This window comes from Azospirillum sp. BE72, assembly GCF_031455875.1.
In the GTDB taxonomy this organism is placed as follows: domain Bacteria; phylum Pseudomonadota; class Alphaproteobacteria; order Azospirillales; family Azospirillaceae; genus Azospirillum.
Genome location: NZ_JAVDTO010000011.1, coordinates 115,344 through 211,805, shown reverse-complemented (window position 1 = coordinate 211,805; position 96,462 = coordinate 115,344). Strand labels below are relative to the sequence as shown.

The 96,462-nt window shown below is 67.3% G+C and carries 64 protein-coding genes (1 of these 64 cut by a window edge); 41 read left to right on the top strand and 23 right to left on the bottom strand.

The features are described 5' to 3' along the window. Positions 1–523: 523 nt before the first annotated feature. Positions 524–2,401: a right-handed parallel beta-helix repeat-containing protein gene (locus tag J2Y49_RS23000; RefSeq protein ID WP_310117322.1), complete on the bottom strand. Its 1,878-nt coding sequence runs from the start codon at positions 2,399–2,401 to the stop codon at positions 524–526. Positions 2,402–2,811: 410 nt separating this feature from the next. Here J2Y49_RS23000 and J2Y49_RS22995 point away from each other — a divergent pair, with 410 nt between their 5' ends. Then, complete coding sequence (locus tag J2Y49_RS22995) at positions 2,812–3,426, top strand: cold shock domain-containing protein (RefSeq protein ID WP_310117321.1); 615 nt, start codon at positions 2,812–2,814, stop codon at positions 3,424–3,426. 79 nt (positions 3,427–3,505) lie between these two features. On the opposite strand, the gene J2Y49_RS22990 is transcribed toward J2Y49_RS22995, so the two are convergent. From J2Y49_RS22990 to J2Y49_RS22980, 3 genes are read right to left on the bottom strand one after another with little or no spacing between them, the layout of a single operon-like run. Beyond that, a complete protein-coding gene (locus tag J2Y49_RS22990; RefSeq protein ID WP_310117320.1) occupies positions 3,506–5,218 on the bottom strand; it encodes a ShlB/FhaC/HecB family hemolysin secretion/activation protein in 1,713 nt (570 codons plus the stop codon). Positions 5,219–5,266: 48 nt separating this feature from the next. Continuing rightward, the gene (locus tag J2Y49_RS22985) at positions 5,267–7,405 is read right to left on the bottom strand and encodes an adenylate/guanylate cyclase domain-containing protein (protein ID WP_310117319.1); all 2,139 of its coding nucleotides are present in this window, start codon (positions 7,403–7,405) and stop codon (positions 5,267–5,269) included. 25 nt (positions 7,406–7,430) lie between these two features. Further along, on the bottom strand, positions 7,431–8,144 hold the full coding sequence (locus tag J2Y49_RS22980) for a hypothetical protein (protein ID WP_310117318.1): 714 nt from the start codon (positions 8,142–8,144) through the stop codon (positions 7,431–7,433). 287 nt (positions 8,145–8,431) lie between these two features. On the opposite strand from J2Y49_RS22980, the gene phoU reads away from it, so the two are divergent. The 3 genes from phoU to J2Y49_RS22965 all read left to right on the top strand — a co-directional run bounded on the left by phoU (position 8,432) and on the right by J2Y49_RS22965 (position 11,988). Next, complete coding sequence (gene phoU / locus J2Y49_RS22975; RefSeq protein WP_310117317.1) at positions 8,432–9,217, top strand: phosphate signaling complex protein PhoU; 786 nt, start codon at positions 8,432–8,434, stop codon at positions 9,215–9,217. 222 nt (positions 9,218–9,439) lie between these two features. Beyond that, entirely contained in the window at positions 9,440–10,594 is a 1,155-nt protein-coding gene (locus J2Y49_RS22970; protein ID WP_310117316.1) for an ATP phosphoribosyltransferase regulatory subunit, read from the top strand. A gap of 101 nt (positions 10,595–10,695) precedes the next feature. Beyond that, a complete protein-coding gene (locus J2Y49_RS22965) occupies positions 10,696–11,988 on the top strand; it encodes an adenylosuccinate synthase (RefSeq protein WP_310117315.1) in 1,293 nt (430 codons plus the stop codon). Positions 11,989–12,065: 77 nt separating this feature from the next. Here the strand turns inward: J2Y49_RS22965 and J2Y49_RS22960 are convergent, their stop codons facing one another. Together J2Y49_RS22960 and J2Y49_RS22955 are read right to left on the bottom strand one after the other, a co-directional pair. After that, a complete protein-coding gene (locus tag J2Y49_RS22960; protein ID WP_310117314.1) occupies positions 12,066–12,770 on the bottom strand; it encodes an SDR family oxidoreductase in 705 nt (234 codons plus the stop codon). Positions 12,771–12,870: 100 nt separating this feature from the next. Beyond that, complete coding sequence (locus J2Y49_RS22955; protein ID WP_149225602.1) at positions 12,871–13,323, bottom strand: Rrf2 family transcriptional regulator; 453 nt, start codon at positions 13,321–13,323, stop codon at positions 12,871–12,873. A 254-nt stretch (positions 13,324–13,577) separates the two neighbouring features. On the opposite strand from J2Y49_RS22955, the gene J2Y49_RS22950 reads away from it, so the two are divergent. Then, a complete protein-coding gene (locus tag J2Y49_RS22950; protein WP_310117313.1) occupies positions 13,578–14,210 on the top strand; it encodes an MBL fold metallo-hydrolase in 633 nt (210 codons plus the stop codon). A gap of 29 nt (positions 14,211–14,239) precedes the next feature. Here the strand turns inward: J2Y49_RS22950 and J2Y49_RS22945 are convergent, their stop codons facing one another. Beyond that, positions 14,240–15,061 carry a ParB/RepB/Spo0J family partition protein gene (locus J2Y49_RS22945; RefSeq protein WP_310117312.1) on the bottom strand — a complete coding sequence of 274 codons (822 nt, stop codon included), beginning with the start codon at positions 15,059–15,061 and terminating at the stop codon, positions 14,240–14,242. 432 nt (positions 15,062–15,493) lie between these two features. Between J2Y49_RS22945 and J2Y49_RS22940 the strand changes: the two genes are divergently transcribed. After that, positions 15,494–15,970, top strand: a complete 477-nt coding sequence (locus J2Y49_RS22940; protein ID WP_310117311.1) for a ribose ABC transporter permease — start codon at positions 15,494–15,496, stop codon at positions 15,968–15,970. Between the two features lie 9 nt (positions 15,971–15,979). Then, a complete protein-coding gene (locus J2Y49_RS22935; RefSeq protein ID WP_310117310.1) occupies positions 15,980–17,320 on the top strand; it encodes a class I SAM-dependent methyltransferase in 1,341 nt (446 codons plus the stop codon). A 131-nt stretch (positions 17,321–17,451) separates the two neighbouring features. Here the strand turns inward: J2Y49_RS22935 and J2Y49_RS22930 are convergent, their stop codons facing one another. Together J2Y49_RS22930 and J2Y49_RS22925 are read right to left on the bottom strand one after the other, a co-directional pair. After that, positions 17,452–19,611, bottom strand: coding sequence for a malate synthase G (locus J2Y49_RS22930; RefSeq protein ID WP_310117309.1), 2,160 nt, complete (start codon positions 19,609–19,611; stop codon positions 17,452–17,454). A 159-nt stretch (positions 19,612–19,770) separates the two neighbouring features. Beyond that, positions 19,771–20,916 carry a hypothetical protein gene (locus tag J2Y49_RS22925; protein ID WP_310117308.1) on the bottom strand — a complete coding sequence of 382 codons (1,146 nt, stop codon included), beginning with the start codon at positions 20,914–20,916 and terminating at the stop codon, positions 19,771–19,773. A gap of 205 nt (positions 20,917–21,121) precedes the next feature. Between J2Y49_RS22925 and J2Y49_RS22920 the strand changes: the two genes are divergently transcribed. The 12 genes from J2Y49_RS22920 (at position 21,122) to J2Y49_RS22865 (ending at position 31,739) form a co-directional block, all read left to right on the top strand. Continuing rightward, positions 21,122–22,195 carry a hypothetical protein gene (locus J2Y49_RS22920; RefSeq protein WP_310117307.1) on the top strand — a complete coding sequence of 358 codons (1,074 nt, stop codon included), beginning with the start codon at positions 21,122–21,124 and terminating at the stop codon, positions 22,193–22,195. After that, entirely contained in the window at positions 22,192–22,617 is a 426-nt protein-coding gene (locus J2Y49_RS22915) for a phage holin family protein (RefSeq protein WP_310117306.1), read from the top strand. The genes J2Y49_RS22920 and J2Y49_RS22915 overlap by 4 nt, the downstream gene beginning before the upstream one ends. A 10-nt stretch (positions 22,618–22,627) precedes the next feature. Continuing rightward, complete coding sequence (locus J2Y49_RS22910; RefSeq protein WP_310117305.1) at positions 22,628–23,668, top strand: hypothetical protein; 1,041 nt, start codon at positions 22,628–22,630, stop codon at positions 23,666–23,668. 303 nt (positions 23,669–23,971) lie between these two features. After that, entirely contained in the window at positions 23,972–24,442 is a 471-nt protein-coding gene (locus J2Y49_RS22905; RefSeq protein WP_310117304.1) for an SUF system Fe-S cluster assembly regulator, read from the top strand. Between the two features lie 45 nt (positions 24,443–24,487). Next, positions 24,488–25,972, top strand: coding sequence for a Fe-S cluster assembly protein SufB (gene sufB, locus J2Y49_RS22900; RefSeq protein ID WP_310117303.1), 1,485 nt, complete (start codon positions 24,488–24,490; stop codon positions 25,970–25,972). 99 nt (positions 25,973–26,071) lie between these two features. After that, positions 26,072–26,824 carry a Fe-S cluster assembly ATPase SufC gene (gene sufC / locus J2Y49_RS22895; protein ID WP_149199054.1) on the top strand — a complete coding sequence of 251 codons (753 nt, stop codon included), beginning with the start codon at positions 26,072–26,074 and terminating at the stop codon, positions 26,822–26,824. Further along, entirely contained in the window at positions 26,824–28,194 is a 1,371-nt protein-coding gene (gene sufD / locus J2Y49_RS22890) for a Fe-S cluster assembly protein SufD (protein WP_310117302.1), read from the top strand. The genes sufC and sufD overlap by 1 nt, the downstream gene beginning before the upstream one ends. Before the next feature lie 2 nt (positions 28,195–28,196). After that, the gene (locus tag J2Y49_RS22885) at positions 28,197–29,459 is read left to right on the top strand and encodes a cysteine desulfurase (protein ID WP_310117301.1); all 1,263 of its coding nucleotides are present in this window, start codon (positions 28,197–28,199) and stop codon (positions 29,457–29,459) included. Next, on the top strand, positions 29,456–29,923 hold the full coding sequence (sufU, locus tag J2Y49_RS22880; protein ID WP_310117300.1) for a Fe-S cluster assembly sulfur transfer protein SufU: 468 nt from the start codon (positions 29,456–29,458) through the stop codon (positions 29,921–29,923). The genes J2Y49_RS22885 and sufU overlap by 4 nt, the downstream gene beginning before the upstream one ends. Before the next feature lie 16 nt (positions 29,924–29,939). Further along, a complete protein-coding gene (locus J2Y49_RS22875; RefSeq protein ID WP_310117299.1) occupies positions 29,940–30,395 on the top strand; it encodes an iron-sulfur cluster assembly protein in 456 nt (151 codons plus the stop codon). 36 nt (positions 30,396–30,431) lie between these two features. Beyond that, positions 30,432–30,776, top strand: coding sequence for an iron-sulfur cluster assembly accessory protein (locus J2Y49_RS22870; RefSeq protein ID WP_310117298.1), 345 nt, complete (start codon positions 30,432–30,434; stop codon positions 30,774–30,776). 129 nt (positions 30,777–30,905) lie between these two features. After that, positions 30,906–31,739: a hypothetical protein gene (locus tag J2Y49_RS22865; RefSeq protein WP_310117297.1), complete on the top strand. Its 834-nt coding sequence runs from the start codon at positions 30,906–30,908 to the stop codon at positions 31,737–31,739. A gap of 40 nt (positions 31,740–31,779) precedes the next feature. On the opposite strand, the gene J2Y49_RS22860 is transcribed toward J2Y49_RS22865, so the two are convergent. Both J2Y49_RS22860 and J2Y49_RS22855 read right to left on the bottom strand, forming a co-directional pair. Continuing rightward, the gene (locus J2Y49_RS22860; RefSeq protein WP_310117296.1) at positions 31,780–32,673 is read right to left on the bottom strand and encodes a pirin family protein; all 894 of its coding nucleotides are present in this window, start codon (positions 32,671–32,673) and stop codon (positions 31,780–31,782) included. Between the two features lie 41 nt (positions 32,674–32,714). Beyond that, complete coding sequence (locus J2Y49_RS22855) at positions 32,715–33,041, bottom strand: antibiotic biosynthesis monooxygenase (RefSeq protein WP_310117294.1); 327 nt, start codon at positions 33,039–33,041, stop codon at positions 32,715–32,717. 217 nt (positions 33,042–33,258) lie between these two features. Here J2Y49_RS22855 and J2Y49_RS22850 point away from each other — a divergent pair, with 217 nt between their 5' ends. Continuing rightward, a complete protein-coding gene (locus tag J2Y49_RS22850) occupies positions 33,259–36,273 on the top strand; it encodes an MASE3 domain-containing protein (RefSeq protein WP_310117293.1) in 3,015 nt (1,004 codons plus the stop codon). Between the two features lie 63 nt (positions 36,274–36,336). Here J2Y49_RS22850 and J2Y49_RS22845 read toward each other — a convergent pair whose 3' ends face one another. Further along, positions 36,337–37,446, bottom strand: coding sequence for a branched-chain amino acid ABC transporter substrate-binding protein (locus J2Y49_RS22845; protein ID WP_310117292.1), 1,110 nt, complete (start codon positions 37,444–37,446; stop codon positions 36,337–36,339). A gap of 241 nt (positions 37,447–37,687) precedes the next feature. On the opposite strand from J2Y49_RS22845, the gene J2Y49_RS22840 reads away from it, so the two are divergent. From J2Y49_RS22840 to J2Y49_RS22805, 8 genes are all read left to right on the top strand, one after another. Continuing rightward, complete coding sequence (locus J2Y49_RS22840) at positions 37,688–38,500, top strand: IclR family transcriptional regulator (protein ID WP_310117291.1); 813 nt, start codon at positions 37,688–37,690, stop codon at positions 38,498–38,500. Further along, positions 38,485–39,510: a 2-dehydro-3-deoxygalactonokinase gene (locus tag J2Y49_RS22835; protein ID WP_310117289.1), complete on the top strand. Its 1,026-nt coding sequence runs from the start codon at positions 38,485–38,487 to the stop codon at positions 39,508–39,510. The genes J2Y49_RS22840 and J2Y49_RS22835 overlap by 16 nt, the downstream gene beginning before the upstream one ends. Further along, positions 39,507–40,160, top strand: a complete 654-nt coding sequence (locus J2Y49_RS22830) for a 2-dehydro-3-deoxy-6-phosphogalactonate aldolase (protein WP_310117287.1) — start codon at positions 39,507–39,509, stop codon at positions 40,158–40,160. The genes J2Y49_RS22835 and J2Y49_RS22830 overlap by 4 nt, the downstream gene beginning before the upstream one ends. Positions 40,161–40,230: 70 nt before the next feature. Then, on the top strand, positions 40,231–41,220 hold the full coding sequence (locus tag J2Y49_RS22825; protein WP_310117285.1) for a tripartite tricarboxylate transporter substrate binding protein: 990 nt from the start codon (positions 40,231–40,233) through the stop codon (positions 41,218–41,220). Positions 41,221–41,288: 68 nt separating this feature from the next. Continuing rightward, positions 41,289–41,813, top strand: a complete 525-nt coding sequence (locus J2Y49_RS22820) for a tripartite tricarboxylate transporter TctB family protein (protein WP_310117282.1) — start codon at positions 41,289–41,291, stop codon at positions 41,811–41,813. Positions 41,814–41,864: 51 nt separating this feature from the next. Continuing rightward, positions 41,865–43,391, top strand: a complete 1,527-nt coding sequence (locus J2Y49_RS22815; RefSeq protein WP_310117280.1) for a tripartite tricarboxylate transporter permease — start codon at positions 41,865–41,867, stop codon at positions 43,389–43,391. A gap of 18 nt (positions 43,392–43,409) precedes the next feature. After that, complete coding sequence (locus J2Y49_RS22810) at positions 43,410–44,186, top strand: SDR family NAD(P)-dependent oxidoreductase (RefSeq protein ID WP_310117277.1); 777 nt, start codon at positions 43,410–43,412, stop codon at positions 44,184–44,186. 79 nt (positions 44,187–44,265) lie between these two features. After that, positions 44,266–45,171 carry an MBL fold metallo-hydrolase gene (locus J2Y49_RS22805; protein ID WP_310117275.1) on the top strand — a complete coding sequence of 302 codons (906 nt, stop codon included), beginning with the start codon at positions 44,266–44,268 and terminating at the stop codon, positions 45,169–45,171. Between the two features lie 119 nt (positions 45,172–45,290). Here J2Y49_RS22805 and J2Y49_RS22800 read toward each other — a convergent pair whose 3' ends face one another. After that, a complete protein-coding gene (locus tag J2Y49_RS22800) occupies positions 45,291–45,671 on the bottom strand; it encodes a tautomerase family protein (RefSeq protein ID WP_310117274.1) in 381 nt (126 codons plus the stop codon). Between the two features lie 97 nt (positions 45,672–45,768). Between J2Y49_RS22800 and J2Y49_RS22795 the strand changes: the two genes are divergently transcribed. Beyond that, on the top strand, positions 45,769–46,623 hold the full coding sequence (locus J2Y49_RS22795) for a LysR family transcriptional regulator (protein ID WP_310117273.1): 855 nt from the start codon (positions 45,769–45,771) through the stop codon (positions 46,621–46,623). A gap of 71 nt (positions 46,624–46,694) precedes the next feature. Here J2Y49_RS22795 and acnB read toward each other — a convergent pair whose 3' ends face one another. Both acnB and rraA read right to left on the bottom strand, forming a co-directional pair. Continuing rightward, entirely contained in the window at positions 46,695–49,286 is a 2,592-nt protein-coding gene (gene acnB, locus J2Y49_RS22790) for a bifunctional aconitate hydratase 2/2-methylisocitrate dehydratase (RefSeq protein WP_310117272.1), read from the bottom strand. 202 nt (positions 49,287–49,488) lie between these two features. Further along, the gene (gene rraA, locus J2Y49_RS22785) at positions 49,489–49,995 is read right to left on the bottom strand and encodes a ribonuclease E activity regulator RraA (RefSeq protein ID WP_310117271.1); all 507 of its coding nucleotides are present in this window, start codon (positions 49,993–49,995) and stop codon (positions 49,489–49,491) included. A 223-nt stretch (positions 49,996–50,218) separates the two neighbouring features. Here rraA and J2Y49_RS22780 point away from each other — a divergent pair, with 223 nt between their 5' ends. From J2Y49_RS22780 to J2Y49_RS22770, 3 genes are all read left to right on the top strand, one after another. Next, entirely contained in the window at positions 50,219–50,593 is a 375-nt protein-coding gene (locus J2Y49_RS22780; protein WP_310117270.1) for a hypothetical protein, read from the top strand. Between the two features lie 486 nt (positions 50,594–51,079). Then, complete coding sequence (locus J2Y49_RS22775) at positions 51,080–52,021, top strand: DMT family transporter (protein ID WP_310117269.1); 942 nt, start codon at positions 51,080–51,082, stop codon at positions 52,019–52,021. Beyond that, complete coding sequence (locus tag J2Y49_RS22770; protein WP_310117267.1) at positions 52,014–52,493, top strand: arginase family protein; 480 nt, start codon at positions 52,014–52,016, stop codon at positions 52,491–52,493. The genes J2Y49_RS22775 and J2Y49_RS22770 overlap by 8 nt, the downstream gene beginning before the upstream one ends. Positions 52,494–52,502: 9 nt before the next feature. On the opposite strand, the gene J2Y49_RS22765 is transcribed toward J2Y49_RS22770, so the two are convergent. Next, positions 52,503–53,375: a MurR/RpiR family transcriptional regulator gene (locus J2Y49_RS22765; RefSeq protein WP_310117266.1), complete on the bottom strand. Its 873-nt coding sequence runs from the start codon at positions 53,373–53,375 to the stop codon at positions 52,503–52,505. A gap of 419 nt (positions 53,376–53,794) precedes the next feature. Here J2Y49_RS22765 and pflB point away from each other — a divergent pair, with 419 nt between their 5' ends. Together pflB and pflA are read left to right on the top strand one after the other, a co-directional pair. Then, complete coding sequence (pflB, locus tag J2Y49_RS22760; protein ID WP_409017893.1) at positions 53,795–56,065, top strand: formate C-acetyltransferase; 2,271 nt, start codon at positions 53,795–53,797, stop codon at positions 56,063–56,065. A 261-nt stretch (positions 56,066–56,326) separates the two neighbouring features. After that, positions 56,327–57,088, top strand: a complete 762-nt coding sequence (gene pflA / locus J2Y49_RS22755) for a pyruvate formate-lyase-activating protein (RefSeq protein ID WP_310117262.1) — start codon at positions 56,327–56,329, stop codon at positions 57,086–57,088. A 21-nt stretch (positions 57,089–57,109) separates the two neighbouring features. Here pflA and J2Y49_RS22750 read toward each other — a convergent pair whose 3' ends face one another. The 5 genes from J2Y49_RS22750 to nifJ all read right to left on the bottom strand — a co-directional run bounded on the left by J2Y49_RS22750 (position 57,110) and on the right by nifJ (position 65,613). Continuing rightward, positions 57,110–58,633 carry an FAD-binding oxidoreductase gene (locus J2Y49_RS22750; protein WP_310117261.1) on the bottom strand — a complete coding sequence of 508 codons (1,524 nt, stop codon included), beginning with the start codon at positions 58,631–58,633 and terminating at the stop codon, positions 57,110–57,112. Positions 58,634–58,772: 139 nt separating this feature from the next. Further along, positions 58,773–59,837 carry a LacI family DNA-binding transcriptional regulator gene (locus J2Y49_RS22745; RefSeq protein WP_310117259.1) on the bottom strand — a complete coding sequence of 355 codons (1,065 nt, stop codon included), beginning with the start codon at positions 59,835–59,837 and terminating at the stop codon, positions 58,773–58,775. A gap of 36 nt (positions 59,838–59,873) precedes the next feature. Continuing rightward, positions 59,874–60,164, bottom strand: a complete 291-nt coding sequence (locus J2Y49_RS22740) for a hypothetical protein (protein WP_310117257.1) — start codon at positions 60,162–60,164, stop codon at positions 59,874–59,876. A 77-nt stretch (positions 60,165–60,241) separates the two neighbouring features. Further along, positions 60,242–61,762 carry a tagaturonate reductase gene (locus J2Y49_RS22735; protein WP_310117255.1) on the bottom strand — a complete coding sequence of 507 codons (1,521 nt, stop codon included), beginning with the start codon at positions 61,760–61,762 and terminating at the stop codon, positions 60,242–60,244. A 305-nt stretch (positions 61,763–62,067) separates the two neighbouring features. Then, positions 62,068–65,613: a pyruvate:ferredoxin (flavodoxin) oxidoreductase gene (gene nifJ / locus J2Y49_RS22730; RefSeq protein WP_310117324.1), complete on the bottom strand. Its 3,546-nt coding sequence runs from the start codon at positions 65,611–65,613 to the stop codon at positions 62,068–62,070. A gap of 866 nt (positions 65,614–66,479) precedes the next feature. Here nifJ and J2Y49_RS22725 point away from each other — a divergent pair. Then, positions 66,480–67,766 (top strand): MFS transporter, encoded by a 1,287-nt coding sequence (locus J2Y49_RS22725; protein ID WP_310117254.1) that lies wholly within the window; start codon positions 66,480–66,482, stop codon positions 67,764–67,766. Positions 67,767–68,065: 299 nt separating this feature from the next. Here J2Y49_RS22725 and J2Y49_RS22720 read toward each other — a convergent pair whose 3' ends face one another. Further along, positions 68,066–68,752, bottom strand: a complete 687-nt coding sequence (locus J2Y49_RS22720) for an HAD family hydrolase (protein WP_310117252.1) — start codon at positions 68,750–68,752, stop codon at positions 68,066–68,068. A gap of 269 nt (positions 68,753–69,021) precedes the next feature. Here J2Y49_RS22720 and J2Y49_RS22715 point away from each other — a divergent pair, with 269 nt between their 5' ends. Further along, the gene (locus J2Y49_RS22715; RefSeq protein ID WP_310117249.1) at positions 69,022–69,513 is read left to right on the top strand and encodes a MarR family transcriptional regulator; all 492 of its coding nucleotides are present in this window, start codon (positions 69,022–69,024) and stop codon (positions 69,511–69,513) included. Positions 69,514–69,556: 43 nt separating this feature from the next. On the opposite strand, the gene J2Y49_RS22710 is transcribed toward J2Y49_RS22715, so the two are convergent. After that, positions 69,557–86,158, bottom strand: coding sequence for a tandem-95 repeat protein (locus J2Y49_RS22710; RefSeq protein WP_310117247.1), 16,602 nt, complete (start codon positions 86,156–86,158; stop codon positions 69,557–69,559). Between the two features lie 341 nt (positions 86,159–86,499). Here J2Y49_RS22710 and J2Y49_RS22705 point away from each other — a divergent pair, with 341 nt between their 5' ends. The 5 genes from J2Y49_RS22705 to J2Y49_RS22685 form a co-directional block, all read left to right on the top strand. Further along, the gene (locus J2Y49_RS22705; RefSeq protein ID WP_310117246.1) at positions 86,500–90,645 is read left to right on the top strand and encodes an ATP-binding cassette domain-containing protein; all 4,146 of its coding nucleotides are present in this window, start codon (positions 86,500–86,502) and stop codon (positions 90,643–90,645) included. A gap of 42 nt (positions 90,646–90,687) precedes the next feature. Further along, positions 90,688–92,010 (top strand): HlyD family type I secretion periplasmic adaptor subunit, encoded by a 1,323-nt coding sequence (locus J2Y49_RS22700; protein WP_310117244.1) that lies wholly within the window; start codon positions 90,688–90,690, stop codon positions 92,008–92,010. 155 nt (positions 92,011–92,165) lie between these two features. Next, a complete protein-coding gene (locus J2Y49_RS22695; protein ID WP_310117243.1) occupies positions 92,166–93,068 on the top strand; it encodes an alpha/beta hydrolase in 903 nt (300 codons plus the stop codon). A gap of 30 nt (positions 93,069–93,098) precedes the next feature. Further along, positions 93,099–94,283 (top strand): efflux RND transporter periplasmic adaptor subunit, encoded by a 1,185-nt coding sequence (locus J2Y49_RS22690; RefSeq protein ID WP_310117242.1) that lies wholly within the window; start codon positions 93,099–93,101, stop codon positions 94,281–94,283. Between the two features lie 24 nt (positions 94,284–94,307). Next, positions 94,308–96,462, top strand: partial view of a multidrug efflux RND transporter permease subunit gene (locus J2Y49_RS22685; RefSeq protein ID WP_310117241.1) — the 5' portion only. Its footprint extends 1,031 nt past the window's final position; 2,155 of the gene's 3,186 nt are visible here — the first part of the coding sequence; the start codon lies at positions 94,308–94,310; the stop codon falls past the right edge of the window.

Here is a 96,462-nt window from a genome sequence, read left to right as displayed (position 1 = left end):
CATGTGTTAGGCATGCCGCCAGCGTTCGTTCTGAGCCAGGATCAAACTCTCAGGTTCAGATCGCCAACCGAAGCTGACGACTGACAGGACCGCCTGAAGCGATCTCCTGAAACGTCGATACTGATACAGTCTCTCTGATCAAAAGATGCACAGACGATCCTCAATGTGCCGATCCCCGTCCGGAAACCCAACACCCCAAGGCCGCAACGGCTACCAACTGCCGCCGCCTGCGCATCCCTTCTCACAACACGGTATAAACTTGTCAAAGAACCCGCCCGATGCAGAAACCGAAAGCTCCACCGAACCTCTGGGGTTCAGGTGATAAGCGCCGGTTTGTCGGGCTTCCCGTTCGCGTGTCGGTCGCTGCCGGTTCGGCGGCGCCGGCGTCGTTCGCGTCGGGAGGCGTCTTATATGCGGCCCACCCCAAACCGCGCAAGCACTTTTTTCAGCGGGATGACGTTTTTCTGACCAGAGGTTCTGACCCGGGGGGCGCCAGTGGTCGGCCGACGCCCCTCGGCCTTGGTCAGGCGGCGTGATCCCAGAACTGGGTCATGCTGCTGTCGGCCTGATAGCCGTCCACGCCCATCGAGGACCAGCTGAGGTCGTGGATGCCATGGGATAGCGCCGCCGCATCTTCCTTCAGGGAGTAGTCGCCGCGGGCGCTGTCGGTGAAGCCGGGGTTGAACACGGCGTCGTTCGGCCCGTAAGCCTGCCCATTGGCGGCAAGGTTGCCGTCCATGGTCAGCCTGCCGGGGCTGAGGAGCTTCCAATATTGCTCGATCGGCATGTCGCCGGCAGCCAGATTGTTGATCACCGTGTTGTCGTGCGGGCGCGCCTCGTCGCCCGCCTTCGGAACCCATTCCAGGCGGATGAAGGCGTCCTGCGGACGGCTGGCAACGCCGAAATTGTTCTCCAGCAGATTGTTGTCGCCGCCGTGGACGTAGATACCGCCCCAGGCGAAGCCTTTCACGAAATTGTCGCGCACGTTCACGCCGCTGGTCAGGTCGTCGAGCGAGATGCCCCAGCCCTTGTGATCGGTCAGCCAGTTTCCCTTGCCATCGGTGGCGAGCCCGCCGGTGTCAACGATCTCGTTCCCGCGAATGACGGAGCCCATGTCGGCAGCGGAGCGGCCGAGCATTTCGATCCCGCCACCGTCGGCGGTCTCCTGCCCGACATGATGGATCTTGTTGAACTCGACGATGTTCTTGCGGTTCAGCTGTCCGTCGTCCCATTCCTTGAACGAGACGCCGTAGCGCGGGGCATCGGTGATGTCGTTGTGGCTGACCACCGTGTTGCTGCTGCCGGCAGCACCGATGCCGGCGCCGCCCTTGCTGATCTGGCCGATATGCTCGATGGTGTTGGCGTAGATGCGGTTGCCGTTGGCGGCGTGGATCATCGATACGCCATCTCCGCCGAGATGTTCCATATGGTTGCCGGCGATACGGCTGTTGTCCGTCCCGTCGAGCGAGACCGCGGTGCCGACATTGACGAAGTGGTTGCCGCCCACCGAATTGCCCTGTCCGCCCTGCATCGAGATCGCCGCACCGTCATAACGGGCGTCGGAGAAGGTCAGCCCTTCGATGCTGAGGTTGCTGGCATTGCTGGTCTTGATCAGCGAACCGAGCCGGGCGACCACGACGCCGTCGGACTGGAAGCTGCCGGGGTCCTCGGGCTTCACCACCAGCTTGCCATCGCTGGCGCGCCAGCCAAATTCCCCGGCGTCGCGGATCAGCGAAGCGTCATTCATCACCCGGTAGGTGCCGCCGGTGCGAAGCCCATAGGAAGCCGCATCGTCGAGCGTAACCGTGTGATGAAACTGGTCGATCGACTTCACATGCGAGATGTCGTCTTTCAACCTTTCCGTGTCGAGCGTCTGGACGACCAGACCCGCATGGGGCTTCAGGCCCGACGGGATGTCCCCGGCGGAGAAGTTGAAGCTGGTCTTGCTGGCGCCCGTGGAATTGGCCTTCAGCACGTGCCATCCGCTGGTCGCCGGGGCGGCCGGGTCGAAGTTGCCAGTCTGGGCCGCATGCTGACGGACGCCGCCGATGCTGACGTCCAGGCCGTTGGCCGAGGAGAGCTTGGCCGAATAGAGGCCTTTGCCCTCGCTGGCAAAGCCGGTCACCCGTTCCCCGCCGCTCAGCACCGGCGTCTCGCCTTTATAGGCGACGAAGCTGTGGCCGCTGTCGCGGGCGTCGAGGGAGAGCGTCTTGTCCAGGCGATAGGTGCCACCGCGGACATAGGCGGTGTCGATATCGCTCGACCGCATGGCGTCGCGTGCCTTCTCGAGGCTGGCGAATGGGCCGTCGGTGCGGTCGGCGTTGGGAGCGGCGAGCCGCCCGGACCAGCTGTCATTGCCCTTGGTGGACACGAAGAAAGCGGTCTGGTCGGTGGTCGGCATCAGTTGATCCTCCGTTCTGATGGAGGCATAAGTCGAATTTTTTAGTTAAAATTTTATTTACGAGCTTAGTACCTCTGATGGACAGGTGCGATCTGCAAGATCGGCTTCATGTAAACCGAAACCTTATTCAAATTTGCGGAGGTTCATGTTTGGTTTTGTTTGGAACGACCAACCATGGTGATCACCCAAACTTCCGGCCAGAGATTCCCGTTTTACGTGTGCGTGTGGGCAGCCCGCCTCCGGTGTGCATCGTGGATGCATTACAGGGCCTCACCGCGCTGGTCATTTTCTGGAATTTTATGATAAGCTTGTGCCCGCCGGGGTCTTGTTCTTGGTCATTCAGCGGAGCCGCGCCCAGTTCAGCGTCAGGACCGCCCGCCCCGGCCTACAGGACGTGAAAGGGACCTGTCTTGAGCGAAGAGTTGAAGAACGTCACTGCGACGAACGTCACCGCGACGGTAAAGTGGTTCAAGCCGGAAAAGGGTTTTGGGTTCGTCCGCCTTGCCGATGGGTCCGGCGAGGCCTTCTTGCACGCTTCGGTCCTGGCTGCCGCCTCCCTGCCCAACCCGGTCGAGGGCACGACGGTCGTCTGCGATCTGGCCCAGGGCGCCAAGGGTCCCCAGGTCGTCGCCATCCACTCCGCGACGCCGCCGGAAACCCCGCCGGCGCCGCGGGCCCGCAACCAGCGACCGCCTCGCCCCACCGCCTCGGCCACCCAGCCGTCGGCCCAGCCCGAGGATGGCGGCGAGCCCCTCGTCCGTGCACCCAAGCCGCAGCGCGAACGCCGCGAGCGTCAAGCCGAGCCCGCCGGGCCCGCCACCATGGCCTACGGCACCGTGCGCTGGTACAACCTGGACAGCCAGTCCGGCCTGATCGAACCGTGGGAAGACGGGGCGACCGTCTATTTCGACCGCGCCACCCTGCGTCAGTCCGGCCTGGACATCGTCGCCGACGGCGAAGACGTACGGTATCTGGCAGTCGGGTCGGAAGATGCGCCGGTCGCGCAACGCGTCGAACTGATCTGACGGCAAGCCGCTGCCGGAAAAGCAATGCCGTGCGGAGACCCTGACGGGCCCTCCGCGCGGCTATTTGCGTTTGTTTCGATCAGAACCGTGTCGACAGGGTGAAGAAAACACGTGGAGCGCGGTCCTGCGTGCTGAGGGGCGTGGCGATAAAGGGCTTCGCCACCTCGACGCTGCCGTCGATCCGCCGGAACACGCCGAAACGCAGGCCGGCGCCGGCCGAGGCGAGAGAGCGGCGGCCATGGCGCGTGCCGCCTTCATAGTTGTAGACCGCACCGTAGTCGCCGAAACCATAGGCGATGGCGTAATCCAGCCCCTCCTCCTGCACCGGCAGGATATATTGCAGCACCGCCCGGCCGGCGAAGCCGCTGTCGCCGGTGAGTTCCGACGGGTCGAAGGCACGGCCGTACTGCTTGCCGCCGACACCGTATTCCTCCGACGACAGCAATTGATCGGGGCTGTATTGCGCTTCGCCGGATAGCGCCAGGATTAGCGAGTCGTCCAGAGGCTGGTTGCGCTGGGCCGAGACCAGCAGCTTGCGGAAATCGCTGCGCCCGCCGCTGCGCGTCAGGTTGGCACTGCCGGACGAGGTGGAGTTCAGGATGTCCAGGCCCTTGGACAACTCCGCCGTCAGCAGGTTCGTGCCGCCCCACCCGTCGGCGAAGTCGTAGGAGATATTGGCGCCGACGATGCGCAGCCGGTCCTGCGAGAGCTTGTCGCCGAGCACGTCTGTGCGGCTGTCGCGGATGGTGAAGCTGACGCCGGCCCGCAGGGTCTGCGCCCGGCTGCGGATGAAGGGATGCGCCACCGCAATGCGGGCGGAACTCGTCAGGCTGTAAAGCTCCAGCGGACGCACGCTGTCGCCCGGCTCCGACCAGGAGCGGCGGGCGCCATACTCGATGGTCGTGCCCTCGGCATCCACCGGCACCAGCTGGCTGACGTCGAAGAAGCGCAATTCGCGAATCTGCGGGGTGACGATGCCCTGGGCGGTGGTGCGCTCGAACAGGCCGAGCTGGTCCTCGACGCTGGCGACGCCGGTCAGTTGCATCGGCCCGACCGAGCGGGTGCCACGGTTGTCAAGCGACAGGAAACCATTGAAGGGCGTGCGCTCCAGGGCCAGCGTCAAGCGCGAGGCGCCGGGAGTATCTGGAGAAGCCTCCAGCACCGTCTTCACCGCCACGCCGGGAAGATCGTCGGCCAGCAGGACGTAGCGTTCCATGTCCGCCATGCGCAGCGGGCGGGAGGCTCTGATCTTTTCCCCCATCCGGCGCAGCAGGTCCAGCCGGTCGGCCGCCTCACCCTGGACCACCACGTCGCTGACATAACCCTCCACCACCTTTAGGCGGACGATGCCGTCGCGGATGCGCTGGGCCGGGACCACCGCCTGCGACAGCACATAGCCGTCGTTGCGGTAGCGCGCGGTGATGGCGTCGCGGATGGCGTAGAAGTCGGCAAGCGTCACCGGCTTGCCCAGCTTGTCGCGCCACAGGGCAGACAGGCTGTCGGCGTCATAGACGCTGTTGCCGTCGATGCGGATCTCGTTGAGCGTCAGCGTGATGCGTTCCGCGTCGCGGGGCGGCGGAGCCCTTTCCGGCTCCGGCATCTCGATTTCCGGGACGGACTGCGGCAGGACCGGACGCTCGAAGCGTTGCTCCAGCCGGTTGGGGTCGAGCGAGGGCGGCAGAACCGGCGGAACCGACTGCGCCAGCACCGGCAGCGGAACGGCGGCGCCGGCCAGCAGCAGGGCGGACAGGCGGGCAAGGCGCAGGGCGGAACAGGGAACGGAACGGGGCATGGCGGAGATCGCGGTCCTGGGAAGGGCGGCTTCAGGGCTGATTGAAAGCTACTTGTCGGTGAGCGCGGTCACGCCGGCCCAGCCGGGATCGGCGGGATGGCAGACGCGCTTTTCCGCCTTGTGCAGCATCGCCAGCGCGGCGCCGTCGCCAGCCACCAAGGCGCGGAAGCCGGATGCCGCTTCTTCGAAGCGGCCGGCACGCCAATGGTCGAGGGCAGCGGCATAGGCGGCGCGCTGGGCGCAGTCCTCCGGATCGGCGCGGCGGGCCCCGGAGAGCGGCTCGAACACCTCGACCGGTTCGCTGCGGCCGACCACCTGAACGATGTCGAGGGCGCGGAAGGCGTCCGGATCGCCGTGGTGGCGCACGGTCTCGCCGCTGACCATCAGAGCGGTGTTGTAGTATTTGTTGGCCCCTTCAAGGCGGGAGGCCAGGTTCACCGTGTCGCCCATCACCGTGTAGTTGAAGCGGCGAGGCGAGCCGATGTTGCCGATCAGCGCCGGACCGGTGGCGATGCCGATGCGGTTGGAGCCGCGCCCGCTGGAGGTCGCCAGCAAGGTCGGGTCGTCCGCCATCGCCTGACGCATCGCCAGCGCCGCCGCCACCGCGGCGCGGGCATGGTTGTCGATGGCATAGGGGGCGCCGAACACCGCCAGCACGGCATCGCCGATGTATTTGTCGACGAAGCCGCCATGCGCCTCGATGATGTCGGTCATCACGGTGAAATAGCGGTTCAGCACGGTGACCAGGGCTTCCGGTTCCATCCCCTCCGACATCTTGGTGAAGCCGGCGATGTCGCAGAACAGGATCGACAGGTCGCGCTCCTCACCGCCCAGGCTGGGCGATTGGCCCGATGCGATCATGTCGTCGATGAGGGAGCCCGGCAGATAGAGCTTGAAGGCGTTGCGGATGCGCCGCTGGTCGCGGTCCAGCACGGCGAAGCGGAAACCGAGCGCAAGCGGGAAGACCAGCACCGCCGCCAGCGCCGCCTGCAGATAGGGCAGGACAATGCCGGCCTGGAAGGCCTCCACGGCCACGCCGCTCCAGCCGGCCAGCAGCAGGATCAGGCCCACTGCGGCCACCGGCGGGCGAGCGGCCAGCGTCACCAGGGCGGCGAGCCCGGCCAGCAGCAGGACCAGCGCCGCGGCGGCCGGCTTGCCCAGTTCGGCCAGCGCGTCGCCGGTCATCAGGTTGGAAATGGCGGCGGCGTGGATGTAGACGCCGGGGATGCTGTCGCGGGTGCGGCCGGCGACATACAGGTCGCTCATCACCGGCAGGGCGCAGCGGTCGGGCAGGTTCAGCCCCTCCGGCTTCGTCACCCAGCGGTTGGAGGATAGCTTGCGGTCCTCCACGTCCAGCACGGTGCCGACCATCACCGCCTTGCCCTTGAAATGCTTGGCGAAATAGTCGGCCTTGCCGGCTTCGGCGCAGGCGAACAGGTCGGCCAGCGAATAGGTCGGGATGGCGCCGGGGGCCGTGGCGTGGTTGACCAGCAGCCGGTTGCCCTCCCCGCCCGGCAGCCGGTAGCCGCCCAGCGAGACGGAGCCGTCGGCCGCCCGCTCCAGTGGCGCCTTCAGCGCGCGGGATGCCACCTCCACCGCCATGCCCGGTTCGGCCTTCGGCTGGCCATCCGGCCCGGTCACGCCCAGCGTCAGCGGCACGCGGCGAAGCACGCCGTCCGGGTCCTCGACCAGATTGACCGAGCGGACATTGTTGACCCCGGCGGCGATCATGTAGCCGCGATAGGGCATCAGCGGGTCGCTCTGGTGCTGCACCTTGGCCAGAACCAGCCGGCCGTCCTTGCCGCCGCGGCGCAGGGTCAGCAGATAGTCGCGTTCGAAACCGGGGATCAGCGTCTCGACCGAGGTCGGGTGGACAAGGTCGAGGCCGATGGCCGCCGCCCCGCCGTCCAGCATCGCCCCCAGCACGGTGCCCAACCGCGGCCCCCACAGCGCCTGCGGCGTGCCGGCGAAGGGTGGGCGGCGGTAGGTCTCCTCGTCGATGCCGACCACGACCACCGGAGACGGGTTGGGCGCCGGCCGCGGGCCGTGCAGACGCTCGCGCAGCCAATAGAGGCTGTCGATCGACGGTCCCTGCAGGGACGGTGAGGCCGCCAGTGCCAGAAGCCCGGCGAGGACCGGTGCGACGGCGCCGAGCAGGACCAGCCTCACGCGCCGGGGCAGTTTCATCGTCGGCAGCCTCACGCCCGGCCGGTCAGAAACGGATCAGGCGGCCGAGAGCCGGGCCGCCGCCGGCGACCGCCTTGTCGTCGATCTTGACGACGAAGGACTTCTGCCCGGCGGAGACCTTGTAGAGGCCGCCCGGTTCCAGCCCGGTGCCCTGCTTGGCGGTGTCCAGCGTCGTGCCGGGAACATTGACCGTGGTCAACGCGATGCCCTGCACGTCCAGCCGGTCGATGGTGACCGGGCCGGGGGCCGACAGGATCAGCACCGGATGGGTCTTGAACAGCGTGAAGTCCGGCTTGGGCAGCGGCGCCTTCATGCCGGGCAGGGCGATGGGCGCGCTGCGGAAGACGGTCACCCCCGCCTTGCCCGCCTCGTTCGACGCCAGCAGAAGCTTGCCGCCGTCACAGGGCAGCGTGTGGCGGTCGATGGTTCCGCCCTGCACCGCCGACTCGCGGGCGCCGATCGTCACCGAACCGCCGGTGATCGTCTCGTTCACGCAGGATTCCAGATAGCTCAGCGTCAGCGTCTGGCCGGACTTCAGCGCCAATGTGCGGCCAGCCGTCAGGTAGTCCATCGGCTGCACGCCGTCGACGCCGTCCGATACATCCTCGACCAGCGCGGTGGGAGCAGCGCCGGCAGCGGCAGGCGCCGGATCGGCGGCGAGCGCCGCCGGAGATGCAGTCAGCAGAAGCAGGGCACCGGCGACGAGCGCGCGGGCGGGCATCTGGAACGCGACGGACATGGAAACGGCCTCCCGGTCAATGCAACGGGGCATGCCTGTTGCGGACGGATTCAATATGGCTGTGTACCCTTTAGCGAAGTTACCGAGTTACTTCAAATCCAATACGTCGGCCCGACATCCCGGTGTCAGTAACGCCGGCCCTGCAACCGCCGCGAGATTGTCATAAATCCGCAATGAACCCGCCATTCCGGAGTCATCAGCCAACGCTATTGTACGCGTCCCGCGCCCAGGCGACCGCTCCGGTCGCGGCGGTTGGGACGGGCATCAATGGGGCGTCGCGACCGATCATGGGCACCGAACACATCGTCCGCTCCTTCGCGCAGGAACTCCAGCGCCTGTCGAACCTCGTGACCCAGATGGGCGGCGTGGCGGAGGCGCAGGTGGAGGCCGCGGTGAAGGCGGTATCGCGCCGCGACGTCGGGCTGGCCTCACAGGTGATGCAGGCAGACGCCAGGCTCGACGCCTACGAACGCGACATCGACGCGGAAGCGGTGCGACTGCTGGCCCTGCGACAGCCGATGGCCCAGGACCTGCGCGAAATCGTGTCGGCCCTGAAGGTCTCCGCCGACCTGGAGCGCATCGGCGACTATGCCGCCAACGTCGCCAAGCGGTCGCTCGCGCTGGCCCAGGTGCCGGTGGTGCGACCGGCGGCCGGCATTCCGCGCATGGGTCGGCTGGTCGAAGCCATCCTGAAGGACGTGCTGGACGCCTATATCGAGCGCGACGTGGACAAGGCCATCGCCGCCTGGGAGCGCGACGAGGAGTTGGACGACCTCTACACCAGCCTGTTCCGCGAGGTCCTGACCTATATGATGGAGGATCCGCGCAACATCACGCCCTGCACGCATCTGCTGTTCATGGCGAAGAACCTGGAGCGCATCGGCGACCACGCCACCAACATCGCCGAGATCATCCATTTCCTGGTGGTCGGCACGCCGCTGACCATCCTGCGGCCAAAGAACGACGGCAGCAGCTTCGCCGTGGTGTCGCCGGCGATGGCATCCGCCGGCCGGCCGGAAACGGACCTGCCGGGCGTGCTGGATGACGAGTCCGGACCGGCGGACGCCGGCTGAACGCAACATCCCCCACGATATCCGCAGCGACACTTTAGTCCGGCAAAAGCCGGCAAAATCCCGTGGTTTTCCTCATTCGCACCGCCTGCGCAGGGGAGATACCGCCGAAGCGCGGGGCTTTTCCGTTTGCATGCGGCGCGGGTGTCGGGTATTAGCCCGCCCCGTGTGTCCGACATTCGCCGCGGCACCCTGTCCCCTGCCTGAAACGAGACGACGCTGGTCATGCCCGCCGACGCATTGAGTTCCGCCCTGCTCCCCGCCGGACTGCACGACGTGCTGCCGTCCGAAGCGGCGCACGAGGCGGCCGCCGTCGAACGCCTGCTGGCGGAATTCGCCGCGCAGGGCTACCGCCGCGTCGATCCCCCGCTGGTGGAGTTCGAGGAGAACCTGCTCTCCGGCCCCGGCGCGGCGATGTCCAAGCAGACCTTCCGGCTGATGGACCCGCATTCGCAGCGGATGATGGCGGTGCGTGCCGACATCACCCCGCAGATCGCCCGCATCGCCACCACCCGCCTGAAGAACGAGGCACGGCCGCTGCGCCTGTGCTACGCCGGGCAGGTGCTGCGCGTGAAGGGATCGCAGCTGCGCCCCGAACGCCAGTTCACCCAGGTCGGCGTCGAGCTGATCGGCGCGCTGGAGGCGGAGGCGGATGCCGAGGTGGTTCTGCTCGCCGTCCAGGCGCTGACCGCCATCGGCGTGCCGCACCTGTCGGTCGACCTCTGCGTTCCCACAATGGTGTCGCGCATCTGCGCCGGGCTCGGCCTCGGCGAGGACGAGATCCGGCAACTGCGTTCGGCGCTCGACCGCAAGGACGCCGCCGCGGTGGCCGCAGTCGGCGGACCGGCGGGGGCGCTGCTGGAGTCGCTGATGAGCGCGTCGGGTCCTGCGGACCGCGCCATGCAGGCGCTGGCCGCCCTGCCGCTGCCGGAGGGGGCCGAGAAGGATCGCCGCCGGCTGACCGACACGCTGGCCCTGCTGCGCGCGGCGATGCCCGACCTGACGGTGACCGTCGATCTGGTGGAGCATCGCGGTTTCGAATACCAGACCGGCCTCAGCTTCACCCTGTTCTCCCGCGCTGCGGGCGAACTCGGCCAGGGCGGGCGCTATCGCGCCGGCGCCCAGGGCGAAGATCGCGGAGAGCCGGCGACCGGCTTTACGCTCTACATGGATACGCTGCTGCGCGCAGTTCCCGCTGCCAAGGCGCCGGGGCGCGTGTATGTGCCGCACGGCACCGGCTGGGAATCGGCGCGCCGGCTGCGGACCGAGGGTTGGGTTACGGTGGCCGGGCTCGCCCCGGTGGCCGATGCGGTCGCCGAAGCCAAGCGGCTGCAGTGCGGCCATTGGCTGGCCGGCGGAGACGTCAAGCCGGTCGGATGATCCGGTTTTAGGGTGAACGGACCCCCACGCCGCGCGGATGGTGCCCTGCGGCGGATCGGGCGGTCGAGCGGTTCCTTATCGAAGTTTTGCGGAGACGAGAGATGGCCAACGTTGCGGTGGTCGGCGCCCAGTGGGGCGACGAGGGCAAGGGCAAGATCGTCGACTGGCTGTCCAGCCGGGCCGATGTGGTGGTGCGCTTCCAGGGCGGTCACAACGCCGGCCACACGCTGGTGATCAACGGCGTCGAATACAAGCTGAGCCTGCTGCCGTCCGGCGTGGTGCGCCAGAGCAAGCTGTCGGTCATCGGCAACGGCGTCGTCTTCGACCCGTGGGCCTTCATCCGCGAAGTGAACGCGATCAAGGACAAGGGCGTCTCCGTCACGCCGGAAAACCTGATCGTCGCCGAGAACGTGCCGCTGATCCTGCCGGTGCACAGCGCGCTGGACAAGGCGCGCGAAGAGGCCAAGGGCGCCGGCAAGATCGGCACCACCGGCCGCGGCATCGGCCCGGCCTATGAGGACAAGGTGGCCCGCCGCGCCATCCGCCTGTGCGACCTGACCGACGAGGCCGTGCTGGTCGAGAAGGTCGACGCCCTGCTGGCCCACCACAACGCGCTGTTCCGCGCACTGGGTGCGCCGGAGATGACCCCGGCCGACATCCTGGATCCCCTGCGCGAGATCGCGCCGCAGGTGCTGCCCTATGCCGCGGTCGTCTGGAAGCAGCTGGACGAACTGCGCCGCGCCGGCAAGCGCATCCTGTTCGAAGGCGCCCAGGGCACGATGCTGGACATCGACCACGGCACCTACCCGTACGTCACCTCCTCCAACACGGTGGCTGGCAACGCCGCCGCCGGCAGCGGCATGGGTCCGCGCGCCGTCGGCTATGTGCTGGGCATCTGCAAGGCCTACACCACCCGCGTCGGCTCCGGTCCCTTCCCGACCGAGCTGAAGGACGAGATCGGCGAGCTGATCGGCCAGAAGGGCAAGGAGTTCGGCGTCGTCACCGGGCGCAAGCGCCGTTGCGGCTGGTTCGACGCCGTCATGGTGCGCCAGGCTATCAAGACCGGCGGCATCGACGGCATCGCCCTGACCAAGCTGGACGTGCTGGACGGCTTCGACGAGATCAAGGTCTGCGTCGGCTACCGCCTGGACGGCCAGGAGTTGGACTACTACCCGTCCAACGCCGGCGCCCAGGCTCGCGTCGAGCCGATCTACGAGACCTTCGAAGGCTGGAAGGACACCACCCGCGGCGCCCGCTCCTGGGCGGAACTGCCGGCCCAGGCGGTCAAGTATGTCCGCCACATCGAGGAGCTGATCCAGGCGCCGGTCGCCCTGCTGTCGACCAGCCCGGAACGCGACGACACCATCCTGATGACGGACCCGTTCGCCGACTGATGCGGCGGGGAGTTCCCAAGACAGAAGGGCCGGCGCTTCGCCGGCCCTTTTTCGTTTTCGGCAGAGTCGCGCGCCGGTCACACCGACCGCGTCAGCCCGCCGTCGACCCGGATGTTCTGCCCGGTGATGTAGCCGGCCCCGGGCGAGGCCAGGAAGGCCACCGTCGCCGCGATCTCGTCGCTGCTGCCGTAACGCTGCATGGGCACGCTCTCGCGGCGCTCCTCGGTCGCCGGCAGGCTGTCGATCCAGCCGGGCAGGACGTTGTTCATCCGCACATTGTCCGCCGCATACTGGTCGGCGAAGATCTTGGTGTAGGCGGCCAGACCGGCCCGCGCGACGGCCGAGGTCGGGAACATGGCGCTCGGCTCGAACGCCCAGGCGGTGGAGATGTTGACGATGGAGCCGGACTTCTGCGCCACCATGATCGGCGCCACCAGCCGGACCGCCCGCACGACGTTGAGGAAATAGACGTCGATCCCGCGGTGCCAGTCCTCGTCGCTGATCTCCAGCAGCGGCCCCCGCGGGCCATGCCCGGCGCTGTTGACCAGCACGTCGATGCGGCCCCAGCGCGCCATCGTGGCGTCGACCAGTCGCTTCAAGTCTTCGTTGGACTGGTTCGACCCGGTCACCCCGATACCGCCCAACTCGTCGGCCAGCGCCTCGCCTTTGCCGGAGGAGGATAGGACCGCGACCTTGAACCCGTCGGCCGCCAGGCGGCGCGCGGAGGCCGCCCCCATGCCGCTGCCCCCGGCCGTGACGACGGCCACCTTTTCTCCAGACATCCGCAACCCTCCTGAAGTCATGTTGGTCCCGCCAACCATAGGGGCGCGGGAACATCGCCTCAAACGCGATTTCAGGATGGGAGGGCGAAGGCCCGCAGCGTCAGATGTCGAAGTTGGCGGCGATGTTGCCGGTGGACTGGCGATGGCGCAACGCGTCGGCCAGGGTCTGGTTGTCGAGCACGGCGGCGGTGGCGTCGCGGACCTGGACCATCAGCCAGCGGACCGAGCAGGTCGCCGTGTCGATGCAGTCCTCGCACGGCCGGAAGGAGGCCTTGCTGGCGCAGGGGATCGGGGCCAGATGGCCGTCGATCAGGCGAATCACCTCGCCGAAGGTGATCTGCGCCGCCGGCCGCGCCAGACGGTATCCGCCGCTCTTGCCACGCTTGGCGAACAGCAGCCCTTCCTTGCGCAGTTCCACCAGGATCGCTTCCAGGAACTTGCGCGGGATGTTCTCGCGCTCGGCGATGTCGGCGATCAGGATCAGATCGCCATTGTCCTTCTCCGCCAGCATGATCAGGGCACGCAACGCGTATTTGGCTTTCTGCGACAGCATTCCGGCGGAGTCCGTATTATTTGCGGCGGCGGTTGGTGGGACCGCCCCGATCTAAAGCTTCGGTGGTTAACATTTGGTACCGGCCCGGTATTCCACCCAAAGGCGTGACACCCGGCCGGTCCTGCGGACCTTAGCCAGAATCGCCGCCCAATGCGACCGGCATTGCGCGAATGGTTTGCGACGGCCGCCGCGGGCGCGTTAAGGTCGCGCGGCCTCCGTCGAACCGTTACCCAAGAAGCGCAGAAGGACAGGACATGCAGTACGCCATCGTTCCGGTCACCCCGTTCCAGCAGAACTGCACGGTGCTCTGGTGCCCCGAGACGATGAAGGGGGCTGCCATCGATCCCGGCGGCGACCTGGACCGCATTCTGGCCGCCGCGAAGGCCAAGGGCGTGACGCTGGAGAAGATCCTCGTCACCCATGGGCACATCGACCATGCCGGCGCGGTCGCCGATCTGGCCGACAAGCTGTCGCTGCCGATCGAGGGACCGCACCGCGAGGATCAATTCTGGATCGACGGCATGCCGATGCAGAGCCAGATGTTCGGTTTTCCGCCCGTCCGCTCCTTCACGCCCGACCGCTGGCTGGCGGAGGGCGACACGGTGACTGTCGGCAACCAGACGCTGGAGGTCCGCCACTGCCCCGGCCACACGCCCGGCCATGTGGTGTTCGTCCACCGGCCGTCGAAGCTCGCCATCGTCGGCGACGTGCTGTTCCAGGGCTCGATCGGCCGCACCGATTTCCCCAAGGGCAACTACGCCGACCTGATCGCCTCGATCCGCGACAAGCTGTTCCCCTATGGCGACGACATCGCCTTCATCCCCGGCCACGGCCCGATGTCCAGCTTCGGGCAGGAGCGGCTGTACAATCCGTTTTTGAATGACTGAGGCGTAGGTCTAACTGACCCAACCGCCCCTCAATCCACCATCGGCTCATCGCCCAGCAGCAGGTCGATGCGCCGGCGCAGGCTGATCAGTTCGCGGCGCTGCATGTCGTCGACATAGGCGCGGTGCTCGCGCGGATCGCCCAGCTTGGCGGTGGCGCGGCGCAGCGCGTCGAGGAAACGGCCGACCGCCGACATGGTGCGCAGCGACGGCTCCTTGGCGGCATCCTTGCGGCTGCGGGCGGCCTGGACGGTACCGTCACCGGCCTTCACCTGCTCCCACAGCGCCATCTGCTCTTCCAGATCCTTGATCCAGGCGATCTCGATCAGGGTGGAGCGGGAAACGTCGTGGTGGGCGGCGGCATATTCCTGCTTGATCGTCTCCGGCAGGCTGTTCAGCCGCAGGGTGTGGCTGATGTTGCTCTGGCTCTTGCCGATGATGCGGCCCAACTGCTCCTGCGTGTAGCCGAAGCGCTCGATCAGCCGGGCCAGCGCCTCCGCCAGTTCCAGCGCATCGAGGTCGACGCGCTGAACATTCTCCACCAGCGACAGTTCGTCCGGATTGCCGGAGGTGACCAGCGCATAGATGGTCGCCAACCCCAGCATCTCATGCGCGCGCAGCCGGCGTTCGCCGGCGACCAGCCGGTGGCCACCCACGACCTCCTGCACCAGGATCGGCTGCTTCAGCCCGTAATGCGCGATCGAGTCGGCCAGCCCCTGCATCTCTTCCGGATCGAAATGGCGGCGCGGCAGATGCGGGTTGCGAAGGATCCGTGAAACGTCGAGTTCCAGCAGCCGGGGCGGTTTGCCCGCATCGTCGAACAGGTCCGAATGATCGGGCGCGAGCGTCGGCATGTCGTGTTCTGGTCCCCTGATTCCCAGTCCTTCCGGTTCCGCAACGGTGCCCCGGCGATACCAGCCATGTCAACGGTGGAGTGGAAGAAAAGGAGAACATTGCAGCGGCGATTCGCGAATGGAACGGCTGTCGCCCGGTCTGCCGCAGCATGGAGTACTCCCACTGGCTAGGCCCGCTGAAATACTCGACGTCCATAAAGCTTCATCGCGCCGTCACCGTTTTGTTAAACGATCGTTCAAAATCCATTCGGCTGGCGCAACGAAACGTAACTCAGTAGAAAGGGTTGAAGCAGAGCCGAGGAATTGATCCGGCGTCTGTTGGGAGGTCGGTCGATGTCACTTGCTGAACGCAAGCTTTTTGTCGAGCGCTGGATTCGCTCACCCCTTAAGGTCGCATCGGTAACTCCAAGCGGTCCCGAACTGTGCCGCGCCATGGCGAAGGCCGCCCAATGCGGTCCCGACCGCCGCGTGGTTGAACTGGGCCCCGGAACCGGTCCGGTCACCTCCGCCCTGCTCGGCCATGGCGTCACTCCCGGCAATCTGCTGATGGTCGAGTTGGACCCTGCCTTCGCCGACCATCTGTCGGTGCTGCATCCGGATGCGACGGTGGTGCGCGGCGATGCGACGCGGGTGCATCGGATCGTCCAGGCCCATGGTTGGGAGACCTGCGACGCGGTGGTGTCGGGCCTGCCGCTGATCGCCATGCCGCTGTCGGTCCAGGCGCGGATCGTGCGCGGCGCCTTTTCCGTGCTGGCGCCCGACGGGGTTTTCGTGCAATTCACCTACGGCCCCTTCGCCCCGGTGAATCCGGAGTTGATCCGGCGGCTGCGGCTGAAGCCGCGGCGCCACGCCTGGATCGCCCGGAACCTGCCGCCGGCGTCGGTGTGGACCTTCCGCCGCCTGCCCTGACGAGTCATTTTGACCGCTGAACCTGTTCTAGTATCCAACCCGTTGGACGAGGCGCGCGCCCTGATCGACGCGCGCCGTTACCGCCCTGCCCTGCGCCTGCTGCGTAGCGACGCCGTTCCCAACGGTCTGGAGCGGCTGCATCTGCTGGGGCTGGCCCATCTCGGGCATCGCGACGCCCCGGCGGCCATCGCCTGCCTGCGCCGGGTGCTGGCAGACCGTCCGGACGACGCCGACCGCCTTGCCGCCCTGGCGCAAGCCCATCAGGCCGACAACGCCCCCTTCCCCGCCGTCCGCTGGTTCGAGCGCGCGGTTCGAGTTTCGCCCGGCCGCCCTCCCCTGACCGCGGCGTTGGCCGGCGCCCTGCGCCGCGATGCCCGTTATGACGACGCGCTGGTCCTGGCGCGCAAGGCGCTGGTCGCTGGCGATACCTCTCCCGACATCCGGTATGAGGCGGCGATGGCCGCCGCCTATCTCGGCCGCGACGTCGAATCGCTGGCCCATTTCGACGCGCTGCTGGCCGAAGATCCCGAACATGCCGCCGCGTGGTTCGGCAGCCATGCCCAGGCGCTGCACGGTCACGGCACCGACGAGGCGTTGCGCCGCCTGCGCCATGCGACGCGCTGCGGCGGGGCCAATGGGAAATACTGGGGCTATCTCGCCGCCACCCTGCGGCTGCTGGGCCGCGATGCCGAGGCAGATGGGGTCGAGGCCGCGGAAATCGGCGACAACCCGAAGCGCCGGCCGTTGCCGGACGGGGCCAGGGCGCTGCTGCCCAAGCTCTCGTCCGACTTCCGCCTGTTCGGCAACAGCGGCCGGCTGCTGCGCCATGCGCTGTCCTGCGCCTTTGTGCCCGGTCTGGTGCTGGAGTTCGGCGTGCGGCGCGGCACCTCGCTCGACCACATCGCCGATGCGGCGGGGCAGGAAGTTCACGGCTTCGATTCGTTCGAGGGGCTGCCGGAGGGCTGGGTCAACTCCCCCCGCGGCGTGCTGACCACCGGCAGCCAGTTGCCCCCGGTGCGCGACAACGCCCGCCTGCATGTGGGATGGTTCGAGGACAGCCTGCCGCCGTTCCTGGCGGCTCATGCGGGACCGGTGCGGTTCGTGAATGTGGACAGCGACATCTACGCGTCCGCCCGCACGGTGCTGACCGCGCTGGCGGATCGCGTCCAGCGGGAGACCGTCATCGTGTTTGACGAGTATATCGGCAACCGCAGCTGGCGCGACGACGAGTACCGCGCGTTCCAGGAATTCGCCGCGGAGAATGGGGTGGGGTACGAATATTTCGCAGCCAGTCCCTACACCAAGCAGGTGGCGGTGCGGGTGTTGGGAGTTGGTGGGGAGCGAAGCTAGACCCCCACCTAACCTCCCCCGCTGGGCGGGGGAGGCACTGCCGCCGCTCTCCCGCAACAGCACCTGCCCCCTCCCCCGCTCAGCGGGGGAGGGTTGGGGTGGGGGTCTAACGTCGCATCAAGTCAGCACCCTCACCCCGCCGCCTTCACCTGACGGCGGCGCGCATGCAGGACCGGCTCCGTGTAGCCGTTCGGCTGGACGCGGCCCTTGAACACCAGGTCGCAGGCCGCCTGGAAGGCGATGCTGCCGTCGAAATTGCCGGCCATCGGCCTGTACAGCGGGTCGCCGGCATTCTGCTTGTCGACGACGGCGGCCATGCGCTTCATGACCTCCATCACCTGGGCCTCGGTGCAGATGCCGTGGTGCAGCCAGTTGGCGATGTGCTGGCTGGAGATGCGCAGCGTGGCGCGATCTTCCATCAGCCCGACATCATGGATGTCCGGCACCTTGGAGCAGCCGACGCCCTGGTCGATCCAGCGCACCACATAGCCGAGGATACCCTGGGCGTTGTTCTCCAGCTCCTGCCGGATCTCGTCCTCCGACCAGTTGGGGCGGTCGGCGAGCGGAATGGTCAGGATGTCGGACAGGGCTGCGGCCTGACGCTTGGCCAGCTGGTCCTGCACCTCGGCCACGTTCACTGCGTGATAGTGGGTGGCATGCAGGGTGGCGGCGGTCGGCGACGGCACCCAGGCGGTGTTGGCGCCGGCCTTCGGGTGGCCGATCTTGGCGACCAGCATGTCGGCCATCAGGTCCGGCATCGCCCACATGCCCTTGCCGATCTGCGCGCGGCCCTTCAGCCCGGCGCGCAGACCGACGTCCACATTGTTGTCCTCATAGGCCGAGATCCACTTGGTGGCCTTCATCGCCGCCTTGCGGACGACCGGGCCGGCCTCCATCGAGGTGTGGATCTCGTCGCCGGTGCGGTCGAGGAAGCCGGTGTTGATGAACACCACGCGGTCCTTGGCAGCGCGGATGCACTCCTTGAGGTTGACGGTCGTGCGGCGCTCCTCGTCCATGATGCCGACCTTGAGGGTGTTGCGGGCCATGCCCAGCAGATCCTCGACGCGGCCGAACAGCTCGTCGGTGAAGGCGACCTCTTCCGGGCCGTGCATCTTCGGCTTCACGATGTAGACCGAGCCAGCGCGGCTGTTGCGCAAGCCCCCATCGGCCTTCAGATCATGCAGCGCGATCAGCGAGGTGAAGACGCCGTCCAGGATGCCTTCCGGCGCCTCGCTGCCGTCGGACAGCTTGACCATGTCGATGGTCATCAGGTGGCCGACATTGCGGACCAGCAGCAGGCTGCGGCCGTGCAGGGTGACGCTGCCGGTCGGCGTGGTGTAGGTGCGGTCCGGGTTCAGCTTGCGGACGACGGTCTTGTCGCCCTTGGGGAAGCTGGCCTCCAGCGTGCCCTTCATCAGGCCCAGCCAGTTGCGGTAGGCGACGACCTTGTCCTCCGCATCCACGGCGGCGACGGAATCCTCGCAGTCCTGGATGGTCGACAGGGCGGCTTCCAGAACCACGTCGGCGACGCCGGCGGCATCGTCCTTGCCAATCACGCTGCTGCGGTCGATGCGGATCTCGATGTGGGTGCCGTTCTGCACCAGCAGCACGGCCGACGGGGCCGAAGCCTCGCCCTGCCAGCCGACGAAGGCGGCCTTGTCCTTCAGGCCGGTCTTGCCGCCGCTCTTCAGCGTGACCGCCAGCGCCTCGCCCTCGACCGCATAGCCGGTGGCGTCGGCATGGCTGCCCTCGGCCAGCGGAACGGCGTCGTCCAGGAACTTGCGGGCCCAGGCGATCACCTGCGCGCCGCGGGCGGCATCATAGCCGCCGGCCGCCGGGGTGCCGGGGATGGCGTCGGTTCCGTACAGCGCATCGTACAGGCTGCCCCAGCGCGCATTGGCGGCATTCAGGGCATAGCGGGCGTTGGTGATCGGCACCACCAGCTGCGGGCCGGCGAGATAGGCGATCTCCGGATCGACGTTGCCGGTGCCGACGGCGAAGTCGCCGCCCTCCGGCACCAGATAGCCGATCTCGCGCAGGAAGGACTCGTACTCGGCCTGATCGAAGACCTTGCCGCGGCGGGCGACATGCCACGCGTCGATCTGCGCCTGCAGGCTGTCGCGCTTGTCCAGCAGCGCCTTGTTGCGCGGCGCCAGCTCGTGCAGGAGCTGGTCGAGGCCGGTCCAGAGACGGTCGGCGTCAACACCGGTCCCCGGCAGCGCCTCGTCATTGATGAAGTCGTACAGCGGTTGGGCGATTTCGAGGCCGCCACGGCGGATCCAGTTGCTCATCTCGTTGCGTGTCCCATTCTCTTGCGCTCGGTTCGCAGACTCCTCTCCGGGAGTCTTGGTTCATCGGTTATCGCGTCTTCCGCGCGAGCCGGTCAACACAATGTCGCACCGCAGCGTATGGAGAAATGGTAGCAGGCGGCTGGTGTCCGCCGGGCTCGGTCAGGCCAGCATATCGAGTGCCGCAGCCGGCTGGACAGCGGAGGCGACCGCCGATGGCAGGCCCGGGATCTCCGCCGCGTCCGCATCGCCGCCCAGCAGCCCGGCCACGCCAAGGGACTCGCTTGACCCGAATGCGGCGGCACGCAGGGCGTTGACCTCCTTCTGGGCGGCTTCGACCATTTTGTCGTCGGCCTTGAAGCCTTCCCGTCGCTCGCGCCTCCGCTTTTCCGACTCGTCCAGCATGTTGGCGGCCTTGGCTTCGCCGATGATGCGCTTGGAGGTGGCGAGCACCCCCTCCACCCGCTGGCCGAAAGCATCGGCCTCGCGATAGCGCGACATCTTCATGGCGTTGTCGGTCATCATCTGCTGGATCATCGGGCCGTGGGTGCCGGATGCTCCGCCGGCCCCTCCACCGGCTCCGGTAAGCCCGCCGGCACCCAGCCCGGACAGAACATCCTCGACCAGCCGGGCAATGTCGTCGGGCAGTGCGCCGTCCTGCGGAACCGCAAGCCCGGACTCGGCGTCGGCCGCGGCATCGGCTGCCATCAGGTCGGCAGTTGTCTCGGCAGCGCTTTGGGCGGCGCTTTGGGCCGGAACTCCCTCCCCCGTGGAAACTCCGATGGTCAGCGTCAGCTCGGTCTGCTGCAGGGTCAGGCTGGTCGTGCTGCGGGTGATGGTGGTTTCGCTGGACAGCACCGTTCCGCCGGCCGCGGCGGCACTGTCGCCGGGCAGACCCATTTCCGCCGCCGCCCTGATGCCGGCGCCATACTCCTTGGCAGCGCGTCCGGCCTCGCGCGCCAGCAACGCGGCTTCGCGCGCCAAGGCCGCCAGCTTCTGCGCATCGCCCTGGGCGAAGCGCATCGCCAGCTTCAATTGCTCAATTTTGCGTTCGACCTGCTCCAGCCGGGCAGCTGCGGCCTCCTTGGGCCCGCCGACCCGACGCGCCTCCTCCAAGGCGGCCCTTGCGGCGGAGTTGTCGCTCTGCCATTTGGCCGAGGGCTGGGTCAGGGCCTGCGCGCGCTCCGCCTTCTGGGCGAGCTGGCCCTGGGCGTCCTTCGCCTCGAGCTCCTTCTCCCAGGGCTTCTTCGCCTGCTGCAGCCGAAAAAGGCCGGACTGGCCGTCCGCCACCACGCTGAAGACGCTCATGCCGCCACCCTCCGGCCCGGCCGAACCGAGTTGTTCGCGGCAAAGTTTAGCACAATCGCCGCAACTGTCCATTTCGCGCAGGCCCCGCGTGGAACCCCAAGGCTTGGCTGGTGTTTCACTTCCCGACACCCGATTCCGCAACGGGCGGTTCGAAACCGCAGGCGCGGAGCCGCGGAATACCGGAATCCCGAGGAGGAAAGACACGATGCCGAACCGCGACATGACCGGCACCGGCGGAACGACCCCGACCGGCTCCACCACTGGACAGTCGACCGCCGGCAGCAGCTCCACCACCGCCAATACCCCGTCGGGCGGGCGCGGCAGCGTCGATGACATCAAGAAGACCGTCAACCGCGCCGCCGACGACGCCATGGAGACCGGCCGCGAGACGCTGGGCCAGGCCCAGGGCCGCATCCGGTCGTTGCTGGAACAGCAGACCGGCCGCGCCGCCGACCAGTTGGGCGGCGTCGCCAACGCCCTGCACAAGGCCGCCGAGCAGCTGAATCAGGAGAATGGCGGCGTGGTCGCCGATTACGCCGTGCAGGCGGCCGACCGCGTGGAGCGCGTCGCCGACATGCTGCGCGATGCCACGGTCGACGACATCGTCGGCGAGGTCGAGGGCTTCGCCCGCCGCCAGCCGGAGGTGTTCATCGGCGCCGCCTTCGCCGTCGGCTTCCTGGCCGCGCGCTTCATCAAGAGCTCCGGCGAGCGCCGGATGCACCGCGCCTCCACCTCGCTGCGCGGCAATGCCCACCCGTCGCAGTCCGTGCGCAGCACCCGCGGCACCGCGTATGATGTCGGCCGCGACCGCGGCCGCGACATGAACCGCGATTCCGACCGCACGCCGAGCCGCGGCATGGCCGGCGGCATCGCCGAGTCCGTCAGCCGCGGCACCCCGTCCCATAGCGCGGACACCCCCACCACCGGCTCCTCCACCGTCAACACCGGCAACCTCGCCGGCCGCATGGAGTCGGAGCGCGGGGCGGAACGCCTGGGTGAGCCGAAGCCGGCTGCCGCCGGCCGCATCGGCATGCCGCTGTCGACCGCTCCGGCCTCCGTCACCGGCCGCGCCGCGTCGCCGTCGGCCGATACGGCGCTCGGCACCAGCACGGTCAGCACGCCGGCCGGCGTGACGGGGACGACCGGCAGCCCCGGCAGTTCCGTGAATGCCGGCACCACCGGCGTCGGCGGCACCGCCAACACCACCGGCACCAGCGGAACCCAGGGCGGGGCCGCCGGTACCTTCCCCACCTCCAAGCCGCAGGGACAGCGTCCATGAGCGCAGCCGAGAACCGCTATGACGAGCCGCGGGATCCGCGGCAGGACCGGCCGCTCGCCGGCCTGTTCGCCGATCTCGCCCGCGAATCCGCCAACCTTGCCCGATCCGAGATCGCGTTGGCGAAGGCTGAACTGACCGACAAGGCCACCAAGGCCGCCGGCGGCGTGGCTTTCATCGCCGTCGGCGGACTGGTCGCCTTCGCCGGCGTCCTGGTCCTGCTTGCCGCTGCGGTTCTCGGCCTGTCCAACGTCCTGGCCCCGTGGCTGTCCGCGCTGATCGTCGGCGTGGTGGTTCTGGCGGTGGGCGGCATCCTGGCCTATGTCGGCAAGAACCGGCTGAGCCCCGCCAACCTCCGCCCCCGCCGCACCATGAACACGCTGGAAGAGGACAAGCGTTGGGCCAAGTCCCAGCTTGCCCGCTAGGGGCCGGCCGATGGCGGACGACAAACGCAATCCCGAAGCCGGGCAACAGGACCTCGACGCCCTGGAGGGCGACATCCGCGCCAGCCGCGCGCGCATCGACGGCACCGTCGAGGCGCTGCGCGACCGCACCTCACGTCTGCGCGACAGTCTGGCGCGGTGGTCGCCCCAATCCCTGATGGAGAACACCATGAAGCACACCTACACCCCGGCGACGCCGGAAACCCCGTCCCAGCGCGCCCAACAACATCAGTCGGACCGTTATGAGAGCGGCCAGACCGTCCACTACAAAGGGTCGCGCTCACGCTCCTCTTCGGACGGCTCGATGCTGAGCAGCGTCACCAGCAACCCGATCCCTCTCGCCCTGGTCGGCATCGGGCTGGGCTGGCTCGCCCTGTCCAGCACCGGCTACGACCGCCGCATCGCCCGGTCCAGCACGGTTCGTTCCGCCCGCCACCGCATGGGCGACGCCGTCGACTATGCCCGCGAGTCGCTGAGCAGCGCCTCCGACAGCGTGCGCAGCGCCGCCAGTTCCGCCTACGACAGCGCGTCGGGCGCGGTCGGTTCGGCCTACGACAGCGCCTCGGGCGCCGTCAGCGGGATGATGGGCGGTTCGGACGACGATCATGTGTCGGGCCGGGGCGACATCCATGGCCAGCGGCAGTCCCAGGGCTACGCCAGCCGCGGCATGTCGCGTCTGTCCTCCATGGCGCCGTCGACCGACCATCTGCGCCACCGTGCCCACGACATGACGACCGGCTTCTGGGACCTCGTGGAGGATCACCCGATCGTCGCGGGGGTCATGGGTGTCGCACTGGGTGCGGCCATCGGCGCCGCCCTGCCGGGCACCCGCTATGAAAAGCAGTGGGTCGGCGAGTATGCGGACGAAGCGACCGAGCGCGCCAAGGCGATCGCGAAGGACGCGCTCGACCGCGGCACCCGCGCCGCCCAGGCCGCGGCCCAGACCGTTGTCGAGTCGGCCAAGGAGGATGTCCGCGAAGTCGTTTCGGAAGCCACCAACGCCGCACGCGAGGAAGTCAAGAAGCCGGGCTGATCCCCGCTTCCCGGCTGAATCGGACCGACCCCGCGCCCATCCGGCGCGGGGTTTTCCGTTTTCGCCTCCAGGCGCGGCAAACAGTCGCACCGTCGCCCTTCAGCGCCGCCTTGGCGGTAGCGTGATGGATGGAGCGACGCTATAACCAAGCAAGCTTGATGGGTATTCCCGGCGCGTCAGCCATGCACAGGCGCCAAAGCCGCGGAAACCCTGCACTTTAATCGACAAACGCCCCTTGCCCCCCGGATCAATCAGGACTAAATTGGTCCTGTATTCGAAACCGGGGTGAAACGGGGTGCGGGCATGATCCGGCTGAGCAAGCTGACCGACTACGCCATCGTCGTGTTGAGCGAGATGGCGCGCCAGGTCGGCACGGTCCATACCGTCGCCCATCTGGCCGACCGCACCGGCGTTCCCGCTCCCACCGTCGCCAAGCTGATGAAGGCGATGACCCCGGCGGGCCTCACCACCTCGCAACGCGGTGCTGCCGGCGGTTATGCGCTGAGCCGCCCGGCCGATGCAATCTCCATCGCGGAAATCATCACGGCGCTCGACGGTCCCATCGCGCTGACCGCCTGCGTCGACGGTGCCGACAGCCAATGCGGGGTGGAGCAACTTTGCCCCATGCGCGGCGGTTGGGAAAAGGTGAACCGCGCCATTCGCGGCGCGCTGGAGGAGGTGACGCTGGCCGACATGATGGCCCCCATTACCTTCCCGGCCCCGGCAGCCGCAACGACTTCCACTGCCGCCCAGCCGGCCCGCCCTGCGCACTGAACGGCGCGCACCGAACAGCATTCTTGAGAAGGACGAGGCAAAGCCATGGCCGCCCAACCGGAAACCGTCGAGCAGGTCCGCGCCGTCACCGAGCAGAAGTACAAGTACGGCTTCACGACCGACATCGAATCCGACGTCGCGCCGAAGGGCCTCAACGAGGACATCGTTCGCTTCATCTCCGCCAAGAAGGAGGAGCCGGAGTGGCTGCTGGAATGGCGCCTGAAGGCGTTCCGCGTCTGGCAGACGATGGAGGAGCCGCAATGGGCCGCCGTCAGCTTCCCGCCCATCGACTATCAGGACGCGCATTACTATGCCGCGCCGAAGCAGAAGGCCGGGCCGAAGTCGCTGGACGAGGTCGATCCCGAACTGCTGAAGACCTACGAGAAGCTCGGCATCCCGCTGCGTGAGCAGGAGATCCTGGCCGGCGTCGAGGGGTCGGAGGGCAAGAGCCCGGCTATCGCCGTGGACGCGGTGTTCGACAGCGTGTCGGTCGCCACCACCTTCAAGGCGAAGCTGGAGGAGATGGGCATCATCTTCTGCGCGATATCCGAGGCGGTGCAGAAGCACCCGGATCTCGTGAAGAAGTATCTCGGCTCGGTGGTGCCCTACACCGACAACTACTATGCGACGCTGAACTGCGCGGTCTTCACCGACGGCAGCTTCGTCTACATCCCCAAGGGCGTGCGCTGCCCGATGGAGCTGTCGACCTATTTCCGCATCAACCAAGCCAATACCGGCCAGTTCGAGCGCACGCTGATCATCGCCGACGAGGGATCTTACGTCAGCTATCTGGAAGGCTGCACGGCGCCCCAGCGCGACGAGAACCAGCTGCACGCCGCGGTGGTGGAACTGGTGGCGATGGATGACGCGACCATCAAGTACTCGACGGTCCAGAACTGGTATCCCGGCAACGCCGAGGGCGTCGGCGGCATCTACAACTTCGTGACCAAGCGTGGCGCTTGCCGCGGCCGGAACTCCAAGATCTCCTGGACGCAGGTGGAAACCGGCTCCGCGATCACCTGGAAGTATCCGAGCTGCATCCTGCAGGGCGACAATTCGGTGGGCGAGTTCTATTCGGTCGCCATCACCAACAACTTCCAGCAGGCCGACACCGGCACCAAGATGATCCACATCGGCAAGAACACCCGCTCGACCATCGTGTCGAAGGGCATCTCCGCCGGCAAGGCGCAGCAGACCTACCGCGGGCTGGTGAAGATCCTGCCCAGGGCGGAGGGCGCGCGCAACCATACCCAGTGCGACAGCCTGCTGATCGGCGACAAGTGCGGCGCCCACACGGTCCCCTACATCGAGAGCCGCAACCGTTCCGCCCGCATCGAGCATGAGGCGACGACGGCCAAGATCAGCGAGGACCAGCTGTTCTACTGCCGCCAGCGCGGCATCTCGGAGGAGGACGCCGTGTCCCTGATCGTCAACGGCTTCTGCAAGGAGGTCCTGAAGGAACTCCCGATGGAATTCGCCGTGGAGGCGCAGAAGCTGGTGGGCATCAGCCTGGAAGGCAGCGTGGGATAAGGGAGTGCCCTCCCCTCTTCCCCTGGGAAGCGGCGGAGGACGGAGTGAAGCCACCGGACGGCGTGCCGGAAGCCTGAAGAAGACAACGAGGCCAAGACGATGATCGAAATCAAGAACCTGCACGCCACCGTGGACGGCAAGGAAATCCTCAAGGGCGTCGACCTGACCATCCGCCCGGGCGAGGTCCATGCCATCATGGGGCCGAACGGCGCCGGAAAGAGCACCATGTCCTACGTGCTGGCCGGCCGCGACGGCTATGAGGTCACGGAGGGGTCGGTCACCTATTACGGCAAGGACCTGCTGGCGATGGAGCCGGAAGAGCGGGCGGCCGAGGGCGTCTTCCTGGCCTTCCAGTATCCGGTCGAAATCCCCGGCGTCGGCAACACCACCTTCCTGAAGACCGCGATCAACGCCATCCGCAAGCATCGCGGCGAGAAGGAACTGGACGCCATGCAGTTCCTGAAGCTGATCCGCGCCAAGACCAAGGCGCTGGGCATGTCGGACGAGATGCTGAAGCGCGCGGTCAATGTCGGCTTCTCCGGCGGTGAGAAGAAGCGCAACGAGACGCTGCAGATGGCGGTGCTGGAGCCGAAATTCGCCATCCTCGACGAGACGGACAGCGGGCTGGACATCGACGCACTGAAGATCGTGGCGGAGGGCGTCAATGCCCTGCGGTCGCCGGACCGTTCGATGCTGGTCATCACCCACTACCAGCGCCTGCTCGACTACATCATTCCCGACTATGTCCATGTGCTGGCCGCCGGCCGCATCGTGAAGTCGGGCGGCAAGGAACTGGCGCTGGAACTGGAAAAGAACGGCTACCGCGACTTCGGCGCGAGCGAGGCGGCGTGATGACGGCGCAACATCACTCCCCCCTTCACCCCATGACCTATTCGACGCGGGGTGCCGATCCGGCGACGGCGCCGGCCTTCCTGGCGCCGCTCGACCAGATGGGCTCCGGCCTGCCCGGCAGCGGGTTGCCCTGGCTGAACGAGCTGCGTGCCGCCGGGCGTGAGCGCTTCGCCGCCGTCGGCCTGCCGACGATCAAGAACGAGAGCTGGCGCTACACCAACCTGCGCGACCTCGCCAAGGTCAGCTTCCAGCCGGCAGCCCCCGCCGCCGCGGCCATCGACCTGCTGCCGACCGTCCGCGCCGAGGGGCAGGACGGCCCGCGTCTGGTCTTCGTCGACGGCCGCTTCCGCGCCGATCTGTCGTCGGTCGACGGGCTGCCGCCGCGTGTCGATCTGCTGAGCCTCGACGCCGCGCTGACCACCCATTCCGGCCTGCTGGCCGACCACCTCGGCCGCCTCGCCGCGGCGGACGACCGTCCGCTGGTGGCGCTGAACAGCGCCTATCTCGCCGATGGTGCGGTTCTGCACGTGCCGGCCAACGTCCAGGTCGAACGCCCCATCGAGCTGGTCTTCGTCTCCGTCGGGTCGGAATCGCAAGCGACCACCTGCCATCCGCGCAGCCTGCTGATCGCGGAGGCCGGGGCGAAGGCGGTGGTGGTCGAGCACCATGTCGGCCGCGGCGCCGGCACCACGCTGTCGAACCACGTCACCGAGGTGTTCGTCGGCGAAGGCGCCACCCTGCACCATTACAAGTCGCAGCGCGAAGGCGGCGGAGCCATCCACCTGTCGCACATCGCGGCGACGGTGGCGACCGGCGGCTGCTACGACAACTTCATCCTGACCACGGGTGCAAAGCTGTCGCGCAACGAGGTGGTCAGCCGCCTGGACGGGACCGAGGCGCGGACGCATGTCAGCGGCGGCTATCTGGTCCGCGGCAGCCAGCATGCCGACACCACCACGGTGATCGTCCACGCCAAGCCCAACGGCACGAGCCGCGAGGTCTACAAGGGCGTCATCGACGACACGGCGCGCGCGGTGTTCCAGGGCAAGATCACCGTCTGCCCGGATGCGCAGAAGACCGACGGCTATCAGCTGAACCGCGCCCTGCTGCTGTCCGACGGCGCCGAGATCGACAGCAAGCCGGAACTGGAAATCCACGCCGACGACGTGAAGTGCAGCCACGGTTGCACCGCGGGCGAGCTGGACGACGACGCGCTGTTCTACCTGCGCGCCCGCGGCATCGACCGCGACACCGCCCAGGGCCTGCTGATCGGCGCATTCCTGTCGGAATCCCTTGAGGAAATCGCCGAAGAGTCGATCCGCGACGCCTTCCAGGGGATCATCGCCGGCTGGCTGGAGGAGCAGAAGTAACCATGTCCGATGCCATCCTGAACCAAGCCTACGACGTGCAGCGGGTGCGGGAGGATTTCCCGATCCTCGCCCGCAGCGTCCACGCCAGGAAGGGAAAGCCCGGCAAGCCGCTGGTCTATCTGGACAGCGGAGCGTCCGCCCAGAAGCCGCGTCAGGTCATCCAGGCCATGACCCGCTTCCTGGAGGAGGACTATTCCAACATCCATCGCGGCGTTCATTTCCTGTCGCAGACCGCGACCGACCAGTTCGAGGCGGTGCGGACGAAGGTCGCGCGCTTCCTGAACGCGCCGAGCGACCGCTGCATCGTCTTCACCCGCAGCTCGACCGAGGCGATCAACCTCGTGGCTGCCAGCTATGGCCGGACCTTCCTGAACGAAGGCGACGAGGTCATCCTGTCGATCATGGAGCATCACGCGAACATCGTTCCGTGGCAGCTGCTCCAGGCCGAGAAGAAGATCGTCATCAAGGTCGTGCCCTGCGACGAAGACGGCGTCCTCGACATGGACGCTTACCGGAACCTGCTGTCCGACCGCACGAAGCTGGTGGCGATCACCCATTGCTCCAACGTGCTGGGCACCGTCACCCCGGCCAAGACCATCGCGAAGCTGGCGCATGAGCGCGGCGTCCCGGTTCTGTTCGACGGCAGCCAGGCGGTGGTGCATGGCACGGTCGACGTGCAGGACATCGCCGCCGACTTCTACGTCTTCACCGCGCACAAGCTCTATGGCCCGACCGGTCTTGGCGTGCTGTACGGCAAGTACGACCTCTTGAAGAAGATGCCCCCCTACCAGGGCGGCGGCGACATGATCGAGAGCGTCAGCTTTGAAGGCACCACCTTCAAGGCGCCGCCGTCGCGCTTCGAGGCCGGCACGCCGCCGATCACCGAGGTGATCGGTCTGGGCGCCGCCATCGACTATGTCGAGGCTCTCGGCCGCGACGCCATCGCCGCGCATGAACATGACCTGCTGCAATACGCGACGCAGCAGCTGTCGCAGATCGACGGCCTGCGCATCATCGGCACCGCGCCGGGCAAGGGGCCGATCATCTCCTTCGCGCTGGAGGGCGTACACCCGCACGACGTCGGCACCATCGTCGACCAGTATGGCGTCGCCGTGCGCGTCGGCCGCCATTGCGCCGAGCCGCTGGCCGAGCGCTTCGACGTCGGACCGACCGTCCGCGCCTCTTTCGGCCTGTACAACACGCGGGAGGAGGCCGACGCCCTCGTCCAGTCCCTCCAGGCGGTCAAGGAGTTCTTCGGAGCATGATGGACGATCTGCGCGAGCTGTATCAGGAAGTGATCCTGGACCACGGCAAGCATCCCCGCAACTTCCGCCATCCCGACGACGCCAACCGCGAGGCGAAGGGCGAGAACCCGATGTGCGGCGACCGCTTCATGGTCTATCTGACCCTGAAGGACGGGGTGGTCGACGACGTGGCCTTCCAGGGCCGCGGCTGCGCCATCTCCACCGCCAGCGCGTCGATGATGACGGAATTGGTGCGTGGCAAGACGGCGGCGGAGGCGGAGAAGCTATTCCACGCCTTCCACGAGCTGTGCACCCAGGACGAGCCCGACATCCCCGAGGGTGTCGACGATGAGACCATGGAAAAGCTGATGGTGATGTCCGGCGTGCGCCAGTTCCCGGTGCGGGTGAAGTGCGCGACGCTGGCTTGGCACGCCATGAACGCGGCACTGCACGGCGAGGCTGCGGCCTCCAGCGACCAGTATTGAGGGAAGGGGGATCGAAATGCCCGATGAAACCCTGACGCAGCGCCCGATGGCCCCCAATCCGGCGGAAGCCGAGGCGCAGTTGAAGGCGCAGGCCGACGCGGCGAGCGAGGCCTCCGACTCCAAGGAGTTCGCCCCGATGCCCAAGCCGCCCGAGGGCTTCGACCCGCGGGAGGAGATCATGGATCGCGTCGTGGCGGCCATCAAGACCTGCTACGACCCCGAGATCCCGGTCGATATCTGGGAACTGGGCCTGATCTACCGTGTGGACATGGATGGCCAGCGCAATGTCGAGATTGATATGACGCTGACCAGCCCCATGTGTCCGGTGGCCGGCGAACTGCCCGAGCAGGTCCGTCAGGCCGTGCTGGGCGTCGAGGACGTCAACGAGGTCAAGATTGAACTGGTGTGGGAGCCCCCCTGGCACCAGGGCATGATGTCCGAGGAAGCCCGCCTGCAACTGGATATGTTCTGAGCCGTACTGTCTGAGCCTTATTAGGAGACCGTCACCATGGCCCGTTCCCTGCCCAAGGCGCTCACGATCACCGACGCCGCCGCGGAGCGCGTCAAGTCGCTGATGTCCAAGGCCACCGACGAGGTCGTCGGCCTGCGCATCGGCGTTAAGGCGCGCGGCTGCTCCGGCCTCAGCTACGACGTTCAGTATGCAAAGGAAAAGCTGAAGTTCGACGAGGTGGTGGAGGACAAGGGCGTCACCGTCCTGATCGACCCGGCCGCCGTCATGTTCCTGATCGGCAGCGAGATGGACTATGTCGACGACAAGTTCCAGACCGGCTTCGTCTTCAAGAACCCGAACGAAAAGGGCCGCTGCGGCTGCGGCGAGAGCTTCCACGTCTGAGGTCCGGTAGAGCCTCCACCGCTGCTCGCGGCGGTGGAGGAAACATCGTTATAAATCCCGCGCAATTTTGACTCATACCCGCGCTTGTTCTATTGTGATCGCATCGCCACGCAAGGTTGGGGGTGTGAGATGGTGCAGAGCGTTTACAGCAATGCCTGGGCGGCGCTGACCGGCAAGACCAGCACAACCGCAGCGACCCAGCTGTTTTCCAGCAAGGCCGCGCCCTCCCCTTCGGCGACCACGCCGGCAGCAGCGGCCGGCGATACCGTCACGGTGAGCAAGCTTGGCAAGGCTCTGACCGGTATGGCGGCGAAAGCCTTCGAACATCTCGACTCCGACAGCAAGAAGCAGTTGGAGAGCCTGGTGGAATCAGGCCGCGTGTCGGCGGATGGCGCGGTGAAGGGACTGCGATCCCTGGCGAAGAATGCGCTGTTCAATCGCTTCACAACCGAGGGCGGCCATAGTGCTGAAGAGCAGCAGATGGCTGAACGCATGAAGGTACTGCGCGAACAGAACGCCGCCGCGGCGAAAGCCGCTGAGAATCCGGACCATTGGGCGGCGCTTGAGGATCTCGACCGGTTGGGTGAAGCCCAGAAAAACGGTTCTGTCAGCCAGGAAGAAGTCAGCGCCATGCACCGCTCGATCTCCGAGCGCCTCAAGGGATTTGGAAAATCGGATAAGCTGCGGTTCTCCGAAGAAGAGGGCTCTTTGATGGGGGCGGTCTTCACAAGCAAAGCGAATCGCTTCGCCGATCTTGATTTCGGCGAGGACGATCGCGAGAACAGCGCAACGACCAACAAGATCCAGAGCGACGATGAGTTGGAGGCTGCCGAACGGCTCTTTGCTGCCGGCTTCAAACTCGAAAACAACGCGATGGCACGCTTCGCCGCCGATTACGACATTCCAGGGCTGGGAAAGGGCACCATGCCGGCTTGGTTCAGTTTCAAACCGATCAGCCGGTAGAAGCTGGTGCCGTGATGGCTTGGCACTGCCCGCCGCCCCCTCACGACATCGGGTTGGGCGGCGGCTTCGGCATTTCCGGCAGCGGGATGAACTCGCCATTGTCGAGGTCCGGCAGTTTCATCCGCCCGGCGCGCCAGTCGGCCTTGGCCTGCTCGATCCGCTCCTTCGACGAGGACACGAAGTTCCAGTCGATGAAGCGCCGGCCCAGCGGCTCGCCGCCGACGGCGATGACAATCGATTGCGTGGAAGCGGTCAGCACTGCCGGATGGCCGGATCCGAACACGGCCATCCGCCCCGCCTCGAACACCTGCCCCTCTACCTCCACCGATCCTGCCACCACATAGGCTGCCCGTTCCCATCCATCCGCCGGCAGTTCCACCCGCGCGCCGGGAGCGAGATCCCAGTGGATGTAGAACAGCGGTGAATGGGTCTTCACCCCCGCCCTGGCCCCGAACGCCTCGCCCGCCACCAGCCGGCCGCGCACGCCGCCCTGTTCGAAGACCGGCAGGTCGCCGGTGCCGTAATGGCTGAAGGCGGGGTCGGTCTCCTCATCCGCTTCGGGCAGGGCGACCCAGGCCTGGATGCCGTGCATCCGTCCACCCTCCATCCGGGGGCGCTCGAAACGTTCGGAATGGGTGATGCCGCGCCCGGCGGTCATCCAGTTCACCTCGCCCGGCCGGATCGCCTGTTCGGAGCCCACGCTGTCGCGGTGCATGATCTCGCCCTCGAACAGGTAGGTGACGGTGGACAGGCCGATGTGCGGGTGAGGGCGCACGTCGACGTCGCGCGGCAGGCCCGGCTCGAAATCGACCGGCCCCATATGGTCGAAGAAGACGAAGGGGCCGACCATCCGCCGCTGTACGAAGGGCAACACCCGCCCCACCTCGAATCCGCCCAAGCTCTTTCGGCGCTGCTCAATGACCAGTTCCAGCATCGGTTTCCTCCCGGCGGATGGTGTGGCGGCTTGATGTGCGTTCAGGCGTCCGGATTGCGCGGCACGGTCTGGATGACTTCGAACCCTTCGAACTCCGGCGGCCCGACATACAGGGGTTTGCTGGTGCCGGCCTTGCCGTGTGCGGCGCGGAAGGCCTCCGACCGCGTCCAGTCCTGGAACGCGGCTTCCGAGTCCCAGACGGTGTGGGAGGAGTAAAGCCTGAACTCCTCCCGGTCGGGTCCGCGCAGCATGTGGAATTCCACGAATCCCGGAACCTTGTACAGATGGACCTCGCGGTTCAGCCAGACCTCTTCGAAATCCTGCTCCGCCCCGTGGCGGACCTTGAAGCGGTTCATCGCGATGAACATGCGTCTTTCCTTCCCGGCGTTATCGGCAAGCACGACCTTGGCATCGACCTTGACCAGGATAGAGGTTGGGGCCGCCATCCGGCAATCAACCCGGTTTGGCACCGACTGTCCTCCGAAATGCTTACGATCCGTTAATGCAAAGAAGCTCTAATATGAGAAAAGAGGTATGATTGCTGCCGGCCGGATCGGCCGAGCACGCAGCCCCCGGGGGAACGGCATGACCGGAACAAGCGTAGCGCAGACGGCGGCGGACAGGATCCGCTGCAAGCCGCCCGGCACCATTGCGACCATTCTCACCCTGGCCGTTCCCTTCCTGCTGGTCCTCGAAGCAACGTGGCAGACCGGCCCGGTCGATCTTGCCCATTACCTGCCTCTTCACACCTTCTTCGAGATCTTCGCCATCGCCGTGGCTGCCCTGGTCTTTGCGATCGGCTGGCATTCCCACACGGACGAAATGCCGCCGGCCCTGCTGGCCCTGTCCACCGGCTTTCTCGGGGTGGCGCTCTTGGATTTCGGGCATCTGATGTCCTATGCGGGCATGCCCGACTTCGTCACCGCGTCGGGGCCGGAGAAGGCCATCGCCTTCTGGCTCGCCGCCCGCGGGATGGCGGCGGCGGCACTCCTGCTCGCCGCCGCTCTGCCCTGGCGCCCCGGGTCCGCGGCGCTGCGCTACCCGTTGATCGGTGCGGTGCTTGCGATCAGCGCCGCTGCCTTCTGGGTCGTGCTGTGGCATCCCGGCCTGCTGCCGCGCACCTTCATCGCCGGCGAGGGGCTGACGCCGTTCAAGATCGCGGTCGAATACGGGCTGGTCCTGCTCTATGCCGGCGCCGCCCTGGTCTTCCACAGGCGTCGCCGCGAGGCGCGCACGCTGGATGTCCACCGCATGGTGATCGCCGCCATCGCCATCGCGATGAGCGAACTCTGCTTCACGCTCTACTTCAGCGTCTACGACCTCGCCAACGTGGCCGGTCACATCTACAAGGTCATCGGCTACTGGTACCTGTATCGGGCCGTGTTCGTCACCGCGGTCCATCACCCCTACGAGGCGCTGCACCAGTCCGAGCGCGACCTGTGGCGGGAGAAGGAGCGGGCGCGCGTCACCCTGATGTCGATCGGCGACGGGCTGATCGCGACGGACACCGCCGGCCGCGTGACCCTGATGAACCCGGTGGCAGAGCGGCTGACCGGTTGGAGCGGCGGCGAGGCGGTCGGTCGTCCGGTGACCGACGTCTTCGACATCGAGAATGCCGAAACCGGGGAGCGGGTTCCGGTGCCGGTCCAGCAGGTGCTGGAGTACGGCCAACTGGTCGGGCTCGCCAACCATACGGTGCTGGTGGCGCGCGGCGGAGGCCGCAGCCACATCGCCGACATGGCCTCGCCGATCCGCGAACGCGACGGGACGCTGCACGGCGTGGTCATGGTCTTCCAGGACGTGACCGAAACCTATGCCAGCCGGGAGGCGCTGAAAGACAGCCTGTCGCTCAACACCGGCATTCTGGAAAGCGCCGCCTGCGGCATCATCGCCACCACGCTGGACGGCATCATCCGCGTCTTCAACCGCGAAGCGGAGCGGATCTTCGGCTATCCGGCCGACGAGATGGTCGGCACGGCGTCCCTCCCGCGCCTCTATGACGGGGAGGAGCTTCGCGCCCATGCCGAACGGATTGCCGCGGAGCTGGGGCGCACGGCACCTGCGGGCTTCGAGGCGCTGGTCGCCCGCACCCGTGACGGCGGCCTGCCCGATTCCGGCGAATGGACCGGACTGCGGAAGGACGGCGCCCGCGTCGCCCTTTCCGCCGCCACCAGCGTTCTGCGTGACAGCGCTGGGGCGGTGCGCGGCTATCTGACCGTGGTGATGGATGTCACCGAGAGGAAGCGGGCGGAACGGCAGATCGAAAGCCTCGCCTACTACGACCCGCTGACCAACCTGCCGAATCGCCGCCTGCTGCTGGAACAGCTGGACGGCCAGCTGCGCACGGCACGGCAGAAAGGACGGTGCGGCGCCTTGATGTTCCTTGACCTCGACGACTTCAAGGGACTGAACGACGCCCGCGGCCATGTCGCCGGCGATACGCTGCTGCGCGAACTGGCGGCCCGGCTGAACGCCACCCTGCGCCGGGACGATCTGGTCAGCCGCCTGAGCGGAGACGAATTCGTCATCCTGCTGCCCGACCTGGGCGAGAGGCCGGAGGAAGCCTCAGAGATTGCGTGGCGGGTGGCGGAGAAGTTGCGGCTGGCCGTCGCCCAGCCCTTCCGCCTGGACCGCTATGAACACAGCATCTTCGCCAGCATCGGCCTGACCGTCTTCCCCAAGACGGCGGAGGAAACGGTGGAAGACCTGCTGAAACAGGCCGATACCGCCATGTATGCCGCCAAGGACGGCGGACGGAACACCATCCGCGACTATGATCCAGCAATGCTGGTGGACGCCCAGGCTCGCCTGGCGCTGCAGCAGGATCTGCGCAAGGCGGTGGACGCCGGAGAGTTCACGCTGTTCCTGCAGCCGCAGACCAGCGCCGACGGCACCCTGGTCGCGGCCGAGGCGCTGATCCGCTGGCAGCATCCGCAGCGCGGCTTCGTGGCGCCCGGTGCTTTCATCGCGGTGGCCGAGGAATCGGGCCTGATCCTGCCGCTGGGCGACTGGATCCTGATGGAGGCCTGCCATGTCCTGCGCCGTCTGGCCGATGCGGGCAGCAGCTGCCACCTGTCCATCAACATCAGCCCCCGCCAGTTCCGCCAGCAGAATTTCTGCGCCGGCGTCATCGCCGCGGTCCGCGCCAGCCGCATCGACCCGCGCCTGCTGACGCTGGAGATCACCGAGGGCATCGCCATCGACGACTGTGCCGACACGGTCGCCAAGATGTCGGAGCTAGCGGCGGTCGGGATATCCTTCTCGCTGGACGATTTCGGCACCGGCTTCTCGTCGCTGTCCTACCTGAAACAGCTGCCGGTGGGAGAGCTGAAGATCGACCGTTCCTTCGTCCAGGATGTGGACCGCAACAGCCACAACGCCGTGCTGGTGGAAACCATGCTGTCGATCGCCAGCCGGCTTGGATTGAAGGCGGTGGCGGAGGGGGTGGAAACCGCGGCGGAGCGGGATTTCCTGCGCGACCACGGTTGCGCGATCTTCCAGGGCTACTATTTCGACCGGCCGATGCCCGTCAATGACTTCATGAGCAAATACGTGGTCCCGGCAGAGCAGGCCGCCACCGAGGAGCCGGCGCTCGCCTAACCCCATGACGCGCGAACCGGCGGGGGGAAGCCGCTTGAACCTCCCCCCGAACCGGCACGCCGGTTACTTCTGCGCGACCATCTTGGGCTGGCCGTTGCTCCAGACATACATCACGTAGTTCGGCTTGGTGATGTCGCCCTTCTTGTCGAACTCGACCGGGCCGACGACGGTGTCGTAGCTGCCGGAATGCAGCGCGGTCGACAGCTTCTTCCCGTCGGGGCTGCCGGCCTTCTGCAGGCCCTGCGCGATCACCTGCACCGCGGCGTAGCTGTAGAAGGCGAAGTTGCCCGGTTCCGGCAGGCCGGCCGCCTTGAAGGAGGCGATCAGTTCCTGCGCCTTGGGATCGCTGGCGGCCGACGGGCTGTCGGTGTACAGCGTGCCCTCGCCGGCCTGACCGGTGATCGACCAGTATTCCTGGTTGTTCAGGCCATCGCCGGCGATGAACTGCGGCTTCAGCCCCTGCTCCTGCGCCTGACGGACGATCAGCCCCAGTTCCGGGTGGTAGCCGCCGTAATAGACGGCGTCGATCTTCTTGTCCTTCAGGCTGGTGATCAGCGCCGAGAAGTCGCGCTCGCCGGCCGTGACGGAACCGCGGTAGGCGACCTTGCCGCCGGACTTCTCCAGCGTCTCGACCACGACGTCGGCCAGCCCCTTGCCGTAGGCCTGCTTGTCGTCGAGCACAGCGACGTTCTTGCCCTTGAAGGTCTCGGCCAGATACTTGCCGGCGACCACGCCCTGCTGGTCGTCGCGGCCGCAGACGCGGAAGATGTTCGGGTGGCCCTTGGAGGTCAGCAGCGGGTTGGTGGCGGTCGGGGTGACCATCACCACGCCTTCCTCCTGGTAGACGTCGGCGGCCGGGATGCTGGCGCCGGAGCACAGATGGCCGACCACCGCCGCGACCTGATCGCGGACGAACTGGTTGGCGACGGCCACCGCCTGCCGCGGGTCGCAGGCGTCGTCACCCACCTTCAGCACCAGCTTCTGGCCCAGCACGCCGCCCTTGGCGTTGATGTCCGCAATCGCCTGCTTGGCGCCGTACACCGACTGCTCGCCCAGCGCCGCCACCGGACCGGTGGTCGCCGTGCCGAGTCCGATGACGATGTCCGCCTGCGCCGTGCCGAAGCCGGCCAGCAGTGCCGTCGCACTGACGAAGGAAAGGACGGTGAGACGCATTTTATTTCTCCTGGGATGACCATTTTGCGCCGGTCCACGACCAACGGCCCCGGCACATTCCCATTTCTGACCCAAGCGACAGGATTTTGAAAGCGCGATCATGGGTGTCGCAGCGCTTCGATCGCCCCCGCGACCGTTCGTCGCCACTTGGATGTGTCTCACTATTTGGCATCACACGAAACTATTTGACACATCTCTGGACATACGCGAGCATTCAAAAAACAACGGCAACAAACAAATCATGGGCGGAATCATCCAAGCGACCGAGCAGGAGGCGGAGGCCGGCAAGCCGCAGGGCACCGGAACCCAAACCCTGCTGCGTGGACTGGCATTGCTGGAATGCGTGGCCGCCGGCATCGGCGACGTGAAGGGAATCGCGGCGCGGCTGGGCACCCCGCGCAGCACCACCCACCGCATGCTCGTCAGCCTCGTGGCGGAAGGGTATCTCCATCACATCCCCTACAAGGGCTATCTGTTGGGCCCGAAGCTGATCCAGCTGGGGATGAAGGCGCTGGAGCAGCGCCCGCTGGTCGCCGTCGCCCGCCCGCATATCGAGGCGCTCGCACAGGCCACCGGCGACACCGTCCATCTCGGCGTCGAAGACAACGGCGAGGTCTTCTATCTCGACAAGATTCCCGGCACCCGGGGGCTGGAGATGCGGTCCCGCACCGGACAGCGCATGCCCATCGCCTCCACCGGACTGGGCAAGGCCCTGATGCTGGGCATGGCGCCTGCGCGCTGGATGGCGCTGCACGCGCTGCTCAGTTCCCCCGACGCGCCGGCCGACCGGCCGCGTCCCGCAGACTGGCCGCAGTTCGAAAAGCAGATAAACGCCTATGTCGCCCAAGGTTGGGCGAAGGATTTGGAAGAGAACGAACTCGGCATCCGTTGCGTCTCCGCACCGGTACGCGACGGCCGGAATCTGGTGGTGGCGGCGATCAGCGTCGCCAGCGCCGTCCCCTACATGCCTGACGACCGCATGGCCACTCTGGGACCGCTGGTCCGTGCCACGGCGGACGCGATATCCAAGGATTTGGGATGGATCGCAACCTGAACTCTTCCGCCGGCTCCCCCACCGAACCGGCGCTGATCGCGCTGGACTGGGGGACGTCGAGCCTGCGCGGCTTCCTGATGGACGGCGGCGCGCGCGTGCTTGCCGAGCGGGCGTCCGCCCACGGCATCCAGAATCTGCCGCAGCCCGGCCCCGCCGGATTCGACGACGCCCTGGCCGCCCTGTGCGGGGACTGGCTGGATGCGCATCCCGGCCTGCCGGTGGTGGCGGGCGGCATGGTCGGCAGCGCCCAGGGATGGGTCGAGGCCCCCTATGTCACCACCCCGGCCGACGCGACGACCCTGGCCGACAGGGCGGCGCGGGTGGAAACGGCGGCCGGCCGCCGCATCCTGATCGCCCCCGGCGTGCTGCACGATCCGGCCGGCGCCCCCCCCGACGTGATGCGGGGCGAAGAAATCCAGATCGCCGGGGCGCTGGCCGAGAATGCCGACTGGGCGCGGAACGCCTGCATCGCCATGCCCGGCACCCATTCCAAATGGGTCCGCGTCACCGATGGGCGCATCACCACCTTCTCCTCCTACATGACGGGGGAGCTGTTCGCGGTCCTGAAGACCCATTCGCTGCTCGGCCGCCTGATGCCCGCCGACCGCGAGGCATCGCCCGAGGATGAGGCGGCGGCCTTCGCCGTCGGCATCCGCGCCGCGCAGTCCGCCGGTCCCGGCGACCTGCCTCACCAGTTGTTCGCGACCCGCACGCTGGGCCTGACCCGGCGCATGCCGGCCGAGGCGTTGGCGCATTACCTGTCGGGCTTGCTGATCGGGCACGAGCTGCGCTCCGGCCTCGCTTTGCTGGCGGAAATGCCGGCGGGCACGCCGCTGCTGCTGATCGGCGCCCCGGCTCTCTGCAGCCGCTATGGCCGGGGGCTCACGGCCTTCGGCGTCACGCCGGCGGCACAGCTGGGCAATACCGCCCCGCGCGGCCTGTTCCAGTTCGCCGCCGCGGCCGGACTGCTTGCCACCGGCACCACCCCCAGCACGATGAGCGCGCCATGACCGAGCTTTCGCTTTCCGCCCGCTTCGATGCCGCCTTCTCCGCCCTGCCGCTGGTCGCGATCCTGCGCGGGCTGACCCCGACGGAGGCGGAGCCGGTGGCGGCTGCACTCTACGAGGCGGGATTCCGGCTGATCGAGGTGCCGCTGAACTCGCCCGCCCCCTTCGACAGCATCGCCACCATCCGCAACAGCCTGCCGTCCGACGCACTGGTCGGGGCCGGCACGGTGCTGACGCTGGACGCCGTGGACCGGTTGTCCGCCATCGGTGCCGATCTGGTGGTGATGCCGCATGCCGACACCGCGATCATCCGCGCCGCGAAATCGCGCTCGATGGTCTGCACCCCCGGCGTCGCCACCGCGACGGAAGCCTTCGCGGCACTCGCCGCCGGGGCCGACGCGCTGAAGCTGTTCCCGGCAGAGCAGATCGCCCCGCCCGTGGTAAAGGCCCTGCGCGCGGTGATCCCGCACAGCGTGCGGCTGCTGCCGGTCGGCGGCATCACCCCCGACACCATGCAGCCCTTCCGCACCGCCGGCGCCTCCGGCTTCGGGCTGGGTTCGGCGCTCTACAGCCCCGGCCTGCCGGCGGCGGAGATCGCGGCCCGCGCCAAGCGCTTCGCCCAGGCCTGGGGAGAGGGTTCGTCCGGGCGCTGATCGCCATCCCTTTCTTGATCGTCACCTTTCAACGACCGGCGCACAAGCCGGCACACCCAGAGGGAATGCCATGAAGGTCTCTACCCGCCTGACCCGTACCGTTCTGACGGCCGGCCTGTCCGCCGGCATGCTGTTCGCCGGAGCCGCGACCATCACCGGCGCCGCCCTGGCCGCCGACTATCCGGCGAAGCCCGTCGAACTGATCGTCCCCTATGCCGCCGGCGGCGGCACCGACCTCGTCGCCCGCGCCTTCGCCGATGCGGCCAAGAAGCAGCTGCCGCAGTCGATCGGCGTGGTGAACAAGACCGGCGGCGGCGGCGCCGTCGGCCTGACCGAAATCATGGCCGCCCGCCCCGACGGCTACAAGATCGGCATGGGCACGGTGGAGATCACCCTGCTGCCGCACATGGGCGTCGCCCGCTTCACGGTCGACGATTACACCCCGATCGCCCGCCTGAACGCGGAGCCGAGCGCCATCACCGTCAAGGCCGACGCGCCGTGGAAGACGGTGGAGGAGTTCCTGGAGCATGCCAAGGCCAACCCCGGCAAGGTGCGCATCGGCAACTCCGGCACCGGCGCCATCTGGCACCTCGCGGCCGAAGCGCTGGAGGAGAAGACCGGCACGACTTTCAACCATGTGCCCTTCGACGGCGCCAACCCGGCCGTCACCTCGCTGCTGGGCGGCCATATCGAAGCGGTGTCGGTCAGCCCGGCCGAGGTGTCGAGCCAGCTCGCCGCCGGCCAGCTGCGCATGCTCGCCGTCATGGCCGAACAGCGCAGCAAGACCTTCCCGGACGTGCCGACGCTGAAGGAGAAGGGCATCGACCTGTCCGTCGCCACCTGGCGCGGCATCGTGGTGCCGAAGAAGACGCCGGCCGCGGTGGTCGACACCCTGCGCACCGCCAGCAAGGCCGCGGCGGAAGACCAGGCCTTCCGTGACCAACTGGCCAAGATGAACCTGACCTGGGCCTATGCCGACGGTCCGGAGTTCGGTCAGGTTATGCAGAAGGACAATGCCTTCTTCAAGGATCTGATGACCAAGCTGGGCATGGCGAAGTAACGCCGGACCGACGCCGTTCCCGGCGGTCCGCCGCCGGGAACGCCTTCATCGGTTGAGGAGACCGGACCATGAGCAACGCACCCGCAGGGGGCGAAGGCCCCGGCTTTGGCAACGCCATGCCGCTGACGACGAAGATCGCCAACCTCGTGATCGCCGTCGTGCTGATTGCCATCGCGGCGTCGGCCATCGCCGCGACCGGCAATTTCCCGAAGAGCATGCTGGCGGCCGACGTGGGCTCCGCCCGCTTCCCGATCATCCATGCCGGCGCGCTGATCGTGCTGTGCCTGATCCTGATCGCCAACACGCTACGCGCGCCCACCGCCCCGGCGGCGACCGGAGAGGCGCCGGTCGGGATCGCCGGCTATGCGGGGGTCGCCTTGGGCATGCTGGCGACCGCAGCCTGCATCGCCGCCATGGAGTATGTCGGCTATGGCGTGGCCACCGCCGTCTATATGGCCGTGATCATGGCGCTGATGGGGCAGCGCAGCCCGCTTTGGAACCCGGTGCTGGCGGTCGGCGTGACGGCGCTGGTCTATGGCGTCTTCCACTATGCGCTCCAGGTGCCGTTGCCGGTGGGGAGCCTGTTCGAATGACCGCCCGCGCCCTTTTCATGGCCGCACCATACGTCGTGGAGGACCGCCGCCATGCATGAATTCGATCTTCTGATGAACGGTTTCGCCGCGCTGGCGTCGAACCCGCTGGCGCTGTTCCTGGCGCTGGTCGGCGTTACGCTCGGCATCATCATCGGCGCCCTGCCCGGCCTGACCGCGACCATGGGCGTCGCCATCCTGCTGCCCTTCACCTTCGGCATGGATCCGGTGTCTGGCCTGCTGATGATCTCCGGCGTTTTCTTCGGCGGCGTCTATGGCGGGTCGGTGACGGCGATCCTGCTGCGCATTCCGGGCACCCCGGCCGCCGCCGCCACGGCGATGGACGGGTTCGAACTGACCAGGAAGGGCATGGCCGGCGTGGCGCTGGGCACCGCGACCCTGTCCTCCTTCCTCGGCGGCACCGCCAGCATCATCGTCCTGATCTTCCTTGCCCCGGTCCTGGCCGGCTTCGCGCTGAAGTTCAGCGCGTCGGAGAGCTTCGCGCTCGCCGTCTTCGGCCTGAGCATCATCGCCAGCATTTCCGGCCGTTCGGTGATCAAGGGGCTGATCGCCGGCTTCCTGGGACTGCTGATCGCCACGGTCGGCATGGATCCGATGGATGGGTTCCCCCGCTTCACCGGCGGCTATACCGAGCTGTTCAACGTTCCCTTCATTCCGGTGATGATCGGCCTGTTCGCCGCCGCCGAAGCATTCAAGTCGCTGGAGGACCCGAAGGTCCGCCTGGGAATGGCCGCGGCGCTGGGCCGCATCATTCCGGAATGGGCGACCTACCGCCGGATGCTGGGAACGGTGGGGCGCTCCACCGGCCTTGGCGTGGCGATCGGCATCATCCCCGGTGCCGGCGCCGACATCGCCGCCTATGTCGCCTACAACGAGGCGAAGCGGTTCAGCAAGACGCCTGAGAATTTCGGCAAGGGCGAACTGGCCGGCGTGGCCGCTTGCGAAGCCGGAGCCAATGGCTGCACCGGCGGCGCGCTTCTGACCATGCTGACGCTGGGCATTCCGGGCGATGCCGTCACCGCGGTGATGCTGGGCGCCCTGACGCTGCAGGGGCTGCAGCCCGGACCGCTGCTGTTCAAGGAACATGCGGACCTGGTGTTCACCCTGTTCGCCGGCATGCTGTTCTGCTACGTCGGCATGCTCGTGATCGGGCTGGGCTTGCTGCGCGTCATGGGCCGCGTCCTGCAGATGCCGAAGTCGGTGCTGACGCCGGTGATCCTGGTCCTGTGCGTGGTCGGCACCTATGCCATCAACAACAGCCTGTTCGACATCGGCATCATGCTGGCGGCCGGCATCGCCGGATACTTCATGCAGAAGTGGGACTTCCCGGCGTCGCCGGTGGTGCTGGCGCTGATCATGGGCCCGATGGCGGAGGCCAATTTCCGCCGCGCCCTGTCGCTGTCGGGCGGAAGCTATGACTTCCTCTACACCCGGCCGATCACCGTGGTGCTGCTGACCATCGCCATCCTGACCCTGTTCCTGCCGCTGGTGAAGCGCTGGCGCAGCCATCGGGCGGAGACGCGGCAAACCGGCGCCGCCAGTTCCCTGAATCAAGCCTGACCATAAGGAAAGACAGCCATGTTCGACGATCTGAAGGGCCGCCGTGTCCTGATCACCGGTTCGACCCAGGGGATCGGTCTGGCCGCGGCGCAGGCCTTCGCCCGCCACGGCGCCAAGGTTGGCATCAACGGCCGCAAGGCGCCGGCCGAACTCGACTCCACCCTGAAGGCGATGGAGTCCGCGGGAGGCGAGGCGGCCTTCTTCGCCGGGGATCTGTGCAGCAGCGCCGCCTGCAAGGCCGTGGTGGACGCCTTCGTCGAGCGGTTCGGCGGCATCGACGTGCTGATCAACAATGCCGGCGGGCTGGTCGCCCGCAAGCCGCTGGAGGAGATCGACGACGAGTTCTTCGACGCGGTCACCGACCTGAACGCCCGTTCCGCCCTGATGACCACCAAGCATGCCCTGCCCCATCTGCGCCAGTCGGCCAAGGACAGCGGACAGACTGCTTCGGTGATCCTGGTCGGGTCGGTCGCCGGCTATACCGGCGGCGGGCCGGGCGCCGGTCTGTACGGCGCGGCAAAGGCGTGGCTGCACAACATCCAGAAGAATTGGGTCGCCTTCCACACCAAGGAAGGCATCCGCTTCAACACCGTGTCGCCGGGCACCTTCGACACCGCCTTCCATGCCGACAAGGACGAGGCGGCCAAGGCGCGCGTGTCGACCGGCATCCCGATGGGACGTTTCGGCAAGCCGGAGGAATGCGCCCCGACCTTCCTGTTCTTCGCCTCCCATGGCTGCTCGGGCTACATCACCGGGCAGGTTCTGGACGTGAACGGCGGCCAGTTCATGCCGTAAGGGCCCTACCGGCAGGGGGCTGCAGGACAAGCGCCGTTTCCCGCTGTTGTCGGATGACACGGGTAGGAGATGGACGACCATGGCCTCGCAGATTCCCCTGTCGGAAGACAGCAGCGCGATCGATCCGGCGCTCGACGCGCTGCGCAGCGACCATACGCACGAGATCGCGCCCGATCTCGCCTATCGGCGGCTCGGCATCGTCAATGTGGTGTTCTGGGGTCCGCCCGGCGCCGGCGACCGCGAATGGGTGCTGATCGATGCCGGGCTGATGGGCACCAAGGGCTTCATCCGCAGCGCGGCGGCCGAACGCTTCGGCCGCGACTCCCGCCCCGCCGCCATCGTCATGACCCACGGCCATTTCGACCATGTCGGCGTGCTGGAGGATCTGGCGGAGGAATGGGACGCCGCGGTCTATGCCCACCCGCTGGAACACCCCTATCTGAACGGTCAGGCGGCCTATCCGCCCGGTGATCCGTCCGTCGGCGGCGGAGCGATGGCGGCGCTGGCGCGCTTCTACCCCCGCAAGCCGGTGAATGTCGGATCGCGCCTGCGGGCGTTGCCGGAGGACGGGTCGGTGCCGGTCATGCCGGGCTGGCGCTGGGTCCACACGCCGGGACACAGCGTCGGCCATGTCTCCTTCTGGCGGGAGCGCGACCGTTCGATGATCGTCGGCGACGCCTTCGTCACCACGGGTCAGGAGTCGGCCTATGCCGTCGCGGTGCAGCGGGCGGAGATGCATGGCCCGCCGATGTATTTCACCGTCGAATGGGACAAGGCGCGGGAGTCGGTCGCTCGGCTGGCTGCGCTGGAACCGGAACTGGTGATCACCGGCCACGGCGAACCGATGCAGGGGGCGGAGATGCGAGCCGCGTTGCACCGGCTGGCGGACGAGTTCGACAGCATCGCGATTCCGCGCCAGGGCATCTATCTGGAAAGGCCGGCACGGGCGGAGGACGGAACCGCCTATTGCGGACCGGAGGGGTGAGTTTTTGTGCTTGTCCTGAAGGCCCCGGGGCACACTGCCCCGGCTTTCGCGTGATGAGCCGCGGCAGGTGCCCAGGGGCCAAGTGGGCGACTATCCGATCCGGAGCGCTGGTCTTTGCCTCAGGCGTATTGCGCAACGCCATTGCCGAGCGACCAGTTCTCTTTCGCCACTTCGACGATGTTGACGAACACGTCCTGCGGCCGAATGCCGGGATCTTCGCCGAGCAGTTCCACGATCCGCGCGAACAACGCCTTTTTCTGCTCCACAGTGCGGGTATTGTTCGCCGTGATCTGGATGTACACGAGGTCATCTCCTCGTGACACGCCAAGATAAGATGAACTGTAGCGGAAATTCACTGCATCATGCTCGGTGATGGTCATGAACTGATCATCTTCCGGCACGTTGAAGGTTTCGTGCATCGCGCGGTAGAGGCCGTCGAAGATTGCCTGCCGGTAGGCCACGGACTTTCCAGCGCGCAGGGAGATGTGAACGAGCGGCATCGTAGATCCTTTCAAAGATGTCCTCGTTCAGATTAGTCGTGTCACAGTCATTTCCGTATGATATGATTTATTATATCTAAGATAACGGTTTGAAATGATGGAGCAACCTCTCGACCTCGATGCGGTTCGGGCCTTCGTGCGCATCGCCGAATTGGAGAGCTTTACGCGCGCGGCCGAAGCCATGCGGACAACGCAAGCCGCGGTCAGCCTGAAGCTGAAACGTCTCGAAGACAGACTGGGGTGCCGGCTGTTCGAGCGGACGCCGCGGTATGTGCAATTGTCGCCACGCGGCGCCACCTTCCTCGATCACGCTCGTGACCTGCTGGAGGCGCATGATCGCGCGCTCGCCTCGCTGAGTGAGGGGCGCGAGCGTATCGCCATCGGCATCAGTGACCATGTGGCTGGGCCGGAGCTTCCCGCTCTGATTGCGCGGATGAACGCGCAGGATCCGCAATTGGTGATCGAAATCCGGATCGGATCGTCGGGGGACCTGCTGCAGAGCTTCGACCGACGGGAACTCGACAGCGTGATCGTCCGCCTGCATGCAGGGCGCAACGACGGCCAGCTTCTCACCGAGGAACAGTTCGGCTGGTTCGCGTCGCCAAGCTGGCAGCATCGGGCGGACGAACCTCTGCCAATCGCAACCATGGCCGAGCCTTGCGGGGTGCGGGCGTTGGCCGGGCAGCTTCTCGACACGGCCGGAGTGCCTTGGACGGAGATCTTCGTCGGCGGCGGCGTGACCGCGGTGGCGGCGGCCGTCATGGCCGGGCTCGGCGTCGCAGCATTGTCCCCGCGCATGGTGCCATTCGGTGCCGTCGACGTTGGCCCCAGGCTCGGGCTTCCGACCTTGCCGCGCCTGCCCGTGGTCTTGCATACCAGGGTGAAGGATGGGCGGCCGTGCGAGGCGCTCGCTGGACTGGCAGCCGCGTTCAGGAGTGCGGTGCGAGGCTGATGTTCCCAAACAAAAACCCCCGCCGGATCGCTCCGGCGGGGGTCTTCGTTACCGACCGCTGTGTCCGGCTATCAGGCCGGGACGGCGACCTTTTCCGCGACTTCCTGGAAAGCCGGGATCTGGTCGAAGTTCATGTAGCGGTAGACGTCGGCGGCGGCCTTGTTCACCACGCCGACCTGGGCCAGATACTCTTCGTTGGTCGGGATCTTGCCCAGCAGCGCCGCGACGGCAGCCAGTTCGGCCGACGACAGGTAGACGCGGGTGTCGATGCCCAGACGGTTCGGGAAGTTGCGGGTCGAGGTCGAGATGGCGGTCGAGCCCTTGCGGATCTGCGCCTGGTTGCCCATGCACAGCGAGCAGCCCGGCATCTCCATGCGCGCACCGGCCTTGCCGAGGGTGGCGTAATAGCCTTCCTCGGTCAGCATCATCGCGTCCATCTTCGTCGGCGGCGCGATCCACAGGCGGGTCGGGATGTCCGACTTGCCGTTCAGGATCTTACCGGCGGCGCGGAAGTGGCCGATGTTGGTCATGCAGGAGCCGATGAACACCTCGTCGATCTTGTCGCCGGCGACCTCGGACAGCGTCTTCACGTCGTCCGGATCGTTCGGGCAGGCCAGGATCGGCTCCTTGATGTCGGCCAGATCGATCTCGATCACGGCAGCATACTCGGCGTCGGCATCCGGCTTCAGCAGCTGCGGATCGGCGATCCACGCCTCCATCGCCTTGATGCGGCGCTCCAGGGTGCGCGCGTCGGCGTACCCGTTGGCGATCATCCACTTCATCAGCGTGATGTTGGAGGTCATGTACTCGATGATCGGCTCTTTGCTGAGCTGCACGGTGCAGCCAGCCGCCGACCGCTCGGCAGAGGCGTCGGACAGCTCGAACGCCTGCTCGACCTTCAGATCCGGCAGACCTTCGATCTCCAGCACGCGGCCGGAGAAGATGTTCTTCTTGCCCTTCTTCTCGACCGTCAGCAGGCCGGCCTTGATCGCGTAGAGCGGGATGGCGTTGACGAGGTCACGCAGGGTGACGCCCGGCTGCATCTCGCCCTTGAAGCGGACCAGCACCGATTCCGGCATGTCCAGCGGCATGACGCCGGTGGCGGCGGCGAAGGCGACCAGACCGGAACCGGCCGGGAAGCTGATGCCGATCGGGAAGCGGGTGTGGCTGTCGCCGCCGGTGCCGACGGTGTCCGGCAGCAGCAGGCGGTTCAGCCAGGAGTGGATGACGCCGTCGCCGGGACGCAGCGCGACGCCGCCGCGGGTGGAGATGAAGTCCGGCAGCTCGTGGTGCATCTTCACGTCCACCAGCTTCGGATAAGCGGCGGTGTGGCAGAAGGACTGCATCACGAGGTCGGCCGAGAAGCCCAGGCAGGCCAGGTCCTTCAGCTCGTCGCGGGTCATCGGGCCGGTGGTGTCCTGCGACCCGACCGTGGTCATCTTCGGCTCGCAATAGGTGCCGGGACGGACGCCCTTGCCTTCGGCCAAACCACAAGCGCGGCCGACCATCTTCTGGGCCAGCGTGAAGCCCTTGCCGGTGTCGGCCGGGGATGCCGACTGGCGGAACAGGGTCGACGGCGCGAGGCCCAGCGCCTCGCGGGCGCGGGCGGTCAGGCCGCGGCCGATGATCAGCGGGATGCGGCCGCCGGCACGCACCTCGTCGAAGATCACCTCGGACTTCACGGTGAACTCGGCGATGACCTCGCCGTTCTTCAGGGCCTTGCCCTCATAGGGGCGCAGCTCGATGACGTCGCCCATCTCCATCTTGTTGACGTCCAACTCGATGGGCAGGGCGCCGGCGTCTTCCATGGTGTTGTAGAAGATCGGGGCGATCTTGGTGCCGAGGCAGACGCCGCCGAAGCGCTTGTTCGGGACGAACGGAATGTCCTCGCCCGTGAACCACAGCACCGAGTTGGTGGCGGACTTGCGCGAGGAACCGGTGCCGACCACGTCGCCGACATAGGCGATCAGGTTGCCCTTCTTCTTCAGCTCTTCCAGCTGCTTGGTCGGTCCGCGCTGGCCCGGCTCGTCGGCCTCGATGCCCGGACGCGGATTCTTCAGCATGGCGAGCGCGTGCAGCGGGATGTCCGGGCGGCTCCAGGCGTCGGGGGCCGGCGACAGGTCGTCGGTGTTGGTCTCGCCCGACACCTTGAAGACCGTCAGCGTCATCGACGCCGGGACTTCCGGACGCGAGGTGAACCACTCCGCATCGGCCCAGGACTGCAGCACCGCCTTGGCGTTGGTGTTGCCCTTGTCGGCCAGTTCCTTGACGTCATGGAAGAAGTCGAAGACCAGCAGGGTCTTCTTCAGACCTTCCGCGGCGGCGGCGCCGCATTCGGCGTCCGACAGCAGGTCGATCAGCGGCTGCACGTTGAAGCCGCCGAGCATGGTGCCCAGCAGTTCGGTGGCCTTGACCTTCGAGACCAGCGGCGAGCTGTCGACGCCCTTGGCGACGGCGGCCAGGAAGCCGGCCTTGACGCGGGCGGCATCGTCGACGCCGGCCGGAACGCGATGGGTGATGAGGTCGAGGAGGAACGCCTCCTCGCCCGCCGGCGGGGCCTTCAGCAGGTCGATCAGCTCCGACGTCTGCTTCGCGGTGAGGGGCAGGGCCGGGATTCCGAGGGCGGCGCGTTCGGCCGCGTGCTGGCGGTAGGCTTCGAGCACGGCAGGGTTCCTCATAAATGAAAGGCCGGCCCTTGGATGGGAACCGTGAGACGGCCCGCTTGAACTCAGGTCGGGTTTATATGCCCGCTTAAGTGAAAGTGCAAGGGGGCGCCCCGCTTACGTGAAGCGGACAGGACGAAATGGCTTCTGCTTCTGCACTGGTATTACCGGTGCTTGGTATGACCACTTCTTTGCCCCGGCTTTATTTCAGCGCGGCTGCCTGCTCCGGCGTCAGGACGACGATGCCGTCCTCGTCGGCGAACAGGATGTCGCCCGGCTGGATGACCGCGCCCGGCAACTCCACCGCCACATCGACCAGCCCCTGGTCGCGCCGGGTCGAGGCGCGCGGAATCGACGCCAGCGCCTTGGTGCCGAGCGGCAGGGTCGCCAGTTCGGCCACGTCGCGGACGCAGCCCCAGATCACCACGCCGGCCCAGCCGTTCTTGACTGCGGAGGCAGCGATCATGTCGCCCATCAGGGCACAGCGCAGGCTGCCGGCGCCGTCCACCACCAGGATCCTGCCGGCACCGGGGGTCGCCAGCAGTTCCTTGACGCGGGAATTGTCCTCCAGGCACTTGACGGTGACGACCTCGCCGCTGAAGCGCGTGACGGCGCCGAAGTCGCGGAAGCCCGGCAGGACATAACGGGCGGCGTCCTTGAAGCGGTCGAACAGGTCGCAGGTGGGGACGAAAGTCTGGCCGGTGGACATGGCTTGCGGCTCCGCAGCGTCGACGTTGCAGGGATTTCTCGCCCACCTCTTGCGCCAAAGGCGAGCGGGAGGCAAGGCCCGCAATCGGCCGCTGCCGATGGTCGGCGATCATGCCGCAGGAGGCTTGCCGAACGTGCAGTCGCCGGGCCCAGGATGCGAACCCATATTCGAGCAGGTGCCCCCATTTTCCTGCAAGCACAAAGAGAAAGAACGGTGCCACCTCATGAAATCGCCGAAGATTCCTGCCGCCGCGGCGGCCGGCGCGCTGACCCTTCTGCTCGCCGCCTGCGGGTCCATCGCTCCGCCGCCGGTCGCCACCCCCGACCCCGCCGTGCTGGCCGCACTGGAGCGCAACGCGGCCAACAGCTGCAACCCGTCGGTGGCATCCGTCCTGACCGGAGCCCGCATCCCGGCCTCGGACATCCGCGGCCTCAGCTACGGCATCTACCGCGACGAGTTTCGCGACATCATCGTCCGCTGGGATGCCTGGGTGTACCTGAACAGCCAGCCGGGCGCGGTGGTGGTTACGGTCGACGAGGACTGCCGGCCGATCCAGATCTATGCCCGTGAGGGGGCGAAGCTGCCGGGAGGGCGCTGAATTCCCGTCCAATGGCCCCGTTGCGTTGCCGCCCCGCCCAGCGGCAGGCGGCTCCACGGGAATGCCTTCGGCCTGCATATCATCGCCGGCGAATCTCTGACCTGTCTTAACTTTGGCACCCCGAGAATCTGCGGCTCTGGATTTCACAAGTCCTTCCACATCGCTTCGATGTCTAAGTTTTAACTGAGGCAGTTCTTCATACAATCATATGTTTTACTTCAGATGTTCATATTTTACCTTGACGCATGGATTCAATGTGAGCTAATCACAATCCCATGATCTGTTTGTGGTCATGCTGACCACCTCCGCCAGCGCTCCGCATCGCCTCGATCCGTTCGTCAGTCGATCTTCGTGGATGGCCACCGGCCTTCCGCGATGACGGCTCGCGCCCCGGTGCCGCGATGCGGACGGGGCAGGCGGCGGAACGGGAACGGCCACTCGGAAGATCGAGCCACGTCAGGGGGAAACATGACGGAGCAGGGGTCCATGCGCGCGGTCGGCATGGCCGCGATCTTCGTGGCTGCCATCCTGTTCGGTGCCGCAGGCGCGGCAGCGAAGGTGCTGTTCGTCTCCGACATGTCGCCGCTGGACCTGACGGCAATCCGCAGCTTCGTGGCCTGCTCCGTCCTGGGGCCTATCATGGTCCTCCTGCCGGGCCGGCCGTTTCATGTCCCGCCTGCCGCCCGGCCGATGACGGTGGCGGCGGGCGTCATGTTCGTCGTCGTGAACGCCACCTTCTATCTGGCGATCGACATGATGAACGTCGCGGCGGCCATCACGCTGGAATACACATCGCCCTTCTTCGTGCTGGTGCTCGGCGCGCTCTTCGGCACCCGGCGCATCGGCCTGCGCGACTGCGCGATCGTCACGCTCAGCCTTGTCGGCTGCTTCCTCCTGACGGGGGGCGGCGGCGAATGGGTCAGGCTTTCCGCCGGTCTGGCCGTCGGGCTCGCCTGCGGGTTCGCCTTCGCCGTCTTCAACATGATCGGCAACGCCTGCAAATCGCGGGGCATCGGCGCCACGGCGCTGACCTTCTGGAATTTCGCCATTTCTTCGCTGATCTGGGCCGCCGCCCTGCCCTTCCTCGGGGTGCACAGGCTGGAACCGACGGCAGAGATGGTGGCCTATATCGGGTTCATCGCGGTGGTCGCCACCATTCTTCCCTATTGGCTGCTTCTGTTCGGCCTGCGCCATGTCGATGCGCTGCCGGCGACGGTGATCGGGCTGCTCGACCCGCTGGCAGCCGGTCTCATGGCTTATGTCCTGCTGGGAGAAACGCTGACCCCCGCCAACATGGTGGGCATCGCGCTCGTCTCCCTTTCCGTCATCCTCGTGACGCTTTCGGAACGGCAGACGAGCTGCGCGCCGGCCAAGCCGCCCCGCAGTCCCGCCGAAGGCGTCCCTCAGCTGGAGGCAAACAATGGTTGATACCCCGGCGCCCGCGGCCTCGCCGCTCGATCATCTCCGCATCGAACCGGATCTTGATCGGCGCTCCCTCCCCCATATCCGGGCGGCGGGAAAGCGGCTGGAGGATTTGTGGGCGAAAGGAACCGATCACTGCCCCAGCCTGATCGGCGCCGCGGCGGCAAGGTTGGCCAGGACCGTCGATGAGGCGATCCGGCATGCGGTGGAACCGACCGGCGCGGTCCATATCTCCATCGACATCGACTGCCTGTCGGCGGGCTTCGCACCGGGAACCAGCGTTCCGAACGCTGCCGGGTTGATGCTGTGGGACGTCGCAGATGCGGTGTTCGAGATTGCGCGCAGCGCCGACCATGCCAGCCTGGACATCGTCGAGGTCAGCCCTCCGCTGGACGCCGGCGGGATCACCGCCCAATCCGCGGCCCATCTTGTGATGAATTTCCTGGCCGGAAGGGCGGCCCGCCTCCGGCAAGGCTGATCCGGCCGTTTATCGCTCCGCCACCTTTTCCGACACATGGGCATCCACGGCGCGGTCATGGCGCTTCAGGCGCTCCTGCAGGGTGTCGCCCATGCGCAGGGCCACGGCGATGGACAGGATGTCGCCCAGCACTAGATGCGCGATGCGGACGGTCATGGGAGAGTGGATGTCGAAATCGTCGGCGATGTCGGCCACGAGGCTGACCGTCGCCATCTCCGCCAGCGGCGTGCCGGAGCGGGTCAGGGCGATCACGTCGGCGCCGGCCTTGCGGGCGTTCTGGACGGCGTCCAGGATGTCGCGGGTCCTGCCGGTGCTGGACACAGCCACCACCGCATCGCCCTTCGTCAGTGTGAGCGCGGACGCGAAATAGATGTGGGAATCGGTGTAGGCGACGGTGGGAATGCCCAGCCGGAAGAACTTGCGCTGAATGTCCTCCGCCACCGTGCCGGAATTGCCGGAACCGTAGAACTCGATCCGGCGCGAGGCCGCCAGCACGTCGGCGGCGCGGTCCACCGCATCGGCCGGCAGGTTGTTGCGCACCTGCATCAGCGTGGCGATGGTGCGGTCGAACAGCTTGCCGGCCAGCACCGCCCCCGGCACTCCGCCATCCGCATTCAGTTCCCCGTCCACCGACAGGTCCTGATGCAGGAAGGGCATGCCTCCGGCGATGTCCTGCGCCAGCTTGATCTTGAATTCACGGAAGCCTCGGCATCCCAGCGCCGAGCAGAAGCGCGCCACCGTCGGTTCGCTGACCCCGACGCGGTCGGCGAGTTCGGCCATGGACAGGTTGATCACGTCGCCCGGATGGGCCATCGCATAGTCGGCCAGCTTGCGTTCGGAGGGGCGGATCTGGTCGCGGACCGCCGCGATTCTCGCCAGCATCTGGGGTGTCTCCCTTCTGATTGTGCGCCAGCCTAGCACATGTAGCAAAGCTACATATACAGCGCTGCGAACGACCGATTCCATCGCACGGCAGGCAGGCGGTTTCCAAGGATTTCCAACCTGCTGAGCCCTGCCCTGCGACAAAATGTCGAGCCTGCGCGCCTTGTTCTGAAGCCCGCCAGGGAGTATGTAGTAAAACTACAGGGCGGGACACAACGGTGTCGGTATCCGGGTATGAAGGCCGGATCGGCGCGATGGCCCCCCGCCCCGAAAATATGACGTGTATCAACGATTCCGGCGCCCGATGCGCCTATGGTTTCAATCGCTCCGCTTGCTCGCGGGCCCCACACGACCGCCGACACGGCCCCTGACCGCGCCGACGTCTATAGCTCTAAGGAGACATCATGGACACCCTGCTGATGGACGGACTTGCCCAGGCCTCGGAGCAGCAGTCCGCCGCCGACCCCTGGCGCGGTTTCGCCCCGGGCGTCTGGCGCCGATCGGTCGACGTCCGCGATTTCATCCAGCGCAACCTGCAGCCCTATGAAGGGGACGCGGGCTTCGTCGCCGGTCCCACCGCCCGCACCACCGCGCTGTTCGCCAAAGTCACCGACCTGCTGAAGCAGGAACGCGCCGCCAAGGGCGGCGTGCTGGATGCCGACACGGAAGTCTTCGCCTCGATCACCTCGCACGCGGCCGGCTATATCGACCGCGAGCTGGAAGTGATCGTCGGCCTGCAGACCGACAAGCCGCTGAAGCGCGCGATCATGCCGTTCGGCGGCTGGCGCATGGTCAAGACCGGGCTGGAAGCCTATGGCTACACCCCGTCGCCGAAGCTGGAGGAGGTGTTCCCGGTCCTGCGCAAGACGCACAATGACGGCGTGTTCGACGTGTACACGCCCGAGATGCTGCGCTGCCGCAAGTCCGGCGTCATCACCGGCCTGCCCGATGCCTACGGCCGCGGCCGCATCATCGGCGACTATCGCCGGCTGGCGCTGTACGGCGCCGATTTCCTGATCAAGGACAAGAAGTCCCAGCTGGCCTCGCTGGAAGTCAGCCGCATCGATGAGGACGTGCTGCGCCTGCGCGAGGAGATCTCCGAGCAGATCCGCGCGCTGAAGGAGCTGGTCCAGATGGCCGCCTCCTACGGCTTCGACGTCAAGCGCCCGGCCGCGACGGCGCGCGAGGCGGTGCAGTGGACCTATCTGGCCTATCTGGCGGCGGTCAAGGAAGCCAATGGCGCGGCCATGTCGCTGGGCCGCGTGTCCAGCTTCCTGGACATCTATATCGACCGCGACCTGCGCGACGGCGTCATCACCGAGGCCGAGGCCCAGGAGATGATCGACCATTTCGTCATGAAGCTGCGTCTGGTCCGCTTCCTGCGCACGCCGGAATATGACCAGCTGTTCTCGGGCGACCCGACCTGGGTCACGGAATGCCTGGGCGGCATGGGGCTGGACGGCCGGACGCTGGTCACCAAGACCAACTTCCGCATGCTGCAGACCCTGCACAACCTGGGCCCGGCGCCGGAGCCGAACCTGACGGTCCTGTGGTCGGAGAAGCTGCCGGAAGGCTTCAAGCGCTTCTGCGCCGACACCTCGATCAAGACCTGCTCGGTCCAGTACGAGAACGACGACCTGATGCGCGGCTATTGGGGCGACGACTACGGCATCGCCTGCTGCGTGTCCGCCATGCGCATCGGCAAGCAGATGCAGTTCTTCGGCGCCCGTGCCAACCTGGCCAAGACGCTGATGTACGCCATCAACGGCGGCAAGGACGAGGTTTCGGGCGAGCAGATCGGCCCGGCCTTCGCCCCGATCACCGGCGACGTGCTGGACTATGACGAGGTCATGGCCCGCTTCGAGCCGATGATGGAGTGGCTGGCCAAGGTCTACATGAACGCGCTGAACGCCATCCACTACATGCACGACAAGTACATGTACGAGCGGATGGAGATGGCCCTGCACGACCGCGACATCCTGCGCACGATGGCCTGCGGCATCGCCGGCCTCAGCGTGGTGGCGGACAGCCTGTCGGCGATCAAGCATGCCAAGGTGAAGGTCATCCGCGACGAGAACGGTCTCGCCACCGATTTCGAGATCGAGGGCGACTATCCGGCCTTCGGCAACAACGACGCCCGCGTCGACGACATCGCGATCTGGGCGGTCGAGCGCTTCATGACGGCCCTGCGCAAGCAGAAGCCCTACCGGAACGCGTTGCCGACCCAGTCGGTGCTGACGATCACCTCCAACGTGGTCTACGGCAAGAAGACCGGCAACACGCCGGACGGCCGCAAGGCCGGCCAGCCCTTCGCGCCGGGTGCCAACCCGATGCACGGGCGGGACAAGAAGGGTGCGGTCGCGTCGATGGCCAGTGTCGCCAAGCTGCCCTACGCCCATGCGCAGGACGGCATCAGCTACACCTTCACCATCGTCCCCGGCGCGCTCGGCCGGACCGAAGACGAACGGGTGAGCAATCTGGTCGGCATGCTGGACGGCTATGCTGCCCAGGGCGGCCATCACATCAACGTCAACGTCTTCGACCGCGAGACGCTGCTGCACGCCATGGACCATCCGGAGCTGTATCCGCAGCTGACCATCCGGGTGTCCGGCTACGCGGTGAACTTCATCAAGCTGACGCGCGAGCAGCAACTCGACGTCATCAGCCGCACGTTCCACGACAAGCACTGAGGGACGTGGACGGCCTCCCCCGCCGAGAAGCGGAAGCCCCTCTCCCCTTGCGGGAGAGGGGTTGGGGTGAGGGGTGCTGTCGGACTTGAAGGAGCGAGGGCGGACATTCCGGCCAACCATTGCCGGCACCACCCTCACCCCAACCCCTCTCCCATCGAGGGAGAGGGGCTTTATCCGCGTGTGGCGTGACTTACATGCGTGGAGACGCACCCGGCCAAAGGCGGCGGGGGCGCAGAGTTTTGAAATCGGATCCCTGAAGCGATGACACAGCCACACCCCCAAGCCCGCTCCGGCTCCGTCTCCGGATGGATCCATTCGGTCGAAACCGGCGGCACAGTGGACGGGCCGGGGATCCGCTATGTCCTGTTCATGTCGGGCTGCCCGCTGCGCTGCCTCTATTGCCACAATCCCGACACCCAGCACATGCATGACGGGACGCGAACGACCTCCGCCGAGGTGCTGGACGACATCAAGCTCTATGCCGAATTCCTGAAGCGGGCCCATGGCGGCCTGACCCTGAGCGGCGGCGAGCCGCTGGTCCAGCCGGAATTCACCGCCGCCATCCTGCGCGGGGCGAAGGCGTTGGGCATGCACACCGCGCTCGACACCTCCGGCTTCCTCGGCAACCATGCCGACGACCATCTGTTGGAGGACGTCGACCTCGTCCTTCTCGACATCAAGGCCTATTCGGAAAAGACCTACCGCCATCTGACCGGCGTTCCGCTGCGCCCGACGCTGGAATTCGCCGAACGGCTGGCCGGACTGAACAAGCGGATCTGGCTGCGCTATGTGCTGGTCCCGAACCTGACCGACGACGCGGCCGAGATCGACGGTCTGGCCGATTTCGTGGCCGGGCTCGGCGTCGTCGACAGGGTCGACGTGCTGCCCTTCCACAAAATGGGCGAACACAAGTGGAAGGCGCTGGGCCGCAAATACATGCTGGGCGATACCGAGCCGCCCTCGCGCGAGCTGGTGGAGCGGGTGCGCGGGCAGTTTCAGGCGCGGGGGCTGCGGGCCGACTGATCCCGCAGCCCGGCCCCAGAGTTACGCCGGGCGGATCGCCTGCGCAAAGGTGAAGAGCATGGTCGGGTCGACCGCCTTCTTCACCTCCGCCAGCTTGGCAAGGTTTTCGCCGTAATAGGCACGCTGCCAATCGGCCAGCGACGGGTCGGGGAAGTTCTGGAAAGCCCCCTGCGCCCTGGTCCGACGGTTGACGTCGTCGTAGAAGCGCTGCTGCCATTCCAGCGCCTGCTCGATCAGCAGGGCGGAATCCGTCGGCCGCCACCAGTTGGCCTCGATCGAGAACAGCCAGTCATAGCCGCGGTGGACATAGGCGGTCTCGGTCGGCCCGACCCGGTTGATGGCGCCGCCGACCTGGAAGAACTTGAAGGCCACCGGCATCGAAGTGGCGGGCATCTTTGCCGCCCAGTCGAACATTGCGGCGATGGCCTCATCGCCGATGTCCGCCGCCTTCATGTAGCTGGACTTTTCCTGGTAGTAATAGGGGAAGGTCGTTTCGACAAGGAAGTCCTGCGCCGCCCAATAGGGCACCTCCTCCATCACCTTCGACTTGGACCAATCGATCCACTCCCAAGTGGATTTGAAGATTTCCTTCAGCGTCACCTTCGACTTGTGAAGCTGGCCGAGGACGGAGATGCTGACCGGCACCTTGTCGCACTGCTCCTGCCGGCTGGGGATGGTGACGTTGATCTTGCTGCCGAAATCGTCGGGCGCGGTCGCCAGTTCGGTCAGCAGAAGCTTCAGGACCTTCGGCAGATCCTTGGTCCAGGTCAGGTTGAAGACCGTCACCGCCTCCGCTGGGCGGGTTTCCAGGGTGAAGGAGGTGTTGATGCCGAAATTGCCGCCGCCGCCGCCGCGGCAGGCCCAATAAACGGCGGAGTCGGTGCCGGCATCGGCCTTGACGTGGTTGCCGTCGGCGGTCACCAGTTCGGTCGCGCGCAGCAGGTCGGAGGCCATGCCGTACTTGCGCATGTTGAAGCCGATGCCGCCACCCAGCAGGAAACCGGCGGCGCCGACGGAATCGCAGCGCCCATGGGTGATGGTGCGGCCCAGCCGTTCCATCTGCTTGTAGACGGCGGAGTTGAGCGTGCCGCCCAGGACCTTGACCAGCCCGTCCTTGCCCGGCAGCAGTTCCGCCCCTGCCAGCTTGGTCATGTCGATCAGCAGGCCGGGCGTGGTGGAGAAGCCGGCGTAGCTGTGGCCGCCGGAGCGCACGGCGAAGGGCATGGCCTGCTGCTTCACCCACTGGATGCAGGCCTGGACATCCGCGGCGCTTGCGCAACGGGCAATGCCGGCCGGCAATGTGGCGCCATAGCGCAGGTTGTTGGGGCGGCAGACATCGGCGAAGAACGGATCCTCCGGCCGCAGCACCCCGCCCTTCACCGCCTTCGCCAGATCGGACCAGGCCGAGGACGGCGGGCAGTACGCCCCACCCGCCTCCGCCGCGAAGGCGGAGCCCGGTATCAGCCGAACCGCGGCGGCGGCGCCGGCGAAACGACCGGCCCCGACAAGGAAGTTGCGGCGGGATGAGTGAAGTCCGAGCGCCATGAGCCAATCCACCCTGTTTTACCGGTTGTGTTTGATGTTGCTTATTATCCTAATGATAACAAACAGCGTCAACTACGCCCGTAAACAGGCATGAAATAGACCATGTCATCCCTTGGAGTATGGGGTGTTCCCCGGCCTCCTACCCCTTTCCCACCGGCCGGGTGCTGCCGCGGATCACCAGTTCGCATTCGAGGTTGTGGTGCTGCGGCGTGGTGCGGCCTCCATCCAGTGCCGCGAGAATCTGCGTCGCGCTGAGGCGGCCGATCTCGCGTTGGGGCGGGCGGACGGTCGTCAGCGGCGGCGGGCAGGAGTTGCTGAAGGGAAGATCGCCGAAGCCGACCACGGCCAGATCGTCAGGCACCCGCAGGTCGCGGCGGGTCACCTCGAACAGAACGCCCAGCGCCAGTGCGTCGTTTGAGCAGACCACGCCGTCGATGTCGGGGTGGCGCGTCAGGATCTCGTCGATCAGCCAGCGGCCGACCTCCGTCGTGGCGGCATCGGGCACGGTGAAGTCGATGGGCTCATGCAGGCCGCGCCGCAGAACCTCCGCCTCATAGCCGTCGGTGCGGCTGCGCACGCGCAGGTCCTGATGGGCGGCGGCGCCGATATAGGCGACCTTGCGGCTGCCCTGGTCGTAGAGGTGGCTGGTCTGCATGCGGCCGACCTCGAAATGCGAGAAGCCGACGCTGATGCCGATGGCCTCGCCGGGATGGCTGGGCATGTCCCACATCTCCACCACCGGCACCCCGCAGGACGCCAGCATGGCGCGGGTCCGCTCGGTGTGGTGGAAGCCGGTCACCACCATCGCGGCCGGCGACCAGGCGAGGAAGGCACGGATCAGGCTTTCCTCCTCCTCCGGGCTGAATTCGCTGACGCCCAGCAGGGTCTGGTAATGCGCCGCCTGGAACATGCCCTGCAGCGTGTTGTAGGTCTCGGCGAAGAAGGAGTTCAGGATGGAGGGCAGGATGACGCCGACGGTGCGGCTGCGCGCCGCGGCGAGGCTGCCGGCCACAAGGTTGGGCACATAGCCCATCTCGTCGATGACGCGGGCGATCCGCTCGGCGAGATGGCGGGACACCGCCCCTGGGCGGCGGAGATAGAGCGACACGGTGCTGGGCGACACGTCGGCGGCGTTCGCCACGTCGGTCATGGTCACCCGTTGGGTGCCGCGGCGTGTCCGCTTCCTCGATTCGGTCGTCTGCATCGTCGGTCTTCCTCACGCATCGTAAATCGCTGCCCGTCAGTGGCGGGTCGGCAGGTCTGCGAGAGCCAGCACGGACAGGGATTGGATCGCGTCATGGACGAGCTGATAGGCCGCTTCGATCCGGCTGAGCGCCTGATCGCATTCGTCCTCGTCGCCGCTGTCGCGGGTCTCCTGCCGGACGGCACGGAACAGGGTCAGCGCCTGCCGTCCGATCGTCCTGTGGCTCGCCCACAGGCCGCAATCTTCCTGCAGAGCCAGGGGGATATGCAACAGGCGATGGCGAAGCACCGCCGCGTCGAGCTCCAACTCGGCAATGCGAAGGGTCAAGGTCGGTGTCATCGAAGCCGTGCCTTGCGGGGCGCAACCAAATGGACACGCCCCGCTCTGCAGTCACGCAAGCCGGATCAGCCGGCAACCAGTTCCGCGCCAACCAGATCGGCCATGGCGGCCTTCATGCCCTTCGCCTCGATGGCGGCGAGGCTGTCGGCAACGCGGGCGGTCAGGCCGGGGATGGCGGTCAGGTCTTCCTTCCACAGCCGGACGTCCGACAGGATCGCGACCACCAGCGCCCGCAGGTCGCCGGCATTGGCCGACCAGGCGGCGCTCATGGCGGCGATCACCTCGGCATTGTCGCTGATCGGGTAGGATCCCGCCTCGCGCTCCCCGGTGTAGGCGCCGTTGATGATGAAGCCGCGGTAGAAGCGCAGCAGCGCCGCCAGCGAGAAGGACAGGCCGGCCGGTGCCTGCCCGTTGCGGGCCACGGCATCCTTCAGGCTGGGCAGCACGCGCACCTGCCATTTCGACACCGAATTGAGCGTGATGGAGATCAGTTCGTGCCGGATATAGGGGTTGCCGAACCGCTCCATGATGGTGCGGGCATAGTCCTGCCGCTCCGCCTCGGGCAGCGGCACATAGGGAACGATCTCCTCGAACATCACCTTGTTCAGGTAGGCCGACACGGTGGGGTCGTCCATCATCGACTTGACGGTGTCGAGCCCGGCGCAATAGGCGGCCAGTGCGCTGGCGGTGTGGGCGCCGTTGAGGATGCGGACCTTGCGGGTGCGGTAGGGCTGCAGGTCGTCGGTCCAGACCACGTTCAGGCCGGCCTTGTGCAGCGGCAGTTCCTCGGCCAGATGGGCCGGCCCCTCGATCACCCAGACATGGAAGGGCTCGGCGGCGACGGCCAGCCGGTCCTCGTAGCTCCATTTGGCGGACAGCGCCACAGCCTCGTCCTTCGGATAGCCGGGGACGATGCGGTCGACCAAGGTATTCAGGAAATGGTTGTGCGTCTCGACCCAGTCGGCGAAGCCGGCCTCCAGACCCCAGCGCTTGGCATGGGCCAGCACGATGCGCTTCAGGTTGGCGCCGTTGGCCTCGATCAGCTCGCAGGGCAGGAAGACGAGACCGCTGTCGGCGCTGCCGCCCAGCGCCGTGTAGCGGGTATGCAGCAGGGCCGCGACCTTGGCCGGGAAACTGTCCTGGCAGGTGCCGGGGGTGTAGAGCTCCTCGCGATCGGCGATGCCGGCCTCGGTCGTGTTGGAGACGAAGAAGCGCAGAGCCGGCGAGCAGGCCAGTTCCACCATCCGCGCCCAGTCGGCATAGGGGTTCAGCGCTTCCGACACGCAGGAGACGACGCGGCGGGATTCGACCTCGCGCCCTCCTTCGATGCCGCGCAGCAGCACCGTGTAGAGGTTGTCCTGCGCCTTCAGCAGATTGGCGATGCCCTGGTCCAGCGGCTGGGCGATGGCGACACCGGCTTTGGTCAGTTCCTGGCCGTTGGCGACATCGACCATCCAATCGACGAAACCGCGCAGGAAATTGCCGTCGCCCACCTGGAGGATGGTCACGGGCAGGGTCGGCGCACCGGCGGTATGGGCAACGTCGAACGCGCCACCGGCAAGCTGGTCACGGGTCAGGGAACGCATGACTGGGCATCCTTACAGGAGCAGAAAGGCTGGGCCGGCGCCATTGGGACAGGCACGGGCGATGGGTTAAATATACTAATATATTAATCTTGGGCGCAAGGGGAAAAGGGTGCGGCAATTGCGGTTGGGGGGCGCTACGGGACTGCCCCCTCCCCATCCCTCCCCCGCGTTCCGCGGGAGAGGGGGTAGGACGCTTGTCAGAGTGCAGTGGTTGCCAAAGCGACGACAGTCCCCTCTCCCGCGATCGGACCGGCCTTTGGCCGGCCGAGTGCGGAGGAGGGTTAGGGAGGGGGCGTCCGCAGCAACTACTCCTTGAACCCCGCCATATGCTCGAACAGGTGGCGCTTGCGGCGGATCTCCGCCTCGGCCTCGTCCAGCAGGGCGTGATAGCGCTCGGGGTTGCTGCGCTCCACCGCGCTGAAACGCGACTCGCCGGCCATGAATGCCGCAAGGCCGGCGGACGGGGCGCCGCTGTCCAGTTGCAAGGCGGTCTTGCCGTCGGCCAACCGGCGCGGGTCGCGGCGGTAGAGCGACCAGTGGCCGCTGTCCACCGCCAGCTTCTGATGTTCCAGCCCGTGCGACAGCTCGAAGCCATGGGCGACGCAATGGCTGTAGGCGAGGACCAGCGACGGGCCGCGGTAGGCCTCCGCCTCCATCAGGGCGTTCAGCGTGTGGCTGTCGCGGGCGCCGAAGGCGGTGCGGGCAACATAGACATGGTCGTAGGCCATCGCCATCAGCCCCAGATCCTTCTTGGCGGCGGACCGGCCGGCGGTGGCGAACTTGGCGGAGGCGCCGATCGGCGTCGCCTTGGACTGCTGGCCGCCGGTGTTGGAATAGACTTCCGTGTCCATCACCAGGATGTTGACGTCGCGCCCGGATGCCAGCGCATGGTCGAGCCCGCCATAGCCGATGTCGTAGGCCCAGCCGTCGCCGCCGACGATCCACACGGATTTGCGGACCAGATAGTCGGCCAACTGCTCCAGCCGGCGGGCCAGCGGGTCCTTCACCGCGGCAAGCTGCCCCTTCAGGATGGCGACGCGGCCGCGCTGGGCGCCGATGCCGGCCGAGTCGGATTGGTCGGCCTGCAGCAACTCCGTAACCAGACCGGGTTCCAGCTGGGCGGACAGAAGCGCCAGGGTATCGCGCGCCTGTTCGGCCATCTGGTCGATGGCGACGCGCAGGCCGAGCCCGAACTCCGCATTGTCCTCGAACAGCGAGTTGGCCCAGGCCGGACCGTGGCCGGTGGCGTCGGTGGTGTAGGGGGTGGTCGGCAGGTTGCCGCCATAGATCGACGAGCAGCCGGTGGCGTTCGCCATCACCATGCGGTCGCCGAACAGCTGCGTCAGCATCTTGATGTAGGGCGTCTCGCCGCAGCCGGCGCAGGCGCCGGAGAACTCGAACAGCGGCTCCAGCAGCTGGGTGTGCTTGACGGTGGCCGGAACCGACTCGCGCGGGATGGCCGGCAGGCTGCGGAAGAAGTCGAAGGCCTCCTGCTCGCCGGCCAATTCCTGGACCGGCCGCATCTCCAGCGCCTTGCGGCCGGACCCGCCCTTCTCATGGGCCTTGTCATGCGCGGGGCAGGCGGCGACGCAGAGCGTGCAGCCGGTGCAGTCGGCCGGCGAAGCCTGCAGGCGATAGCGCCCGCCGGGAAACTCGCGGCCTTTGTAAGGGATGGTCTCGAAGCCGGCCGGCGCGTCGGCCAGCGCCGACTCCGGAACCACCGTGGCGCGGATGGCCGCGTGCGGGCAGACCAGCACGCATTTGTTGCACTCGATGCAGAGGTCGGCGTTCCAGCCCGGCGCCTCCGCCGCGATGCTGCGGCGTTCATATTTGGAGGTGCCGGTCGGCCAAGTGCCGTCCACCGGGAAGGCGGAGACGGGCAGCCGGTCGCCATGGCCGGCGATCATCATGGCGGTGACGCGCTTGACGAAATCGGGCGCCGTCTCCGGCACCGGGGCCGGCCGGTCATGGTCGGCGGTGACGTGATCGGGCACCGGCACGGCGCGGAGATGGGCGAGCGCCTGATCGACGGCGGCGATGTTGCGCCCCACCACCTCCTCGCCGCGGCGGGAGTAGGTCTTGACGATGGCGGCCTTGATGTCGGCGATGGCGTCCTCGACCGGCATCACGCCTGACAGGGCGAAGAAGCAGGTCTGCATGATGGTGTTGACGCGGCGGCCGAGCCCGGCCTCGCGTGCGACCGCGCCGGCGTCGATGGCATGGAGCGATAGCTTGCGTTCGATGCAGATGCGCTGCACCTCCGCCGGCAGGGCGTCCCACACCTGTTGCGGCGTGCCGGGGGCGTTCAGCAGGACGATGGCGCCGGGGGCGGCCATCTCCACCACCTCCACCCGCTCCATCAGCGGCAGATGGTGGCAGGCGACGAACTCGGCCTGACCGATCAGGTAGGGCGCATGGATCGGCTCCCTCGCGAATCGCAGATGCGACACGGTGGTGGAACCGGATTTCCGGCTGTCATAGACGAAATAGGCCTGGGCATGGCCGCCGGTTCCGGATTTGGCGGTGCGGGCCTGGATGATCTTGATCGAATTCTTGTTGGCGCCCACTGTGCCGTCGGCGCCAAGGCCGAAGAAGACCGCGCGGGAAACGCCCGGCTCCTCCATGCCCCAGGCCGGATCCCAGGGAATCGACTGGTGGGTGACGTCGTCGGTGATGCCGACGGTGAAGCGGCGCTTCGGGCGCTCGCGCTTCAGCTCGTCGAACACGGCTTTCGCCATCGCCGGGGTGAATTCCTTGGACGACAGGCCGTAGCGGCCGGCGATCACCATCGGCTCGGCAAGCGCCGGATCGGCGGCGCGGGCTTCCGCCAGGGCCGCGACCACGTCGAGGTAGAGCGGGTCGGCGACGGCGCCCGGTTCCTTGGTGCGGTCGAGCACGGCGATGCGCCGGACGGTGGGCGGCAGGGCCGAAACGAAGTCGGCGATGGCGAAGGGGCGGAACAGGCGGACGGTCAGGCAGCCGACCCGCTCCCCCTCCGCCACGAGCCGCCGGACCGCGCCGGCGCAGGTCTCGGCACCGGAGCCCATGATCACCACCACGCGCTCCGCCTGCGGATGGCCGACATAGTCGAACAGACGATAGGCGCGGCCGGTGCGCGCGGCCAGTTGGTCCATCATCTCCTGCACGATGGCCGGGCAGGCGTCGTAATAGGGATTTGCGGCTTCGCGCGCCTGGAAGAAGACGTCCGGATTCTGCGCGGTGCCGCGGACGACGGGATGGTCCGGCGTCAGGCCGCGGCGGCGGTGGGCATCGACGCAGGCATCGTCGACCAGCGCGCGCAAATCCTCGTCCGACAGGGTCTCGACGCAGTTGAATTCATGCGAGGTGCGGAAGCCGTCGAAGAAATGCAGGAACGGCACCCGCGCCCGCAAGGTCGCGGCATGGGCGACCAGCGCCATGTCGTGCGCCTCCTGCACATTGGCCGATGCCAGCATGGCGAAGCCGGTCTGGCGGCAGGCCATCACGTCGGAATGGTCGCCGAAGATCGACAGCGCATGCGTCGCCAGCGTGCGGGCCGCCACATGCATGCAGAAGGGCGTCAGTTCCCCGGCGATCTTGTACATGTTGGGGATCATCAGCAGCAAACCCTGCGACGCCGTGAAGGTCGTCGCCAGCGCGCCGGCCTGCAACGCACCATGGACGGCGCCGGCCGCTCCCCCCTCCGACTGCATCTCCACCACGTCGGGAACGCTTCCCCACAGGTTGGGACGGCGCGCCGCCGACCATTCGTCGGCGAACTCCCCCATCGGCGAGGACGGCGTGATGGGATAGATCGCGATCACGTCGCTGGCGCGGTAGGCCACAGATGCCGCCGCCTCGTTGCCGTCCATGATGCGGACGGGGGACGGGGCGGGGCGCGATGCGGCCCGGATGGATGCGGCCTCTGTGGATGCTGTGGGCGTCGGGGTATTGGTCATGCCGGAAAAGTCCTCTTGCGTGGCGACGGTCGTCTCCGTGGGGCGTCTTTGACGGACAAGGCCGGCAGTTGCGGAAGCCGGCGGAAAACGCGGCAGGAAGCGGCGGTCGACCGGGGGAAAGGGTCTGCTTACTGATGGATCGACGCAATGACGCGTGTCAGTCCGTCGCGGATTTTCCGCCCGCCGCCGCCCTGCGCTGCACAACGGTCTGATATATTACTTTTGCAAGGAAGGTCTCAATTTGTCGCACCGCAACATGCGCCGCCGTCCAGGCGTGCCATGGGAAATCTCCGGTGCGGGCACCCGAAGCCGGCAGTCCGCGCGGGCGCCAAGCGCGCACAGCCCATTGATCCAGATCATTTATCGCCATCGGCTGCAATGGCCTCCTACATGCGGATGCGGAAGGCCGACCGCTCTTTCGCAGAAATCCGAACTGAAAGACCAGCTTTTCAACCCCTGGAAATAGTTGCGTTGCAGCAAAGCAAAGGCCGTCGGCACCGGTCCTGATTATGCTGCGACTGCGAAGAAATCAGCGCACCGCAACATTGGCCTGCGACATTTTCGCTAAGGCCGAAGACGGTCCCGGAAAACCACTTGATGCCTTCACTGATATATTAATATAACGCCTTCAACGCTGCTCCCGCCCTCTTGAAATCAAGCGGAAGCGCACCCGTCGCCCGGCACCGAACACCCGCAGGCATGGCATTCCGGCCAAGGAAAGCCGCCCAGGGCCTGTACGTGCGCACCGGCGCCTGCCGAAGCAGGCTTGTGAGGAAAGAATGAAGAAGATCCGTGGTTTGCGGTGGCAAATCCTTGCCCTGATGATGCTCGGCACCGTGGTCAACTACATCGACCGCAACACGCTGGGTATCCTGGCGCCGACGCTCAAGGAACAGCTCCACTTCACGACCGAGCAATATTCCTTCATCGTCAGCGCCTTCCAGCTCTGCTACAGCCTGATGCAGCCGGTCGCGGGTTACATCACCGACCTGATCGGCCTGAAGCTCGGCTACGCCATGTTCGCCTTCGTCTGGGGCACCGCGGCCGCCATGCATGCGCTGGCCGGCAGCTGGCAGTCGATGGCCTTCTTCCGCGGCCTGCTGGGCATCAGCGAGGCGGCCGCCATGCCGTCGGGCGTGAAGACCTCCACCCTGTGGTTCCCGGCCAAGGAACGTTCGATCGCCACCGGCTGGTTCAACACCGGCAGTTCGATCGGCGCGATGGTCGCCCCGCCCTTCGTCATCTGGCTGTCGCTGACCTATGGCTGGCAGGAAGCCTTCCTCGTCACCGGTCTGCTGGGCATCGGCATGTCGGCTCTGTGGTACATGCTGTACCGCAACCCCGAGAACCATCCGCGCCTGACGAAGGAAGAGCACGCCTACATCCTGGAAGGCCAGGAGCATGTCGAACTGCCGAAGCCGTCGGTGAAGCGCGTGCTGGGCAAGGGCAAGTTCTGGAGCATCGCCGCCGCCCGTTTCCTGACCGAGCCGGCGTGGCAGACCTTCAGCTTCTGGATCCCGCTGTACATGGTCACCACGCGTGGCATGGACATCAAGCAGTTCGCCCTGTTCGCCTGGCTGCCCTTCCTGTTCGGTGACCTCGGCTGCATCCTCAGCGGCTACCTGTCGCCCTTCTTCGTGAAGCGCTTCAAGATGTCGCTGGTCAACTCCCGCATCGCCGGCGTCGGCATCGGCGCGGTGTGCATGGTCGGCCCGGCCCTGATCAGCTTCTCCGCCAGCCCGATCACCGCCATCTTCCTGTTCTCGCTGGGTGCCTTCGCCCACCAGATGCTGTCGAGCCTGCTCTACGCCCTGGTCACGGACACCTTCGAAAAGCAGGACGTCGCGACGGCGACCGGCTTCGGCGGCATGGCCGGCTACATGGGCGGCATGATCTTCTCGCTGATCATCGGCCAGCTCGCCACCACGATCGGGTACGAACCGCTGTTCGCCTGCCTGACCGTGTTCGACCTGACCGCCTTTGTGATCATCGCCCTGGTCCTGGGCGAGCGCGGCAAGAAGGGCGCCCCGTCGGTCCCGAACGCCGTCACCGGCACCGCGGACTGAGCATCCGTCAGTCCTGCAATCCCGAACGCCCCCCGGCCTTTCCGCCGGGGGGCTTTTTTCGTCTCAGTCGAGCGGCAGCTGGACAAAAAAGCTCACGGGCGGCCGAACATGCTTGCCAAGGAAATAGGATATTAGTATATTAGTCCTCGTACCGCTGGATGCGCCGTGGTCTGATCGCGGCACAACTTGTTGGACGTTCCTCTCGGACTTCAGAGCCGCCGGTTTTCCGACGGCTCTTTTTTTGTGCCTGCCCCGGGCAAGAGGACGGGCGGGAGGATCGGCCTTCGGACGGCGGTCGCTCAGCGGCGCCCGCCGACCTCGTCCAGATGCTTCAGCATGTCGGCAGGATCCTCATAGACGCGCAGGGCACCGGACCGCTCCAACTCCTCCCGGCCATAGCCGCCGGACAGCAGCCCGATGCCGAGCGCCCGCGCCCGCTGGGCCGCGATCATGTCCCAAATGCTGTCGCCGACCACGAAGGCGCTCGCGATGTCCACGCCGATGCGGGCGGCGGCGGCCAGGAACAGGTCGGGATCGGGCTTGGCAAACTGCACCTCGTCACGCGTCACCACCGCCGCCCGGCCGGGATCGACACCCAGCTTTTCCAGCGCGGGCCTCGCGGTTTCCATCCGTCCGCTGGTGGCGATCGCCCATGGGATGCCCATGCCGGTCAGGGCCTCCAACAGGTCCCGCGCGCCGGGCAGCGGCACGACTCCGGCGGCCAGCCGCTTGTAAGCCTCCGCATGGCGGCGGCGCAGCCGGTCGAGAAGGTCCTGGTCGATGGCAAGCCCGGTTTCCCGCAGCAGCATGTTGGTGAACAGCCCGCCGCTCATGCCGATCTTGCGGTGGATGCGCCACACCGACAGCGCGATCCCCTCCTCGTCGAGTGCCTCCTTCCAGGCCAGCACATGCTGATACACGGTGTCGGTCAGCGTCCCGTCCAGGTCGAACAGGAAGGCGTTGGTCGTGTGGGGAAAGCTGGTCATGTCCCTCTGGTCCATCGGTTGACTGGGCAAGATCGCCGATGCCGGCATGCCGGACAGGAACAGACGTGGGGGCGGCGGCCACGCTTCGCCAAACATTTGCAGTTGACGACGATGGATTTCCTTCACCGATAATCCGCGCGAACTTCACCACCACTTTCACCATGCTTGCGCGAACACTGCCGCTTCCGCTGGCGTATTGACTCCGATACAGTCCCCGACAAAGCTTGCGGCCGGTCGGTTGGGCATGGTGTTGGGAGTGGGAGACGCGCGTGTTGGAAACGCCGCAGGGCGACGGGTGGTCTGCCGATGATGATCTGGTCACCCTGCTGGATCACGTCAGCAGGCTTGTCTATGGCATCGGCTTCGCCGACGGGCTTTTCCCGGCGCAGTGGGTGGCGCTGCGCTATTTCCACGACTCGCCTGAGCCGGCACGCACGCTGACGGCCCTGGCCCGGTTCCAGCGAATCCACCTCGCCCCGGTCTCGCGCACCGTCTCCACCCTGGTGGACAAGGGACTGCTCGCCCGCCGGCCCCATCCGGGATTCAAGCGTGGCTGGCTGTTCGACTTGACCGACGAGGGCCGGGCATTGCTGGTCCGCGATCCGTTGCGCCAGTCGCTGGGTCCGCCCATCGCCGGACTGGCGGAGGACGAGCGGGCGATGCTGGGCCGCCTGATGAAGCGGATCATCGCCCACATGCAGGCCGGACCTGTGACGGAGGACAAGGCGCAGGATAAGGCGGAAGACCCGCCGGTCGCCTGAACCGGCGGACGCGCCAGCCTGTCGCGCCCGCCGCACGCCCGCATCAGTAGGTCAGCCTTTCGATGTTCTGCAGAACCAGCTGGTGATTGCTCTGGTCCTCCAGCGTGACCGTGGTGTCGGTGTTGAAGGTCAGGCCATGGCCCGAAGGGTCTACGGTGTAGGCAACCCCCTGGGCGTCGAGCTGCTGCAGCCAGTTGCCGCCGACATTGGCGACGAAGGCCCCGACCTCGACCACATCGGTCCAATTGCCCACGCCGCCGTCGATCGTCAGATCTCCGTTGCGCGGCGCGAAGATGAACAGGTCGTCGCCATCGCCGCCCGACATGCTGGTCGTGGTGCTGCCGGCATAGAGGATGTCGGCACCCGCGCTTCCGGTCATCGCCGCATCGTCCGATACCAGCACCTCCAGCGCCATCGGGTCGCTGGACAGACCCTGGCCGTCGCTGACCGTCACCTCCAGCGTCCGGGCACCGGTGCCGCCGGGGGTCAGGGCCATGTGGCGGAGGATGTCGGTGTAGGTGGCGGTGGATGCGGTTCCGGCCAGCGACAGCTGGTGGGTGGCGTCGTTCCAGCTGACCTCGATTCCCGTGCCGGACACGGTCTTGTGGCCGGTGGCCGGATCGGTGTCGATGGTCAGGCCGGCCAGGGTCAGCGTGTCACCGGTCTGCGAGCCGGCCGCAATGCGGATCGACATGCCGGACATGACGCTGCTGTCCACATCGGTGATCGTCGCATCGGCGGCCACCGCCGGATGGTCGGTGGCGTCGGCGGCGATGACGGCGGTGGCGTGGCCAGCCGCCAGGGTCGGCTTGTCGTTCACCGGATCGACGGTAACCGTCACGGTCTCGGCCACCGAGGCGCTGTCCGCGCCATCCCGCGCGGTCGCCGTGACCGACAGGATGACCTGTCCGCTCGCATCGGCCGGCGGGGTGTAGGTCAGGCCCGACAGCTGCGCGGTGGTGAGGGTCCAGCTGCCGTCGGCGTTGTGGGTGCCGTGGTTCAGGCTGGCGCCGGTCGGCACGCCGGTGATCCGCACCCCGACCGTTTCCGACCCGTCGACGTCGGTCGAGGCGGCGGTGATCGTCAGTGCGATCGCCGTATCCTCCCGCCCGTTGACGGCGGAAACCACCGTCAGGTCGGGGGTGTCGGCCACCGGGGTCACCGTCACCGCCAGCGTGCCGGAAGTGGTCGCCGCCACCGCGCTGCCGTCCTTCGACGTGGCGGTGACGGACAGGGTGAAGCTGGTGCCGCTGTCGGGCGCCGGCTTGATCGCCAACCCGGCCAGTTGGTCAGGCGTCAGCGTGATCGACCCGTTGGACGGGGTCAGCGTCTCCCCGGCGGCATTGGACAGTGTGGCCCCGGCCGGGATGTCATTGATGGTGACGGTGAGCGTCTCCGACGGGTCGGTCAGCGCGGGGGTGATGGACAGCGGGATAGTCCCGTCCTCCATCCCCGTGGCGGGCCGGAGGTCCAGGGTCGGCGCGTCGGAGACGGCCGTCACCGTGACCGGCAGCTGCGCCACGATGGAGGCCGGGGTGGCGCTGCGGTCGGTGGAGGTGGCGGTCACGGTCAGGGTGAAGTCGCTGTCGTCGTTCGACGGCGGCTTGATCGCCAGGCCGGAGAGCTGCGCCGCGGTCAGGGTGACGCTGCCGTTGACGACCGTCAGCGCGCCGTTGGCGGTGTTGGTCAGCTGCGCCCCTGTGGGGATGCCGCTGATGGTGATGCTCAGCGTCTCCGAACTGTCGGTCAGGGCGGAGCTGATGGTCAGCGGGATCGTCGCGTCCTCGTCGCCCGTGGCCGCTGCAACGGTCAGGGTCGGGGTGTCGGACACCGGATCGACCGTCACGGCGAGCGTCTTGCTCACCTCGACCGCGTTGGCGGCGCCGTCCTTGGCGGTGGCCTTGACGGTCAGGGTGAAGTCGGTGTCGCTGTTCGGCGGCGGCTTGATCGCCAGACCGGCAAGCTGGCCCGGATTGAGCGTGATCTTGCCGCCGCTGATGGTCAGGGTGTCGCCCGCGGTGTTGGTCAGGGTGGCACCGCCGGGGATGCCGCTGATGGCGATCGTCAACGATTCCGACCCGTCGGTATCGCCCAGCAGCGCGCTGATCGACAGCGGAATACTGGTGTCTTCGTCCCCGGTCGCGGGCAGGACATCCAGGGTCGGCGTGTCGGTCACCGGCGCGACGGTCACCGGCAGCTGCGCGCTGGTGCTGACCGGCAGGGCGTTCCGGTCGGTCGCCGTCGCCGTGACGGTCAGGGTGAAGTCATCGTCCTTGTTGGCCGGCGGGGTGATTGCCAGACCGGCAAGCTGGCCCGGGTTCAGTGTGATGCTGCCGCCGGTGATGGTCAGGGTGTCGCCCGCGGTGTTGGTCAGCTTGGCCTCATCCGGGATGCCGCTGATGGTGATGGTCAGCGTTTCCGAGCCATCGGTGTCGGTCAGCGCCGGGTTGATCGCCAGCGCGATCGCCCTGTCCTCGTTCCCGCTGGCGGCGGTGACCGCCAGGGTCGGGGTATCGGACACCGCGCTCAACGTAATCGGCACCGTCACCACCTTGGTCGCCGTGCTGCCGTTGGACTCGATGCTGACGGCGGTGACGGTCAGGGTGATGGGCGCATCGCTGTTGGACGGCGGGGTCAGCGACAGCCCGTTCAACTGGGCAGGCGTCAGGGTCCAGCTGCCGTCGCCGTTTCGGGTGCCGGCCGACAGCAGTGCGCCGGAGGGCACGCCGGTGATGGTCACCAGCCCCAGACGCTCCGACCCGTCGGTATCGTAGAGCGCGACCGACAGGTTCAGCGGCAGGACGGTGTCTTCCGTCCCGGTCAGCGGACCCGCCGTGATGACGGGCTGGTCGGCGACCGGATCGACGCTGACGCGGAACAACTGGCTGGTGGTGGCGGTAGCGCCGCCGTTCTCCTTCGTCGTCGCGGTCAGGGTCAGGTTGAAGTCGGTGCCGCTGTTGGCGGGCGGCAGCAGCTTCAGCCCGCTCAGCTGCGCCGCGGTCAGGTCGACCGCGCCGGCGATGGGCGTCAGGGTGTTGCCGTTCGCATCGATCAACACCGCGCCGGCGGGAAGGCCGGACAGGACGATGGTCATCGTCTCCGACCCGTCGGTATCGACCAGGGACGCCTTCAGGTTCAGCGCGATTTCCGTGTCCTCGCTGCCCGAGGCATTGGCCACGATGACGGTGGGTGCGTCGGTCACCGGCGTGACATCGACATGGATGGTGGCGGTGGTGGTGGCGGTGCTCTTGTTGGAGCTTTCCAGGCTGGTGGCGGTCAGCGTCAGGTCCATGCCGCCGGAATAGTTGCGCGGCGGCGTGACCGTCAGCCCGGACAGTTCCGACGGCTTCAGCGTCCAGGACCCGTCGCCGTTGTTGGAGCCCTTGTTCAGCACCGCGCCGGCCGGCAAGCCGGACAGGATGACCGCCATCGTCTCCGACCCGTCGGTATCCATGAGGTTGGCCGACACGTTCAGTGCAATGGCCGCGTCCTCCGCCCCCGTCGTGTTCAGGACGGCGACATCCGGCGCGTCGGCGACGGCGGTGTAGGTGACGTCGAGGGTCTTGGACGACCAGGCCTCCGCCGCCGTACCGTCCTTGGCGGCAGCATCGACGGTCAGCGTCACCGTGCCGGCGAAGTTGGCGGGAGGCGTCAGGGTCAGGGCGGAACGCTGCGCCGGTGTCAGGCCGGACAGGTCGTAGACGCCGTCGCCGAGCGACGTGCCCGCCGACAGGGTGAACCCGGCCGGAACCGTCACCTTGAGCGCGGTGATCACCTCGCCGCCGCCGACCAGATCGGTGACCGCGGCGGAAATCGACAGGCTGGCGGCATGGTCCTCCTGCGCCGTGACCGAACTGGCGGAAATCGACGGGGCGTCGCTGACCGGCGCCACGTCGACGGTCAGGGTCTTCGTCGTCGTCGCCCGGTCGGCGTTGCTGGTCTCGCGCGAGACGGCGGTCACGGTCAGCTGGAAGGTGCCGCTCGCGTCGGCCGGCGGGGTGAATTTCAGCCCGGCAAGCTGGTTGGGTGTCAGCACCCAGCGCCCGGTGGTGGAATCCAGATATCCGGCCGACAGCGTGGCGCCCGCCGGCACCCCTTCGATGACGATGCTGGCCAGAACTTCCGAACCGTCGGTGTCGTCCAGGGCGGCGGCAATGTTCAGCGCGATGGCCGCGTCCTCGTTGCCGGAGGCCGCCTGGACGGTCAATTTCGGGCTGTCGGCCACGGCGGTGACGGTCACGTCCTGCGTCAGCGTGGTGTGGGCGCCGTTGCCCGAGGTCACATCAAGGGTGATCCTGAAGTCGGCATCGCTGTTGGCAACCGGCTTCAACGTCAGACCGGCCAGTTGCTCCTTGGACAACGTGATGGAGCCACCGGTGATGGTCAGCGTGTCACCGGCCGTATTGGTCAGGCTGGCACCGGTCGGGATCCCCGACAGCGTGACGAAGGTCACATTCTGCCAGTTCGCCAGACCGGCTTCGATGCCCAGGGCGACCGCGGAATCCTCGGCGGTGGTCACGGCCGCAGGCCGGGCGCTGCCGACGCTGGGATCGAGTGTGGGAGGGGTGGTGCCGCCGCCGTTGCCGCCGTCGCCGCCGTTGCCGCCATCTCCGCCGCCGGACGAGCCGCCCCCGTTGGAGCCGCCGCCAGTGGTGGTCGAAGTGGTCCAGCTCAGCACGAAGCTGTCGGACACGCTGGTGTTGCGGTCGCCCTCGCTTTCGATGCTGTAGGGGTTGACCATCAGCGTCACGCTGGCCGTGTCTATGTTGGTGGTGGTGTTGACGCTGTGGGCGATCCCTGCGGCATTGGCATCCTTGACGGTCAGCTTCAGACCGCCTTCAGCCAGCGCCGCGGCATAATCCTCCGCGGTCAGCGTCCAGGTGCCGTTGCCGTTGTCGAGGCCGCGCGACAGTACCATGCCCTTCGGCATGCCGGAGATGGTGACCGCCAGCTTTTCAGACTCGTCCGTATCCCTAAGGTAGGCGTTCAGGTTCAGCACCAGATCGGTCGGCACGGCGCCCGTCACCGTGTGATCGTCGACGTGGTAGGCCTCGACCGCGTTGTTCGTCCCATGCGACACCGGCGCGTCGGCCACCGCGGTGATGGAGACGGTCGGGGTGTAGGTCTTGGTCAGGCTGTCGGTGCCGTCGACCACCGTCACCTTCACGGTGATGGTGAAGTCGTCGGCACGGTGCTCCGGCACGATCAGCCGCAGGTTGCCGAGCTTGGTTGGATCGACTGTCCAGCTGCCATCGGCATTGTGGGTCAACGCACCCACATCCGTGCTGGTCAGCGTCGCCCAGGACGGCAGATCGGAAATGACGATCGCGGAGATCTGCTCCGAGTGGTCGATGTCGCTGGTGAGCGCCGAGATGGTCAGCGGAATGCCGCCGACCGCATCCTCCAGCGCGCTGGCGCGGATGGAGACCTTCGGTTCGTCGGCCTTGGGATCGACGGTGACGATCAGGTCGCGGGTATCCTTCAACATCCCGCCGGAGGTCACGCCGTTCACCGTGATGATCGGCGCACCGTTGCTGTCGGTGGTGATGACGTCCACCTTCAGCGAAACGGTTCCGGCGAAGTCCTTCTTCGTCGTCAGGGTCAACTCGTCGCGATAGGCGACATCCACCGACCAGCGGCCGTTGCCGAGATAGACCAGCCCGCTCTCGCGCCCGGCCGGCAGCGACAGCCAGGAGTCCGCCGGCAGGTTGCTGATGACCAGCGACAGGCGCTCCGACGTGTCATTGTCGAGCATCACCAGATCGCCGAGGCGCAGGTTGATCGCCGTGTCCTCGTTGCCGCGGGCGCTGAGCGCGCCGTTCGGCGTCACCGCATCTGCGACGCCCTGCACCTCGACATGGACGGTGACCGATGTCGCGTCCGCAAAGGAACCGTTGGAGCGTTCCGTCGCCCGCGCGGTGAAGATCAGATCGAAGCCGGTGTTGGAATTCTCCGGCGGGATGACGGACAAGCCGGTCAGCTGCTCCGGCCTAAGGGTTATCGACCCGTTGCTGATGACCAGCGTATCGCCAGCCGAGTTGCGGAGGCTGGCGCCGGCCGAGATGCCACTGATGTGTATGGTCAGCACCTCCGAACCGTCGCGGTCGGCCAGGGCGGCGACCACCGACAGCGGGATGGCGGTGTCCTCGCGCCCCACCGCGTCGGAGGCCGACAGCACGGGCGTATCGGCGACAGCGGTGACGGTCACCACAAGGGACACCGGCGCCGAGGTGGCGGTGGTGGTTCCCTCCACCGAGGTGGCGGTGATCTTCAGCGTCACCGCGCCGGAGTAGTTGGACGGCGGCGTGAAGGTCAGGTTGCTCAACTGGGCCGGCGTCAGAGTCCAGCTGCCGTCGGCATTGTGGATGCCCGCGGACAGCTTCGCCCCTTCCGGAACACCGGTGATGGTGATGTGGTCCAGCGTTTCCCCCGTCAGGTCGGACAGCCGGGCATCGATGGCCAGGGCGATCGCGCTGTCTTCGGGCCCGGAAGCGGCATGAGGGGTGACGACGGGGGCGTCGGCCACGCCGGTGACGGTGATCGTCAGGTTGGCCTTGGCCGAATTGGCGGTGGAGCCGTTCTCCCTCTCCGCTGAGGTGGCGACGACGCCCAGCGTGATGGTGCCGGAAAAGTCCTGCGGCGGGGTCAGCCGCAGGCCCGCCAGCTGCGCCGGGGTCAGCGTCCAGGTGGTGCTGCGGTCCGACTGGGTGCTCGCCACCGTGCCCGCGCTGAGGCTCGCGCCATCCGGCACGCCGCTGATCGTGATCAGGCTGATGGACTCGGACCCGTCGGTATCTTTCAAGGTCGGCTTGATGGTGAGAAGGACCGAGGTATCCTCAGCGGTCGCGGCCGTAGCGGCCGTGACCTTGGGAGCGTCGGCGACGGCATCCACGGTGATGATGCCGGTCGCAGTCTGCACGAGGCTGCTCGCCGTGGCGCCGCTGCCGTCGACCGTCTCGACCCTCAGCGTGTAGTTGAGGTCGGCATCGGAATCGGAGTCGGTGACGATCTTCAGGCCCTGGATCTTCCAGACCCCGGCGGTGGTGCCGTCGGCCTGCAATGCCGTGGTCGGGATCGTCCAGCTGTAATTGCCGCCGGTGGAGCCGTTGGTCAGAAGCACGCCGTTGAGATAGAGCTTGGCGCCACCGGCATCCAATTGGTTCGACGGGATCAGCAGGGTGATGCTCTCCACCTTCTCCGGACTGGCGGCATCGACGTCGCTCAGCGTGATGGTGGGGGCGAGGGCGATGCCGCCAGCCAAATCCTCGTTGCCGCGCGCGTCCAGCGTGGTGATCTGGAACGGGTCGGCGACCGGGGCGACCGTGATCGTCTGCACGGCGGTGGACGTGCCGCCGAAGGCGTCCGTCACCGTGAAGGTAAAGGTGTCCGTCCCGCTGAAATGGGCGTCGGGGGTGTAGGAAAAGCTGCCGTCGGCATTGACCACCAGCGTGCCGTGAGTCAGGCGCACCGGCTGGCCATTGTCGCCCGGTCCCTTGTAGGTCAGCGTATCGTCGATGCGGCCGTTGGCCGTGTCCTGGTCGGTCGCCCGCAGGGTGCCGGTGACGGCGGTGTCCTCGTTCGTCGAGGTGGTAGCCGCCGTTGCGGCCGGAGCATAGTTCAGCGCGGTGCGGACGCTGACCGGCTGGCCGTCGACGTAGAGTTCCAGCTTTTCGAAATCCGCCACCTTGATGCCGAGCGCGGACAGGGTGGCGGCGTTGGCGACGTCGGTGTCGGTCGTCGCGGCGGTCGGGCTGGCCGCCGCCGTCTCGATCCGGTCGCGCAGGGTGCGCAAATCGGCCAGGATCGAGGGATTCGACAGCTGAGCCGTGGTCAACATGACCCGGAAGGTGTCGATGCCGGTATCGCCGTCCTGAAGTTCGGGACTGGTCGAGGTGCCGCCGTCGGTGCCGACGGTGAAGATCGACAGGTCGTCACCCGCCCCGCCGCTGACGGTGTCGATGCCGGCCCCGCCGGTGATGGTGTCGTTGCCGGCGCCGCCGATCAGGATGTTGGCGACACTGCTTCCGGTGATCACGTCGTCGAAGGCCGAGCCGGTGACGTTCTCCAGGTTCAGAAGAACGTCGGTGCCGTCGCCGGTGCCGACGCCGGTCGTCAGATCGGCATTCACCGGACCCGCGGAGGAGGCGTAGGTCACCGTGTCGTTGCCCTCGCCACCGTCGATGGTGTCGTTGCCGGGACCGCCGGCCAGCAGGTCGTCGTCGGCACCGCCGTCCAGGCTGTCGTCGCCCAGACCACCGAGCAGGGTATCCTTGCCGGCACCGCCGAAGATGGTGTCGTTGCCGGCGCCACCCTCCAGGCTGTCGTCGCCCTTCGGGGTATTGGTGAAGCTGATGGTCAGCGTCTTGGCCGTGCTGTCGGCGGTGCTGGTGTTTTCCTGCTCTTTCGACGTGGAGACGACGGTGAGGGTGATGGAGTTGTTGGCGTCACCTTCCCTGGCGGTCAGCGTCAGACCGGACAGCTGGGCCTCGGTCAGGGTCCAGGTACCGTCGGCATTTCGGGTGCCGGCGCTGAGCGTTGCGCCGGTCGGTACGCCGGAGATCGTCACCTTGGAAATGGATTCCGACCCGTCGGTGTCCTTCAAGGCAGCGGTGATGGACAGCGCCGTGGTGAAGGTTCCGGAACCGTCGCCATAAATGACGTCGTCGCCGCTGCCGCCCAGGATGGTGTCGTTGCCCGCACCGCCGGACAGCGTGTCGGCATTGTCGGTACCGGTCAGCGTGCCGTTCTGGCCGACAGCCAGATCATAGGTGACGGGCGTGACGGAGACCGTCGGCGTATCGGCGACCGCGACGACGGTGACGGCCAGCGTCTTCTGGACCGGAACAGGGGAAATCCCCCGGTCAAGGGCCGTTGCGGTGACGGTCAGGGTGAAATCGTCGCCGCTGTCCTGCTTCGGCTTGATCTTCAGGCCGGCCAACTGCTCCGCCGTCAGGGTGATCGACCCGTTGGTGACGGTCAGCGTGCCGTTCAGCGTGTTGGACAGAGTGGCGCCGCTGGGAATGCCGCTGATGACGATGCTCAGCGTTTCCGACCCGTCCAGATCGGTCAGGGCGGAAGTGATGTCCAGCGCAATGGTCGTGTCTTCGTTGCCGCTCGCCGGCTGAACGGTCAGCGTCGGCGTATCGGTGACGGGATTGACGGTCACGACCAGGTTTTCGGTCTTGGTCGCCTCCGCGGCATCGCGGTCCTTGGAGACCGCGGTCACGCTGAGCGTGAAGTCCACATCGCTGTTCGGCGGCGGCGTGATCGTCAGCCCGGCGAGCTGTTCCGGCGTCAGGGTGATCGAGCCGTCGGTGACCGTCAGCGTGCCGTTCAGCGTGTTCGCAAGCGTGGCGCCGGGGGGGATCCCGCTGATGCGGATGGTCAGCACCTCCGACCCGTCGCTGTCGGTCAGGGCCGGGTTGATCGTCAGCGGGATCGCGCTGTCTTCGTTGCCGGTGACGGCCTGGACCGCCAGCGTCGGGGTGTCCGACACCGGGTCGACGGTGACGCGCAGGGTCTCGCTCTTGGTCGCCTCGATGGCGCTGCCGTCCTTGGCGATGGCGGTGACCGTCAGCGTGAAGTCACGGTCGCTGTTCAGCGGCGGCGTGATCGTCAGGCCGGTCAGCTGATCCTTGGTCAGCGTCCATGTGCTGGTGCCGTCCGTCTGCGTGCTCGTCCTGGTGCCGGCGCTGAGCGCTGCGCCCGAAGGAACACCGGCGATGGTGATCTTCAGCTCCTCCGAGCCGTCGGTGTCCGTCAGCGCCGACGTGATGACCAGCGGGATCGCGCTGTCTTCGTTGCCGGAAGCCGCCGCAGCGGTCAGCGTCGGCATGTCGGTCACCGGATCGACGGTGACGCGCAGGGTTTCGCTCTTGGTCGCGGCGACGGCGCTGCCGTCCTTGGCGATGGCGGTGACCGTCAGGGTGAAGTCGACGTCGCTGTTCAGCGGCGGCGTGATGGTCAGGCCGGTCAGTTGATCCTTGGTCAGCGTCCATGTGCTGGTGCCGTCCGTCTGCGTGCTCGTCCTGGTGCCGGCGCTGAGCGTTGCGCCCGAAGGAACACCGGCGATGGTGATCTTCAGCTCCTCCGAGCCGTCGGTGTCCGTCAGCGCCGACGTGATGACCAGCGGGATCGCGCTGTCTTCGTTGCCGGAAGCCGCCGCAGCGGTCAGCGTCGGCATGTCGGTCACCGGGTTCACCGTCACCACAAGCGGCTCGCTCTTGGTCGCCTCGATGGCGCTGCCGTCCTTGGCGATGGCGGTGACGGTCAGCGTGAAGTCACGGTCGCTGTTCAGCGGCGGCGTGATCGTCAGACCGGTCAGCTGATCCTTGGTCAGCGTCCAGGTGCTGGTGCCGTCCGTCTGCGTGCTCGTCCTGGTGCCGGCGCTGAGGGTCGCGCCCGAAGGAACACCAGCGATGGTGATGCTCAGCGTCTCGGAGCCGTCGGTGTCCGTCAGGGCCGGGTTGATCGTGAGCGGGATGGCCGCGTCTTCGTTGCCGGTCGCAGCGCTGACGGTCAGCGTCGGCGTATCCGACACCGGATTAACCGTCACCACAAGCGGTTCGCTCTTGGTCGCCTCTACCGCGCTGCCGTCCTTGGCGATGGCGGTGACGGTGAGCGTGAAGTCACGGTCGCTGTTCAGCGGCGGCGTGATGGTCAGGCCGGTCAGCTGATCCTTGGTCAGCGTCCAGGTGCTGGTGCCGTCCGTCTGCGTGCTCGTCCTGGTGCCGGCGCTGAGGGTCGCGCCCGAAGGAACACCAGCGATGGTGATGCTCAGCGTCTCGGAGCCGTCGGTGTCCGTCAGGGCCGGGTTGATCGTGAGCGGGATGGCCGCGTCTTCGTTGCCCGTCGCAGCGCTGACGGTCAGCGTCGGCGTGTCCGACACCGGATTAACCGTCACCACAAGCGGTTCGCTCTTGGTCGCCTCTACCGCGCTGCCGTCCTTGGCGATGGCGGTGACGGTGAGCGTGAAGTCACGGTCGCTGTTCAGCGGCGGCGTGATGGTCAGACCGGTCAGCTGATCCTTGGTCAGCGTCCATGTGCTGGTGCCGTCCGTCTGCGTGCTCGTCCTGGTGCCGGCGCTGAGGGTCGCGCCCGAAGGAACACCAGCGATAGTGATGCTCAGCGCCTCGGAGCCGTCCGTATCCGTCAGGGCCGGGTTGATCGTGAGCGGGATGGCCGTGTCTTCGTTGCCGGTCGCAGCGCTGACGGTCAGCGTCGGTGTGTCGGTGACCGGATCGACGGTGACGCGCAGAGTCTCGCTCTTGGTCGCGGCGACGGCGGTGCCATCCTTGGCGATGGCGGTCACCGTCAGGTCGAAATCGGCATCGCTGTTCAGCGGCGGCGTGATGGTCAGCCCGGCCAGCTGGGCCGGAGACAGAGTCCAGGTGGTGGTGCCGTCCGGCTGGGTGACTGACGTTCCCGCGCTGAGGGTCGCCCCTGCCGGAACACCCGCGATGGTGATGCTCAGCGCCTCGGACCCGTCGGTATCGGTCAGGGCCGGGTTGATCGACAGCGGGATTGCCGTGTCTTCGTTGCCCGTAGCGGCCCGGACCGTCAGCGTCGGAGTGTCGGATACGGGATCGACGGTGACGCGCAAGGTCCGGCTCACCGGCACGGCGGCGGCAACGCCGTCCTTGGCGGTGGCGGTCACCGTCAGGTCGAAATCGACGTCGCTGTTCAGCGGCGGCGTGATCTTCAGCCCGGCCAGCTGCTCCGGCGCCAGGGTGATCGACCCGTTGCCGATGACCAGCGCGTCGCCGGCCGTGTTGGACAAGCTCGCTCCCGCCGGAATGCCGCTGATGGTGATCGTCAGCGACTCCGACCCGTCCAAATCGGTCAGGGCGGGTGTGATCGTCAGCGGAATGCCGGTGTCTTCGTTGCCGGTCGCAGCTGTCACGCTCAGGGTCGGAGTGTCGGTGACCGGATCGACAGTGACGCGCAGAGTCTCGCTCTTGGTCGCGGCGACGGCAGTGCCGTCCTTGGCGATGGCGGTGACGGTCAGGTCGAAATCGACATCGCTGTTCAGCGGCGGCGTGATGGTCAGACCGGTCAACTGGGCCGGAGTCAGAGTCCAGCTGGTGGTGCCGTCCGGCTGGGTGACGGACGTTCCGGCGCTGAGAGTCGCCCCCGCCGGAACACCGGTGATGGTGATGCTCAGCGCCTCCGACCCGTCGTTGTCGGTCAGTGCCGGGCTGATCGTCAGCGGGATGGCGCTGTCTTCGTTGCCAGTAGCGGCCTGGACCGTCAGCGTCGGAGTGTCGGACACGGGATCGACGGTGACGCGCAGGGTCCGGCTCACCGGCACGGCGGTGGCGACACCGTCCTTGGCGATCGCGGTGACGGTCAGAGTGAAGTCGACATCGCTGTTCGACGGCGGCGTGATGGTCAGCCCGGTCAGCTGGGCCGGAGTCAGAGTCCAGGTGGTGGTGCCATCCGCCTGAGTGACGGACGTTCCGGCGCTGAGGATCGCCCCTGCCGGAACACCGGCGATGGTGATGCTCAGCGCCTCCGACCCGTCGGTGTCGGTCAGTGCCGGGCTGATCGTCAGCGGGATGGCGCTGTCTTCATTGCCGGTGGCGGCCTGGACCGTCAGCGTCGGAGTGTCGGTGACCGGATCGACGGTGACGCGCAGAGTCTCGCTCTTGGTCGCCTCTGTCGCCGAGCCGTCCTTGGCGATGGCGGTAACGGTCAGGGTGAAATCAACGTCGCTGTTCAGCGGCGGCGTGATGGTCAGGCCGGTCAGCTGGGCCGGAGACAGAGTCCAGGTGGTGGTGCCGTCCGGCTGGGTGACTGACGTTCCCGCGCTGAGGGTCGCCCCTGCCGGAACACCCGCGATGGTGATGCTCAGCGCCTCCGACCCGTCGGTGTCGGTTAGTGCCGGGCTGATCGTCAGCGGGATAGCGGTGTCTTCATTGCCGGTGACGTCCTGGACCGTCAGGGTCGGAGTATCCGACACCGGGTTCACCGTCACCTGCAGCGCTTCGGTCCTGGTCGCCGCAACCGCCGACCCGTCCTTGGCGGTGGCGGTAACGGTCAGGGTGAAATCAACGTCGCTGTTCAGCGGCGGCGTGATGGTCAGCCCGGCCAGCTGGGCCGGAGACAGAGTCCAGGTGGTGGTGCCGTCCGGCTGGGTGACTGACGTTCCCGCGCTGAGGGTCGCCCCCGCCGGAACACCCGCGATGGTGATGCTCAGCGCCTCGGACCCGTCGGTATCGGTCAGGGCCGGGCTGATCGACAGCGGGATTGCCGTGTCTTCGTTGCCCGTAGCGGCCCGGACCGTCAGCGTCGGAGTGTCGGATACGGGATCGACGGTGACGCGCAAGGTCCGGCTCACCGGCACGGCGGCCGCGACACCGTCCTTGGCGGTGGCGGTCACCGTCAGGTCGAAATCGACGTCGCTGTTCAGCGGCGGCGTGATCTTCAGCCCGGCCAGCTGCCCCGGCGCCAGGGTGATCGACCCGTTGCCGATGACCAGCGCGTCGCCGGCCGTATTGCTGAGGCTGGCGCCGGCCGGAATGCCGCTGATGGTGATCGTCAGCAACTCCGACCCGTCCAAGTCCGTCAGGGCGGGGGTGATCGTCAGCGGAATGCCGGTGTCTTCATTGCCGGCCGCAGCGCTGACGGTCAGCGTCGGTGTGTCGGTGACCGGATCGACGGTGACGCGCAGAGTCTCACTCTTGGTCGCGGCGGCGGCGGTGCCGTCCTTGGCGATGGCGGTGACGGTCAGGTCGAAATCGACGTCGCTGTTCAGCGGCGGCGTGATGGTCAGACCGGTCAACTGGGCCGGAGTCAGAGTCCAGCTGGTGGTGCCGTCCGGCTGGGTGACTGACGTTCCCGCGCTGAGGGTCGCCCCCGCCGGAACACCCGCGATGGTGATGCTCAGTGCCTCGGACCCGTCGGTATCCGTCAGGGCCGGGCTGATCGACAGCGGGATTGCCGTGTCTTCGTTGCCCGTGACAGTCTGGACCGTCAGCGTCGGAGTGTCGGATACGGGATCGACGGTGACGCGCAAGGTCCGGCTCACCGGCACGGCGGCGACGCCGTCCTTGGCAATCGCGGTGACGGTCAGGGTGAAATCGGCATCGCTGTTCGACGGCGGCGTGATGGTCAGCCCGGTCAGCTGGGCCGGTGTCAGCGTCCAGGTGGTGGTGCCGTCCGGCTGGGTGACGGACGTTCCGGCGCTGAGGATCGCCCCTGCCGGAACACCGGCGATGGTGATGCTCAGCGCCTCGGACCCGTCGGTATCCGTCAGGGCCGGGCTGATCGACAGCGGGATGGCGCTGTCTTCATTGCCGGTGGCGGCCTGAACCGTCAGCGTCGGCGTATCGGTGACCGGATCGACGGTGACACGCAGGGTTCGGGCGACCGAGACCGGGGCGGCGACGCCGTCCTTGGCGGTGGCGGTCACCGTCAGGTCGAAATCGACGTCGCTGTTCAGCGGCGGCGTGATCTTCAGCCCGGCCAGCTGCTCCGGCGTCAGGGTGATCGACCCGTTGCCGATGACCAGCGCGTCGCCGGCCGTGTTGGACAAGCTCGCTCCGGCCGGAATGCCGCTGATGGTGATCGTCAGCAACTCCGACCCGTCCAAATCCGTCAGAGCCGGATCGATGGTCAGCGGAATGGCGGTGTCTTCGTTGCCGGTCGCAGCTGTCACGCTCAGAGTCGGCGTGTCGGTGACCGGATTGACCGTGACGCGCAGGGGCGCGCTGGTGCTGGCGGGATCGGCCCCGCCGTCCCGCGCGGTGGCGGTGACGGTCAGGGTGAAGTCGACATCGCTGTTCAGCGGCGGCGTGATCTTCAGGCCTGCCAACTGGCTGGGCGCCAGCGTGATGGTGCCGTTGCTGATCGTCAGGGTATCGCCGGCAGTGTTGCGCAGGCTGGCGCCGACCGGGATGCCGCTGATGGTGATGCTCAGCGACTCCGAACCGTCGGTATCGGTCAGGGCCGGATCGATGACCAGCGGAATGCCGATGTCCTCATCCCCAGCCGCGGCGGTGACGCTCAGCGTCGGCGTGTCGGACACCGGATTGACGGTGACGCGCAAGGGCGCGCTGGTGCTGACCGGCGTGGCGGATCCATCGATGGCGGTGGCCGTGACGGTCAGGGTGAAGTCGGCATCGCTGTTGTTCGGCGGCGTGATCGACAGGCCCGCAAGCTGCGCCGGGGTCAGGGTCGCCGTGCCGTTCACCACCGCCAGCGCGCCGCCGGCATTGCGCAGCATTGCCCCGTCCGGAATGCCGGACAGGGTGATGGTCAGCGTTTCTGATCCGTCGGTGTCGGTCAGGGCAGGGCTGATCGTCAGCGGGATCCCCGTATCCTCGCTGCCGCTCGCCGTCTGGACGGCCAGGGTCGGCATGTCGGAGACCGGGTTGACCGTGACCAGCAGCGGGGCGCTGGTGCCGGCCGGAGCCGCGGTGCCGTCGGTGCTGGTCGCCGTAACCGTCAGGGTGAAGTCGGCGTCGCTGTTCAGCGGCGGGGTGATCGCCAATCCGGCGAGTTGGCCCGGCGCCAGCGTGATGGAACCGTTGGCGATCGTCAGCGTCTCGCCGGCCGCGTTGGTCAGGACCGCGCCGGACGGAATGCCGCTGATGGTGACGTTCAGCGTCTCCGACCCGTCGGTGTCGGTCAGGGCCGGACTGATGGTCAGCGGAATCGCCGTGTCCTCATCCCCCCTTGTGGCGGCGACGCTCAGCGTCGGGGTGTCGGACACCGGATTGACGGTGACCGGCAGGGTGGCGGTGACGCTGGTCGGAGCCGCGTTGCCGTCGGTGCTGGTCGCGGTGACGGTCAGGGTGAAGCTGTCGCCGCTGTTCGGCGGGGGTGTCAGGGTCAGGCCGGGAACCTGCGAGGAGGTCAGCAGGATAGTGCCGTTCACCACCGTCAGGATGGTGCCGGAGGCGTCGCGCAGGACCGCTCCGTCCGGAATGCCGGACAGGGTGACGCTCAGCACCTCCGTGCCGCCGGTGTCGGTCAGGGCAGCGTCGATGTTCAGGGCGATGGCCGTGTCTTCGTCGCCGGACACGCCATTCACCGTCAGGTTCGGCGTGTCCGACACCGGGGCCGGAGTCGCGGCGGCATCGTCGCCGGTGGTCTCCGCCGCATCCTGGATAACGGGCGCCGCGATGTCGGGGAGGGCCCCGTCGTCGATCACCTGATCGGGCGTCTCCGGCATCGGGATGTCGGACAGGGCGGCGGGCAGTTCGGTGAAGGCCGTGGTCGTGCGCGCGTTGGACAGCAGGTCCACCCGCTCAACCATCGTGGCGGCCGTTTCGCGGCGCTCCTCCGTCGAAATTCCGGACCCGTCCGGTCCGGAGGGGCCGGAGCCCAGCGTGCCTTCCGTGCGCAGCACGTCGCCCGCCAGCAGGGCAGCCACCGCCGCCTGATCGGTCGCCACCGCCACCGACTCGCCGACCACCTCGCCGATCTGCACGACGCCGCCGATCATCAGATCCTCGGCGCCGCGATAGTCGGTCTGGACATAGCCGAGCGTGTCGTCCGGCCGCTGGAGTTCCACGGAACTGGCCTCGTGGATCACGCCGCTCAATCGGGTCGCGTCGACCTGCTGCAAGAGGGTCAGATCGTCCAGGATCTGACGGTCGTCGACCGCCGGGGTGTTGCCCTGAACCGCTTCCTCAGCCATCGGACCGCTCCATAAGTCGGGTGCAAATTCGCGCCACGCTACTCGTCACGACCCTAGGTTCTAGCCCTCTTAGTTGCTTGTGATAAGAAACTTCCTGTGATGATTTTCAACAGCTTGGGTGACGCCACCCCAGCCGCCGCCCCGGCATCCCTAGGCACACGACCGACTGAAAACCGTTTTGGAATAACGGTTTAATACCCTTTTCGCGCAGTTTCGAAAGGGCTGCGCGCAGCAAGCTTTGTCACTCGGTTGCCTTTTGTTGCTATTCGTCGATTTACCTATCACTAGCAATTATGCTGTTGATTGTCTGCTCGGTTAACCCTGTGCACAGGTTGGTCGTTTTGCAGTCCGCATCCCCGTCTGCCACCCGCATCGAACAGTCCGCCGCTTCCGCATCGGCGAAGACCGCATCGGCGAAGTCCTCTGCCGCCCATGACCGGGCGGCGGAAAAGGCCGCGCGCCGTCTGCTGTCCGGCATGCTGGGTCCGCGCCGGGACCGGGCGATGCTGGTGCTGGCCTCCTTCGCGCTGAACGTCTTCGGGCTGGCGCTGCCGGTGACGCTGCTGCACGTCTATGACCGCATCCTGCCCAACGAGTCCTACGGCACCATGCTGCTGCTCGGTCTCGGCTGCGGTGCTGCTGCGGTGATGGAAGCGATCCTGCGGGTGGCGCGCTCGGCGCTGACCACGTGGATGGGAGCCCGGATCGAACACCGGTCGAGCGCGTCGCTGATCGACCGGCTGATGCACATGCCGCTGAACGCCTTCTCCCAGCAGGGAATCGGCACCCATTTCGAGGTCTACCGCGCCATCAAGATGGTGCGCGAGTTCTACTCCGGCCAAGCGCTGCAATCGGCCATCGACATCCCCTTCGCCGCGCTCTACCTGGGCCTGATCGCATTGCTGGCCGGCTGGCTGGTTGTGATCCCGCTGGGCGTGCTGGCGCTGTTCCTGGTCGTCGGCGCCGTCCTGGGCCGGCGGATGCGCCGGGCGCTGGAGAACCGCCATGTGCTGGAGGAACGCCGCCTGAACTTCATCAGCGAGGTGCTGAGCGGCGTCCACACGGTCAAAGGGCTGGGGGCGGAGGCCGGCCTGCTCCGCCGCCACGAGCGCCTTCAGCAGGGCTGCAGCGAGGAGGACTTCAACGTCGCCCGGCTGAGCGGTTCCGCCTCCGTCGTCGCCACCACCCTGTCGCAGGCGACGATGATGCTGGTGGTCATCCTGGGCAGCGTGTCGGTCATCGACGGGATGATGACGACCGGTGTGCTCACCGCCTGCTCAATGCTGGCCGGGCGCTGTGTCCAGCCGGTGCAGTCCCTGTTCGATCGCTGGGTGCGCTATCAGTCGGTGTCGCTGTCGCTGCGCCGCATCGGCCATGTCCTGCTGGAGGTCGGGGCCGACGGCGGCGCGCATGGGGCCAGGGAGGGGGCCGGCGATGGGACCGGGGCCGCCGGCGCGGTGGCGGAACCGCTCGTCCCCGGCACGATCGAGATGGACAAGGTCCGTTTCGCCTACGACCGCGGGCCGGAGATCCTGACCGACCTGTCGCTGAGCGTCGGACCGGGCGAATTCCTGGGCGTCGTGGCGACCAATTCGACGGGCAAGACGACCCTGCTGCGCCTGATCCTGGGCGTGCTGCGGCCGAATTCCGGCACGGTGCGGGTGGGCGTGCGCAGCACGACGGAAACCGACACCATGATCGGCATCGGCGGCGTCGTCTATGTCGGCGAGCATCCGGAACTGTTCAAAGGCACCATCCTGCAGAACCTGACGCTGTTCGACCCCGGCCGGGCCGATCTGGCGATGGAGGTCTGCCGGCGCCTCGGGCTCGACCGCCGCATCGCCAGCCTACCACAGGGCTACGAGACCATCGTCGGCGACGCCTCGCAAGAGGCGCTGCCGCGCGGCGCCCGCCAGATGATCTGCCTTGCCCGCGCGCTGGTCCGCGAACCGGCGGTTCTGCTGCTGGACGAGCCCAACTCCTCCCTCGACACCGAATCCGACAAGCTGTTCCGCCGCGCGCTGGAGGAACTGCGTGGCAGCGTCACCATCCTGCTGGTCACCAGCCGTCCGTCGCTGCTGACGCTGGCCGACCGGGTGGTGCAGATCGTCGACGGCCATGCGGTCAGCCGCGGTGCTTCCGGCGGAGAGAGCTTGGGCACCCAGCCCGCCCTCGTCGCTTCCAACCCCGGCACGGAGCCTGCCGCCGCAACCGCCGCGCCTGATGCCGAACCCATCCGCGCCGCCCATGACGACGGCGACATCCTGCGCCGCCGGCTGGCGGTGGCATCGGCGGTGGGCGCCTGCATGGTGCCGCTGCTGGATGCGCTCGGCTGGCGCGGCGCCCCGCAGACCCTGGCCGAGGCCCTGCCCCACTTCTCCGAGGTTCAGACGGTCGAGGAACTGTGCGACGTCCTCCAGCGCCTTCATTTCGAGGGGCGCAGCCTTCGCATCGACCTCGCGCGGCCTGATCCGTCGCTGATGCCCTGCCTTTTCCGCGCCCGCGACGGCGGCGTCTACACGCTGCTGTCCGCCGATGCCGACGGAGTCGTCGCCTTCAGCGGCCAGCTGCGAGAGACGGTGACGCTGAATTACGGCAAGGGCACCGCCTATGCCTTCACCGCGCTGGAGACCACGACAGGCGCCGGGACGCAGAACTGGGTCGGCACGGTCATCCACGGTTATGTGCCGCTGCTGTGGGCGGTGCTTGGCTTGAGCGCCGTCATCAACCTGCTGTCGGTCGCCGCGCCGCTGTTCACCATGGCGATCTACGACAAGGTGATCGCCACCGGCTCCTTCGACACGCTCGCCACCATCGCCATCGGCGCGGCGCTGGTGATCGGCGGCGATTTCGCCCTGCGCCAGATCCGTGGCCGGGCGCTGGCCCATGCCGGTTCCCGCATCGCCCGGACCATCAGCAACGCAACCATCGACCGCATCCTGATGCTGCCGGTGGGCATGAGCGAACGCGCCGCCATCGGCACGCAGATCGCACGGGTGAAGGATCTGGAATCGATCCGCGATTTCATCAGCCAGGGACAGGTTGCGGCCCTGTTCGACGTGCCCTTCGCCCTGTTCTACCTGGGCGTCATGGCGGTTCTGGGCGGTCCTCTGGCGCTGGTGCCGCTGGGCGCCGTACTGATCACCGCCGCCATCGGCGCAGCCGTCCACCCGCTGGTGCGCGCCCGCACCGGGACAACCGCCCGCGCCGACACCGAGCGGCAGGAATTCTTCGTGGAGATGGTCGCCAAGATGCCGGCGCTGCGCGCCATCGGCGGGCTGGCCCATTGGCGCGACCGCTACGACCGCCTCTCCGCCCGCACAGCATTGTCAGGCCACACCGCCGCCAACCTGTCGGCCACCCATGCGGCGCTGGCCGGCCTCGTCGTGCCGGTCGCAGGATTGGCCACCGTCGGCGTCGGCGCGCTCCAGGTCTTCACCGGCGCCATGACGCCGGGCGCGCTGATGGCGTCTATGATGCTGCTGTGGCGGGTGATGGTGCCGCTGCAGACCGCCGTCTCCATGTTGCCGCGCATCGAGCAGCTGCGCGCGAACGCCCGCCAGATCAACGGCCTGATGAGCATCCGGCCGGAGCGCGAGCCGCGTTGCGCCACCCTGCAGCCGCGCAGGCTGAAGGGCGAGGTGTCCTTCTCCCGCGTTTCGCTGCGCTACCGGAACGATGCCGATCCGGCACTGGTCGGCGTGTCCTTCACCGTCAAGCCGGGGCAGATCGTCGCCATTGTCGGACCGGACGGCGCCGGCAAGTCGTCGCTGCTGAAGGTGATGCTGGGGCTCTATGCGCCGCAGGCCGGCAACGTGCGCATCGACGGCGTCGACATCCGCCAGATGGATCCGATCGACCTGCGCAAGTCGGTCGGTTATGTCCCGCAGGCCAGCGCCCTGTTCTACGGCACCATCGCCCAGAACCTCCGCTTCGCCGACCAGACCGCCGACGACTCCGAACTGCGCTGGGCGCTGTCGCTGGCCGGCGCCCTGGACGAGGTGGAAGCGCTGCCGCGCGGTCTGGACACCCGCATCGGCGACAACCAGTCGCTGCGCCTGTCGCCCAGCCTGACGCAGAAGATCTGTCTCGCCCGCGCCTATATCCGCCGGCCGCGCATCCTGCTGCTCGACGAGCCGGCCAGCCGGCTGGACTTCGACGGCGACAAGGCCCTGCATGCGGCGCTTTCGGCCTTGCGTGGGCACAGCACCATCTTCCTGGTCACCCACCGGCCGAGCCACCTGACGCTGGCCGACACGGTGCTGACGATGGATGCCGGCATGATCGCCCCCGCCGGCCCGTCCGGAAGCCTGCCCGGTCCCCGGCCCATCGGTCCAGGCACGGGTCCAGGCACGGGTCCCGGCGCCGGCCCGGCGGGTGGTCCGGCCGGCGGCGGCAGCAGCGTCGCCAACAACATCGCCGGAGCGCTGCTGGGCGGGATCGGGCTGCAACGCCCGCCCGGCGGCGTCGCCACGCGCCAGCACTGATCCGCCTACCTCCTTCCTCTCCGATCCTGTGTGAACCGCAAGATGGCCGCTTCAGACCTCGCCCGCCCCACCGGCAAATCGCTCAGCGCCGACGATGCGACGCTGTCGCTGGTCCGCGCCACCATCCTCGTGCTGGTCCTGCTGATGGCGGCGCTGCTGGCCTGGGCCACGCTGATGCCGGTGAAGGAGGCCGTCGTCACCGCCGGACAGGTGGTGCCGTCCGGCAACGCCCAGGTGGTCCAGCATCTGGAAGGCGGCATCGTGTCCAACATCCTGGTCAAGGAAACCGATCTGGTGGAGGCCGGCCAGCCCCTGATCGTCTTCGATCCCAAGCAGGTCCAGGCGGAGCGGGAACAGATGAACGCCCGCCTGCTGACGCTGGAGTTGCGGGCGGAGCGGCTGCGCGCCTTCGCCGCCGGGCGGGAGCCTGATTTCCTGCGCGTCGCCGGCACCGACACGCCGCAGACGGACTCACAGATCGCCGACCAGCGCCTGATCTACGACACCCAGCGCCAGGCCCGCGACACCGCCATCGCCGTGCTGCGCGCCCAGGTCTCGCAGCGCGAGGCGGAGCTGGCGCTGTATGAAGGCCAACTCGCCAGCATCAAGGACCAGATCACCTTCATCACCGGATCGGTCGACATCCGCAACAAGCTGGAATCGATGGGCCTGTCGTCGAAGCTGCAATCGCTGGAAACCCAGCGCGAGCAGTCACGCCTGATGGGCGAGCAGCGGCGGATCGAGGGACAGATCATCGCCACCGGGCAGGCGATCACCGAAGCCGGCAACCGCATCCTCGACCAGACGGCCAAGCTGGCGCAGGACGCGGTGAACGAGATGGGCACCGTGACCGCCGAGATCGCCCAGCTGCGCGAGGCCCGCGCCAAGCTGGACGACCGGTCCCAGCGGCTGACCGTGCTGTCGCCGGTGCGCGGGCTGGTGCAGGATCTGCGCGTCAACACCATCGGCGCCGTGGTGCCGGAGGGCGGCGTCCTGATGCAGATCGTCCCGGTCGATCATGAGATGACGGTGGAGGCCCATGTCACCCCGCGCGACGTCGGCCACCTTCATGTCGGGCAGGAGGCGACGGTCAAGGTGCTGACCTATGACTTCGCCCGCTATGGCGCCGTCACCGGCAAGCTGCTGCGCATCTCCGCCTCCACCTTCCTGGACGAGCAGCACCGTCCCTACTACAAGGCGGTCATCGCGCTCAGCCGCAACCATGTCGGCCGCGACGACATCCAGCACCCGGTTCTGCCCGGCATGACGACCCAGGTGGAGATGACCACCGGCGAGCGGTCGCTGCTTGAATATCTGCTGAAGCCCATCTACTTCGCCCTGTCCGACAGTTTCAACGAGCGGTGAGGATGGCCCTGCGCCGGCCCCGCCCGACAAGTGGCCGGCGATTGTTCATCCCAGCCGAATTGTGTTGCCGCTGACCCGGTATTTATTAGTACGCCTACGGGAGCCACACTCCACCGCACTGCAATGCGGGAGGGGTGCCACGGCACCGGACGGCTATGGGACGGTCGACGAGGACACAAGGGACGAGTGCGGAGCGCGGCGGGGCACAGGGCACGACGCCCTGCCCCTGCCCCTTCGTGGTCGATGACCGGACCATCGCCGGCCATGCCCAGGACATCCGGCTGCGGCTCTACCGGCCGCTGATCGGGCTGGCGGTCCCGGCGCTGCTCTATCTGCATGGCGGCGGCTTCACCTCCGGCTCGCTGGAGGAGGCGGAGGAAACGGCGGCGGCCATCGCCGCCGAAACCCCGGCGCTGGTGGTGTCGGTCGGCTACTCCCTGGCCCCCGCCCACCCCTTCCCCACCGCCGCACAGGATGCCTACCGCGCGGCGCTGTGGACCGCCGAGACGGCGCCGTCCCTGGGCGTCGCCCACGGCGGGCTTGGCGTCGTCGGCTATGATGCCGGCGGCCATGTCGCCGCCTCCCTGACTTTTCTGGCCCGCGACCTGGGCGGGGTGAGCCTTGCGGCGCAGGCGCTGCTCGGCCCGATGCTGGACCCCAGCCTGACGCGGGCCAGCCGCGGCGGCATCGGCGATGCCGATAGCAAGGCCGACGGGAAGGCCGGCGCAACGGCCCGGCTGCTCGACAGCACCATCGCCGACTGCGCCCGCTGCTACCGCGCCTATCTGCCGGAGGCGGCGCAGCGGCTCCACCCCTATGCCGCGCCGCTGGAATCGCGCCGGCTGGGCGGGCTGCCGCCGGCCCTGATCGTCACCGCCCAGAACGACATGCTGCGTACCGAGGCCGAGCAGTACGCCGCCGGCCTGATCGCCGCCGGCGTGCCGACCGAAGTCACCCGCTTTCCCGCCATTTCCCACGACGCCCTGCCCGGCCATCGGCCGGCCTTGCTGGCCGTCAGCGACTTCCTGCGCCGCCGGCTTCCCGCCGTGCGCACCTGACATTTTCCTCCTGTTCCGGAGACAGATCTCATGACCAAGTCACGCTCCAAGCTCGCCCTTCTCTTGATCGCCGGGGTCGCCGCGGCGGGCGCCGCCGGCATCGTCGTCAGCCAGGGCCATGCCGATGCCCCGCAGACGGCCGCAGCCGCCCCGCCCCCGCCGGAGGTGGACGTCGCCCCCGTCGTGGTCCGCAAGATCACCGATTGGCAGTCCTATTCCGGTCGCCTCGAAGCGGTGGACCGGGTCGAGGTGCGGCCCCAGGTGGCCGGCGCCATCACCGCCGTGCATTTCCGCAACGGCGCGCTGGTCCGCCAGGGCGACGTGCTGTTCACCATCGATCCGCGCCCCTTCGCGGCGGAGGTCGCCCGCCAGGAGGCCCAGGTCGCCGCCGCCCAGGCCCGCGTCCGCTTCACCGCGGCGGACCTGGAGCGCGCCCAGCGTCTGGTCCGCGACGACACCATTTCCCGCCAGTCGCTGGAGAGCAAGGAGAACGAGGCCCGTTCCGCCGCCGCCAACCTGAAGGCGGCCCAGGCGGCGCTGGAGATCGCCCGCATCGACCTGGAGCACAGCCAGGTCCGCGCCCCCGTCTCCGGCCGCGTGTCGCGCGCCGAGGTGACGGTGGGCAACGTGGTGGCGGCCGGGGCCGCGGCGGCCCCGCTGACCACGCTGGTCTCGGTTTCGCCGATCTACGCCTCATTCGACGTGGATGAGCAGACCTACCTGACCCACATCGCCGGGGTGAAGGACGCATCCGGCGTGCCGGTGCAACTGGGTCTCGCCAATGAGGCCGGCTATTCCCGCGACGGCGCGGTCGAGCATGTCGACAACCGGATGGACGCCGCCTCCGGCACCATCCGCGTGCGCGCCCGCTTCGACAACGCCGACGGGCTGCTGGTCCCCGGCCTCTACGCCCGCATCAAGGTCGGCGGCAGTCAGCCGCATGACGCGCTGATGGTGGAGGACCGCGCCATCGGCACCGACCAGGACAAGAAGTTCGTCCTGGTGGTGGCGGAGGACGGCACCGTCACTTACCGCGCCATCGTCACCGGTGCCCATCAAGCCGGCCTGCGGGTGGTGAAGAGCGGGCTGGAGCCCGGCGAGCGCATCGTCGTCAACGGCCTGCAGCATGCCCGCCCCGGCAGCCGCGTCAGCCCGCGCACGGTCGCGATGAACGGCACGCCGGAGCCCATCCGCACCGCATCCACGGCGCAATGATCCACGCCCGCCGGGAGAGCCGTCATGAACATCTCGAAATTCTTCATCGATCGCCCGATCTTCGCGGGCGTCCTGTCCGTGGCGCTGTTCCTGGCGGGTGCGATCTCGCTGTTCCAGCTGCCGATCTCCGAATATCCGGAGGTGGTCCCGCCCTCCGTCGTCGTCCGGGCGCAGTATCCGGGCGCCAACCCCAAGGTGATCGCCGAGACCGTCGCCGCTCCGCTGGAGGAGCAGATCAACGGCGTCGAGAACATGCTGTACATGCAGTCGCAGGCCAACAGCGACGGCAACATGGCGCTGACCGTCACCTTCCGGCTCGGCACCGACCCGGACAAGGCGCAGCAGCTGGTGCAGAACCGCGTCTCCCAAGCCCTGCCCCGCCTGCCGGAGGATGTGCAGCGGTTGGGCGTGACGACGGTGAAGAGTTCGCCGACGCTGACCATGGTCGTCCATCTGCTGTCGCCCAACGACCGCTATGACATGACCTACCTGCGCAACTACGCCATCCTGAACGTCAAGGACCGGATCAGCCGCATTCAGGGCGTCGGCGAGGTGCAGGTGTGGGGCGCCGGCGACTATTCCATGCGCGTCTGGCTCGACCCCAACAAGGTGGCGGAACGCGGCCTGACCGCGACGGACGTGGTGGCGGCGATCCGCGAGCAGAACGTCCAGGTCGCGGCCGGCGTCATCGGCGCCTCGCCCAGCCTGCCGACCACGCCGCTGCAGCTGTCGATCAACGCGCAGGGCCGCCTGAAGACGGTGGACGAGTTCGCCAACATCGTCCTGAAGATCGGCAAGGATGGCGGCGTCACCTACCTGCGCGACGTGGCGCGGGTGGAGCTGGCGGCCTCGCAATACGGCCTGCGCTCGCTGCTGGACAACAAGTCGGCGGTGGCGCTGGGGATCAACCAGGCGCCGGGCGCCAACGCGCTGAGCATCGCCGACAATGTCCGGGCGACGATGGCGGAGCTGAAGGCCGACATGCCCGACGGCGTCGATTTCAGCATCGTCTACGACCCCACCCAGTTCGTGCGGTCGAGCATCGAGGCGGTGATCCACACCCTGCTGGAGGCGGTCGCCCTGGTGGTCCTGGTGGTGATCATCTTCCTGCAGACCTGGCGGGCCTCGATCATCCCGCTGCTGGCCGTGCCGGTGTCAATCGTCGGCACCTTCTCCCTCATGCTTCTGCTGGGTTACTCGATCAACGCGCTGTCGCTGTTCGGCATGGTGCTGGCCATCGGCATCGTGGTGGACGACGCCATCGTCGTCGTCGAGAACGTCGAGCGCAACATCGAGTCCGGCCTGTCGGCCAAGGAAGCCACCTACAAGGCGATGCGGGAGGTCAGCGGTCCGATCATCGCCATCGCGCTGACGCTGGTCGCCGTCTTCGTGCCGCTGGCCGCCATGACCGGCCTGTCGGGCGAGTTCTACAAGCAGTTCGCGATGACCATCGCGATCTCCACCGTCATCTCCGCCTTCAACTCGCTGACCCTGTCGCCGGCCCTGTCGGCGGTGCTGCTGCGCGGCCATGACCAGCCGCAGGATTGGCTGACCCGCGCCATGAACCGGGTGTTCGGCGGCTTCTTCCGCCTGTTCAACCGGGTGTTCCACCGCGCCTCAACCGGCTATGGCCGCGGCGTCGGCGGGGTGGTGCGGCACAAGGGCATGATGATGATGGTCTATCTGCTGCTGCTGGGCGCCACCGTTCTGCTCGGCCGCGCGGTGCCGATGGGCTTTGTCCCGGCCCAGGACAAGGAATACCTCATCAGCTTCGCCCAGCTTCCCAACGGCGCCTCTCTCGACCGCACCGAGGCGGTGATCCGCGAGATGACCGACATCGCCCTCAAGCAGCCGGGCGTGCAGAGCGCCGTCGCCTTCCCCGGTCTGTCGGTCAACGGCTTCACCAACAGCTCCAGCGCCGGCATCGTCTTCGTCACGCTGAAGCCCTTCGCCGAGCGCGGAGACGCCAGCCTGTCGGCCAACGCCATCGCCGCCGACCTGCAGAAGCGCTATGCCGGCCTGAAGGAGGCCTTCGTCGCCATCTTCCCGCCGCCGCCGGTGATGGGCCTCGGCACGTTGGGCGGCTTCAAGATGCAGCTGGAGGACCGCGGCGCGCTGGGCTACGAGGCGCTGAACGCGGCGGTCAACGCCTTCGTCACCAAGGCGATGCAGACGCCGG

What these genes read in the sequence shown, in the direction of transcription:
- J2Y49_RS23000 (WP_310117322.1), bottom strand. Translation starts at nt 2,401, where the DNA reads ATGCCGACCACCGACCAGACCGCTTTCTTCGTGTCCACCAAGGGCAAT.
- J2Y49_RS22990 (WP_310117320.1), bottom strand. Translation starts at nt 5,218, where the DNA reads ATGCCCCGTTCCGTTCCCTGTTCCGCCCTGCGCCTTGCCCGCCTGTCC.
- J2Y49_RS22985 (WP_310117319.1), bottom strand. Translation starts at nt 7,405, where the DNA reads ATGAAACTGCCCCGGCGCGTGAGGCTGGTCCTGCTCGGCGCCGTCGCA.
- J2Y49_RS22980 (WP_310117318.1), bottom strand. Translation starts at nt 8,144, where the DNA reads ATGTCCGTCGCGTTCCAGATGCCCGCCCGCGCGCTCGTCGCCGGTGCC.
- phoU (WP_310117317.1), top strand. Translation starts at nt 8,432, where the DNA reads ATGGGCACCGAACACATCGTCCGCTCCTTCGCGCAGGAACTCCAGCGC.
- J2Y49_RS22970 (WP_310117316.1), top strand. Translation starts at nt 9,440, where the DNA reads ATGCCCGCCGACGCATTGAGTTCCGCCCTGCTCCCCGCCGGACTGCAC.
- J2Y49_RS22965 (WP_310117315.1), top strand. Translation starts at nt 10,696, where the DNA reads ATGGCCAACGTTGCGGTGGTCGGCGCCCAGTGGGGCGACGAGGGCAAG.
- J2Y49_RS22960 (WP_310117314.1), bottom strand. Translation starts at nt 12,770, where the DNA reads ATGTCTGGAGAAAAGGTGGCCGTCGTCACGGCCGGGGGCAGCGGCATG.
- J2Y49_RS22955 (WP_149225602.1), bottom strand. Translation starts at nt 13,323, where the DNA reads ATGCTGTCGCAGAAAGCCAAATACGCGTTGCGTGCCCTGATCATGCTG.
- J2Y49_RS22950 (WP_310117313.1), top strand. Translation starts at nt 13,578, where the DNA reads ATGCAGTACGCCATCGTTCCGGTCACCCCGTTCCAGCAGAACTGCACG.
- J2Y49_RS22945 (WP_310117312.1), bottom strand. Translation starts at nt 15,061, where the DNA reads ATGCCGACGCTCGCGCCCGATCATTCGGACCTGTTCGACGATGCGGGC.
- J2Y49_RS22940 (WP_310117311.1), top strand. Translation starts at nt 15,494, where the DNA reads ATGGCGAAGGCCGCCCAATGCGGTCCCGACCGCCGCGTGGTTGAACTG.
- J2Y49_RS22930 (WP_310117309.1), bottom strand. Translation starts at nt 19,611, where the DNA reads ATGAGCAACTGGATCCGCCGTGGCGGCCTCGAAATCGCCCAACCGCTG.
- J2Y49_RS22925 (WP_310117308.1), bottom strand. Translation starts at nt 20,916, where the DNA reads ATGAGCGTCTTCAGCGTGGTGGCGGACGGCCAGTCCGGCCTTTTTCGG.
- J2Y49_RS22920 (WP_310117307.1), top strand. Translation starts at nt 21,122, where the DNA reads ATGCCGAACCGCGACATGACCGGCACCGGCGGAACGACCCCGACCGGC.
- J2Y49_RS22915 (WP_310117306.1), top strand. Translation starts at nt 22,192, where the DNA reads ATGAGCGCAGCCGAGAACCGCTATGACGAGCCGCGGGATCCGCGGCAG.
- J2Y49_RS22910 (WP_310117305.1), top strand. Translation starts at nt 22,628, where the DNA reads ATGGCGGACGACAAACGCAATCCCGAAGCCGGGCAACAGGACCTCGAC.
- J2Y49_RS22905 (WP_310117304.1), top strand. Translation starts at nt 23,972, where the DNA reads ATGATCCGGCTGAGCAAGCTGACCGACTACGCCATCGTCGTGTTGAGC.
- sufB (WP_310117303.1), top strand. Translation starts at nt 24,488, where the DNA reads ATGGCCGCCCAACCGGAAACCGTCGAGCAGGTCCGCGCCGTCACCGAG.
- sufC (WP_149199054.1), top strand. Translation starts at nt 26,072, where the DNA reads ATGATCGAAATCAAGAACCTGCACGCCACCGTGGACGGCAAGGAAATC.
- sufD (WP_310117302.1), top strand. Translation starts at nt 26,824, where the DNA reads ATGACGGCGCAACATCACTCCCCCCTTCACCCCATGACCTATTCGACG.
- J2Y49_RS22885 (WP_310117301.1), top strand. Translation starts at nt 28,197, where the DNA reads ATGTCCGATGCCATCCTGAACCAAGCCTACGACGTGCAGCGGGTGCGG.
- sufU (WP_310117300.1), top strand. Translation starts at nt 29,456, where the DNA reads ATGATGGACGATCTGCGCGAGCTGTATCAGGAAGTGATCCTGGACCAC.
- J2Y49_RS22875 (WP_310117299.1), top strand. Translation starts at nt 29,940, where the DNA reads ATGCCCGATGAAACCCTGACGCAGCGCCCGATGGCCCCCAATCCGGCG.
- J2Y49_RS22870 (WP_310117298.1), top strand. Translation starts at nt 30,432, where the DNA reads ATGGCCCGTTCCCTGCCCAAGGCGCTCACGATCACCGACGCCGCCGCG.
- J2Y49_RS22865 (WP_310117297.1), top strand. Translation starts at nt 30,906, where the DNA reads ATGGTGCAGAGCGTTTACAGCAATGCCTGGGCGGCGCTGACCGGCAAG.
- J2Y49_RS22860 (WP_310117296.1), bottom strand. Translation starts at nt 32,673, where the DNA reads ATGCTGGAACTGGTCATTGAGCAGCGCCGAAAGAGCTTGGGCGGATTC.
- J2Y49_RS22855 (WP_310117294.1), bottom strand. Translation starts at nt 33,041, where the DNA reads ATGTTCATCGCGATGAACCGCTTCAAGGTCCGCCACGGGGCGGAGCAG.
- J2Y49_RS22850 (WP_310117293.1), top strand. Translation starts at nt 33,259, where the DNA reads ATGACCGGAACAAGCGTAGCGCAGACGGCGGCGGACAGGATCCGCTGC.
- J2Y49_RS22845 (WP_310117292.1), bottom strand. Translation starts at nt 37,446, where the DNA reads ATGCGTCTCACCGTCCTTTCCTTCGTCAGTGCGACGGCACTGCTGGCC.
- J2Y49_RS22840 (WP_310117291.1), top strand. Translation starts at nt 37,688, where the DNA reads ATGGGCGGAATCATCCAAGCGACCGAGCAGGAGGCGGAGGCCGGCAAG.
- J2Y49_RS22835 (WP_310117289.1), top strand. Translation starts at nt 38,485, where the DNA reads ATGGATCGCAACCTGAACTCTTCCGCCGGCTCCCCCACCGAACCGGCG.
- J2Y49_RS22830 (WP_310117287.1), top strand. Translation starts at nt 39,507, where the DNA reads ATGACCGAGCTTTCGCTTTCCGCCCGCTTCGATGCCGCCTTCTCCGCC.
- J2Y49_RS22825 (WP_310117285.1), top strand. Translation starts at nt 40,231, where the DNA reads ATGAAGGTCTCTACCCGCCTGACCCGTACCGTTCTGACGGCCGGCCTG.
- J2Y49_RS22820 (WP_310117282.1), top strand. Translation starts at nt 41,289, where the DNA reads ATGAGCAACGCACCCGCAGGGGGCGAAGGCCCCGGCTTTGGCAACGCC.
- J2Y49_RS22815 (WP_310117280.1), top strand. Translation starts at nt 41,865, where the DNA reads ATGCATGAATTCGATCTTCTGATGAACGGTTTCGCCGCGCTGGCGTCG.
- J2Y49_RS22810 (WP_310117277.1), top strand. Translation starts at nt 43,410, where the DNA reads ATGTTCGACGATCTGAAGGGCCGCCGTGTCCTGATCACCGGTTCGACC.
- J2Y49_RS22805 (WP_310117275.1), top strand. Translation starts at nt 44,266, where the DNA reads ATGGCCTCGCAGATTCCCCTGTCGGAAGACAGCAGCGCGATCGATCCG.
- J2Y49_RS22800 (WP_310117274.1), bottom strand. Translation starts at nt 45,671, where the DNA reads ATGCCGCTCGTTCACATCTCCCTGCGCGCTGGAAAGTCCGTGGCCTAC.
- J2Y49_RS22795 (WP_310117273.1), top strand. Translation starts at nt 45,769, where the DNA reads ATGGAGCAACCTCTCGACCTCGATGCGGTTCGGGCCTTCGTGCGCATC.
- rraA (WP_310117271.1), bottom strand. Translation starts at nt 49,995, where the DNA reads ATGTCCACCGGCCAGACTTTCGTCCCCACCTGCGACCTGTTCGACCGC.
- J2Y49_RS22780 (WP_310117270.1), top strand. Translation starts at nt 50,219, where the DNA reads ATGAAATCGCCGAAGATTCCTGCCGCCGCGGCGGCCGGCGCGCTGACC.
- J2Y49_RS22775 (WP_310117269.1), top strand. Translation starts at nt 51,080, where the DNA reads ATGCGCGCGGTCGGCATGGCCGCGATCTTCGTGGCTGCCATCCTGTTC.
- J2Y49_RS22770 (WP_310117267.1), top strand. Translation starts at nt 52,014, where the DNA reads ATGGTTGATACCCCGGCGCCCGCGGCCTCGCCGCTCGATCATCTCCGC.
- J2Y49_RS22765 (WP_310117266.1), bottom strand. Translation starts at nt 53,375, where the DNA reads ATGCTGGCGAGAATCGCGGCGGTCCGCGACCAGATCCGCCCCTCCGAA.
- pflB (WP_409017893.1), top strand. Translation starts at nt 53,795, where the DNA reads ATGGACGGACTTGCCCAGGCCTCGGAGCAGCAGTCCGCCGCCGACCCC.
- pflA (WP_310117262.1), top strand. Translation starts at nt 56,327, where the DNA reads ATGACACAGCCACACCCCCAAGCCCGCTCCGGCTCCGTCTCCGGATGG.
- J2Y49_RS22750 (WP_310117261.1), bottom strand. Translation starts at nt 58,633, where the DNA reads ATGGCGCTCGGACTTCACTCATCCCGCCGCAACTTCCTTGTCGGGGCC.
- J2Y49_RS22745 (WP_310117259.1), bottom strand. Translation starts at nt 59,837, where the DNA reads ATGCAGACGACCGAATCGAGGAAGCGGACACGCCGCGGCACCCAACGG.
- J2Y49_RS22735 (WP_310117255.1), bottom strand. Translation starts at nt 61,762, where the DNA reads ATGCGTTCCCTGACCCGTGACCAGCTTGCCGGTGGCGCGTTCGACGTT.
- nifJ (WP_310117324.1), bottom strand. Translation starts at nt 65,613, where the DNA reads ATGGACGGCAACGAGGCGGCGGCATCTGTGGCCTACCGCGCCAGCGAC.
- J2Y49_RS22725 (WP_310117254.1), top strand. Translation starts at nt 66,480, where the DNA reads ATGAAGAAGATCCGTGGTTTGCGGTGGCAAATCCTTGCCCTGATGATG.
- J2Y49_RS22720 (WP_310117252.1), bottom strand. Translation starts at nt 68,752, where the DNA reads ATGACCAGCTTTCCCCACACGACCAACGCCTTCCTGTTCGACCTGGAC.
- J2Y49_RS22710 (WP_310117247.1), bottom strand. Translation starts at nt 86,158, where the DNA reads ATGGCTGAGGAAGCGGTTCAGGGCAACACCCCGGCGGTCGACGACCGT.
- J2Y49_RS22700 (WP_310117244.1), top strand. Translation starts at nt 90,688, where the DNA reads ATGGCCGCTTCAGACCTCGCCCGCCCCACCGGCAAATCGCTCAGCGCC.
- J2Y49_RS22695 (WP_310117243.1), top strand. Translation starts at nt 92,166, where the DNA reads ATGGGACGGTCGACGAGGACACAAGGGACGAGTGCGGAGCGCGGCGGG.
- J2Y49_RS22690 (WP_310117242.1), top strand. Translation starts at nt 93,099, where the DNA reads ATGACCAAGTCACGCTCCAAGCTCGCCCTTCTCTTGATCGCCGGGGTC.